The 114,026-nt window shown below is 59.9% G+C and carries 105 protein-coding genes (1 of these 105 running past the window's edge); 64 read left to right on the top strand and 41 right to left on the bottom strand.

The window, feature by feature from the left end; all coding sequences use genetic code 11:
• A protein-coding gene (gene fucA, locus ABLV52_RS20630) for an L-fuculose-phosphate aldolase (protein ID WP_023290855.1) crosses the window boundary here: on the top strand, positions 1 to 495 show its 3' portion. It extends 153 nt beyond the left edge of the window; the window shows 495 of its 648 coding nt (coding positions 154-648); its start codon lies beyond the left edge, outside the window; its stop codon occupies positions 493 to 495.
• 27 nt (positions 496 to 522) lie between these two features.
• The gene (gene fucO, locus ABLV52_RS20625) at positions 523 to 1,671 is read left to right on the top strand and encodes a lactaldehyde reductase (protein ID WP_348890882.1); all 1,149 of its coding nucleotides are present in this window, start codon (positions 523 to 525) and stop codon (positions 1,669 to 1,671) included.
• A gap of 58 nt (positions 1,672 to 1,729) precedes the next feature.
• Here fucO and xni read toward each other — a convergent pair whose 3' ends face one another.
• The 5 genes from xni to queF all read right to left on the bottom strand — a co-directional run bounded on the left by xni (position 1,730) and on the right by queF (position 8,183).
• Positions 1,730 to 2,485 (bottom strand): flap endonuclease Xni, encoded by a 756-nt coding sequence (xni, locus tag ABLV52_RS20620; protein WP_023290853.1) that lies wholly within the window; start codon positions 2,483 to 2,485, stop codon positions 1,730 to 1,732.
• A gap of 150 nt (positions 2,486 to 2,635) precedes the next feature.
• Entirely contained in the window at positions 2,636 to 4,003 is a 1,368-nt protein-coding gene (locus ABLV52_RS20615) for an L-serine ammonia-lyase (protein WP_023290842.1), read from the bottom strand.
• Between the two features lie 65 nt (positions 4,004 to 4,068).
• Positions 4,069 to 5,358: an HAAAP family serine/threonine permease gene (locus ABLV52_RS20610; RefSeq protein ID WP_023290841.1), complete on the bottom strand. Its 1,290-nt coding sequence runs from the start codon at positions 5,356 to 5,358 to the stop codon at positions 4,069 to 4,071.
• 500 nt (positions 5,359 to 5,858) lie between these two features.
• Positions 5,859 to 7,226, bottom strand: coding sequence for a nucleotide 5'-monophosphate nucleosidase PpnN (gene ppnN / locus ABLV52_RS20605; protein WP_023290840.1), 1,368 nt, complete (start codon positions 7,224 to 7,226; stop codon positions 5,859 to 5,861).
• Between the two features lie 111 nt (positions 7,227 to 7,337).
• Complete coding sequence (queF, locus tag ABLV52_RS20600; RefSeq protein WP_023290839.1) at positions 7,338 to 8,183, bottom strand: NADPH-dependent 7-cyano-7-deazaguanine reductase QueF; 846 nt, start codon at positions 8,181 to 8,183, stop codon at positions 7,338 to 7,340.
• Between the two features lie 68 nt (positions 8,184 to 8,251).
• On the opposite strand from queF, the gene syd reads away from it, so the two are divergent.
• The 8 genes from syd to ABLV52_RS20560 all read left to right on the top strand — a co-directional run bounded on the left by syd (position 8,252) and on the right by ABLV52_RS20560 (position 16,738).
• Positions 8,252 to 8,797, top strand: coding sequence for a SecY-interacting protein (gene syd, locus ABLV52_RS20595; protein WP_023290838.1), 546 nt, complete (start codon positions 8,252 to 8,254; stop codon positions 8,795 to 8,797).
• 632 nt (positions 8,798 to 9,429) lie between these two features.
• Positions 9,430 to 9,759, top strand: coding sequence for a YqcC family protein (locus tag ABLV52_RS20590; protein WP_023290837.1), 330 nt, complete (start codon positions 9,430 to 9,432; stop codon positions 9,757 to 9,759).
• Positions 9,759 to 10,553 carry a tRNA pseudouridine(65) synthase TruC gene (gene truC / locus ABLV52_RS20585; RefSeq protein WP_032453917.1) on the top strand — a complete coding sequence of 265 codons (795 nt, stop codon included), beginning with the start codon at positions 9,759 to 9,761 and terminating at the stop codon, positions 10,551 to 10,553. Before ABLV52_RS20590 ends, truC begins: the two co-directional genes overlap by 1 nt.
• A gap of 4 nt (positions 10,554 to 10,557) precedes the next feature.
• Positions 10,558 to 11,001, top strand: coding sequence for a flavodoxin (locus tag ABLV52_RS20580; RefSeq protein ID WP_004205560.1), 444 nt, complete (start codon positions 10,558 to 10,560; stop codon positions 10,999 to 11,001).
• 470 nt (positions 11,002 to 11,471) lie between these two features.
• The gene (locus tag ABLV52_RS20575) at positions 11,472 to 12,824 is read left to right on the top strand and encodes an MFS transporter (RefSeq protein WP_023290835.1); all 1,353 of its coding nucleotides are present in this window, start codon (positions 11,472 to 11,474) and stop codon (positions 12,822 to 12,824) included.
• A gap of 2 nt (positions 12,825 to 12,826) precedes the next feature.
• Complete coding sequence (locus ABLV52_RS20570; RefSeq protein WP_023290834.1) at positions 12,827 to 14,167, top strand: enolase C-terminal domain-like protein; 1,341 nt, start codon at positions 12,827 to 12,829, stop codon at positions 14,165 to 14,167.
• An 18-nt stretch (positions 14,168 to 14,185) separates the two neighbouring features.
• Positions 14,186 to 15,526, top strand: coding sequence for a glucarate dehydratase (gene gudD, locus ABLV52_RS20565; RefSeq protein ID WP_004205567.1), 1,341 nt, complete (start codon positions 14,186 to 14,188; stop codon positions 15,524 to 15,526).
• A gap of 72 nt (positions 15,527 to 15,598) precedes the next feature.
• On the top strand, positions 15,599 to 16,738 hold the full coding sequence (locus ABLV52_RS20560; protein WP_023290832.1) for a glycerate kinase: 1,140 nt from the start codon (positions 15,599 to 15,601) through the stop codon (positions 16,736 to 16,738).
• Between the two features lie 229 nt (positions 16,739 to 16,967).
• Here ABLV52_RS20560 and barA read toward each other — a convergent pair whose 3' ends face one another.
• Positions 16,968 to 19,718: a two-component sensor histidine kinase BarA gene (gene barA / locus ABLV52_RS20555; RefSeq protein WP_065882018.1), complete on the bottom strand. Its 2,751-nt coding sequence runs from the start codon at positions 19,716 to 19,718 to the stop codon at positions 16,968 to 16,970.
• Positions 19,719 to 19,830: 112 nt separating this feature from the next.
• Between barA and rlmD the strand changes: the two genes are divergently transcribed.
• The 5 genes from rlmD to eno all read left to right on the top strand — a co-directional run bounded on the left by rlmD (position 19,831) and on the right by eno (position 27,695).
• Positions 19,831 to 21,135: a 23S rRNA (uracil(1939)-C(5))-methyltransferase RlmD gene (rlmD, locus tag ABLV52_RS20550; RefSeq protein ID WP_348890881.1), complete on the top strand. Its 1,305-nt coding sequence runs from the start codon at positions 19,831 to 19,833 to the stop codon at positions 21,133 to 21,135.
• A 121-nt stretch (positions 21,136 to 21,256) separates the two neighbouring features.
• Positions 21,257 to 23,494: a GTP diphosphokinase gene (gene relA / locus ABLV52_RS20545; protein ID WP_023290829.1), complete on the top strand. Its 2,238-nt coding sequence runs from the start codon at positions 21,257 to 21,259 to the stop codon at positions 23,492 to 23,494.
• Between the two features lie 111 nt (positions 23,495 to 23,605).
• Positions 23,606 to 24,397, top strand: coding sequence for a nucleoside triphosphate pyrophosphohydrolase (gene mazG, locus ABLV52_RS20540; protein WP_032453910.1), 792 nt, complete (start codon positions 23,606 to 23,608; stop codon positions 24,395 to 24,397).
• A gap of 280 nt (positions 24,398 to 24,677) precedes the next feature.
• Entirely contained in the window at positions 24,678 to 26,315 is a 1,638-nt protein-coding gene (gene pyrG / locus ABLV52_RS20535; protein WP_023290827.1) for a glutamine hydrolyzing CTP synthase, read from the top strand.
• Between the two features lie 81 nt (positions 26,316 to 26,396).
• Positions 26,397 to 27,695 carry a phosphopyruvate hydratase gene (eno, locus tag ABLV52_RS20530; RefSeq protein WP_002915213.1) on the top strand — a complete coding sequence of 433 codons (1,299 nt, stop codon included), beginning with the start codon at positions 26,397 to 26,399 and terminating at the stop codon, positions 27,693 to 27,695.
• 63 nt (positions 27,696 to 27,758) lie between these two features.
• Here eno and ABLV52_RS20525 read toward each other — a convergent pair whose 3' ends face one another.
• Complete coding sequence (locus ABLV52_RS20525) at positions 27,759 to 28,868, bottom strand: SDR family oxidoreductase (RefSeq protein WP_023290826.1); 1,110 nt, start codon at positions 28,866 to 28,868, stop codon at positions 27,759 to 27,761.
• Positions 28,869 to 29,346: 478 nt separating this feature from the next.
• Between ABLV52_RS20525 and queE the strand changes: the two genes are divergently transcribed.
• A complete protein-coding gene (queE, locus tag ABLV52_RS20520) occupies positions 29,347 to 30,018 on the top strand; it encodes a 7-carboxy-7-deazaguanine synthase QueE (protein WP_348890880.1) in 672 nt (223 codons plus the stop codon).
• Positions 30,019 to 30,058: 40 nt separating this feature from the next.
• Here the strand turns inward: queE and queD are convergent, their stop codons facing one another.
• A complete protein-coding gene (gene queD, locus ABLV52_RS20515; protein ID WP_004174641.1) occupies positions 30,059 to 30,424 on the bottom strand; it encodes a 6-carboxytetrahydropterin synthase QueD in 366 nt (121 codons plus the stop codon).
• 316 nt (positions 30,425 to 30,740) lie between these two features.
• Between queD and cysJ the strand changes: the two genes are divergently transcribed.
• The 3 genes from cysJ (at position 30,741) to cysH (ending at position 35,085) form a co-directional block, all read left to right on the top strand.
• A complete protein-coding gene (gene cysJ / locus ABLV52_RS20510) occupies positions 30,741 to 32,540 on the top strand; it encodes an NADPH-dependent assimilatory sulfite reductase flavoprotein subunit (protein ID WP_101865966.1) in 1,800 nt (599 codons plus the stop codon).
• Positions 32,540 to 34,252: an assimilatory sulfite reductase (NADPH) hemoprotein subunit gene (cysI, locus tag ABLV52_RS20505; protein WP_004205585.1), complete on the top strand. Its 1,713-nt coding sequence runs from the start codon at positions 32,540 to 32,542 to the stop codon at positions 34,250 to 34,252. The genes cysJ and cysI overlap by 1 nt, the downstream gene beginning before the upstream one ends.
• Before the next feature lie 98 nt (positions 34,253 to 34,350).
• Positions 34,351 to 35,085 (top strand): phosphoadenosine phosphosulfate reductase, encoded by a 735-nt coding sequence (gene cysH, locus ABLV52_RS20500; RefSeq protein WP_004205586.1) that lies wholly within the window; start codon positions 34,351 to 34,353, stop codon positions 35,083 to 35,085.
• A 68-nt stretch (positions 35,086 to 35,153) separates the two neighbouring features.
• On the opposite strand, the gene ABLV52_RS20495 is transcribed toward cysH, so the two are convergent.
• A complete protein-coding gene (locus ABLV52_RS20495; RefSeq protein ID WP_060591959.1) occupies positions 35,154 to 36,200 on the bottom strand; it encodes an aminopeptidase in 1,047 nt (348 codons plus the stop codon).
• Between the two features lie 247 nt (positions 36,201 to 36,447).
• On the opposite strand from ABLV52_RS20495, the gene cysG reads away from it, so the two are divergent.
• The 13 genes from cysG to rpoS all read left to right on the top strand — a co-directional run bounded on the left by cysG (position 36,448) and on the right by rpoS (position 47,673).
• Complete coding sequence (cysG, locus tag ABLV52_RS20490) at positions 36,448 to 37,854, top strand: siroheme synthase CysG (RefSeq protein WP_072096587.1); 1,407 nt, start codon at positions 36,448 to 36,450, stop codon at positions 37,852 to 37,854.
• 9 nt (positions 37,855 to 37,863) lie between these two features.
• A complete protein-coding gene (gene cysD / locus ABLV52_RS20485; RefSeq protein WP_002915160.1) occupies positions 37,864 to 38,772 on the top strand; it encodes a sulfate adenylyltransferase subunit CysD in 909 nt (302 codons plus the stop codon).
• A gap of 9 nt (positions 38,773 to 38,781) precedes the next feature.
• Entirely contained in the window at positions 38,782 to 40,209 is a 1,428-nt protein-coding gene (cysN, locus tag ABLV52_RS20480) for a sulfate adenylyltransferase subunit CysN (RefSeq protein WP_348890879.1), read from the top strand.
• A complete protein-coding gene (gene cysC / locus ABLV52_RS20475; protein WP_002915158.1) occupies positions 40,209 to 40,814 on the top strand; it encodes an adenylyl-sulfate kinase in 606 nt (201 codons plus the stop codon). The genes cysN and cysC overlap by 1 nt, the downstream gene beginning before the upstream one ends.
• A gap of 50 nt (positions 40,815 to 40,864) precedes the next feature.
• Positions 40,865 to 41,191: a DUF3561 family protein gene (locus tag ABLV52_RS20470; RefSeq protein ID WP_004205590.1), complete on the top strand. Its 327-nt coding sequence runs from the start codon at positions 40,865 to 40,867 to the stop codon at positions 41,189 to 41,191.
• Positions 41,192 to 41,331: 140 nt separating this feature from the next.
• On the top strand, positions 41,332 to 41,649 hold the full coding sequence (gene ftsB, locus ABLV52_RS20465) for a cell division protein FtsB (RefSeq protein WP_002915156.1): 318 nt from the start codon (positions 41,332 to 41,334) through the stop codon (positions 41,647 to 41,649).
• 19 nt (positions 41,650 to 41,668) lie between these two features.
• Positions 41,669 to 42,379, top strand: a complete 711-nt coding sequence (gene ispD / locus ABLV52_RS20460; protein ID WP_180266093.1) for a 2-C-methyl-D-erythritol 4-phosphate cytidylyltransferase — start codon at positions 41,669 to 41,671, stop codon at positions 42,377 to 42,379.
• On the top strand, positions 42,379 to 42,858 hold the full coding sequence (gene ispF, locus ABLV52_RS20455; RefSeq protein ID WP_004181093.1) for a 2-C-methyl-D-erythritol 2,4-cyclodiphosphate synthase: 480 nt from the start codon (positions 42,379 to 42,381) through the stop codon (positions 42,856 to 42,858). Before ispD ends, ispF begins: the two co-directional genes overlap by 1 nt.
• Entirely contained in the window at positions 42,855 to 43,904 is a 1,050-nt protein-coding gene (truD, locus tag ABLV52_RS20450) for a tRNA pseudouridine(13) synthase TruD (protein WP_032453903.1), read from the top strand. Before ispF ends, truD begins: the two co-directional genes overlap by 4 nt.
• Positions 43,885 to 44,646: a 5'/3'-nucleotidase SurE gene (surE, locus tag ABLV52_RS20445; RefSeq protein WP_348890878.1), complete on the top strand. Its 762-nt coding sequence runs from the start codon at positions 43,885 to 43,887 to the stop codon at positions 44,644 to 44,646. Before truD ends, surE begins: the two co-directional genes overlap by 20 nt.
• Positions 44,640 to 45,266 (top strand): protein-L-isoaspartate(D-aspartate) O-methyltransferase, encoded by a 627-nt coding sequence (locus ABLV52_RS20440; RefSeq protein ID WP_023290820.1) that lies wholly within the window; start codon positions 44,640 to 44,642, stop codon positions 45,264 to 45,266. The genes surE and ABLV52_RS20440 overlap by 7 nt, the downstream gene beginning before the upstream one ends.
• Positions 45,267 to 45,391: 125 nt before the next feature.
• Entirely contained in the window at positions 45,392 to 46,522 is a 1,131-nt protein-coding gene (gene nlpD, locus ABLV52_RS20435; RefSeq protein WP_023290819.1) for a murein hydrolase activator NlpD, read from the top strand.
• A gap of 158 nt (positions 46,523 to 46,680) precedes the next feature.
• Positions 46,681 to 47,673 carry an RNA polymerase sigma factor RpoS gene (gene rpoS / locus ABLV52_RS20430; protein WP_002915106.1) on the top strand — a complete coding sequence of 331 codons (993 nt, stop codon included), beginning with the start codon at positions 46,681 to 46,683 and terminating at the stop codon, positions 47,671 to 47,673.
• A gap of 52 nt (positions 47,674 to 47,725) precedes the next feature.
• Here rpoS and ABLV52_RS20425 read toward each other — a convergent pair whose 3' ends face one another.
• Complete coding sequence (locus ABLV52_RS20425) at positions 47,726 to 48,103, bottom strand: hypothetical protein (protein ID WP_032453902.1); 378 nt, start codon at positions 48,101 to 48,103, stop codon at positions 47,726 to 47,728.
• Positions 48,100 to 49,299 carry an MFS transporter gene (locus ABLV52_RS20420; RefSeq protein WP_348890877.1) on the bottom strand — a complete coding sequence of 400 codons (1,200 nt, stop codon included), beginning with the start codon at positions 49,297 to 49,299 and terminating at the stop codon, positions 48,100 to 48,102. The genes ABLV52_RS20425 and ABLV52_RS20420 overlap by 4 nt, the downstream gene beginning before the upstream one ends.
• Positions 49,300 to 49,407: 108 nt before the next feature.
• Here ABLV52_RS20420 and ABLV52_RS20415 point away from each other — a divergent pair, with 108 nt between their 5' ends.
• Entirely contained in the window at positions 49,408 to 50,295 is an 888-nt protein-coding gene (locus ABLV52_RS20415; protein ID WP_032453901.1) for a LysR family transcriptional regulator, read from the top strand.
• Between the two features lie 8 nt (positions 50,296 to 50,303).
• Here the strand turns inward: ABLV52_RS20415 and ABLV52_RS20410 are convergent, their stop codons facing one another.
• Positions 50,304 to 50,711: a MarR family transcriptional regulator gene (locus tag ABLV52_RS20410; RefSeq protein WP_023290815.1), complete on the bottom strand. Its 408-nt coding sequence runs from the start codon at positions 50,709 to 50,711 to the stop codon at positions 50,304 to 50,306.
• A 172-nt stretch (positions 50,712 to 50,883) separates the two neighbouring features.
• On the opposite strand from ABLV52_RS20410, the gene ABLV52_RS20405 reads away from it, so the two are divergent.
• From ABLV52_RS20405 to ABLV52_RS20390, 4 genes are all read left to right on the top strand, one after another.
• The gene (locus ABLV52_RS20405; RefSeq protein ID WP_023290814.1) at positions 50,884 to 51,477 is read left to right on the top strand and encodes a non-oxidative hydroxyarylic acid decarboxylases subunit B; all 594 of its coding nucleotides are present in this window, start codon (positions 50,884 to 50,886) and stop codon (positions 51,475 to 51,477) included.
• Positions 51,477 to 52,904: a non-oxidative hydroxyarylic acid decarboxylases subunit C gene (locus tag ABLV52_RS20400; RefSeq protein WP_004205612.1), complete on the top strand. Its 1,428-nt coding sequence runs from the start codon at positions 51,477 to 51,479 to the stop codon at positions 52,902 to 52,904. Before ABLV52_RS20405 ends, ABLV52_RS20400 begins: the two co-directional genes overlap by 1 nt.
• A gap of 10 nt (positions 52,905 to 52,914) precedes the next feature.
• Positions 52,915 to 53,151 (top strand): non-oxidative hydroxyarylic acid decarboxylases subunit D, encoded by a 237-nt coding sequence (locus ABLV52_RS20395; protein ID WP_017899174.1) that lies wholly within the window; start codon positions 52,915 to 52,917, stop codon positions 53,149 to 53,151.
• Between the two features lie 430 nt (positions 53,152 to 53,581).
• On the top strand, positions 53,582 to 53,734 hold the full coding sequence (locus tag ABLV52_RS20390; protein WP_009651623.1) for a Hok/Gef family protein: 153 nt from the start codon (positions 53,582 to 53,584) through the stop codon (positions 53,732 to 53,734).
• A 119-nt stretch (positions 53,735 to 53,853) separates the two neighbouring features.
• Here ABLV52_RS20390 and mutS read toward each other — a convergent pair whose 3' ends face one another.
• Positions 53,854 to 56,415, bottom strand: coding sequence for a DNA mismatch repair protein MutS (gene mutS, locus ABLV52_RS20385; RefSeq protein ID WP_043520744.1), 2,562 nt, complete (start codon positions 56,413 to 56,415; stop codon positions 53,854 to 53,856).
• A gap of 296 nt (positions 56,416 to 56,711) precedes the next feature.
• Between mutS and ABLV52_RS20380 the strand changes: the two genes are divergently transcribed.
• Positions 56,712 to 56,879, top strand: a complete 168-nt coding sequence (locus ABLV52_RS20380) for a hypothetical protein (RefSeq protein ID WP_348890876.1) — start codon at positions 56,712 to 56,714, stop codon at positions 56,877 to 56,879.
• On the opposite strand, the gene ABLV52_RS20375 is transcribed toward ABLV52_RS20380, so the two are convergent.
• The 6 genes from ABLV52_RS20375 to ABLV52_RS20350 all read right to left on the bottom strand — a co-directional run bounded on the left by ABLV52_RS20375 (position 56,876) and on the right by ABLV52_RS20350 (position 63,656).
• Positions 56,876 to 57,493, bottom strand: coding sequence for a Fic family protein (locus ABLV52_RS20375; RefSeq protein ID WP_023290812.1), 618 nt, complete (start codon positions 57,491 to 57,493; stop codon positions 56,876 to 56,878). The two genes, ABLV52_RS20380 and ABLV52_RS20375, sit on opposite strands and share 4 nt — an antisense overlap.
• Before the next feature lie 115 nt (positions 57,494 to 57,608).
• On the bottom strand, positions 57,609 to 58,388 hold the full coding sequence (locus ABLV52_RS20370; RefSeq protein ID WP_060591945.1) for a heme ABC transporter ATP-binding protein: 780 nt from the start codon (positions 58,386 to 58,388) through the stop codon (positions 57,609 to 57,611).
• Positions 58,381 to 59,376, bottom strand: a complete 996-nt coding sequence (locus ABLV52_RS20365; RefSeq protein ID WP_348890875.1) for an iron ABC transporter permease — start codon at positions 59,374 to 59,376, stop codon at positions 58,381 to 58,383. Before ABLV52_RS20365 ends, ABLV52_RS20370 begins: the two co-directional genes overlap by 8 nt.
• Positions 59,376 to 60,194, bottom strand: a complete 819-nt coding sequence (locus ABLV52_RS20360) for an ABC transporter substrate-binding protein (RefSeq protein WP_348890874.1) — start codon at positions 60,192 to 60,194, stop codon at positions 59,376 to 59,378. Before ABLV52_RS20360 ends, ABLV52_RS20365 begins: the two co-directional genes overlap by 1 nt.
• Positions 60,191 to 61,222: a ChuX/HutX family heme-like substrate-binding protein gene (locus ABLV52_RS20355; RefSeq protein ID WP_348890873.1), complete on the bottom strand. Its 1,032-nt coding sequence runs from the start codon at positions 61,220 to 61,222 to the stop codon at positions 60,191 to 60,193. The genes ABLV52_RS20360 and ABLV52_RS20355 overlap by 4 nt, the downstream gene beginning before the upstream one ends.
• A gap of 70 nt (positions 61,223 to 61,292) precedes the next feature.
• Positions 61,293 to 63,656 carry a TonB-dependent receptor gene (locus ABLV52_RS20350; protein WP_348890872.1) on the bottom strand — a complete coding sequence of 788 codons (2,364 nt, stop codon included), beginning with the start codon at positions 63,654 to 63,656 and terminating at the stop codon, positions 61,293 to 61,295.
• A gap of 215 nt (positions 63,657 to 63,871) precedes the next feature.
• Between ABLV52_RS20350 and ABLV52_RS20345 the strand changes: the two genes are divergently transcribed.
• Together ABLV52_RS20345 and ABLV52_RS20340 are read left to right on the top strand one after the other, a co-directional pair.
• Positions 63,872 to 64,165 (top strand): SelT/SelW/SelH family protein, encoded by a 294-nt coding sequence (locus ABLV52_RS20345; protein WP_004205627.1) that lies wholly within the window; start codon positions 63,872 to 63,874, stop codon positions 64,163 to 64,165.
• A gap of 77 nt (positions 64,166 to 64,242) precedes the next feature.
• On the top strand, positions 64,243 to 64,584 hold the full coding sequence (locus tag ABLV52_RS20340) for a nitrous oxide-stimulated promoter family protein (protein WP_348890890.1): 342 nt from the start codon (positions 64,243 to 64,245) through the stop codon (positions 64,582 to 64,584).
• Positions 64,585 to 64,644: 60 nt separating this feature from the next.
• On the opposite strand, the gene ABLV52_RS20335 is transcribed toward ABLV52_RS20340, so the two are convergent.
• The 9 genes from ABLV52_RS20335 to ABLV52_RS20295 form a co-directional block, all read right to left on the bottom strand.
• Positions 64,645 to 65,499 (bottom strand): metal ABC transporter permease, encoded by an 855-nt coding sequence (locus ABLV52_RS20335; protein WP_065881970.1) that lies wholly within the window; start codon positions 65,497 to 65,499, stop codon positions 64,645 to 64,647.
• Complete coding sequence (gene sitC, locus ABLV52_RS20330) at positions 65,493 to 66,341, bottom strand: iron/manganese ABC transporter permease subunit SitC (RefSeq protein WP_023290804.1); 849 nt, start codon at positions 66,339 to 66,341, stop codon at positions 65,493 to 65,495. Before sitC ends, ABLV52_RS20335 begins: the two co-directional genes overlap by 7 nt.
• Positions 66,338 to 67,159 carry a manganese/iron ABC transporter ATP-binding protein gene (locus ABLV52_RS20325; RefSeq protein WP_348890871.1) on the bottom strand — a complete coding sequence of 274 codons (822 nt, stop codon included), beginning with the start codon at positions 67,157 to 67,159 and terminating at the stop codon, positions 66,338 to 66,340. The genes sitC and ABLV52_RS20325 overlap by 4 nt, the downstream gene beginning before the upstream one ends.
• Positions 67,156 to 68,073, bottom strand: a complete 918-nt coding sequence (locus ABLV52_RS20320; RefSeq protein ID WP_348890870.1) for a metal ABC transporter substrate-binding protein — start codon at positions 68,071 to 68,073, stop codon at positions 67,156 to 67,158. Before ABLV52_RS20320 ends, ABLV52_RS20325 begins: the two co-directional genes overlap by 4 nt.
• A gap of 182 nt (positions 68,074 to 68,255) precedes the next feature.
• Positions 68,256 to 69,218 (bottom strand): LacI family DNA-binding transcriptional regulator, encoded by a 963-nt coding sequence (locus ABLV52_RS20315; RefSeq protein ID WP_048298115.1) that lies wholly within the window; start codon positions 69,216 to 69,218, stop codon positions 68,256 to 68,258.
• Positions 69,219 to 69,274: 56 nt separating this feature from the next.
• A complete protein-coding gene (locus ABLV52_RS20310; protein ID WP_348890869.1) occupies positions 69,275 to 70,189 on the bottom strand; it encodes an ROK family protein in 915 nt (304 codons plus the stop codon).
• A 50-nt stretch (positions 70,190 to 70,239) separates the two neighbouring features.
• Positions 70,240 to 70,554: a PTS lactose/cellobiose transporter subunit IIA gene (locus tag ABLV52_RS20305; protein ID WP_002914983.1), complete on the bottom strand. Its 315-nt coding sequence runs from the start codon at positions 70,552 to 70,554 to the stop codon at positions 70,240 to 70,242.
• A gap of 23 nt (positions 70,555 to 70,577) precedes the next feature.
• Complete coding sequence (locus tag ABLV52_RS20300; protein ID WP_002914981.1) at positions 70,578 to 71,900, bottom strand: PTS cellobiose transporter subunit IIC; 1,323 nt, start codon at positions 71,898 to 71,900, stop codon at positions 70,578 to 70,580.
• Positions 71,901 to 71,909: 9 nt separating this feature from the next.
• Positions 71,910 to 72,224: a PTS sugar transporter subunit IIB gene (locus ABLV52_RS20295; protein WP_002914979.1), complete on the bottom strand. Its 315-nt coding sequence runs from the start codon at positions 72,222 to 72,224 to the stop codon at positions 71,910 to 71,912.
• A 177-nt stretch (positions 72,225 to 72,401) separates the two neighbouring features.
• Between ABLV52_RS20295 and ABLV52_RS20290 the strand changes: the two genes are divergently transcribed.
• From ABLV52_RS20290 to ABLV52_RS20275, 4 genes are all read left to right on the top strand, one after another.
• Entirely contained in the window at positions 72,402 to 73,673 is a 1,272-nt protein-coding gene (locus ABLV52_RS20290) for a PTS transporter subunit EIIC (protein ID WP_101976227.1), read from the top strand.
• Between the two features lie 262 nt (positions 73,674 to 73,935).
• The gene (locus tag ABLV52_RS20285) at positions 73,936 to 75,273 is read left to right on the top strand and encodes a carbohydrate porin (protein ID WP_348890868.1); all 1,338 of its coding nucleotides are present in this window, start codon (positions 73,936 to 73,938) and stop codon (positions 75,271 to 75,273) included.
• Between the two features lie 12 nt (positions 75,274 to 75,285).
• Entirely contained in the window at positions 75,286 to 77,478 is a 2,193-nt protein-coding gene (locus ABLV52_RS20280) for a CBM35 domain-containing protein (protein ID WP_348890867.1), read from the top strand.
• Between the two features lie 50 nt (positions 77,479 to 77,528).
• Positions 77,529 to 78,929 (top strand): glycoside hydrolase family 1 protein, encoded by a 1,401-nt coding sequence (locus ABLV52_RS20275; RefSeq protein WP_348890866.1) that lies wholly within the window; start codon positions 77,529 to 77,531, stop codon positions 78,927 to 78,929.
• A 53-nt stretch (positions 78,930 to 78,982) separates the two neighbouring features.
• Here ABLV52_RS20275 and flhA read toward each other — a convergent pair whose 3' ends face one another.
• The 6 genes from flhA to hypA form a co-directional block, all read right to left on the bottom strand.
• Positions 78,983 to 81,055, bottom strand: coding sequence for a formate hydrogenlyase transcriptional activator FlhA (gene flhA / locus ABLV52_RS20270; protein ID WP_180266086.1), 2,073 nt, complete (start codon positions 81,053 to 81,055; stop codon positions 78,983 to 78,985).
• A 212-nt stretch (positions 81,056 to 81,267) separates the two neighbouring features.
• A complete protein-coding gene (gene hypE, locus ABLV52_RS20265) occupies positions 81,268 to 82,278 on the bottom strand; it encodes a hydrogenase expression/formation protein HypE (RefSeq protein ID WP_102005843.1) in 1,011 nt (336 codons plus the stop codon).
• Positions 82,275 to 83,396 carry a hydrogenase formation protein HypD gene (gene hypD, locus ABLV52_RS20260; protein ID WP_348890865.1) on the bottom strand — a complete coding sequence of 374 codons (1,122 nt, stop codon included), beginning with the start codon at positions 83,394 to 83,396 and terminating at the stop codon, positions 82,275 to 82,277. The genes hypE and hypD overlap by 4 nt, the downstream gene beginning before the upstream one ends.
• Positions 83,396 to 83,668 carry a HypC/HybG/HupF family hydrogenase formation chaperone gene (locus tag ABLV52_RS20255; protein ID WP_002914934.1) on the bottom strand — a complete coding sequence of 91 codons (273 nt, stop codon included), beginning with the start codon at positions 83,666 to 83,668 and terminating at the stop codon, positions 83,396 to 83,398. Before ABLV52_RS20255 ends, hypD begins: the two co-directional genes overlap by 1 nt.
• Entirely contained in the window at positions 83,659 to 84,531 is an 873-nt protein-coding gene (gene hypB / locus ABLV52_RS20250; protein ID WP_023290798.1) for a hydrogenase nickel incorporation protein HypB, read from the bottom strand. The genes ABLV52_RS20255 and hypB overlap by 10 nt, the downstream gene beginning before the upstream one ends.
• Positions 84,532 to 84,534: 3 nt before the next feature.
• Positions 84,535 to 84,879: a hydrogenase maturation nickel metallochaperone HypA gene (gene hypA, locus ABLV52_RS20245; RefSeq protein ID WP_004205644.1), complete on the bottom strand. Its 345-nt coding sequence runs from the start codon at positions 84,877 to 84,879 to the stop codon at positions 84,535 to 84,537.
• A gap of 210 nt (positions 84,880 to 85,089) precedes the next feature.
• On the opposite strand from hypA, the gene hycA reads away from it, so the two are divergent.
• The 9 genes from hycA (at position 85,090) to hycI (ending at position 92,894) form a co-directional block, all read left to right on the top strand.
• A complete protein-coding gene (gene hycA / locus ABLV52_RS20240; protein ID WP_004205645.1) occupies positions 85,090 to 85,539 on the top strand; it encodes a formate hydrogenlyase regulator HycA in 450 nt (149 codons plus the stop codon).
• 82 nt (positions 85,540 to 85,621) lie between these two features.
• A complete protein-coding gene (locus ABLV52_RS20235; protein WP_023290796.1) occupies positions 85,622 to 86,230 on the top strand; it encodes a 4Fe-4S dicluster domain-containing protein in 609 nt (202 codons plus the stop codon).
• A complete protein-coding gene (gene hycC, locus ABLV52_RS20230; RefSeq protein WP_348890864.1) occupies positions 86,227 to 88,053 on the top strand; it encodes a formate hydrogenlyase subunit 3 in 1,827 nt (608 codons plus the stop codon). The genes ABLV52_RS20235 and hycC overlap by 4 nt, the downstream gene beginning before the upstream one ends.
• 2 nt (positions 88,054 to 88,055) lie before the next feature.
• Positions 88,056 to 88,979 (top strand): respiratory chain complex I subunit 1 family protein, encoded by a 924-nt coding sequence (locus ABLV52_RS20225; RefSeq protein ID WP_023290794.1) that lies wholly within the window; start codon positions 88,056 to 88,058, stop codon positions 88,977 to 88,979.
• Positions 88,980 to 88,995: 16 nt separating this feature from the next.
• A complete protein-coding gene (hycE, locus tag ABLV52_RS20220) occupies positions 88,996 to 90,705 on the top strand; it encodes a formate hydrogenlyase subunit HycE (protein ID WP_348890863.1) in 1,710 nt (569 codons plus the stop codon).
• A gap of 9 nt (positions 90,706 to 90,714) precedes the next feature.
• On the top strand, positions 90,715 to 91,257 hold the full coding sequence (locus tag ABLV52_RS20215) for a formate hydrogenlyase complex iron-sulfur subunit (protein WP_023290793.1): 543 nt from the start codon (positions 90,715 to 90,717) through the stop codon (positions 91,255 to 91,257).
• Positions 91,257 to 92,024, top strand: coding sequence for an NADH-quinone oxidoreductase subunit B family protein (locus tag ABLV52_RS20210; protein ID WP_002914891.1), 768 nt, complete (start codon positions 91,257 to 91,259; stop codon positions 92,022 to 92,024). Before ABLV52_RS20215 ends, ABLV52_RS20210 begins: the two co-directional genes overlap by 1 nt.
• The gene (locus ABLV52_RS20205) at positions 92,021 to 92,431 is read left to right on the top strand and encodes a formate hydrogenlyase maturation HycH family protein (RefSeq protein ID WP_023290792.1); all 411 of its coding nucleotides are present in this window, start codon (positions 92,021 to 92,023) and stop codon (positions 92,429 to 92,431) included. The genes ABLV52_RS20210 and ABLV52_RS20205 overlap by 4 nt, the downstream gene beginning before the upstream one ends.
• Positions 92,424 to 92,894: a hydrogenase maturation peptidase HycI gene (gene hycI / locus ABLV52_RS20200; RefSeq protein ID WP_023290791.1), complete on the top strand. Its 471-nt coding sequence runs from the start codon at positions 92,424 to 92,426 to the stop codon at positions 92,892 to 92,894. Before ABLV52_RS20205 ends, hycI begins: the two co-directional genes overlap by 8 nt.
• Positions 92,895 to 92,905: 11 nt before the next feature.
• Here the strand turns inward: hycI and ABLV52_RS20195 are convergent, their stop codons facing one another.
• From ABLV52_RS20195 to ascF, 3 genes are all read right to left on the bottom strand, one after another.
• Entirely contained in the window at positions 92,906 to 93,199 is a 294-nt protein-coding gene (locus ABLV52_RS20195) for a SymE family type I addiction module toxin (protein WP_023290790.1), read from the bottom strand.
• A 180-nt stretch (positions 93,200 to 93,379) separates the two neighbouring features.
• A complete protein-coding gene (locus ABLV52_RS20190) occupies positions 93,380 to 94,804 on the bottom strand; it encodes a 6-phospho-beta-glucosidase (RefSeq protein WP_044524501.1) in 1,425 nt (474 codons plus the stop codon).
• A 26-nt stretch (positions 94,805 to 94,830) separates the two neighbouring features.
• Positions 94,831 to 96,273 carry a PTS cellobiose/arbutin/salicin transporter subunit IIBC gene (gene ascF / locus ABLV52_RS20185; protein WP_348890862.1) on the bottom strand — a complete coding sequence of 481 codons (1,443 nt, stop codon included), beginning with the start codon at positions 96,271 to 96,273 and terminating at the stop codon, positions 94,831 to 94,833.
• 65 nt (positions 96,274 to 96,338) lie between these two features.
• On the opposite strand from ascF, the gene ABLV52_RS20180 reads away from it, so the two are divergent.
• From ABLV52_RS20180 to ABLV52_RS20145, 8 genes are all read left to right on the top strand, one after another.
• The gene (locus ABLV52_RS20180) at positions 96,339 to 96,485 is read left to right on the top strand and encodes a hypothetical protein (protein ID WP_156835060.1); all 147 of its coding nucleotides are present in this window, start codon (positions 96,339 to 96,341) and stop codon (positions 96,483 to 96,485) included.
• A 53-nt stretch (positions 96,486 to 96,538) separates the two neighbouring features.
• Positions 96,539 to 97,552 carry a LacI family DNA-binding transcriptional regulator gene (locus ABLV52_RS20175; RefSeq protein ID WP_023290787.1) on the top strand — a complete coding sequence of 338 codons (1,014 nt, stop codon included), beginning with the start codon at positions 96,539 to 96,541 and terminating at the stop codon, positions 97,550 to 97,552.
• A gap of 135 nt (positions 97,553 to 97,687) precedes the next feature.
• Positions 97,688 to 98,215, top strand: coding sequence for an electron transport protein HydN (hydN, locus tag ABLV52_RS20170; RefSeq protein ID WP_004205658.1), 528 nt, complete (start codon positions 97,688 to 97,690; stop codon positions 98,213 to 98,215).
• 8 nt (positions 98,216 to 98,223) lie between these two features.
• On the top strand, positions 98,224 to 100,458 hold the full coding sequence (gene hypF, locus ABLV52_RS20165) for a carbamoyltransferase HypF (protein WP_348890861.1): 2,235 nt from the start codon (positions 98,224 to 98,226) through the stop codon (positions 100,456 to 100,458).
• Entirely contained in the window at positions 100,455 to 101,468 is a 1,014-nt protein-coding gene (locus ABLV52_RS20160) for a HoxN/HupN/NixA family nickel/cobalt transporter (protein WP_023290785.1), read from the top strand. Before hypF ends, ABLV52_RS20160 begins: the two co-directional genes overlap by 4 nt.
• A gap of 352 nt (positions 101,469 to 101,820) precedes the next feature.
• Positions 101,821 to 102,876, top strand: coding sequence for an amidohydrolase family protein (locus tag ABLV52_RS20155; RefSeq protein ID WP_032453872.1), 1,056 nt, complete (start codon positions 101,821 to 101,823; stop codon positions 102,874 to 102,876).
• On the top strand, positions 102,866 to 104,134 hold the full coding sequence (locus ABLV52_RS20150; RefSeq protein ID WP_032453870.1) for an MFS transporter: 1,269 nt from the start codon (positions 102,866 to 102,868) through the stop codon (positions 104,132 to 104,134). Before ABLV52_RS20155 ends, ABLV52_RS20150 begins: the two co-directional genes overlap by 11 nt.
• Before the next feature lie 58 nt (positions 104,135 to 104,192).
• Entirely contained in the window at positions 104,193 to 105,527 is a 1,335-nt protein-coding gene (locus ABLV52_RS20145; protein WP_023290782.1) for an MFS transporter, read from the top strand.
• Positions 105,528 to 105,566: 39 nt separating this feature from the next.
• On the opposite strand, the gene ABLV52_RS20140 is transcribed toward ABLV52_RS20145, so the two are convergent.
• Positions 105,567 to 106,283: an IclR family transcriptional regulator gene (locus ABLV52_RS20140; protein ID WP_023290781.1), complete on the bottom strand. Its 717-nt coding sequence runs from the start codon at positions 106,281 to 106,283 to the stop codon at positions 105,567 to 105,569.
• A gap of 166 nt (positions 106,284 to 106,449) precedes the next feature.
• Here ABLV52_RS20140 and ABLV52_RS20135 point away from each other — a divergent pair, with 166 nt between their 5' ends.
• Both ABLV52_RS20135 and ABLV52_RS20130 read left to right on the top strand, forming a co-directional pair.
• On the top strand, positions 106,450 to 107,145 hold the full coding sequence (locus ABLV52_RS20135; RefSeq protein ID WP_032453868.1) for a diguanylate cyclase: 696 nt from the start codon (positions 106,450 to 106,452) through the stop codon (positions 107,143 to 107,145).
• The gene (locus tag ABLV52_RS20130) at positions 107,142 to 108,089 is read left to right on the top strand and encodes a hydroxyacid dehydrogenase (protein ID WP_348890860.1); all 948 of its coding nucleotides are present in this window, start codon (positions 107,142 to 107,144) and stop codon (positions 108,087 to 108,089) included. The genes ABLV52_RS20135 and ABLV52_RS20130 overlap by 4 nt, the downstream gene beginning before the upstream one ends.
• A 1,406-nt stretch (positions 108,090 to 109,495) precedes the next feature.
• Here ABLV52_RS20130 and norW read toward each other — a convergent pair.
• Positions 109,496 to 110,632: an NADH:flavorubredoxin reductase NorW gene (gene norW, locus ABLV52_RS20125; protein ID WP_348890859.1), complete on the bottom strand. Its 1,137-nt coding sequence runs from the start codon at positions 110,630 to 110,632 to the stop codon at positions 109,496 to 109,498.
• Entirely contained in the window at positions 110,629 to 112,077 is a 1,449-nt protein-coding gene (norV, locus tag ABLV52_RS20120; protein WP_102007127.1) for an anaerobic nitric oxide reductase flavorubredoxin, read from the bottom strand. Before norV ends, norW begins: the two co-directional genes overlap by 4 nt.
• Positions 112,078 to 112,264: 187 nt before the next feature.
• Between norV and norR the strand changes: the two genes are divergently transcribed.
• The gene (gene norR, locus ABLV52_RS20115; RefSeq protein WP_348890889.1) at positions 112,265 to 113,815 is read left to right on the top strand and encodes a nitric oxide reductase transcriptional regulator NorR; all 1,551 of its coding nucleotides are present in this window, start codon (positions 112,265 to 112,267) and stop codon (positions 113,813 to 113,815) included.
• Here norR and ABLV52_RS20110 read toward each other — a convergent pair.
• The coding region (locus ABLV52_RS20110) for a CBS domain-containing protein (protein WP_348890858.1) at positions 113,778 to 114,026 on the bottom strand (249 nt) is incomplete at its 5' end. The two genes, norR and ABLV52_RS20110, sit on opposite strands and share 38 nt — an antisense overlap.

Raw genomic sequence — 114,026 nt, 5'->3', positions numbered from 1 at the left:
GAAGAGAAGATCGTCTTTATTGATGCCGACGGCCAGCATGAGCAGGGAAAACTTCCCTCCAGCGAATGGCGTTTCCATCAGGCGGCCTACCAGACGCGGCCCGATGCCCAGGCGGTGGTCCACAATCACGCTGTGCATTGTACGGCGGTGTCGATCCTCAACCGGCCCATTCCGGCCATCCACTATATGATCGCCGCGGCGGGCGGGAATTCGATCCCCTGCGCGCCCTATGCCACTTTCGGCACCCGCGAACTGTCTGAGCATGTCGCGGTGGCGCTGAAGCACCGCAAAGCCACGCTGCTGCAGCATCATGGCCTGATCGCCTGCGAGGCCAGCCTGGAGAAAGCGCTCTGGCTGGCGCATGAAGTGGAAGTCCTGGCCCAGCTCTATCTCAGCACGCTGGCGATTACCGACCCGGTACCGGTGCTGGATGACGAGGCGATCGCCATCGTGCTGGAGAAGTTCAAAACCTACGGATTACGCATTGAAGAGTGATGCCGCAACGCTAACAGGAGAGACGCGATGGCAAACCGAATGATCCTCAACGAAACGGCGTGGTTTGGCCGGGGGGCGATAAACGCATTAACCGATGAAGTGCTGCGGCGCGGTTATCGCAAGGCATTGATCGTGACCGACAGCACCCTCGCGCAGTGCGGCGTAGCGGCAAAAGTCACTGACAAACTGGACGCCGCCGGGCTGGCATGGGACATGTTCAGCGACGTGATCCCCAATCCCACCATCGCCGTGGTCCAGCAGGGGCTGCAGGCCTTTCAGCGCAGCGGGGCGGATTACCTGATCGCCATCGGCGGCGGTTCGCCGCAGGATACCTGTAAGGCGATCGGTATTATTCAGCGTAACCCGGCGTTCGCCGATGTCCGCAGCCTGGAGGGGCTGTCGCCCACCCGTCAGCCCAGCTTGCCGATCTTCGCGGTGCCGACCACCGCGGGTACCGCGGCGGAGGTGACGATTAACTATGTCATCACCGATGAAGAACAGCGGCGTAAGTTTGTCTGCGTCGACCCGCACGATATTCCGCAGGTGGCCTTTATCGATGCCGATATGATGGACGCCATGCCGCCGGCGCTGAAGGCGGCGACCGGCGTCGACGCCCTGACGCACGCTATCGAAGGGTACCTCACCCGCGGCGCCTGGGCTTTGACCGATGCGCTGCACCTCAAAGCCATCGAGATCATCGCCAGCGCGCTGCGCGGCTCGGTTGCCGGAGACGCCGGAGCGGGGGAAGCCATGGCGCTCGGCCAGTATGTGGCGGGGATGGGATTTTCCAACGTCGGGCTTGGCCTGGTGCACGGCATGGCGCATCCGCTCGGCGCTTTTTACAACACGCCGCACGGTGTGGCGAATGCCATCCTGCTGCCGCACGTGATGCGCTTTAATGCTGAGGCGACCGGGGAAAAATATCGCGATATCGCCAGGGCGATGGGCGTCAGGGTGGAAGCGTTAAGCCTGACCGCCGCGCGCCTGGCGGCGGTGGAGGCGGTCTGCCAGCTCAACCGTGATGTCGGTATTCCCGGCCATCTGCGCGAGGTGGGCGTCAGGAAAGAGGATATTCCGGCGCTGGCCCAGGCGGCGCTGGCGGATGTGTGTACCGGCGGCAACCCGCGCGAGGCGAGCCTGGCCGATATCGTCGGGTTATATCAGGCGGCCTGGTGAGGGGCCGCCCCGGCCGAAGCAGGCAGTGCCGCTGCGCCGGCGCCGCGCTCGGGTAGGGTCAGCGCGTCAGCCGCAGCTGCTGCAGATTGCCGTCCAGCTGTAGGTCGGTCTGCAGGCGGGCGACTTCCCGGCAGGTGAAGGCCATTTCCTGATGCGTTGCCAGCTTTTTGCGCCACTTTTCCGGGACCTCGGCCAGGCGGGCATACAGCCCCTCCAGGTCCTGGAACTCGTTCAGCAGCTGGGCGGCGCTTTTGGGGCCAATGCCCGCTACGCCCGGCACCTTCGAGCTGCTGATCCCCGCCAGCCCCCAGTAATCCGCCAGCTGCTCCGGGGTGACGCCGAACTCGCTGGCGATGAAGGGGGCGTCCAGCCAGCGCTTCTGAAAGTAGTCGCGGATGCGGATGGTGGGCGACAGCAGCTGGCAGTAGCCTTTGTCAGTGGAGACAATGGTGGCCTGATGGCCCGCCTGGGCCACCTTCACCGCCAGGGTGGCGGCGAGGTCATCCGCTTCGCTGCCCGGCGAGGCCCAGCAGCGGATCCCCCGCTGCTCGAAGGCGGCCCGCAGCGCCGGCATCTCGGCGACCAGGGTCTCCGGCATCGGCGCGCGGCCGGCTTTGTACTCCGGCAGGCGCTGGTGGCGCCAGCCGTGGGCGCGATCCTCATCATCAAACACCGCCACCGCGTGGGTGGGCTGACTATGGACGATCAGCTGCTCCAGCGCATGCAGGCAGGTATCGACGCAGGGCGAGCCCTGTACCGCGTGGATGCGGCGGATCAGATTTAACGCGTCGACGATTAACAGATGAACAGCCACGGATACCCCCTTATTCTCAGCGCCTTTAGGGTAACATCGGTGGTGATTCGAGGCCATTGGTAGAGCGAGGATCGGGAATCACACTCGCAAATCAGGCAGGATTCCGGTCAAAAGCAGGCCCGCCGCGGCGACGCGCGGCGGGCCTGCAGGTTAATCGCAGGCGACAATTTTCATCGCCAGCCCCCCGCGAGAGGTTTCCCGGTACTTGGCGTTCATGTCTTTGCCGGTTTCGTACATGGTCTCAATGACTTTATCGAGGCAGACGCGCGGCTCGCTGGTCCGGCGCAGCGCCATTCGTGCGGCGTTGACCGCTTTCACAGCGGCGATAGCGTTGCGTTCGATGCACGGCACCTGCACCTGGCCGGCGACAGGGTCGCAGGTCAGACCGAGGTTATGCTCCATGGCGATCTCTGCCGCGATGCACACCTGGCCCGGGCTGCCGCCCAGCAGTTCAGCCAGACCGGCCGCCGCCATCGAGCAGGCGACGCCCACTTCACCCTGGCAGCCCACTTCGGCGCCGGAGATCGAGGCGTTCATCTTATAGAGCGAACCAATCGCGCTGGCCACCAGCATATAGCGCGCCAGGGAGTTGCTGTTCACCTTGCGGATAAACTTGTCGTAATAGGCCAGCACTGCCGGCACGATACCGCAGGCGCCGTTGGTCGGCGCCGTCACCACCCGGCCGCCGGCGGCGTTCTCTTCGTTCACCGCGAGGGCGAACATATTGATCCAGTCGACCACCGCCATCGGGTCGCTGTTGGTGGTGTCCTGGCTCACCAGCATGCGGCGCAGCGCGGCAGCCCGGCGCGGAACGCGCAGTTTGCCCGGCAGGACGCCTTCGGTGGTGATGCCGCGCTCAATACCGGCGCTCATCACTTCCCACACCGCGGCGAAGTGTTGCTCCAGCGCCTCTTTACTGTGCAGCGCCAGTTCGTTCTGCATCATCAGGCCGGAGAGCGACAGCCCGGTTTCGCGGCAGTGACGCTGCAGGTCGGCGGCGTTTTTATAAGGATAAGGGACGGCCACCGGCGCGTCGGTAGTCTGGCCGAAGTGCGCTTCATCGACGATAAAGCCGCCGCCGATGGAGTAGTACGTCTGGCTGTAGAGCGCCTGGTCGCCGGCCAGGGCGGTGATGCGCATGCCGTTCTCATGCAGCGACAGGTTGTCGGCATGGAAATTCATGCACTGATCGACCGGGAAGTCCACTTCGTGCTGGCCGTTGGCCAGCATCAGGCGACCATGGGTGTTAACGTCCTGAATAAAGCCAGGGATAGCGTCGATGTCGACGGTGTCCGGCAGGTTGCCGGCAAGCCCCATGATAATCGCGATATCGGTATGGTGGCCTTTACCGGTCAGGGAGAGGGAGCCGTAGACGTCGACGACCACTTTGCTCACCTCGGCCAGCAGGCCGCGCGCGATCAGGTCGTCAGTGAATTGTTTGCCCGCTTTCATCGGTCCAACGGTATGGGAGCTGGAAGGGCCAATGCCGATTTTAAAGATATCGAATACGCTGATCATATGTATTCCCGTGCTGTCGGAAAGCGCGCCGCCGTTCAGCGGCGCGGGGGGAGGTGTTGACTGAATTAGCTGAACAGCGAGTAGAAGATCGCGGAGATGGCAATCAGACCCATAATCACCACGAAGACGTTGCTGACGTGGCCGCTGTATTTACGCATCGCCGGCACTTTCTGAATCGCGTACATCGGCATCAGGAACAGGATCATCGCGATAATCGGGCCGCCAAGGGTCTCGATCATGCCGAGGATGCTCGGGTTCAGCGTCGCGACAATCCAGGTGGTCACCAGCATGAACAGCGCGGTCAGCTTGTTCAGTTTGTTGATTTCGATAGATTTGCCTTTACCGCGCAGGGACTTAATCACCATGCCGTTAAAGCCTTCGCGGGCGCCCAGGTAGTGGCCGAGGAAGGATTTGGTGATGGCGATCATCGCGATGATCGGCGCCATCCAGGCAATGATTGGCGCGTTAAAGTGGTTCGCCAGGTAAGACAGAATCGAGATGTTCTGCTCTTTCGCCGCCGCCAGGTCTGCCGGAGAGAGGCTCAGGACGCAGCTGAAGACGAAGAACATCACGGTCAGCACCATCATGATATGAGCGCGAGCCAGGATGCTGGAGCATTTTTTCTCGGCGCCTTCGCCGTACTCTTCACGCTTGGCAACCGCGAAGGAGGAGATGATCGGCGAGTGGTTGAAAGAGAAGACCATGACCGGGATCGCCAGCCACAGGGTCATCAGCAGGCCGTTGCCGGTGACGGAGGCGCCGCTCAGGGAGAGAGTCTCCAGCGCCGCGCCGTTCCACTGCGGGATCAGGTACAGCGCCAGAATCATCAGGGCGATAACGAACGGAAACACCAGAATGCTCATCGCTTTCACGATCATCTGCTCGCCGAAACGCACGATGGTCATCATGCCGACGATCAGGATCAGCGACAGAATCGCGCGCGGCGGCGGCGTCATGTGCAGCTGGTGCGCCATGAAGCTTTCGACGGTATTGGTGATCGCCACGCTGTAGACCAACAGGATTGGGTAGATAGCGAAGAAGTAGAGCAGGGTAATCAGCTTACCTGCGCCTACGCCGAAGTGTTCTTCAACCACTTCAGTGATGTCTTCGCCCGGGTTTTTGCCGGAGAGCACGAAGCGGGTCATACCGCGGTGGGCGAAGAAGGTCATCGGGAAGGCCAGAATCGCCATGATAATCAGGGGGATCATGCCGCCGACGCCGGCGTTGATCGGCAGGAACAAGACGCCCGCGCCGATCGCTGTACCGTACAGGCCCAGCATCCACATGGTGTCGGTTTTACGCCATCCGCTGCGGGTTTCGCCCGAAACGATGGTGCTGGTTTGAGTGGTTTCCATCTGTATCTCCTGGAGGAATCAACAAAATCTAATGAACAAATACAATTGCGTAACACGAAATTCGTTTAATTACGGTTTTTTTAGAAATTTTCTCCGTAATAATTGGGCCGGAAAGATACATTTATATGGTTTATGCATCAGTGATCGCGATCTCAAATGCAATAATCCACTTTCAATGTGCGTATTTTTAGTCCAACAGCCTGTTTCTGGTGATCAGCCAGCGATTTGTGGCGCGCAGGCTACCATTTGCAGCATATGAGATAAAAGCTGGGCGGCGTAATAACGAGGGATTTACTGTAAAAAAGAGAAGTGGTCGACGTTTTTGCGCTTAAAACCATTTTTTGCAGTGATAATTGTCGCAGTTTTTACCAACGCAAACGATTGGCTATGTAAAAATAATTCAGCTGTTTGATGAGTAACAGAAAGTTTTTTAGCGCGTTTTGGAAGTCAGAGAAAGCGTGCCCGCCGGGGCAACAGGCTCTGCCCCGGCGGGACGGAAATCAGGCGATGATTTCGTAGCAGGGAATATAGGCGGTGCCGCCCGGGAGCTTCATGCGGTGCTGGGCGACGAAGCCCTGTAGCAGATCGTCCATGCGGCGCATCATCTCCGGGTCGCCGTGCAGCTTATAAGGACCGTACTGCTCGATGGCCTGGATGCCCACCTCTTTGACGTTACCCGCGACAATGCCGGAGAAGGCGCGGCGCAGGTCGGCGGCCAGCACTTCCACCGGCTGGTCCGGGGAGAGTTTGAGGTTGGCCATGTTTTCATGGGTCGGATCAAACGGCATCTGCAGGTCCGGCGAGATACGAATCGACCAGTTGAAGCTGTAGGCGTCGTCGGTCTCGCGACGGCTCTCTTTCACCAGCGGCATCGCTTTTTTCATCTGCCGCGCCACTTCCGCCGGGTCGTCGATGATGATCCGGTAGTGGCGACGGGCGGATTCGCCCAGAGTATGGGTGATAAATTCATCCAGCACGCGGAAGTAGTCAGCGCTCTCTTTCGGTCCGGTGAGGATCAGCGGCAGCACCTGCGCTTTGTTATCCGGATGCATCAGAATACCCAGCAGGTAAAGCAGCTCTTCGGCGGTGCCGACGCCGCCCGGGAAGATGATGATCCCGTGGGCGATGCGCACGAAGGCCTCCAGACGCTTTTCGATGTCCGGCATGATGATCAGTTCATTGACCAGCGGGTTTGGCGGTTCCGCAGCGATAATGGATGGTTCGGTCATGCCGATAAAGCGGCTGTCTTTGTAGCGCTGCTGCGCGTGGCCGACGGCGGCGCCTTTCATCGGCGCTTCCATTGCGCCAGGCCCGCAGCCGGTGCAGATGTTGAGTTCCCGCAGTCCCAGCTGCGTACCGACGCGGCGGGCGTAGAGGTATTCGTTTTCGTTGATCGAGTGGCCGCCCCAACAGACGATCATGTTCGGCGCTTCGCCGACGTGCAGCGCGCGGGCGTTGCGCAGGATCGAGAACACCAGGTTGGTGATATGGACCGAACTTTCGAGATCGAGGTTCGGGAAGCGAACGGTATTGTGGATCTGGCCGTACACGAACAGGATATCGCGCAGCACGGCAAACAGGTTGGCCTGCAGGGAACGAATAATGCGCCCGTCAACGAAGGCCTCTTCCGGCGGGTTGATCAGTTCCAGCTTCACGCCGCGTTCGCGACGCAGCACGTTAATATCGAAATTTTCAAAACGGGACAGGAGCTCCTTGCTGTTATCGGTCAGGCTCCCCGAGTTGAGCACAGCAAGCGAGCAGTTGCGAAAGAGTTGATACAGATCGCTGCTGGCGGTGCGCTTAAGCATATCCACTTCCAGCTGCGACAGCATATCCATTGAACCAAGCGGGCTAACATGTGTAATCAAGTGAACTCCTTACAGGACGCTTATGGTCTTCCTGTGATTACAATAGCCCTGCGAGCGGCGTTTCCACAACCTTGCGCGCGTCTAAACGCACGCAAATTGTGAAAATGTTTATTATTGTCGGGCGAGGCGGCCGGTGGCAGGGGAAAAGTCGCCGTTGCTGCGCCAGGGGTTGATATCCAGACCGCCGCGTCGCGTATAGCGGGCGTAAACGGAAAGCGATTCCGGCTGGCAGAAACGGAGAATATCGTTAAAGATGCGCTCGACGCACTGCTCATGGAATTCGTTATGGTGGCGGAACGAGACCAGATAGCGCAGGAGCTGCTCGCGGTCGATTTTCGCCCCACGATACTGGATCTGCACCGAGCCCCAGTCCGGCTGGTGGGTGATCAGGCAGTTGGACTTCAGCAGATGGCTGACCAGCGTCTCTTCCACGATTTTGCCGCTGGCGGCGCCCTGCAGGTAGTCGGCGCTGAACTGATAGTTATCGATCTCGATATCCTGATCGTCGATGCAGGCACCGTGGAGGTGAGCAATCGGCTGGCCTTCCAGTTCATCCAGCCGATACAGCGAGACCTTGACCTCGCCCTGGGCGCAGGCGCTCAGATCGCGGGTCAGCGTCTCTTCAACCTCCTGCCAGCTGGCGAAACGCGTCTGGTTAAAGCTGTTGAGATAAAGCTTAAAGCTTTTTGACTCCACCAGATTGACGCTGGTGTCGGGCAGTTCGACGTGGCCGACGGCCACCTGCGGCAGGCCTTTGCCGTTCAGCCAGGAGAGTTCGTAAAGCGTCCAGATATCGGCGCCGTGAAACGGCAGGTTGTCGGCATGCAGGCCAAGCGGGTCGCGGTTAAGGCTGCGCGGAACGCCCTGCAGCAGCGAGGCGTCATAGGTATCGCGGTAATCGGTTGATTTACCGAGCGTCAGGCCGGCCAGCGCCTGATGATTATCGTAAGAAGACATGTTTCACCATAGTAAAGCGGGTACACTATGACCCCAGTGTATCCTGTCTAACGTGAAGAGAGAAACCGGTGGACCATCAGACCGCAGAAGCGCTGCATGCTTTTACCCAACGTTATTGCGCCGCCTGGCAGCAGCAGCGCCACAGCCTGCCGCGCAGTGAAGAGCTTTATGGCGTCCCGTCGCCTTGCGTCGTCGACACCCAGGGCGAGGCCGTGTTCTGGCAGCCGCAGCCGTTTTCGCTGGCGCAAAATATCAGCGCGGTTGAACGCGCCCTGGATATTGTGGTACAACAGCCGCTTCATTCTTATTATACCACTCAGTTTGCCGGCGATATGACCGGCCGGTTTGCCGGCGAAACGCTAACGCTGCTGCAGACCTGGAGTGAAGAGGATTTCCAGCGGGTGCAGGAAAACCTCATCGGGCATCTGGTGGTGCAGAAGCGGCTGAAGCTGGCGCCGACGCTGTTTATCGCCACCCTCGAGAGTGAACTGGATGTCATTTCCGTCTGTAATCTCAGCGGTGAAGTCGTCAAAGAGACCCTCGGCACCGCCAAACGCATCACCCTTTCCCCCTCGCTTGCGGGTTTCCTCAACCAGCTTGAGCCGGTTCTGTAATCCAGTCTGCCTGGTCATTTGTGAGAGATCTCTTACAAAACCTGTAAGAGATCATCATCATTTAAGGCAAATTTAATCCAATCTTTTTTTGTTAACTTATTGGTATTAAATTGGATTTTTATTTTTTCGTCCTTTTGAGTGGGGACTAATCTTAAGAGATTGTCTCAAGAAGGGTTGTAAGAAGAGGCAGAATCAGTGATCCTATGTCTGTCGACAGGAAGTCGCGAAATGAAGCGAACATCAGGATGATGGCGCTTCTGTAGGACCCGCCAGGATGGCGTTGCAAGGACAGGCTTCAGGATGAAGCAAGGATAACGCAGGATCGCGTAATGGACACCTCCAGGATGGAGAATGAGAGCCGCTCAGGATGAACGGTGGATCTGGAAGATCGGGACAAACTTAAGGATAAGTCATTTCGCATCGGGGTGGTGTGAAAGCAGGATGCACGAGTTTATGGATGAACATGGTCAGGAGACCTCAGGAAAAGTTTTCAAGGACGAGCAGGGAGCACCAATGTAGCGGGAATGCTGCAAAACGAACCGGGAGCACTGTTTATACAGTGCTCCCTTTTTTTATTTCTCCTGCGGATTTGCTATCCTGCGCCCGGTTTTTAACTCATCGAGGTTTCCCCCATGACTCTTGACGATAGCGTGCGCGATCGCCTGCGCGCCATTGAAGCCCTGCTGCGCGAAACAGAGCACTGGCAGGAGACGGCGCCGGACAGCAGCGCCTTCGCCAGCGATAAGCCGTTTTGCCTGGATACCCTGGAGCCGCTGGAGTGGCTGCAGTGGGTCCTGATCCCGCGTATGCATCAGCTGCTGGAGAGCGGCCAGCCGCTGCCGCAAAATTTCGCCGTTACGCCGTATTACGAAATGGCGCTGGATCAAGCCCACCCGGTTCGCGAATCCATGCTGGCGGAGCTGCTGCTGCTGGACGCGCTGTTTGCCGGTGAGCAGGCCTGATGCTGGAGATAATCTACCAGGACGACTGGCTGGTGGCGGTCAACAAACCGTCGGGTTGGCTGGTGCATCGCAGCTGGCTCGATCGCGATGAGAAAGTGGTGGTGATGCAGACCGTGCGCGACCAGATCGGCCAGCACGTTTTTACCGCCCATCGCCTCGACCGGCCCACCTCCGGCGTCCTGCTCATGGGGCTGTCAAGCGAGGCGGGTCGCCTGCTGGCGCAGCAGTTCGAGCAGCATCAGATCCAGAAGCGCTACCATGCGATCGTCCGCGGCTGGCTGATGGAAGAGGCGCTGCTCGATTATCCGCTGGTGGAAGAGCTGGATAAAATCGCCGATAAGTTCGCCCGCGAAGACAAAGGGCCGCAGCCGGCGGTGACCCATTACCGTGGTCTGGCGACGGTGGAGATGCCGGTGGCGACCGGGCGTTATCCCACCACCCGCTACGGGCTGGTGGAACTGGAGCCGAAAACCGGCCGCAAGCACCAGCTGCGCCGCCATCTGGCCCACCTGCGTCATCCGATCCTCGGCGACAGCAAGCACGGCGATCTGCGGCAAAACCGCAGCGCCGCGGAGCATTTCGGCTGTCACCGCCTGATGCTGCACGCCAGCGAACTGTCGTTAACCCATCCCTTTACCGGTGAGCCGCTGACCCTGCGCGCCGGTTTTGACGACGTCTGGATGCGTGCGCTGTCGCAGTTTGGCTGGCGCGGGCTTCTCCCGCTAAATGAAAGGGTTGAGTTTGCCGACGACTGCGGTCAGGATGAAGAGAATAAGGTCAATCCAGGGAGATAATAGCATGGCGGAAGTCGGAATTTTTGTCGGCACCATGTACGGCAACTCGCTGCTGGTCGCGGAAGAAGCGGAAGCGATCCTCAGCGGACTGGGACACAAGGCTACCGTGTATGAGGATCCGCAGGTCAACGACTGGGAGTCCTACACGGGTAAGTATGTGCTGGTGGTCACCTCCACCACCGGGCAGGGCGATCTGCCGGACAGCATCGTCCCGCTGTATGAGGGCATTAAAGATATGTATCAGCCTCACCTGCGCTACGGCATTATCGCGCTGGGCGACAGCACCTACGCCAACTTTTGCGGCGGAGGCCTGAAGTTCGATCAACTGCTGCAGGAGCAGGGCGCGAAGCGCATCGGCGAGATGCTGAAGATTGACGCCAGCGAAGATCCGGAGCCGGAGAGCGTCTCTAATCCATGGGTTGAGCAGTGGGCTACCCTGCTGGAATAAAAGCGCTGCCCTCTCCCTACGCAGAGGGCGCCCTTTCAAGATGTCGCGGCCAGATACGCGGACAGCAAAAGTGTATCCCTTTCCGGGCGGCACGCCTTCAGGCAAATGCACAATATCCTTAGCAATATCATGGGTTAAGCCAGCCGGTTTCACCGGGTCAAGAGAGGTATTTCACACTCCGGCTCTTATTGCTGCGCTTTTGACCACCCGCGGCGCTGGTTTTTCATTTCCGTGAACTTCCCCCCATTCTTTCAGGCATACGCCATAAACCACCTGCAATAGCGGCGTAAAAGCTGTGTAGATGCACGGTGAGCCGCGGTGTGCCTCTTCATATACTGCTCCAGCCAGTGATAAATGCAGTGCCAGATATAACGACAACTATCAAAACACGACCACGTCATTCTGATTACCCTACAGGTTGTGCTGTTCAGAATGAACGTAGCTAAACGCTATGATTCAGGAGTACAACAATGAGTTCATTAAGTCAGGCGGCGACGGCGGCTGAAAAGCGCACCAACGCCCGCTACTGGATAGTGGTGATGCTGTTTATCGTCACCTCTTTTAACTATGGCGACCGGGCGACGCTGTCGATCGCCGGTTCGGAAATGGCCAAAGATATCGGCCTGGATCCGGTGGGAATGGGGTATGTCTTCTCCGCGTTCTCATGGGCTTATGTCATCGGCCAGATCCCGGGCGGCTGGCTGCTCGACCGCTTCGGTTCGAAGCGCGTCTATTTCTGGTCGATTTTCATCTGGTCGATGTTTACCCTGCTGCAGGGCTTCGTCGACATCTTCAGCGGCTTTGGCATTATCGTCGCGCTGTTTACCCTGCGCTTCCTCGTTGGCCTGGCCGAATCGCCGTCATTCCCGGGTAACAGCCGTATCGTGGCCGCCTGGTTCCCGGCGCAGGAGCGCGGCACGGCGGTGGCGATCTTTAACTCCGCCCAGTACTTTGCCACCGTTATCTTCGCGCCGATCATGGGCTGGCTGACGCATGAGGTGGGCTGGTCGCACGTCTTCTTCTTTATGGGCGGCCTGGGGATTGTGATTAGCTTTGTCTGGCTGAAAGTGATCCACGATCCGAACAACCATCCGGGGGTAAACAAGAAGGAACTGGAATATATCGCCGAAGGCGGCGCCCTGATCAACATGGATCAAAAGAGCAGCGCGCAGAAGGTGCCGTTCAGCGTCAAAATGGGCCAGATCAAGCAGCTGATCGGATCGCGGATGATGATCGGCATCTATATCGGTCAGTACTGCATTAACGCCCTGACCTACTTCTTTATCACCTGGTTCCCGGTTTACCTGGTGCAGGCGCGCGGCATGTCGATCCTTAAAGCGGGGTTTGTCGCCTCCATTCCGGCGGTGTGCGGCTTCGTCGGCGGGGTGCTGGGTGGGGTGATCTCTGACTGGTTAATGCGCCGCACCGGCTCGCTGAACATTGCCCGCAAAACGCCGATTGTGCTGGGGATGCTGCTCTCCATGACCATGCTGATGTGTAACTATGTCAACGTGGAGTGGATGGTGATTGGCTTTATGGCGATGGCCTTCTTCGGCAAAGGGATTGGCGCGCTTGGCTGGGCGGTGATGGCGGATACCGCGCCGAAAGAGATTAGCGGTCTTTCCGGCGGTCTGTTCAACATGTTTGGCAATATCTCCGGTATCGTCACCCCGATCGCTATCGGCTATATCGTCGGCACCACCGGCTCGTTCAACGGGGCGCTGGTTTACGTCGGCATTCATGCCCTGGTGGCGGTGCTGAGCTACCTGGTGCTGGTGGGCGACATCAAACGTATTGAACTGAAACCTGTCGCGGGGCGTTAATCATGACTACCCAATCCAGCCCGATTATTACAGAGATGAAGGTCATTCCGGTGGCCGGGCACGACAGCATGCTGCTGAACATCGGCGGGGCGCACAACGCCTGGTTTACCCGCAATATCGTGGTATTGACCGATAACGCCGGCAACACCGGCGTGGGAGAAGCCCCTGGCGGAGAGGTCATCTACCAGACGCTGCTGGCGGCGATCCCGCAGGTGGTAGGTCAGGAGGTCGCCCGTCTCAATCGCGTGGTGCAGCAGGTGCACAAAGGCAATCAGGCGGCGGATTTCGACACCTTTGGCAAAGGGGCATGGACCTTCGAACTGAAAGTCAACGCGGTAGCGGCGCTGGAGGCCGCGCTGCTCGACCTGCTCGGCAAGGTGCTCAATGTGCCGGTCTGCGAGCTGCTGGGCCCGGGTAAGCAGCGTGATGCCGTCACCGTGCTGGGCTACCTGTTCTATATCGGCGATCGGCAGAAAACCGACCTGGGTTATCTGGACCATACGCCGGGCGATCACGAATGGTATCGCCTGCGCCACCAGCAGGCGCTGAGCAGCGAAGCGGTGGTGCGCCTGGCGGAAGCCGCTCAGGATCGCTACGGTTTCAAAGACTTTAAGCTGAAGGGCGGCGTGCTGCCCGGCGAGCAGGAAATTGACACCGCCCGGGCGCTGAAAAAGCGCTTTCCGGACGCGCGCATCACCGTCGATCCTAACGGCGCCTGGCTGCTGGATGAGGCGATCGCCCTGTGCAAAGGGCTGCAGGATGTTCTGACCTACGCCGAAGATCCGTGCGGCGCCGAGCAGGGCTTCTCCGGCCGGGAGGTGATGGCCGAGTTCCGCCGCGCCACCGGGCTGCCGGTCGCCACCAATATGATCGCCACCAACTGGCGCGAGATGGGTCATGCGGTGATGCTCAACGCCGTCGATATTCCGCTGGCGGACCCGCACTTCTGGACGCTCTCCGGCGCGGTACGAGTGGCGCAGCTGTGCGACGACTGGGGGCTTACCTGGGGCTGCCATTCCAACAACCATTTTGATATTTCCCTGGCGATGTTTACCCACGTCGGCGCCGCCGCGCCGGGTCATCCCACCGCCATCGACACCCACTGGATCTGGCAGGAAGGCGACGCGCGCCTGACCAAAAATCCGCTGCAGATTATTAACGGCAAGATTGCCGTGCCAGACGCGCCGGGACTCGGCGTGGAACTTGACTGGGAGCAGGTGCGCAGAGCCCATGAGGCCTATAAAGCGCTGCCGGGCGGCGCGCGCAACGACGCGGGCCCGATGCAGTACCTGATCCCCGGCTGGACATTCGACCGCAAACGTCCTGTTTTCGGCCGCCACTAATTACAAAAGGATGATGCTATGACGACTTTCTCTTCCACGCCCGTTGTCACCACCATGCAGGTGATCCCGGTTGCCGGCCATGACAGTATGCTGATGAATCTGAGCGGGGCCCACGCCCCGTACTTCACCCGCAATATCGTGATTATTAAAGATAACGCCGGCCATACCGGCGTCGGTGAAATTCCGGGGGGCGAAAAAATTCGCCAGACTCTGGAGGATGCCATTCCGCTGGTGGTGGGCAAAACGCTGGGCGAGTATAAAAACGTGCTCGGCGCGGTGCGCAATCAGTTCGCCGACCGTGACGCCGGCGGCCGCGGCCTGCAGACCTTTGACCTGCGCACCACCATCCACGTGGTGACCGGGATCGAAGCGGCGCTGCTGGACCTGCTGGGCCAGCACCTTGGGGTCAACGTCGCCTCGCTGCTCGGCGATGGGCAACAGCGCAGCGAAGTTGAAATGCTGGGCTACCTGTTCTTTATCGGTAACCGCCACGCCACGCCGCTGGCCTATCAGAGCCAGCCGGATGAACAGTGCGAGTGGTATCGCCTGCGCCATGAAGAGGCAATGACGCCGGATGCGGTGGTCCGCCTCGCGGAAGCGGCCTATGAAAAATATGGTTTCAACGACTTTAAGCTGAAGGGCGGCGTACTGGCCGGTTTTGAAGAAGCCGAAGCGATCAGTGCCCTGGCGAAGCGCTTCCCGAATGCCCGCGTGACCCTCGATCCGAACGGCGCCTGGCTGCTTGAAGAAGCCATTCAGATTGGCAAGCAGCTGAAGGGAGTGCTGGCCTATGCTGAGGATCCGTGCGGCGCTGAGCAGGGCTTCTCCGGCCGCGAAGTGATGGCGGAGTTCCGTCGCGCGACGGGCCTGCCGACCGCCACCAATATGATCGCCACCGACTGGCGGCAGATGGGCCATACGCTCTCCCTGCAGTCGGTGGATATCCCGCTGGCGGACCCGCACTTCTGGACCATGCAGGGGTCGGTTCGCGTGGCGCAGATGTGTCATGAGTTCGGCCTGACCTGGGGTTCGCACTCCAATAACCACTTCGACGTGTCGCTGGCGATGTTCACTCACGTCGCGGCTGCGGCGCCGGGCAAGATCACCGCTATCGATACCCACTGGATCTGGCAGGAGGGCAACCAGCGTCTGACCAAACAACCGTTTGAAATTAAAGGCGGAATGGTGCAGGTGCCGAGCACGCCGGGTCTGGGGGTTGAGCTGGATATGGACCGCGTAATGCAGGCAAATGAGCTATATAAGAAACATGGCCTTGGCGCCCGCGACGATGCGATGGCGATGCAGTACCTGATCCCGGGCTGGACCTTTGACAACAAGCGTCCATGCATGGTGCGCTAAAAGGCCGCTGGCCTCTGCGGGGGCCGGCATTGCGCGATAGCGACAGGGGTTAGCTCAAAGTAAGGACTGCAGATGAAAATAGTGATCGCACCGGATTCCTGGAAGGAGAGCCTGACCGCGCTGGAAGTAGCCAGTGCGATAGAGCAAGGCTTTCGCGAGATTTATCCTGACGCGGAATATGTCAGGCTGCCGGTTGCCGACGGTGGGGAAGGGACGGTGGAAGCCATGGTGGCGGCGACCGGCGGGCATCAGGTGCCGCTGACGGTGACCGGGCCGCTGGGGGAGCCGGTAGAGGCATTTTATGGGCTGTCCGGCGATCGCCAGTGCGCCTTTATCGAAATGGCGGCGGCCAGCGGGCTGGAAAGCGTTCCCCCGGCGCAGCGTAACCCGCTGCTGACCACCTCCTGGGGCACCGGGGAGCTGATTCGCCATGCGCTGGACGCTGGCGTGCGGCAGATCATTATTGGCATTGGCGGCAGCGCGACCAATGACGGCGGCGCCGGCATGGCGCAGGCGCTGGGGGCGAAATTGCTGACCGCCGACGGTCAGCAAATCGCGCCAGGGGGCGGTGCGCTGGAGACGCTGGCGCGCATCGATCTTGGCGAGCTTGATCCACGGCTGGCAGATTGTCGGATTGACGTGGCCTGCGATGTCACCAACCCGTTGACCGGCCCGCAGGGCGCCAGCGCGGTATTCGGCCCGCAAAAAGGGGCGACGGCGCAGATGATCGACCGGCTTGACAGCGGCCTGCGGCACTATGCCCGGATCATCGCCCGTGATTTAGATTGCGACGTGCTGAGCCTGGAAGGCGGCGGCGCGGCGGGCGGGATGGGCGCGGCGCTGTATGCGTTTTGTGGCGCTCAACTGCGCCCGGGCATTGAGATTGTCACCGATGCGCTGCAGCTGGCGGAGCGGGTGGCGGATGCTGATTTAGTGATCACCGGCGAAGGACGTATCGACAGTCAGACTATCCACGGCAAGGTGCCGGTGGGAGTGGCCCGGGTGGCGAAGCGATTTAACGTACCGGTGATCGGGATTGCCGGCAGCCTTACCGCCGATGTCGGCGTCGTGCATCAGCACGGGCTGGATGCGGTATTCAGCGTGTTGTACACCATCTGCACGCTGGATGAAGCGCTGGCCAATGCCGCCGCCAACCTGCGGATGACGGCGCGAAACGTCGCCGCGGTTTTGCAGATGGGCGGTAAGCTGTAATCGAGGTATCCCGGCTGGCGCGGTCTTCCGGGAATGTCTAAGCGATGTTGAGGTCGCCAGCACCGGCAGTTTCCGCAGCGCAAGCGGGTAAATTAACGGCAGGCTGCACGGACCGTAGGCCGGGCAAGGCGTCGCCGCCGCCCGGCACAAAAGCGGTTCCGTGTCCGCTCTTCTTGCCCGGCGGCGCGATGCCTGGCGAGCCGGGTGCAGGCCGGGAAGCCCTGTGGTTTTAGCCCCCCATCCGGCAGGCTTCGCGCGCCACGTTATCCATCTCATCCAACAGCTCAAGCAGCTCCGGCTCCAGATCCTCGGCGGCGGTGCCTGCGCGCAGCTGGCTCTCCAGAGTGTGGCAGAGCTTTTTCAGCCGCGGCACGCCGCTGTAGCTGCAGCTGCCGTGCAGTTTGTGGATCAGATCCACCAGCCCTTCCGGCTGCTCGCCGACCAGTTGCTCTTCCACTTTGTTACGCACCTCCGGCATAAAAGCGATCAGCATCTGCAGCATCTCCCTCGCCAGGTCCGGCTTCATCGCCGCCTGACGCAGCGCCAGCTGCCAGTCGAGCGTCTGGTTATGGTCGATGACCGGCTCTGCGGGCGGTATCGCCGCCGGGGCGATGCTGTGTACTCCAGGCTGATAGCGCAGCAGCAGGGCGTGCAGTTTCTCTTCTTCGATCGGCTTCGCCAGATAGTCGTTCATGCCGGCGCTCAGTAGCTTCTCGCGCTGGCCCTCCAGGGCGTGCGCGGTGACGGCGATAACCGGCGTTTGCTGGTGATGCGGCAAATGATGGATAAGCTCACAGGCGCGGATGCCGTCCATATCCGGCATCTGAATATCCATCAGGATCAGATCCATCTGCAGTTGCTTGGCCTTGTCCACCGCCTGCTGGCCGCTGTCGCAGAGGATCACCTGCTGCACAAGGTCATCCAGCAGGGCGCCAATGAGTTTCAGGTTTGCCGGGTTGTCGTCGACGGCCATCACGGTCATCGGCAGCTTATGGCTGTCGGCCTGGGTCAACGGCGCGGAGGCCGTCGCATGATGGGTGGCCACTAGCGCCGGCAGCAGACGGGTGGTGGTGAGCGGTTTCAACAGGCAGGCGGCGATGCCATCGCGCTTCAGGGCTTCGGCGCTGACCTGGGCATGACATGGCAGAGCCAGCAGTACGTTGTCTGACATCGCGCAGGCTTTGGCTAATTTTTCCCGGTGCGGCGACAAATCGCGCATTGAGACCGGAATACCGACCAGCAGAATGTCGTACTGGGCTTCCGCCAGCGAAGAGAAGGTGGGGCTGTAAATCACCTCCAGCGGCGTGGCGGCCAGCATCTCCAGCGTGCACTGCGCCGCCGTCGCGTTGGCTTCCACATAGGCCAGACGCTTGCCCGCCAGCCCGTCGGTATTCAGCGTATCCGGGATGGCGTTCGGGTTGAGATCGAGGCTGATATGGAACCAGAAGGTGGAGCCGCGGTTTGGCTGACTGTGGAACGAGATATCGCCGCCCATCTCCTTAACCAGACGCTGGGTGATCACCAGCCCGAGCCCGGTGCCGCCGTGGCGGCGTGAAATACTGGCATCGGCCTGACGGAAGGCCTGGAACAGCCGGGACTGGTCGCGCTCGGGGATGCCGATGCCGGTATCGTGGATCTGAATTTCGATCTGCACCCGCGAATTACTGATGGCCCGCTGCTCCACCAGCACATCGATATTACCGTGCTCGGTAAATTTGATGGCGTTGCCTACGAGGTTGGTCACAATCTGCTGCAGACGCAGCGGGTCGCCGATGACGTTATCCGGCACGTTGTTCTTAATGTTCAGCGTCAGCTCCAGCCCTTTATCGTGCGCGGAATGCGCCAGCAGGGTGACCACCTCATCAAGCGAGGTGCGCAGCAGGAACGGAATGCTCTCCAGGATCAGCTTCCCGGCTTCCAGCTTGGAAAAGTCGAGCACGTCGTTGATGATCGCCAACAGATTATTGGCCGAGCGTTCGATGGTGGTCAGGTGGTCGCGCTGCGTGGCGTTGAGATCGGTTTTCAACGTCAGACGGGTAAAGCCGATCACCCCATTGAGCGGGGTGCGCAGTTCGTGGGACATATTGGCCAGGAATTCAGACTTAATGCGCGCCGCCTCCTGGGCGCGCTTTTTCGCCAGGTCCAGCTCGACGTTCTGAATCTCCATCTGCTCAAGGGTTTCCCGCAGATCGGAGGTCGCCTGGTCGACGTTGTGCTGCATCTCCTCATGGTACGCCGCCAGCGACATGGCCATCGAGTTGATGCCGTTTTTCAGCATATCCAGTTCGCCTAGCATAAAGCCCTCGACGCGGCTGTCCAGCTGTCCGCGGCGGATGCGGTCGACGGTGTTGACCATATTGCGGATAGGGCCGGTGACGTCGCGCATCAGGCGCCAGCCGAAGATCAGCGCGATACCGATGCAGAACAGCATCATCACGCTGGAGATAAAAATCTCTTTGTACTGCTGGAGGCGCACCGATTTCAGGTCCAGCTCCAGCGCGACGTAGCCCAGCATATTGCCCGGCATTTTGGCATCGGATTCAGGGGATTCATCCGGCGAATAACTTTCCGAGACGATCGGCGTGCGCAGGATCATCATGTCGCCGTCGCGGATGACGCTGAGACGACGGGGAAACGCTTCGCCTTTCGGGATCTGCAGGTCGCTGGGGTTGAGCTGGTAATTGGAGGTGACAAACAAGCGGTTATGCGAATCGTACACCGAGATGGCCCGCACGATCTCCGAGTGGCGACGATGCAGAACGCTGATCAACTGGCCGATAGATTCGCGGTTTTGCAGATTCATGCCATATTCGCTGGAGACCGCCAGCGGCTCAATAATGCTGGTGCCGGCGTCCTCCAGCTGACGTTGCAGGTCGTTATAACGGTGAGCGACAAAGAAAACACTGAGCAACAGCCCTATCAGGACGGTTGGCGCCAGAATCAGAATCATCATGCGAGCACGCAGGCTGTAGTTGGTCATGCGGTTCCATTATGGGAGAATATAGACATCATCGTTCGGTGCGCGTCGGTGCGCCTCGCGGCGCTGCCGCTCTGAACGAGCTCGTTTTATTTGATTGAGACAACTCTCTACGATGGCGCAATTCTACTCTGCAAAACGGCGTGTGACGACGCGCCAGATCATAACCGTTACAGTCAACGACCTCGATCCCTTTGGCCAGGGCGTGGCCCGCCACCAGGGGAAAGCGCTGTTCATCGGCGGCGTGCTGCCGCAGGAGCAGGCAGAGGTGGTGCTGGTGGAAGACAAAAAGCAGTACGCCCGCGCCCAGGTGAAACGCCGTCTGACCGACAGCCCGCAGCGCCAGGCGCCGCGCTGCCCCCATTTTGGCGTTTGCGGCGGCTGCCAACAGCAGCATGCCAGCATCACGCTTCAGCAGCAAAGTAAACGCGCCGCGCTGGCGCGCCTGATGAAGCGCGAGGTGGATGAGATCATCGCCGGCGAGCCGTGGGGCTATCGCCGGCGCGCGCGCTTAAGCTTGAATTATCAGCCAAAGACCCAACAATTGCAGATGGGTTTTCGTCAGGCCAGCGATAAAGCGATCGTCGATGTGGTGCAGTGCCCTGTTTTGGTGCCCCAACTTGAGGCGCTGCTGCCCGCCGTGCGCGAGTGCTTAAGCGCGCTGAGCGCATTACGCCATCTTGGCCACGTCGAGCTGGTGCTGGCGGACAACGGCCCACTGATGGTGCTGCGCCATACCGCTGCGCTGCCGGCGGCTGACCGGGAAAAACTGGAACGTTTTTCGCAAACTCACGGTCTTTCCCTGTACCTCGCGCCGCAAAGCGAGATACTGGAACATATTCACGGCGAAGCGCCATGGTATACCTCAGACGGACTACGCTTAGTGTTCAGTCCGCGGGATTTTATCCAGGTCAACGACGGCGTGAATCAGCAGATGGTGCGTACCGCGCTGGCGTGGCTGGATCTGCAGCCGGAGGACCGGGTGCTGGATCTGTTCTGCGGGATGGGCAATTTTACCCTGCCGCTGGCGACTCGCGCCGCCCACGTGGTTGGGGTGGAAGGGGTGTCGGCGCTGGTGGAGAAGGGGCGGGAAAACGCCGCCCTCAATAGTTTATCAAATGTCACCTTCTTCCATGAAAATCTGGAAGAGGATGTCACCCGCCAGGCCTGGGCGAAGCATGGCTTTGATAAAGTGCTGCTGGACCCGGCCCGCGCCGGCGCGCCGGGCGTGATGCCGCATATTATAAAACTGGCGCCGCGGCGGGTGGTGTATGTTTCCTGCAACCCGGCGACGCTGGCGCGAGACAGCGAAACCCTGTTGCAGGCTGGATATCAGATTCAACGCCTGGCGATGCTGGATATGTTCCCGCATACCGGTCATCTGGAATCAATGGTGTTGTTTGAGCGCAGGCTTACATAAGGTCATTCACAACGTCGCAGAAGAGCCGCCCCGGCCATCAATGCTGACGCGACCTGCAGGATGACATGTAGAAAGTTGAGGCTTGCCGACTTCGGCAGGCCGGTCCCTTAAGGAGAGGACAATGGTTGCGGTAAGAAGTGCACATCTTAATAAAGCTGGTGAATTTGACCCGAAGAAATGGATCGCGAGTCTGGGGATTTCCAGCCAGCAGTCGTGTGAGCGCTTAGCCGAAACCTGGGATTATTGTCGCGAAAAAACGCAAGGACACCCGCTGGCGGACCTGCTGCTGTGGCGGGGCGTCGAAATGGTGGAGATCCTCTCCACCCTGAGTATGGATATCGATACCCTGCGCGCGGCGCTGCTGTTCCCGCTGGCCGATGGCGAAGTCGTCAGCGAAGAGGTCATGCAGGAGAGCGTGGGTAAATCGGTCGTGACCCTGATTCACGGGGTACGGGACATGGCCGCCATCCGTCAGCTGAAAGCCACTCATACCGACTCGGTATCTTCCGAGCAGGTGGATAACATTCGCCGCATGCTGCTGGCGATGGTTGACGATTTCCGCTGCGTGGTTATCAAGCTTGCCGAACGTATCGCGCATCTGCGCGAGGTCAAGGACGCGCCGGAAGATGAGCGGGTGCTGGCGGCGAAAGAGTGCACCAATATCTATGCTCCCCTGGCTAACCGCTTAGGTATCGGCCAGCTGAAGTGGGAGCTGGAAGATTACTGCTTCCGCTATCTGCACCCGGCAGAGTACAAGCGCATTGCCAAACTGCTCCACGAACGCCGTATCGACCGCGAGCATTATATCGACGAGTTCGTCGGCCACCTGCGGGCAGAAATGAAAGCCGAAGGGGTCAAGGCCGAGGTCTATGGTCGGCCGAAGCATATCTACAGCATCTGGCGCAAAATGCAGAAAAAACACCTCGCCTTTGACGAGCTGTTTGACGTACGCGCGGTGCGCATCGTGGCCGAGCGGTTGCAGGATTGTTATGCCGCGCTGGGGATCGTTCATACCCACTACCGTCACCTGCCGGATGAGTTCGATGACTATGTGGCCAACCCGAAACCCAACGGCTACCAGTCTATCCATACCGTGGTGCTGGGGCCGAGCGGCAAGACCGTGGAGATTCAAATCCGCACCCGGCAGATGCATGAAGACGCCGAGCTGGGCGTGGCCGCGCACTGGAAGTACAAAGAGGGCGCGGGAGCGGGGACCAGCGGCGGCCGCGGCTATGAGGACCGTATCGCCTGGCTGCGCAAGCTGATTGCCTGGCAGGAAGAGATGGCCGACTCCGGCGAAATGCTCGACGAAGTGCGCAGCCAGGTCTTTGACGACCGGGTGTATGTCTTTACGCCGAAAGGCGACGTGGTGGACCTGCCGGCGGGGTCGACGCCGCTCGATTTTGCCTACCATATCCACAGCGACGTCGGTCATCGCTGCATCGGCGCCAAAATTGGCGGCCGCATCGTGCCGTTCACCTATCAGCTGCAGATGGGCGATCAGATCGAAATCATTACCCAGAAGCAGCCGAACCCGAGCCGCGACTGGCTCAACCCTAACCTCGGCTATGTCACCACCAGCCGCGGACGCTCCAAAATTCACGCCTGGTTCCGTAAGCAGGACCGCGACAAGAACATTCTTGCCGGCCGACAGATCCTTGACGACGAGCTGGAGCATCTGGGCATCAGCCTGAAGGATGCGGAAAAGCACCTGCTGCCGCGCTACAACTTCAACGAGCTCGATGAACTGCTGGCGGCCATCGGCGGCGGCGATATCCGTCTCAACCAGATGGTTAACTTCCTGCAGGCGCAGTTCAATAAACCGAGCGCCGCCGAGCAGGATGCGGCAGCGCTGAAGCAGTTGCAGCAGAAAACCTATGCTCCGCAGAACCGCACCAAGGACAATGGCCGGGTGGTGGTGGAAGGGGTTGGCAATCTGATGCACCATATTGCCCGCTGCTGCCAGCCGATCCCGGGCGATGAGATCGTCGGCTTTATCACCCAGGGGCGCGGGATTTCCGTGCATCGCGCCGACTGCGATCAGCTCGCTGAACTGCAGTCGCATGCCCCGGAGCGCATCGTCGATGCGGTATGGGGCGAAAGCTACTCGGCCGGATATTCGCTGGTGGTCAGGGTGGAGGCGAACGATCGCAGCGGGTTACTGCGCGATATCACCACCATCCTCGCCAATGAGAAGGTGAACGTGCTGGGGGTTGCCAGCCGCAGCGATACCCGTCAGCAGCTGGCCACCATCGATATGACCATCGAGATTTACAACCTGCAGGTGCTGGGCCGGGTGCTCGGTAAGCTGAACCAGGTGCCTGATGTCATTGACGCGCGCCGTCTGCACGGCGGTTAATTCGTCTCCAGGCCGGATAAGGCGAAGCCGCCATCCGGCAATTTCGCCACGTCGGATAAGGTCGAAACGCCTTATCCGGCCGACTATTTTTTACATTTCCAGGATTGTCACATGACCCAAATCGACCGCTTGCTCGGCATCATGCGCCGCCTGCGCGACCCGGAAAACGGCTGCCCGTGGGATAAAGAGCAGACCTTTGCCACCATCGCCCCCTATACCCTCGAAGAAACCTATGAAGTGCTGGACGCCATTTCGCGAGAGGATTTTGACGACCTGCGCGGTGAGCTGGGCGATCTGCTGTTCCAGGTGGTGTTCTATGCGCAGATGGCGCAGGAAGAGGGACGTTTTAACTTTGACGATATCTGCGCCGCCATCAGCGACAAGCTGGAGCGCCGCCATCCCCATATCTTCGCTGATGCCACCGCGGGAAACAGCAGCGAAGTCCTGGCCCGCTGGGAGCAGATCAAAAGCGCGGAGCGGGCGGAAAAAGCCCAGCACTCAGCGCTGGACGACATTCCGCATAGCCTGCCGGCGCTGATGCGCGCGCATAAAATCCAGCGTCGCTGCTCGGCGGTCGGTTTTGACTGGACCTCGCTGGGCCCGGTGCTCGACAAGGTGCATGAAGAAATTGATGAAGTGATGCATGAAGCGCAGCAGGCGGTGGTGGATGAAGCGAAACTGGAAGAGGAAGTGGGCGATCTGCTGTTCGCCACGGTGAATTTATCCCGCCATTTAGGGGTCAAAGCCGAGGTGGCACTGCAGAAGGCGAACCTCAAATTCGAGCGCCGCTTCCGCGAAGTCGAGCGCATTGTCGCTGCCCGCGGCCTGGAAATGACCGGCGTCGACCTCGATACCATGGAAGAAGTATGGCAACAGGTAAAACGCCAGGAAACTGATCTCTAACGAGTTTTCGTGATCAAGCGCGATTTGTGTGATTTTATAAATAACAAGCGCTTGATTTACGTCAAAAACATTTCGCCAAAAGCGTCTATTTTCTCTTTCCGTTATGTCGTTGAAACACCATGTAGCCTGCCTCTTCGAGTTGTTCGGGTCGCAACACAGGTGCAACTTGAAGAACGAAGGGGAGGGGAAGAATGAAAGTTTGTGGCGTCACGCATGTTCGGGTATACTACTTTCCCGTCCTGGTTATTCCATCGTTTTACCCTAACTTCTCAGGTTCAGCATGACAACGAACTATATTTTTGTGACCGGCGGGGTCGTATCCTCTCTGGGTAAAGGCATTGCCGCAGCCTCCCTGGCAGCCATTCTTGAAGCCCGTGGTCTCAACGTGACCATCATGAAACTGGATCCGTATATCAACGTCGATCCGGGCACCATGAGCCCAATCCAGCATGGGGAAGTGTTCGTTACTGAAGACGGCGCAGAAACCGATCTGGACCTGGGCCACTACGAGCGTTTCATCCGTACCAAGATGACTCGCCGCAACAACTTCACCACCGGCCGTATTTACTCTGACGTGCTGCGCAAAGAGCGCCGTGGCGACTACCTGGGCGCGACCGTTCAGGTTATCCCGCACATCACCAACGCTATCAAAGAGCGTGTGCTGGCGGGCGGCGAAGGCCATGACGTGGTGCTGGTGGAGATCGGCGGTACCGTCGGCGATATCGAATCCCTGCCGTTCCTCGAAGCCATTCGTCAGATGGCGGTAGAGATTGGCCGCGAGCATACCCTGTTTATGCACCTGACTCTGGTGCCGTACATGGCCGCCGCGGGCGAAGTCAAAACCAAACCGACTCAGCACTCCGTGAAAGAACTGCTCTCCATCGGTATTCAGCCTGACATCCTGATCTGCCGCTCCGATCGCGCTGTTCCGGCCAACGAACGGGCGAAAATTGCTTTGTTCTGTAACGTTCCGGAAAAGGCTGTTATTTCTCTGAAAGACGTCGATTCCATTTATAAAATTCCAGGCCTGTTGAAATCTCAGGGGCTGGACGATTATATTTGTAAACGATTCAGCTTAACTTGTCCGGAAGCAAACCTGGCCGAATGGGAACAGGTAATCTATGAAGAAGCCAATCCGGCAGGCGAAGTCACCATCGGTATGGTCGGTAAGTACATTGAACTGCCGGACGCCTACAAGTCGGTGATTGAAGCGCTGAAACACGGTGGTCTGAAAAACCGCGTCACCGTCAACATCAAGCTGATCGATTCGCAGGATGTGGAAACGCGCGGCGTCGAAATCCTCAAGGATTTAGATGCTATCCTTATCCCGGGCGGCTTCGGCTACCGCGGTGTGGAAGGTAAGATCGCCACCGCGCGCTATGCGCGTGAGAACAATATTCCTTATCTGGGCATTTGCCTGGGTATGCAGGTTGCGCTGATTGAGTTCGCGCGCAACGTAGCGGGTATGGAAAACGCCAACTCGACGGAATTTGTGCCAGACTGTAAATACCCGGTTGTGGCCCTGATTACCGAATGGCGTGACGAAGATGGCAACGTCGAAGTCCGCTCCGAGAAGAGCGATCTGGGCGGCACCATGCGCCTGGGCGCGCAGCAGTGCCAGCTGGATGATGATTCTCTGGTACGCCAGCTGTACGGCGAGCCGACCATCACCGAGCGCCATCGTCACCGCTACGAAGTCAACAACATGTTGTTGAAACCGATTGAAGCTGCCGGTCTGCGCGTTGCGGGCCGTTCCGGGGATGATCAGTTGGTCGAGATCATCGAAGTGCCGAACCATCCGTGGTTTGTGGCCTGCCAGTTCCACCCGGAGTTTACTTCGACGCCGCGTGATGGACACCCGCTGTTTGCCGGCTTTGTGAAAGCCGCCAGCGAGTACCAGAAACGCCAGGCGAAGTAAAAAGAGTTAGAACGGCAATGCACCCATCCGGGTGCATTGTTTGTCTGGAGTTTTAGTTTAACTTGTACTGAGGAAAACCTAATGTCCAAAATCGTTAAAGTCATCGGTCGTGAAATCATCGACTCCCGTGGTAACCCGACTGTTGAAGCCGAAGTACACCTGGAAGGTGGTTTCGTCGGTATGGCAGCTGCTCCGTCAGGTGCTTCTACTGGTTCCCGCGAAGCGCTGGAACTGCGCGATGGCGACAAATCCCGTTTCCTGGGTAAAGGCGTAACCAAAGCTGTTGCTGCGGTAAACGGCCCGATCGCTCAGGCAATCCTGGGCAAAGATGCCAAAGATCAGGCTGGCATCGACAAGATCATGATCGACCTGGACGGTACTGAAAACAAATCTAACTTCGGTGCGAACGCAATCCTGGCCGTTTCTCTGGCGAACGCCAAAGCAGCAGCTGCCTCCAAAGGCCTGCCGCTGTACGCGCACATCGCTGAACTGAACGGCACTCCGGGCAAATACTCCATGCCGGTTCCGATGATGAACATCATCAACGGCGGTGAGCACGCTGACAACAACGTCGACATCCAGGAATTCATGATTCAGCCGGTTGGCGCGCCGACCCTGAAAGAAGCTGTACGCATGGGTTCTGAAGTGTTCCATCACCTGGCGAAAGTGCTGAAGTCCAAAGGCATGAACACTGCCGTTGGTGACGAAGGCGGCTACGCGCCGAACCTGGGTTCCAACGCCGAAGCGCTGGCTGTTATCGCTGAAGCGGTTAAAGCTGCAGGCTACGAGCTGGGCAAAGACATCACCCTGGCGATGGACTGCGCAGCGTCTGAATTCTACAAAGACGGTAAATACGTTCTGGCCGGCGAAGGCAACAAAGCGTTCACCTCTGAAGAGTTCACTCACTTCCTGGAAGAGCTGACCAAACAGTACCCGATCGTCTCCATCGAAGATGGCCTGGACGAATCTGACTGGGAAGGTTTCGCTTACCAGACTAAAGTACTGGGCGACAAAATCCAGCTGGTTGGTGACGACCTGTTCGTAACCAACACCAAGATCCTGAAAGAAGGCATCGAAAAAGGCATCGCTAACTCCATCCTGATCAAATTCAACCAGATCGGTTCTCTGACCGAAACTCTGGCGGCTATCAAGATGGCGAAAGACGCTGGCTACACCGCTGTCATCTCTCACCGTTCTGGCGAAACTGAAGACGCGACCATTGCCGACCTGGCTGTGGGTACCGCTGCAGGCCAGATCAAAACTGGTTCTATGAGCCGTTCTGACCGCGTTGCTAAATACAACCAGCTGATTCGTATCGAAGAAGCGCTGGGTGAGCAAGCGCCGTTCAACGGTCGTAAAGAGATCAAAGGCCAGGCTTAATCCTGTCTTTGTGAAATAACCATGCCAGCCTTCGGGCTGGCATTTTTTTGATGCCTGCGGTCATTATTTAAAGTCGACGGCCATTTGCTGAGGGATCGACAGCCCGCGAGTGGTTTCCACGCAGCGGTCGATGTAATCGGTAAAGCGCGGCGGTTTTGGCATCCCCATGCTCAGCAGCTTGTCGTTGCTAAAGCGCACGTTCAGCGTGGCGAACGCGCCATATAAGCGCATCGCTTTCAGCATCAGTCGCTCATTGCACGGCCCAAAAATTCCTTTCAGTTCGCGACGCATTTTGACCAGCGTTTCATAGCTCACCTGGGCGTACTTGTCTCCCACCGGCGCCTGCTCCAGCGCCAGGGCCATCGCCCGGTCGATTTCGGCAAACTTCACGCTGTTCTCCTCGCCGGCAGAGATATGCACCACCTCGCCGCGGGCCAGCGGCTGGTTAAGCAGCATCAGCAGGGCATCGGCGCAGTAGTCCACCGGAATAACATCGATCCGATCCTCCATCGCGCACATAAATTTCTGCAGCATCAGCCCCATGCTGAACACCCAGAAAATACTGCTGGAAGGCCGGCAGCCATGATGGGTATGGCCCACCACAATAGAAGGGCGGGCAATGACCAGCGGTAGCGTAGGGCAGTGCTGCTGCATCAGTTGCTCGATGGCCGATTTCGAGTGGGTATATTCCACCAGATGCTCGGCGCGCTGCCGAAACTCCGCGCTCTCGGCGACCAGCGAATCCGGCTCCGGTGAGCAGGACATTGCGGTGCCGACGTGCAGAAAACGCTGCAGGCCCGCCACCTGCGCCATCCGTTGCGCCAGACGCAGCGTACCCGCAACGTTAACCTTCCAGATGAGCGGGTTGCTGCCAAACGAGGCGACAGCGGCGCAGTTGAGGACATGGGTGACTTGCTCAAGCCGCGGGTCGTTAAGAAAATGCTCCGGAGAGGCGAGATCGCCCAGCAGGATCTGCTGCGGGCGCAGCATCGCCAGTTTCTCCTCGGCGATGTTGAACTTACGCATGTTCTCCTTGACCCGCTCCAGGCCTGCGTCGGGACTGTCGGCACGCACCAGCAGCAGCAGATCTAACTGGCTATCCTGATGGAGTATTTTCTCTAACGCCGCGCCGCCCAGAAAACCGGTGACGCCGGTAATGAATAATGTGGTCATAAACGCTATCTCATTATGGTTGGTCTGCGGGATTCTAGGAGGGACAAAGTAAACGACGATTAAATAAAAAATGGCGGGCAACAGGACTTTATTAAGAGGGGCTTAAGCTTATTTTCGGCGGTGGATTGGATTCGACTCTCAGACCAGATAAATAATTCACTCTTTCATGTATCAGTTTGTACACTGCTGTATTTAAAACTGTTTTTGTTTTTATACTGACATTTAATATGTTCTGGTTTATAACGCGAAAAACATCTTCTGTTACATCTTTCTTTACGGTGGCATGGCGCGACGTTTATTTTAATCCTTACCACACTAATGAAATAAACGAAAACAGAGGCATGCTTTTAATTAACAATGAATAACCTCCGGGGAGAGAAAGCGACGCCGTGAGGGAAAAAACGATCGCAGCGCAGGACAAGACCTGGACAGTGAAATCTGCGATAATAAGCGTTTATCACCCTAAACAGAGATGACTATGCAGTACCCGATTAACGAGATGTTCCAGACCCTGCAAGGCGAGGGTTACTTCACCGGCGTGCCTGCCATTTTTATTCGTCTGCAGGGATGCCCGGTAGGATGCGCGTGGTGTGACACCAAGCATACCTGGGACAAACTGGCCGATCGGGAAGTGTCGTTGTTCAGCATCCTGGCGAAAACCAAAGAGAGCGATAAGTGGGGGCCGGCAAGCAGTGAAGATCTGCTGGCGATTATCGGTCGTCAGGGGTGGACTGCCCGCCACGTGGTCATTACCGGCGGTGAGCCCTGTATTCATGATTTAACGCCGTTAACCTTGCTGCTGGAGCAAAACGGCTTTAGCTGCCAGATTGAAACCAGCGGCACTCACGAAGTTCGCTGTACGCCTCATACCTGGGTGACGGTATCGCCGAAGGTGAATATGCGCGGCGGGTATGACGTGCTGTCTCAGGCCCTGCAGCGGGCGGATGAGATCAAACATCCGGTAGGGCGCGTCCGCGACATCGAAGCGCTGGACGAGCTGCTGGAAACGCTGAGCGATGACAAACCGCGGATCATCGCCCTGCAGCCAATCAGTCAGAAAGAAGACGCGACGCGCCTGTGTATCGACACCTGCATCGCCCGTAACTGGCGCCTGTCCATGCAGACGCATAAATATCTGAATATCGCCTGATAAAAAAGCCCGGCAGCGTACTGACCGGGCTTTTTTTCGCTTACTCGCCGCGATAGACGCAGCCGGCGGTGCAGGTCTCTTTCACCATCACCGCGCTCAGCAGCGGTACCCGCGGTTTCATCTCATCCCAGATCCATTTGGCCAGCACTTCGCTGGTAGGGTTTTCCAGACCGGGGATATCGTTCAGATAATAGTGGTCCAGGCGATCGTAGGTCGGCTTGAAGGCGGCCTTCAGCTCGGCAAAATCCATGATCCACCCGGTATGGGGATCGACTTCACCGGTTATCTCCAGACGCACCATAAAGGAGTGGCCATGCAGGCGACCGCATTTGTGTCCTTCCGGGACGTGCGGCAGGTGGTGGGCGGCTTCGAAGGTGAAATCTTTAAACAGCGTGGTGGACATCATTGACTCTCAACAGGACGAAAAAAACCGCCGTAGGGTACCGGAAAGTACATTTTTTCGCATTAACTAAAACGGCCCTGAACAGAAAATCGACACATTTATCTGGGTTAAGTGAATTAAGTTGTGATATTTCAAATAGTTATTTAATCGATTTTGTTGTTAATAACTACAACTAAAACAGGTTAGTCCATTTGGTTATTTATTATTTCCATCCCTTCTTTAATTGTTACTATGCCCGCCGTTAACCTTCTATTCTCTTCTGTTTTTGTCGCGCTGACAGGGTGCGAATAACAGCTTTGCTTACTGGAACAAACGACGCATGACGACACAGGCCCCACCTTCCAACTTGCTGCCGCTCAACCCGGAGCAACTGGCGCGCCTTCAGGCGGCCACCACTGACTTCACGCCCACTCAGCTCGCCTGGGTGTCTGGCTATTTCTGGGGCGTGCTGAATCAGCAGTCCGGCGCGGCAGCCGCCGTTCCCGCCCCGGCCGCCGAGGTCCCGACGATCACGCTGATTTCCGCCTCGCAAACCGGCAACGCTCGCCGCGTCGCCGAAGCGCTGCGCGACGATCTGCTGGCGGCGAAGCTGAACGTGAAGCTGGTGAATGCAGGCGATTATAAATTCAAACAAATTGCTGCTGAAAAACTGCTGGTGGTCGTGACCTCCACCCAGGGGGAAGGTGAGCCGCCGGAAGAAGCGGTCGCATTGCATAAGTTCCTGTTCTCGAAGAAAGCGCCGAAGATGGACGGGACCGCATTCGCCGTCTTTGGCCTCGGCGATACCTCTTATGAATTCTTCTGCCAGTCCGGCAAAGATTTCGACAGCAAGCTGGCCGAACTTGGCGCGGAACGCCTGCTCGATCGCGTCGACGCCGACGTTGAATATCAGGCCGCGGCCGCTGAATGGCGCGCGCGCGTCGTTGAGGTGCTGAAGGCCCGTGCGCCGGTCGCCGCGCCCGCTCAGCTGTCCGCCAGCGGCGCAGTGAACGACATTCACACCAGTCCCTACACCAAAGAGGCTCCGCTGACGGCGACCCTGTCGGTCAACCAGAAAATCACCGGCCGCGATTCAGAAAAAGATGTACGCCATATCGAAATTGACCTCGGTGATTCCGGTCTGCGCTATCAGCCGGGCGACGCCCTGGGCGTCTGGTATCAAAACGATCCTCAGCTGGTGAAAGAGCTGGTGGAGCTGCTGTGGCTGAAAGGCGACGAGCCGGTGACCGTCGAGGGCAAAACCCTGCCGCTGGCGGAAGCCCTGCAGTGGCATTTTGAGCTGACGGTTAACACCGCGACTATCGTCGAAAACTACGCCACCCTGACCCGCAGCGAATCGCTGCTGCCGCTGGTGGGCGATAAAGCTCAACTGCAGCAGTATGCCGCCGCGACGCCGATCGTCGATATGGTCCGTTTCTCCCCCGCGCAGCTGGACGCCGAGGCGTTAATCGGTCTGCTGCGCCCGCTGACGCCGCGTCTGTACTCTATTGCCTCCTCGCAGGCGGAAGTGGAGAGCGAAGTGCATGTCACCGTGGGCGTGGTGCGCTATGACATCGAAGGCCGCGCCCGGGCTGGCGGCGCCTCCAGCTTCCTCGCCGACCGCGTGGAAGAGGATGGCGAAGTCCGCGTCTTTATCGAGCACAACGACAACTTCCGTCTGCCGGCTAACCCGGAGACGCCGGTGATCATGATTGGCCCTGGCACCGGTATTGCGCCGTTCCGCGCCTTCATGCAGCAGCGCGCAGCGGACGGGGCGCCAGGTAAGAACTGGCTGTTCTTCGGCAACCCGCACTTCACCGAAGATTTCCTCTATCAGGTGGAGTGGCAGAGCTATGTGAAAGAGGGGCTGCTGACCCGTATCGATCTGGCCTGGTCCCGCGATCAACAACAAAAAATCTATGTGCAGGACAAACTGCGTGAGCAGGGGGCCGAGCTGTGGCGCTGGATCAATGATGGCGCCCACATTTATGTCTGCGGCGACGCCAATCGTATGGCGAAAGACGTGGAACAGACTTTACTGGAAGTGATTGCCGAATACGGCGCGATGGACGCCGAAGCGGCGGACGAATTTTTAAGTGAGCTGCGCGTTGAGCGCCGTTATCAGCGAGATGTCTACTAATGAGCGAAAAACATCCGGGGCCTTTAGTGGTCGAAGGTAAACTGACCGATGCCGAGCGTATGAAGCTTGAGAGCAACTACCTGCGCGGCACTATTGCGGAAGATTTAAACGACGGTCTGACCGGCGGTTTTAAAGGCGATAACTTCCTGCTGATCCGTTTCCACGGTATGTACCAGCAGGACGATCGCGATATCCGCGCGGAGCGCGCCGCTCAGAAGCTGGAGCCGCGTCATGCGATGCTCCTGCGCTGCCGTCTGCCGGGCGGGGTGATCACCACCACCCAGTGGAAGGCGATCGATAAGTTTGCCGCCGAGAACACCATTTACGGCAGTATTCGCCTGACCAACCGGCAGACTTTCCAGTTTCACGGTATTCTGAAAAAGAACGTCAAGCCGGTGCATCAGATGCTGCACTCGGTGGGGCTGGACGCGCTGGCCACCGCCAACGATATGAACCGTAACGTGCTGTGCACCTCCAACCCGTACGAATCGCAGCTCCACGCTGAGGCCTACGAGTGGGCGAAAAAGATCTCCGAGCATTTGCTGCCGCGCACCCGCGCCTATGCCGAGATCTGGCTGGATCAGAAAAAGGTCGCCACCACTGACGAAGAGCCGATCCTCGGTCAGACCTATCTGCCGCGTAAGTTTAAAACCACGGTGGTGATCCCGCCGCAGAACGATATCGATCTGCACGCCAACGACATGAACTTTGTGGCGATCGCCGAAAACGGCAAGCTGGTGGGCTTCAACCTGCTGGTGGGCGGCGGTCTTTCTATCGAACACGGTAACAAAAAAACCTACGCCCGCACGGCGAGCGAATTCGGTTATCTGCCGCTGGAGCATACTCTGGCGGTGGCGGAAGCGGTCGTGACTACCCAGCGCGACTGGGGTAACCGTACTGACCGTAAGAATGCAAAAACCAAGTACACCCTTGAGCGCGTTGGCGTTGAAACCTTTAAGGCGGAAGTGGAGCGCCGGGCAGGCATTAAGTTTGAGCCGATCCGCCCGTACGAATTCACCGGCCGCGGCGACCGCATCGGCTGGGTGAAGGGGATTGATGATAAATGGCACCTGACGCTGTTTATTGAAAACGGCCGCATTCTGGATTATCCGGGGCGCCCGCTGAAAACCGGTCTGCTGGAGATTGCTAAGATCCATCAGGGCGAATTCCGCATCACCGCCAATCAGAACCTGATCGTCGCCAGCGTACCGGAAGATCAGAAGGCGCGGATCGAGAAGCTGGCGCGGGATCATGGTCTGATGAATGCCGTCACCCCGCAGCGCGAAAACTCAATGGCCTGCGTCTCCTTCCCGACCTGCCCGCTGGCGATGGCGGAAGCCGAGCGTTTCCTGCCGTCGTTTATCGACAAGGTGGAAGGGGTGATGAGCAAGCATGGCGTGAGCGATGAGCATATCGTCACCCGCGTCACCGGCTGTCCGAACGGCTGCGGCCGCGCGATGCTGGCGGAAGTGGGGCTGGTGGGGAAAGCGCCAGGCCGCTATAACCTGCACATCGGCGGTAACCGCAGCGGCACCCGCATCCCGCGGATGTACCGTGAGAACATTACCGAGTCGGAAATTCTCGACTCGCTAGACCAACTGGTAGGGCGCTGGGCGAAAGAGCGCGAAGCGGGTGAAGGCTTCGGCGACTTTACGGTGCGTGCGGGCATCATTCGCCCGGTGCTCGATCCAGCCCGCGATTTCTGGGAGTAACATCCTGGTGCCCGGTGGCGCGTAGCGATCCGGGCCTGTAAAACCCGTAGGCCGGGCAAACGCAGTGCCGCCCGGCAAAACAGGCAAACGAGGTTCTTATGTCCGTACTCGATCTAAACGCGCTTAATGCATTGCCGAAAGTGGAACGCATTCTGGCACTCGCGGAAACCAACGCCCAACTGGAAAAGCTCGACGCCGAAGGGCGTGTGGCCTGGGCGCTGGAAAACCTGCCGGGAGACTATGTGCTGTCGTCAAGCTTTGGTATTCAGGCGGCGGTGAGTTTGCACCTGGTGAATCAGATCCGCCCGGACATTCCGGTGATCCTCACCGATACCGGTTACCTGTTCCCGGAAACCTACCAGTTTATTGACGAGCTGACGGACAAGCTCAAGCTGAACCTGAAGGTCTACCGCGCGGCCGAAAGCGCGGCCTGGCAGGAGGCGCGCTACGGCAAGCTGTGGGAGCAGGGCGTTGAGGGCATTGAGAAATACAATGAGATCAACAAGGTTGAACCAATGAACCGGGCGCTGAAAGAGCTGAACGCGCAGACGTGGTTTGCCGGTCTGCGCCGCGAGCAGTCGGGCAGTCGGGCGACGCTTCCGGTGCTGGCGGTCCAGCGCGGGGTGTTCAAGGTGTTGCCGATTATCGACTGGGATAACCGGACGGTGTATCAGTATCTGCAAAAGCATGGGCTGAAATACCATCCGCTGTGGGATCAGGGGTATCTGTCGGTAGGCGATACCCACACCACCCGCAAATGGGAGCCGGGCATGGCAGAAGAAGAGACCCGGTTCTTCGGGCTTAAACGCGAGTGCGGATTGCACGAGGGTTGATTAGCGCTTCCTCAGGGAATAGTGTGAAAGAGAACACGCGGGTGATGCCGCGTGTTCATTTGCATCCGTCAGCTTTTCTTCTCTACCTTCGCCAGCTCTTTCACCAGCGGCAGCATCACTTTCACGACATCGCGCCCGCGATGCTCGATCCGTCCCGGCAGCGCGTTGTCGATATATTGCTGATTATCCAGCTGAACGTCATGCCAGCTGATTCCCTGCGGGAAGCTGCGCGATTTGCTCCGCTGCTGATAGCCATCTTTCTTGCCTAATGACCAGTTGGTCGCTTCGACCGACAGCACCGGGATCCCCGCGTTGTCGAAGACGCTGGCGTCATTACAGCAGCTGGTGCCTTTCGGGTAAGCCGGATTGAGTCCCGGATTGGTGTAGGCGGCGATGCCTTTGCTGCGGGCGATAGCCAGCGCGCGATCGCGGGTCAGCTTGCGCACCGAGGCCGGGGTGCGGCGGCCGCTGTTGAAGTAAAGCTTATCGCCCACCACCAGGTTATCGAGATTGATCACCAGCAGGGTATTTTTCTTTTCCGCCTCGCTCATCCGCTGCAGCAGGTTTTGCGCGCCGAGACGACCTTCCTCTTCGCCGCTGGTGGCGATAAAGCGAATGCCATAGCGGGTGGGGACGTTCTGTAAATGCTCCGCCAGCTCCAGCATCACCCCGAGCCCCATCGCGTTGTCGTCAATTCCCTGCAGCGTCAGGCCGCCGAGGTTGTTTTCGACGTCTTTATCGCTCTGCGGCGCGTAGGTATCGAGGTGCGCCATGATGATGATTTGCTGGCGAGACTGGCCTTCATGGGCGGCGATCACCGTACTGCCGGTGGCGTTATGCCAGTTTTTACGCTGGTTGCTGTCGGTATAGATGTAGCGGGTATTGAAGCTCCGCACGTCGCTCTGATAGCCCATCCGGGCGAACTGCTGGCGCAGATAGTCAGCTGAGAGCATTTCCGGGGGCGTTCCGGTCATTCGTCCCGGGAAGACGGTGGCGATATGGCGAGCCTGACTACTGGCGGTGTCGCCCAGCGCGCTGAATGCGGGGGCGGCGGCGAAAACAAAACCGGTGCCGAGCGCCAGCGGAAGCAGACGGCGGCACAACGCGGAAAACATAAGGGGTCCTTACACGAACGAGACAATTTGACGCGTACAGTATGAAACTGTGACCGCGGTTAAACAATTTCAATTGCTCTTAAATAGCGGAAAAATAGCGTGTTAAGCACTTTTTGATATTTAGATTTCCACCGCGTTATTCCTTTGTGTCACAACTCATTCCATTTCGTAATTTCATTTGCTCTAAGGCGCACCCTATAGTCGCAGTATCGCTGATTGTAAGAGAGTTGTTACCCCCGTGGATTACTTGCCCCTTTTTGCCGAACTGAAACAAAGGCCCGTGCTGGTGATCGGCGGCGGTGAGATTGCCGAACGCAAGATCAAGTTTCTGCTGCGCGCCCAGGCGCAGGTGCAGGTGGTCGCCGGGACGCTGTCTCCGGCGCTGGCCGATCTGGCGGCGCGCCAGGCGCTTAGCTGGCGGGCGACGGAATTTAGCGACGCTCTGGTGGATGATGTCTTTCTGGTGATTGCCGCCACGGAGGACGAGGCGCTTAACCAGCGGGTGTTTGCGGCGGCTAACGCGCGCTACCGGCTGGTCAACGTAGTGGATAACCAGGCGCTCTGCTCGTTTGTCTTCCCTTCTATCGTCGACCGTTCGCCGCTGCTGGTGGCGATCTCCTCCAGCGGGAAAGCGCCGGTGCTGTCGCGTATTCTGCGCGAAAAAATCGAAGCGCTGCTGCCGACGAACCTCGGGCGTCTGGCGGAATCGGCGAGCTACTGGCGCAATCATCTGAAAACCCGTCTGACGACCACCGAAGCGCGTCGCCGCTTTTGGGAGCGGGTCTTTACCGGCCGCTTCGCCAGCCTGATGGTGGCGGGCAACGCTGCGGAGGCGGAAAAAGCGCTGCAGGATGAGCTGGATAAGCCTGAACGCGAAACAGGTGAAATTATTCTGGTGGGGGCCGGACCGGGCGATGCCGGGCTGCTGACGCTGCGTGGTTTGCAGGCGATCCAGCAGGCGGACGTGGTTTTCCACGACCATCTGGTGACCCAGCCGGTTCTCGAGCTGGTGCGCCGCGATGCCGAGCTGGTTTGCGTCGGTAAGCGCGCCGGCGAGCACTCGGTGCCGCAGCATGAAACCAATCAGCTGCTGGTGGAGGCGGCGAAGGCGGGGAAAACCGTCGTGCGTCTGAAAGGCGGGGATCCGTTTATTTTTGGCCGCGGCGCAGAAGAGCTGCAGGCTGCCGCCGCCGCGGGCATCCCGTTCCAGGTGGTGCCTGGCGTCACTGCCGCCGCCGGCGCGACGGCCTACGCCGGTATTCCACTGACCCATCGCGATTATGCGCAAAGCGCCGTCTTTGTCACCGGGCACTATAAGCCGGACAGCGCTCCCTTCGACTGGGCGCTGCTGGCAAAGAGCCAACAGACGTTGGCCATTTACATGGGCACCATGAAGGCAGCGGAAATCAGCGCCCAGCTGATCGCCCACGGTCGCGACAGCAATACGCCGGTAGCGGTGATTTCCCGCGGTACTCGCGACGATCAGCAGACGATAACCGGCACATTGCAACAACTCGAACACCTGGCGAAAGACGCCCCGATGCCCGCTCTGCTGGTGGTCGGCGAAGTGGTGCAGCTGCATCAGCAGCTCGCCTGGTTTCAACATACATCATCCGCCGAGGGGTTTAACTCTTCGGTGGTCAATCTGGCTTAAGGAACGGTTATGGACCAAAAACGACTCACTCACCTGCGGCAACTGGAGGCGGAAAGCATCCATATAATTCGTGAGGTGGCCGCCGAATTTTCTAACCCGGTGATGATGTACTCCATCGGGAAAGATTCCAGCGTAATGCTGCATCTGGCGCGCAAAGCGTTTTATCCGGGAACCCTGCCGTTCCCGCTGCTGCACGTCGATACCGGCTGGAAATTCCGTGAGATGTATGAGTTCCGCGACCGTACCGCCAAAGCCTATGGCTGCGAGCTGCTGGTGCATAAAAACCCGGAAGGGGTGGCGATGGGCATCAACCCGTTCGTCCACGGCAGCGCCAAGCATACCGATATCATGAAAACCGAAGGGCTGAAGCAGGCGCTGAACAAATACGGCTTTGACGCCGCATTCGGCGGCGCGCGGCGTGATGAGGAAAAATCCCGCGCCAAAGAGCGCATCTACTCCTTCCGCGACCGCTTCCACCGCTGGGACCCGAAAAACCAGCGTCCGGAGCTGTGGCACAACTACAACGGCCAGATTAACAAAGGCGAAAGCATCCGCGTCTTCCCGCTCTCCAACTGGACCGAGCTGGATATCTGGCAGTACATCTATCTGGAAAACATCGAAATCGTGCCGCTGTATCTGGCCGCTGAGCGCCCGGTGCTGGAGCGCGACGGCATGCTGATGATGATCGACGACGACCGTATCGATCTGCAGCCGGGCGAAGTGATTGAAAAACGGATGGTGCGTTTCCGTACCCTCGGCTGTTGGCCGCTGACCGGCGCGGTGGAGTCTGAAGCGCAGACGCTGCCGGAAATTATTGAAGAGATGCTGGTATCCACCACCAGCGAACGTCAGGGGCGCGTCATCGATCGCGACCAGGCCGGCTCGATGGAGCTGAAGAAACGTCAGGGTTATTTCTAAGGAGCCGCCATGAACACGACCATTGCCCAACAAATTGCCAATGAAGGCGGCGTAGAAGCTTATCTGTACGCGCAACAGCACAAAAGCCTGCTGCGTTTTCTGACCTGCGGCAGCGTCGATGACGGTAAAAGCACCCTGATTGGCCGTCTGCTGCACGATACCCGCCAGATCTATGAAGATCAGCTCTCTTCGCTGCACAACGACAGCAAGCGTCACGGCACCCAGGGCGAAAAACTGGACCTGGCGCTGCTGGTGGATGGCCTGCAGGCCGAGCGCGAGCAGGGCATCACCATCGACGTGGCCTATCGCTACTTCTCGACGGAAAAACGCAAATTTATCATCGCCGACACCCCGGGGCACGAGCAGTACACCCGCAATATGGCCACCGGCGCGTCCACTTGCGATCTGGCGATCCTGCTGATCGACGCGCGTAAAGGCGTGCTCGACCAGACCCGCCGTCACAGCTTTATCTCCACCCTGCTGGGCATTAAACACCTGGTGGTGGCGGTCAACAAAATGGATCTCGTCGAGTTTAGCGAAGCGCGCTTCAACGAGATCCGTGAAGCTTACCTGACTTTTGCCGAGCAACTGCCGGGCAACCTCGATATTCGCTTTGTGCCGCTGTCGGCGCTGGAGGGCGATAATGTCGCCAGCCAGAGCGCGAACATGCCGTGGTACAGCGGCCCGACCCTGCTGGAAGTCCTCGAAACGGTGGAGATCCAACGGGTAGTGGAGAGCCAACCGCTGCGCTTCCCGGTGCAGTATGTTAACCGTCCGAACCTCGATTTCCGCGGCTTCTCCGGTACGGTCGCCTCCGGTACCGTGCAGGTCGGCCAGCGGCTGAAGGTGCTGCCGTCGGGCGTCGAGTCGAGCGTGGCGCGTATCGTCACCTTCGACGGCGATCTGCAGGAAGCCGCCGCCGGGGAAGCCATTACCATTGTGCTGAAAGATGAAATCGACATCAGCCGCGGCGACCTGCTGGTTGACGCGCAAGCCACGCTGCCGGCGGTGCAAAGCGCCAGCATCTACGTGGTGTGGATGGCCGAGCAGGCGTTGACCCCGGGGCAGAGCTACGACATTAAAATCGCCGGTAAGAAGACCCGCGCCCGCGTGGACGCTATCCGTTACCAGGTGGATATTAACAACCTGACCCAGCGTGAAGTCGAGGCTCTGCCGCTGAACGGCATCGGGCTGGTGGAGCTGACCTTTGACGAACCTCTAGTGCTGGATCCCTATCAGCAAAACCCGGTGACCGGCGGGCTTATCTTTATCGATCGTCTGACCAACGTCACCGTCGGCGCCGGGATGGTCAACGAGCCGCACCTGCAGGCGCCGACGTCGGCATCGCAGTACAGCGCTTTCGAGCTGGAACTGAACCAGCTGATCCGCAAACACTTCCCGCACTGGGACGCCCGCGACCTGCTGGGAGGCAAATAATGGCCCAGCATGACGAAAACGTCGTCTGGCATGCCCATCCTGTGACCCAGCAGCAGCGGGAACAGCATCACGGCCATCGCGGCGTGGTGCTGTGGTTTACCGGCCTTTCGGGGTCGGGTAAATCCACGGTCGCCGGGGCGCTGGAGGAAGCCTTGCATGAGCGCGGCGTCAGCACCTATCTGCTGGACGGCGATAACGTACGTCATGGCTTGTGCAGCGACCTGGGATTCAGTGATGAGGATCGCAAAGAGAACATTCGCCGCGTCGGTGAAGTGGCCAGGCTGATGGTCGATGCCGGGCTGGTTGTATTGACGGCATTTATATCTCCGCACCGCGCGGAGCGACAGATGGTGCGCGAGCGCCTGGGGGAGGGACGCTTTATCGAAGTGTTCGTCGATACCCCGCTGGCCATCTGCGAGGCGCGGGATCCGAAAGGATTGTATAAGAAGGCGCGGGCAGGGGAATTACGCAATTTCACCGGTATAGACTCGGTCTATGAGGCACCGGAAAAGGCGGAAATTCATCTGGATGGTGAACAATTGGTAACAAATTTGGTGCACCAACTATTAGACCTGCTGCAACAGAGCGATATTATCAGATCCTGAAACGGCAGCGGCATCGAGGGGTGCCGGTTGCCCGGTCTACAGGATTCGATATGCGCAATACCCAGAACCTCAGTATTATTCGTTCAGAACCGCCTCCGGCGACCGGCGACGAGACCACCTGGTCTTTGTCGGGCGCTGCCGTGGGCTTTATTTCATGGCTGCTGGCGCTGGGTATTCCCTTCCTTCTCTATGGCAGTAATACACTTTTCTTCCTCCTCTACACCTGGCCATTCTTCCTTGCGTTGATGCCGGTGGCGGTGGTGGTCGGTATTGCGCTGCACTCTCTGCTCAATGGTAAACTGCTCTATAGCGCCAGCGCGACCATCCTGACCGTCGGGCTGATGTTTGCGCTCCTCTTCCTCTGGCTGTTGGGATAACCCGTTTCTGGTATGAATCAAGCATGGGTATCAGCAGCAAAAATATGGTACAGTCCCCGCGTTACGCGGCATCGTCCGCGCGCCCCGGTAGCGTACCCGGGCGAGTTTTGGGATGATGATGCCGTTTTTCAGGGGGCAGGATGGGTAAACTAACGCTGCTATTATTAGCTTTGCTGGTCTGGCTACAGTATTCGCTGTGGTTCGGTAAAAACGGCCTGCATGACTACACGCGGGTTAACGACGACGTCACCGCCCAGCAGGCGACTAACGCCAAATTAAAAGCACGCAACGATCAGCTGTTTGCCGAAATTGACGACCTCAACGGCGGTCAGGAAGCGATCGAGGAGCGTGCGCGCAATGAACTCAGCATGACCCGCCCGGGCGAAACCTTCTATCGTCTGGTACCGGATGCGTCTAAACGCAACCAGGCATCGGGGCAACAGCAGAACAATCGATAACCAGGCCCAGGATTACAACATGGCAGCCACTTTTCCGGGCATTTGCGCCGTGGTGCCGGCAGCCGGTTTCGGCCGCCGCATGCAAACGGAATGCCCGAAACAATATCTCTCAATCGGTAACAAAACGATTCTCGAACATGCGGTCGCCGCGCTGCTGGCGGATCCGCGCGTCCAGCGCGTGGTGATTGCCGTCAGCCCCGGCGATCGGCGCTTCAGCCAGCTGCCGCTGGCCCAGCACCCGCAAATTACCGTCGTGGATGGCGGCGCCGAGCGCGCCGATTCGGTGCTCGCCGGCCTGCAGGCGTTGCCGGAGGCGCAGTGGGTGCTGGTGCATGACGCCGCGCGCCCCTGCCTGCATCAGGATGACCTCAGCCGCCTGCTGGCACTCTGTGAAACCAGCCGCGTCGGCGGGATCCTCGCAGCGCCGGTGCGCGACACCATGAAGCGCGCCGAGCCGGGCAAAACCGCCGTCGCCCATACCGTCGATCGTAATGACCTGTGGCATGCGCTCACCCCGCAATTTTTCCCTCGCGAGCTGCTGGTGGATTGCCTCACCCGGGCGCTGAACGAGAGGGCCACCATCACCGATGAAGCCTCAGCGCTGGAGTACTGCGGCTTCCATCCGCAGCTGGTCGCCGGACGCGCTGATAATATTAAAGTGACGCGCCCGGAAGATCTGGCGCTGGCGGAATTTTACCTCACCCGTTCCCGACACCAGGAGAAAGCTTAATGCGAATTGGACATGGTTTTGACGTACACGCTTTTGGCGGTGAAGGCCCAATCATCATTGGCGGGGTACGCATTCCTTATGAAAAAGGACTGCTGGCCCACTCCGACGGCGACGTCGCGCTGCATGCGCTGACCGATGCGCTGCTGGGCGCCGCGGCGCTCGGCGATATTGGCAAGCTGTTCCCGGATACCGATCCGGCGTTTAAAGGCGCCGACAGCCGCGAACTGCTGCGCGAAGCGTGGCGCCGCATCCAGGCCAAAGGCTATACGCTCGGCAACGTCGACGTCACCATTATCGCCCAGGCGCCGAAAATGCTGCCGCATATCCCGCAGATGCGCGTTTTTATCGCTGAAGATCTCGGCTGCCATATGGACGACGTCAACGTGAAAGCGACCACCACCGAGAAGCTGGGCTTCACCGGCCGCGGGGAAGGGATCGCCTGCGAAGCGGTCGCGCTGCTGCGTAAGGCCGACAAATGATCGCCTTTGACCAACTGACCTGGCTGCACGGCAAGCCGCAGAGCAGCGGGCTGCTGAAAGCCAATCCGGAAGATTTCCTGGTGGTGGAAGACCTGGGCTTCGCCCCGGACGGCGAAGGCGAGCACGTGCTGGTGCGGATCCTCAAAAACGGCTGCAATACACGCTTTGTCGCCGATGCGCTGGCGAAATTCCTCAAAATCCATGCCCGTGAAGTGAGCTTCGCCGGGCAAAAAGATAAGCACGCCGTCACCGAGCAGTGGCTGTGCGCCCGGGTGCCCGGCAAAGAGATGCCGGATCTGAGCAAATTTCAGCTCGAGGGCTGCCAGGTACTGGAATATGCCCGCCATAAGCGTAAGCTGCGATTAGGCGCGCTGAAGGGCAACCAGTTTACCCTGATCCTGCGCGAGGTAAGCGATCGCCAGGAGGTGGAGACGCGTCTGCAGGCCATCGCTGAACGGGGCGTGCCGAACTATTTCGGCGCTCAGCGCTTTGGCATCGGCGGCAGCAATCTGCAGGGCGCGCTGCGCTGGGCGGAGAGCGGCGCGCCGGTGCGCGATCGCAATAAGCGCAGTTTTTGGTTGTCGGCGGCCCGCAGCGCGTTGTTTAATCAGCAAGTCAGTATTAGATTAAAAAAAACGGAATTTAATCAGGTTGTTGATGGCGATGCGCTACAATTAGCGGGGCGTGGGAGCTGGTTTGTCGTCACACCGGAAGAACTCGAGGTTTCGCAGGCGCGGGTGCATAACCGCGAACTGATGATCACGGCTGCGCTGCCGGGCAGCGGCGACTGGGGAAGCCAGCGCGACGCTCTGGCCGCCGAGCAGGCCGCCATCGCAGAGGAAACCTTGCTGCAGACACTGCTGGTGCGGGAGAAAGTCGAGGCGGCGCGCCGGGCGATGCTCCTCTATCCGCAGCAGCTGAGCTGGAACTGGTGGGATGATGTAACCGTTGAACTGCGTTTCTGGCTGCCGGCGGGCAGCTTCGCCACCAGCGTGGTCAGGGAGCTTATCAATACAACGGGTGACTATGCGAATATTGCTGAGTAACGATGACGGGATCCATGCGCCGGGGATACAGACCCTGGCGAAGGCCTTAAGGGAGTTTGCCGAGGTCCAGGTGGTTGCACCCGATCGTAACCGCAGCGGGGCTTCGAATTCGCTGACGCTGGAATCGTCACTGCGCACCTTTACCTATGAAAATGGCGATATCGCCGTCCAGATGGGGACGCCGACGGACTGCGTCTACCTTGGCGTGAACGCGCTGATGCGCCCGCGTCCGGACATCGTCGTTTCCGGAATCAACGCCGGGCCCAACCTGGGCGATGACGTCATTTACTCCGGCACCGTGGCGGCGGCGATGGAAGGCCGCCATCTGGGGTTCCCCGCGCTGGCCGTGTCGCTCAATGGCTATCAACACTACGACACCGCCGCGGCGGTGACCTGCACTCTCCTGCGCGGACTCAGCCGTGAACCGCTGCGCACCGGGCGGATCCTCAACGTCAATGTCCCGGACCTGCCCCTTGACCAGATCAAAGGTATCCGCGTGACCCGCTGCGGCAACCGCCATCCTGCCGACCAGGTGATCCCGCAAAAGGATCCGCGCGGCAATACCCTTTACTGGATTGGCCCGCCGGGCGAAAAGCGCGACGCCGGGCCGGGCACCGATTTTGCGGCAGTGGATGAAGGCTATGTTTCCGTTACGCCATTGCACGTCGATTTAACCGCCCATCAGGCGCATGAGGTGGTCACCGATTGGCTGGAACGTGTCGGGGTTGACAGGCAATGGTAAGTAAACGTGTTGAAAGTTTGTTGAATCAACTGCGCACGCAGGGCATCGTCGATGAACGTGTCCTCGAGGCGATCGCGCGCGTCCCGCGCGAAAAATTTGTTGATGAAGCCTTTGAACATAAAGCGTGGGAAAACACCGCGCTGCCGATTGGCCAGGGGCAAACCATCTCCCAGCCGTACATGGTGGCGCGGATGACCGAGCTGCTGGCGCTGACGCCGGAGTCGCGGGTGCTGGAGATCGGCACCGGTTCCGGTTACCAGACGGCCATCCTGGCGCACCTGGTGCATCACGTTTGCTCGGTAGAGCGAATTAAGAGTTTACAGTGGCAGGCGCGTCGTCGCCTGAAACAACTTGATTTACATAATGTTTCAACCCGTCATGGCGATGGGTGGCAAGGTTGGCAGGCGCGGGCGCCGTTTGATGCCATTATTGTGACGGCGGCGCCGCCGGAAATACCGACCGCGCTGCTGGCGCAGCTGGATGACGACGGCGTGCTGGTACTGCCGGTCGGCGAGGAGCATCAGTTTCTCAAACGGATCCGTCGCCGGGGCAACGAATTTATCATTGATACCGTCGAGGCCGTTCGCTTTGTTCCCCTGGTGAAAGGGGAGCTGGCCTGAGACCCGGATTATTCCAGGTTTTTTTTGCCTGACTTTAGGCGTAGGGTGGACACATTTTTCAGTGTCCTGGCCGGGCGTCGCCCGGTAAGCAAGATATTGGCAGTTAACATATTCCTGGGGGATAAATGAGCGCGGGAAGCACCAAATTTACCGTCAGCCGTATTGCGGCTCTTTCACTGGTTTCACTCTGGCTGGCCGGATGTACCAACACCAATAATCCGCCTGCGCCGGTTAGCTCTGCCGGCGGTGCCGCTTCTTCCAGCACCAATTCCGGCATGTTGATTACGCCGCCATCCTCCGGCGTCCAGTCTGCTCCTCAGGCGCAGCCGATCCAGCCGGTGCAGACCCAGACCATTCAGCCGCAGCCAATGGCGCAGGAGCCGGTGCAGACGGTGAATGGCAAGATCGTATACAACCGCAAATATGGCGATATTCCGAAAGGTAGCTATACCGGCGGCAGTACCTATACGGTCAAACGCGGCGACACCCTGTTCTATATCGCCTGGGTCACCGGCAACGATTTCCGTGACCTGGCGCAACGCAACAATGTCCCGGCCCCGTACGCCCTGAACGTCGGTCAGGTGCTGCAGGTCGGCAACGCTTCAGGCCAGCCGATCACCGGTGAAAACGCCGTTTCTCAGGCCAGCGCAAGGGCGAGCGGCGGTGCGACGGCCACCACAACTTCTGCACAAAAATCGACCGCGGTGGTTGCTTCACAACCGACTATTACGTATTCTGAATCCTCAGGTGAACAAAGTGCTACCAAGATGTTGCCTAATAATAAACCAGCGACCACGACCTCGACGGTCGTCGCGCCGGTGACGGCACCTACAACGGTGAGCACAACCCAGCCGACTGCAAGCAGTACGTCAACCAGTTCGCCGATCTCATCATGGCGCTGGCCGACTGATGGCAAAGTTATCGAGAACTTTAGTGGCGCGGAAGGCGGCAATAAAGGTATCGACATTGCAGGCAGTAAGGGACAGGCTATTGTCGCGACCGCCGATGGGCGCGTCGTCTATGCCGGTAACGCACTGCGCGGCTACGGTAATCTTATTATCATCAAACACAACGATGATTACCTGAGTGCCTACGCTCATAACGATACCATGCTGGTTCGGGAGCAACAGGAAGTCAAAGCGGGGCAGAAAATCGCTACCATGGGTAGCACCGGAACCAGCTCAACAAGATTACATTTTGAAATTCGTTACAAGGGGAAATCCGTCAACCCGCTGCAGTACTTACCGCAGCGATAATTTGGCAAAGTACGGATAAGCGAAGCATTAGCTAACAGGCGCCAGGGCGGTGTCTATGCGCCTCTCGCTGAGAGGAGTAGGGGAAATCGTCCTGGCGTCTTTTGTTGATGCGCCGTGGAAGGTGCTTTGCTCAGGGATCACGGGTAGGAGCCACCTTTATGAGTCAGAATACGCTGAAAGTTCATGATTTAAATGAAGACGCGGAATTTGATGAGAACGGAATTGAGGTTTTCGACGAGAAGGCCTTAGTAGAAGAGGAACCCAGTGATAGCGATCTGGCTGAGGAAGAGCTGCTGTCGCAAGGCGCAACGCAACGCGTGCTTGACGCCACTCAGCTTTATCTTGGAGAGATTGGTTATTCCCCACTGCTGACCGCGGAAGAGGAAGTCTATTTCGCGCGTCGCGCACTGCGTGGTGATGTCGCTTCACGCCGTCGCATGATTGAAAGCAACCTGCGTCTGGTGGTGAAGATTGCCCGTCGTTACAGCAATCGTGGTCTGGCGCTGCTGGATCTGATTGAAGAAGGTAACCTCGGCCTGATCCGCGCCGTTGAGAAGTTTGACCCGGAACGTGGGTTCCGTTTTTCGACCTATGCGACCTGGTGGATCCGCCAGACCATTGAACGGGCGATCATGAACCAAACCCGTACGATCCGTTTGCCGATCCACATTGTCAAAGAGCTGAACGTCTATCTGCGTACCGCGCGCGAGTTGTCCCACAAGCTGGACCACGAGCCGAGCGCGGAAGAGATTGCCGAACAGCTGGACAAACCGGTCGATGACGTCAGCCGTATGCTGCGTCTGAACGAGCGCATCACCTCGGTGGATACCCCGCTGGGTGGCGATTCAGAAAAAGCGCTGCTGGATATTCTGGCCGATGAGAAAGAGAACGGCCCGGAAGACACCACGCAGGACGATGATATGAAACAAAGCATCGTTAAATGGCTGTTCGAACTGAACGCCAAGCAGCGTGAGGTTCTGGCGCGTCGTTTCGGTCTGCTGGGTTATGAAGCCGCCACCCTGGAAGATGTGGGCCGTGAAATTGGCCTCACTCGCGAGCGTGTGCGTCAGATCCAGGTGGAAGGTCTGCGTCGCCTGCGGGAAATTCTGCAGGGGCAAGGACTGAATATCGAAGCGCTCTTCCGCGAATAAGATCTTTTCTCTCAAAAAGGCCCCCTCGAAAGACGGGGCCTTTTTCTTTGCGCTAGCCGAGGCGGGTTTCCTGCAGATGGCGCCAGACAATTTTCCCTTCCGCTTGCTGAAAAATCGCCGTCGACCAGCGTACGTTCTCACTGCCATCCGCCAGCGTTTGGCGTTCACGGTACAGCACGGCGGCGCCGTCGTGCCACTCGCTGATGATTTTCGCCTGATCCACCACAATGTGTAATTCCGGACGGCTTGCGCCCGCCTGGTGGAAAAAACGGCTCACCGTCGGGTAATCCATCTTCTCGCCGCTCAGAGGGATCATGGTGAATTCGGCGGCAAAACGGCTCATCAGCGCCTCAGCGCTTCCTTCCCCGTGGCTTAACCAGCGTTCGATAAGGACATGGGCGTCGACCACTTCCTGCAGATAAGGGTTCATGACTTCTCCAGAGTAGTGTGCAGGCGATGGATAATCGCCCGATTATTCAGCCGCAGGCAAAACAGCAGCGGCAACAGGGTTATGGCGGCGGCGCAGCTAAACGCGCCCTGCCAGGCGTAGGCCGGCGGCAATACCCTCAGCAGCAGGGCGAGCAGCGCGCTGCCGGCAAAGAAGCTGAGCTGGCGGTTAAGGTTCCACAGCGCGCTGGCGTCAGGCATCTCTTCGCCAGGCGTATGCAGGAAAGCGCTGCTTTGCGCGGTGCTGCTGCATAAGCTGCCTCCGCCGCCCATCAGCGTAAAGGCCAGAATCAACAGCGCCAGCGGGCTGTGCGCATCGACCAGCAGCAGCAGGATCCCCGCCGCCTGTAGCAGGCAGCCGACCATCACCAGCGGCCGCGGCCCGAAGCGGTTGAAATACCTGCCGGTAAAGGTGATGGCGGCGAACGAGGCCAGCGACCACGGCACCATCAGGGCGCCAGTGGCCCCCGGCGCCATCCCGGTGACGCGTTGCAGGTAGAACATTCCCACGACGTTGACGGCAATAAACATCCCCGGTACGCAGAGATAGATCAGCATGGCGAAGCGCAGGAGAGGATCGGCCAGCAATGACAGCGGGAGAAAGCGGGTCGGCCGGACGGGAGCGGGGCTGTTGTTTAGCCATCGTGCCGCCAATATAAAGGTAAGCAGGGCGACAGGCAGGCTGGCGAAAAAGACCCAGCGCCAGCTGAACGCCTGGACGAGCAGACCACCGATCGCCGGCGAGCAGGCGGGTGCCAGCAGGCCGACCAGCATCACTGCCGCCGACAGCTTCGCCCGCTCCTGCGGCTGAAACAGCGGCCACGTCAGCGCCTGGCCGAGGGGGATTAACAGCCCGCCGCCCATCCCCTGCAGCGTACGCCAGAAAATCAGCTCACCCAGGCTATGGGCCAGCCCCGATGCCAGCGCGCCGAGGCTGAACAGCCCCAGCGAGAGTAAAAACAGCTGTTTTGGCCCACAGCGCTGGCTGAGCCAGGCGCTGAACGGTACGACGGCCGTCAGGCCAAGAATATAGGCATTGCTGACCCACGCCAGCTGCGAGACGGACACCGCCAGCTCGTGGCTGATAGCCGGGAAGGCAATGCTGGCGATAAACATATTGATTAGGTCGAGAAAAAAGCCGAACAGAAAAACGGTGGCAACGCGGTGGCGATAGGTCATGATTCACTCCCTCAGACAGGCGGCTACTGTAAACCCGGCGCCGCGGGGGATAAACGGGGCGAATCGGGATATACTGTCTGAATATTTTTGACAATCATCCGGACGACGATGCTAAACCTTCAGCGCGTGACCATGTTTATCGCCGTGGTGGACGCCGGCAGCTTTACCCAGGCCGCCGCGGCGCTGGGGCAGACCAAGGCGGTGGTCAGCTTTAACGTACGGCAACTGGAAAATGAGCTGGGGGTGACGCTGCTGCTGCGCTCGACGCGCCGTCTGCGGCTCACTGACGCCGGGGCGCTGTTCTATCAGCGTGGGGTGGCGCTGCTCAAAGCGGCGGAAAATCTGCAGGATGAGGTCCGGGCCAGCCATAGCGGTTTAAGCGGAGAGCTGCGGATCACCACCACGCCGGAGTATGGCGCGCAGGTCATCATCCCGGCGCTGGCGGCGTTTTCCCGTCATCATCCGGCGCTACGGGTGCGGCACGTCTCGTCCTCCCATCATGCGGATCTTATCTCCGAACGATTTGACGTGGCGATACGCCTCGGTACGCTGGCCGATTCCCGCTATCGGGCGACGCGGATAGCCAGTTTCGCGATCCTGCCCGTCGCCTCCCCGGCCTGGCTGGCGAGCCATCCGGTGCTGACGCTGTCCGATCTGGCGCAAGCTGACTGGATTATTCACGAGCGTCTGCCGGCCCCGCTGCGCTGGCAGCTGCGAACGGATGAACAGGCAGAGGTGGATTTTACGATAGTCAACGCGCCACGGTTTTCAGCCGATAGCGCCACGGCGCTGATGAGCTTTGCTCTGGCCGGATGCGGCATCGCTTTGCTGCCAGCCTGGCTGGTGGCCGGTAAACTGGCGCAGCGGGAGCTGGTGGCTGTCCTGCCGGAATACCATTTCCCGCCGCAGGGAGTGTATGCCCTTTATCCCGATGCGCAGCATATGCCGACCCGGGTGCGGACGTTTATCGACTTCCTGCGCGAGCAGCTCGGCTAGGCGCTTGCTCAGGGAACCATCATTTTACGCACCAGCCGGGAGAACTGTTCGCGTTCATCATCGCTCAGGCGGCCAAGAAACTCGTCATCGACCTCATTGCCTTGCGGAATGGAACGGTTAAGCAGCGCCTCGCCTTCGTCGGTCAGATAGACAAAACGGCGGCGCTTATCGGCCGGATCGTGCTCCCGGCGCACCAGGCCGCGCGCTTCCATCCGGCTGAGCATCTCCGCCAGCGTGGCCTTCGTACTGACCGCCGCTTCAATCAGCACCACCTGTTCGATCCCCGGCTGCTCCGCAACCGAGCGCATCACCGCATACTGAGGCTTAGTCAGGTCCGGTAACGCCTGCTGCCAGCGGGCGGTATGTTGTTGAAAAAGCTGGCGCAGCAGGTGGAATGCTTCGTTTCGTAACTCCATGGATACTCCGTAACAAAACTGTCACCTCTATGATAGCCGTTCGTACGCCTTTTTATACCTTTTCCCTGTTTGATTAAAAATGCGCACGTATACGAACGATCTTGTCATTCGACTCAGGAGAGGGTAATTTAAGCATAAAGTTCGTGTACGAACAAATTGAATGAGGTCTGGAATGAAACTGATTGTTGGGATGACGGGGGCCACCGGGGCTCCGCTTGGGGTGGCATTACTGCAGGCGCTGCGCGATATGCCGGAGGTGGAAACCCATCTGGTGATGTCGAAGTGGGCCAAAACCACCATCGAGCTGGAAACGCCCTGGACGGCACGGGAAGTGGCCGCGCTGGCGGACTTTTCCCACAGCCCGGCCGACCAGGCCGCCACCATCTCATCAGGTTCATTTCGTACCGACGGCATGATCGTGATTCCCTGCAGTATGAAAACGCTGGCAGGCATTCGCGCAGGCTATGCCGAGGGGCTGGTGGGACGCGCGGCGGACGTGGTGCTTAAAGAGGGGCGCAAGCTGGTGCTGGTCCCGCGGGAAATGCCGCTCAGCACGATCCATCTGGAGAACATGCTGGCGCTGTCCCGTATGGGCGTGGCGATGGTGCCGCCGATGCCGGCTTACTATAACCACCCGGAGACGGTTGACGATATCACCAACCACATTGTGACCCGGGTGCTGGATCAGTTTGGCCTCGACTATCACAAAGCGCGCCGCTGGAACGGCTTGCGCACGGCAGAACAATTAGCACAGGAGATCGAATAATGGCTTTTGATGATTTGCGCAGCTTTTTGCAGGCGCTGGATGACCAGGGACAACTGCTGAAAATCAGTGAGGAGGTGAACGCTGAGCCAGACCTGGCGGCGGCAGCCAATGCCACCGGACGCATCGGCGACGGCGCCCCGGCGCTGTGGTTCGATAATATTCGCGGCTTTACCGACGCCCGGGTGACGATGAACACCATCGGCTCGTGGCAGAACCATGCCATCTCGCTGGGCCTGCCGCCCAACACGCCGGTGAAAAAGCAGATTGATGAATTCATCCGCCGTTGGGATAACTTCCCGGTGACGCCAGAGCGCCGCGCCAACCCGGCATGGGCGGAAAACACCGTGGATGGCGATGATATCAACCTGTTCGATATTCTGCCGCTGTTCCGCCTCAACGATGGCGACGGCGGGTTCTACCTCGACAAAGCCTGTGTCGTTTCGCGCGATCCGCTTGACCCTGACAACTTCGGTAAGCAAAACGTCGGTATCTACCGTATGGAAGTGAAAGGCAAGCGTAAGCTCGGCCTGCAGCCGGTGCCGATGCACGATATCGCCCTGCATCTGCATAAAGCGGAAGAGCGCGGGGAAGACCTGCCGATCGCCATTACCCTCGGTAACGACCCGATTATCACCCTGATGGGCGCCACGCCGCTGAAATACGATCAGTCAGAATATGAAATGGCCGGCGCGCTGCGCGAGAGCCCGTATCCCATCGCCACCGCGCCGCTGACCGGCTTTGACGTGCCCTGGGGTTCGGAAGTGATCCTCGAAGGGGTGATTGAAGGCCGTAAGCGTGAGATAGAGGGGCCGTTCGGTGAGTTTACCGGCCACTACTCCGGCGGTCGTAACATGACGGTAGTGCGCATCGACAAAGTCTCGTATCGCAGCAAACCGATTTTTGAATCGCTCTATCTCGGTATGCCGTGGACCGAAATCGACTATCTGATGGGCCCGGCCACCTGCGTGCCGCTGTATCAGCAGCTGAAGGCAGAGTTCCCGGAAGTGCAGGCGGTCAACGCTATGTACACCCACGGTCTGCTGGCGATTATCTCCACCAAAAAACGCTACGGCGGTTTTGCCCGCGCGGTGGGTTTGCGGGCGATGACCACTCCCCACGGCCTCGGCTATGTGAAGATGGTGATCATGGTTGATGAAGACGTCGACCCGTTCAACCTGCCGCAGGTGATGTGGGCGCTCTCCTCGAAGGTTAACCCGGCGGGAGACCTGGTGCAGTTGCCGAACATGTCGGTCCTTGAACTTGACCCAGGCTCCAGCCCGGCGGGCATCACCGACAAGCTAATTATCGACGCCACCACCCCGGTTGCGCCGGACCTTCGCGGCCACTACAGCCAGCCGGTGCAGGATCTGCCGGAAACCAAAGCCTGGGCTGAAAAACTGACCGCTATGCTGGCCAACCGTAAGTAAGGAGAAGAAGATGATTTGTCCACGTTGCGCCGATGAAAAGATTGACGTCATGGCGAAATCGCCGGTGAAAGGAGTCTGGACGGTGTATCAGTGCCAGCACTGTCTGTATACCTGGCGGGATACCGAGCCGCTGCGCCGCACCAGCCGTGAGCACTATCCTGAAGCGTTCCGGATGACGCAGAAAGATATTGATGAGGCGCCGCAGGTGCCGCACGTCCCGCCGCTATTGCCGGAAGATAAGCGTTAATGAAAAGAGCCCGCTAAAGGCTTATCCTGTTAGGGCTATTTTACCTGCCATTTTAAAACTGGGTCGTGCGCAAACTGCCTGCGACCATCACGCCGACTGGGATAATCTCTCCGTCGGCTTTTTTATATTTCGCAAAATGATAAAAGTTATTTACTCATTAAATCCAGAAATTATGTAAAGGGGTAATATAATGGACGCCTTTGCGAGTCGGCTTCCAGATTAATATAAAATCCGTCTGATTAATTTCTTGCAGATAAATTTCACGCCCTGACGAGTATAGAATAGCGGCGGGTGCTTGAGGCTGTCTGGCCTTGAGCAAGACCAGGACCCCAGACAGACGAAAGCCCCAGGAGATATTTCTATCAACTGAGGCTGACGGATGAACCTGAACAATTCAGATGTTAGTCTCTTCTTTGCAGGGAGGCAAGACATGCTAACAAAATATGCCCTTGTGGCAATCGTCGTACTGTGTATTACGGTACTGGGATTTACGCTTTTGGTGCGCAGCTCGCTGTGCGAACTCAGTATTAAAGAGCGTAGTATGGAGTTTAAAGCTGTTCTAGCTTACGAATCGAAGAAATAGCATCAGCGCGGGGGAAACCCCGCGTATTGGTTGTCAGGACGCATCCTCTCGCACCCATTTTGCATTTGTTAAAACGGCAGCACCGCAGGGCGCTGCCGTTTTTTCAAGTTAAAAGAGACCTACACCAGGCTCTTCAGGCGATAGATCCACTCCAGCGCCTGACGCGGGGTCAGGGAGTCCGGATCAAGATTCTCCAGCGCCTCAACCGCAGGCGAGGTCTCTTCCGGAGCGGCGAGCAGCGACATCTGCGTGCCGTCGACCTGGGTCGCCGCCGCGTTGGGCGAGATACTCTCCAGCTCGCGCAGTTTCTGCCGCGCGCGCTTGATCACCTCTTTCGGCACCCCGGCCAGCGCGGCGACCGCCAGGCCGTAGCTCTTGCTGGCCGCGCCATCCTGCACGCTGTGCATAAAGGCGATGGTGTCGCCATGCTCCAGCGCGTCGAGATGGACGTTGGCGACGCCTTCCATTTTCTCCGGCAGCTGAGTGAGCTCGAAGTAGTGGGTGGCGAACAGCGTCAGCGCCTTGATTTTGTTGGCGAGATTTTCCGCACAGGCCCATGCCAGCGACAGACCGTCGTAGGTGGACGTGCCGCGGCCAATCTCATCCATCAGCACCAGGCTGTGTTCGGTGGCGTTGTGCAGGATATTGGCGGTTTCAGTCATCTCCACCATAAAGGTCGAGCGGCCGCTGGCCAGGTCATCCGCCGCGCCGACGCGGGTAAAGATGCGATCGATGGGGCCTATCTCCACCTTCTGCGCCGGGACGTAGCTGCCGATATAGGCCAGCAGCGCAATCAGCGCGGTCTGGCGCATATAGGTACTTTTACCGCCCATGTTCGGCCCGGTGATGATCAGCATCCGCCGCTGCGGCGCCAGCTGCAGCGGGTTGGCGATAAACGGCTCTTTCAGCACCTGCTCGACCACCGGATGGCGGCCTTCGCTGATGCGAATGCCCGGCTTATCGCTAAAGGTCGGGCAGCAGTAGTTGAGGGTTTCAGCGCGTTCCGCCAGGTTGACCAGCACGTCCAGCTCGGCCAGCGCGCTGGCGCTCGCCTGCAGGTCGGCAAGGTGCGGCAGCAGCAGGTCGAACAGTTCGTCATAAAGCTGCTTTTCCAGCGCCAGCGCTTTGCCCTTGGAGGTCAGCACCTTATCTTCGTATTCCTTCAGCTCAGGAATAATATAGCGTTCGGCGTTTTTCAGCGTCTGGCGACGCACGTAGTGGATCGGCGCGAGGTGGCTCTGGCCGCGGCTGATCTGGATGTAGTAGCCGTGGACGGCGTTGTAGCCGACCTTCAGGGTGTCGAGGCCCAGCCGCTCGCGCTCGCGGATCTCCAGCTTATCGAGATAATCGGTGGCGCCATCGGCCAGCGCCCGCCACTCGTCCAGCTCTGCGCTGTAGCCTGGAGCGATGACCCCGCCGTCGCGGACCAGCACCGGCGGGGCGTCGATCACCGCGCGCTCCAGCAATTCGCGTAGTTCGCTAAACTCGCCCATTTTTTCGCGCAATTTTTGCACCGGCTGACTGTCAACGTCAGCCAGCTGCTCGCGCAGCAGGGGCAACTGCTGCAGGGCATGACGCATGCGGGCTAAATCGCGTGGACGGGCGGTACGCAGCGCCAGACGCGCCAGAATACGTTCCAGATCGCCAACCTGGCGCAGCACCGGCTGCAGCTCGGTATAGCGCTCCTGCAGCGCGCCGATGGTCTGCTGGCGCTCCACCAGCACGGCGGTATCGCGGACCGGCATATGCAGCCAGCGCTTGAGCATCCGGCTGCCCATCGGCGTCACCGTACAGTCGAGTACCGAGGCCAGAGTGTTATCGGTGCCGCCGGCGAGATTCTGGGTGATCTCGAGGTTACGGCGGGTGGCGGCATCCATAATGATGCTGTCCTGCTGGCGCTCCATGGTGATGGAGCGAATATGCGGCAGCGAGGTGCGCTGGGTGTCTTTGACATACTGCAGCAGGCAGCCGGCGGCGCACAGGCCGCGGGGGGCGTTTTCCACGCCGAAGCCGACCAGATCGCGGGTGCCGAACTGCAGGTTAAGCTGCTGGCGCGCGGTGTCGATTTCAAATTCCCACAGCGGGCGACGGCGCAGGCCGCGGCGGCCTTCGATCAGCGACGATTCGGCAAAATCTTCCGCGTACAGCAGCTCCGCCGGATTAGTACGCTGCAGCTCTGCCGCCATGGTTTCGCGGTCGGCCGGTTCGCTCAGGCGGAAGCGGCCGGAGCTGATGTCCAGCGTCGCGTAGCCAAAGCCTTTGCTGTCCTGCCAGATGGCGGCCAGCAGGTTGTCCTGACGCTCCTGCAGCAGCGCTTCATCGCTGATGGTGCCCGGCGTGACGATACGCACCACTTTACGCTCGACCGGCCCTTTGGTGGTGGCCGGGTCGCCTATCTGCTCGCAAATAGCTACCGACTCGCCCTGATTAACCAGTTTCGCAAGATAGTTTTCCACCGCGTGGTGGGGGATGCCGGCCATGGGAATGGGTTCGCCCGCGGAGGCGCCGCGTTTGGTCAGCGAGATATCGAGCAGCTGCGACGCGCGTTTCGCATCGTCATAAAACAGCTCGTAAAAATCCCCCATCCGGTAAAACAGCAGAATGTCAGGATGTTGCGCCTTCAGCTTGAGATACTGCTGCATCATCGGCGTGTGGGCGTCGAGATTGTCAATTGTGCTCATGGGGTGTTATCCAGATCCCTGATTTGAAATAGCTGCGATTTTGTTGTTTTCGTCGTTATCACATGGATGAGACATGATAACGGAGATGGGCAGGCGAGGGAAACTGACGAAGGCGCGCGGCGCGATCCGGATTCCAGTTGCAGAGGGGGATGAGTCATCACAAGCCAGCATCAGGATGTGCAGTTACCGGTTCAAAAAAGCCCTATCCGATATTTCCCTGGATAAGCCTTAACGGCAGCAGTTAGCAACGATCCTTGATATACTGAAACCATCAGGTGAATGAAAAGGGAGATGCCATGAGTCACAACAAAAAAGATCAGGCCACATACGTCAGACCTTCCCGCGCTGACATCGTTCGTTCTGTTGCGACATCAACCGCGGTCGAGACAGGGCAACCCTCAGCCAGAGTTGAAGAGAGTCTTGAAGCCGCGCGCAAAAAATATGCGCATCTTCGTCTTGCCTAATCCCTTCTTAAGGCCATACTGACCCAGTGTTTCATCGGTCGATAGTCCAGAGTCAAACCTGCATGGATAGCCGATATATACTGGGTTTTGTTTTGTTCCCAGCTTTGATAATTCAGCGGTTTATAGCCAGCCTGCACCGCCATCACATCAGCTAATAATCGTGATAAACGCCCGTTACCCTCTCTGAATGGATGGATGAGGATCAATTCAACATGTGTGACTGCGATAGCTTCTGTGAGCTGCAATTCACTCATGCCTGAACAAGGCGTATAATGAGCAAGGTATTTCTTATCAAAATCGTTTAGCAGTTTAGCCAGCTGTGTTGAAGGGGCGAACATAAAATCGCCTTTGCTGATATTGACCGTTCTTTCCTGGCCTGCCCATGCATAGATATTGCCTAACCAGCGATAATGCCACTTTTTCAGGATATTGACGCTGAGCAATCCGGTTGGAAAGTGTTCCTCAAAAACCGAGCGATAAAGTTGTTCCAGCAGTACCAGTTCTACGCTATCCATCTCATTTGCGTCAGCAATCCCAAGTTTATTAGCCAAAACCCGTTCACCTGAATTTTTCTCATACTGGCCTTCGCTGCCAGCAACTGTGTATCGGCTCATGGGGACCCTCAAAAGGGAACGCTGATAGATATGAAAGTATAATGCTCATCAGCTTTTGCGGTGTAATACCGAACGCGCGCGGCGCGATCCGGATTCCAGTTGCGCCGCGCGGGGGTTACGGCGCCAGATAGACCTGGGGGGCCGCGTTGTCCGGATGCTGGCCGAGGCGGACATCCGCCCCGTACCAGCGATGGATAACCGACTGCTGGATCACCTCCTGCGGCGTCCCCTGGGCGACCAGGCGGCCCTGGTGTAGCAGCAGAATGCGGTCGGCCCACAGGGCGGCGAGGTTAAGGTCATGCAGCACCACGCACACGTGCAGTTGCCCGCCGGCGGTGAGCCGTTTGAGCAAGCGCAGCAGATGCTGTTGATAGTAAAGGTCCAGCGCCGAGGTGGGCTCATCGAGAAACAGCCAGCCCTGCGGCGCGCCGTCGCGCCACAGCTGCGCCAGACAGCGGGCGAGCTGCACCCGCTGCTGCTCGCCGCCGGAAAGGGCGGGATAGCGGCGGCCGGCAAGGTCATCGCAGCCGGTGACGGCCATTACCGCCGCCAGCTCCGCCGGGTCCGCGGTCGGGCCCCACGGCGAGCGCCCCATGGCGATGACCGTTTCCACCGTCCAGTCGGCCTGCAGGGCCGTACGCTGTAGCATGACCGCCCGCCGGCGCGCCAGCGCCTCGGGTGACCACGCCTCCAGCGGCGTGCCCGCCAGACGGCGGGTACCGCTATCCGGGGTCAGGTACCCGGTCAGCAGCCGCAGCAGGGTGGATTTGCCAGCGCCGTTCGGCCCGATAAGCGCCGTCATCTCGCCGCCGCGCAGCGCGACGGAGATGTTGTCGATAATCTGCCGCTGGCCGAGGCGAAGCGCCAGCCCCTGCGCGCAATATTCATTAGCCATGTTTGGGGTTCTCCCGACGAAAGACCAGCCACAGAAACCAGGGGGCGCCCAGCAGGCTTGTGAGCAGACCGACCGGCATCTCCGCCGGCGCCGCCACGGTGCGGGCCAGGGTGTCGGCCAGCAGAAGCAGGATCGCGCCGGCCAGCAGCGAGCCGGGGATCAGCCCGCGATGGTCCGGCCCCAGCCACAGACGCATCAGGTGCGGCACCACCAGGCCAATAAAGCCGATGACGCCGCTGATGGCCACTGCCGCGGCCACCAGCACCGCGCTGCACAGCAGCAGCCAGCGCTGCAGCGCCCGCACGTTGACCCCGAGATAGTGCGCTTCTTCATCGCCGAGCTGCAGCAAATTCAGGCGGGAGGCCATCCACCACACCGCCAGCGCCGCCGGGATGATCAGGGTCGCAGCCACCAACAGGGTCGGCCACTCGGCCTGGCCCAGACTGCCCATGCCCCACAGCGACAGCTGGCGCAGCTGGGCGTCGTTGCTCAGCCAGGCCAGCACGCCGACCAGCGCCCCGCACAGCGCGTTGATGGCGATCCCCACCAGCAGCAGGCGCGACAGCGACCCCTCCTCTGCCCGGCTGAGGATAAAAATCACCACCATCACCGCCAGGCTGCCGATAAACGCCGCCAGCATCGGCATATACAGGGCGATCAGCCCCGTTGCGGAGAGCGGGAGCACCAGCCAGCAGGCCACCGCCAGCGCGGCGCCGCTGCTGATGCCCAGCAGGCCCGGGTCGGCAAGCGGGTTGCGAAACAACCCCTGCATCACGCAGCCGGAGAGGGCCAGCGCCGCGCCTACCAGCAGGGCCAGCAGCACCCGCGGCAGACGGATGGTCAGCCAGATGTGGCGCAGCATCTCATCCCCGGCGGGCAGCAGGCTGGCCAGCGGCAAACGCATCGCGCCAAGGGTGGTGGCGAACAGCGTCAGCAGGACCAGCAGCAGCGTCATCACCAGCAAACGGCGGGCGAGGGCAGGGCGCATCAGGGCAGATGCTCCGCTTTTTCACGCAGCGCGATAATCGCCTGCGGGGTGCGCGGCCCAAAACCGAGCAGGGCCATATCGTCGATCGTCAGCAGCTGCTTATGACGCCCCGCCGGGGTCTGCGCCAGGCCGGGCAGTCTCCACAGCCCGGCTTCGCCGCCCATCCCTTTGAGACCATCCGCGGAGATCACCACCAGATCCGCCTGGCTGGCGGCCACCCCCTCCTGCGACATCGCCCGATAGTGATCGAAGCCCTGCATCGCGTTCTGCAGACCGGCGGCGCGAATGGCGCCATCGGCCGCGGTGCGTTGCCCGGCCACCAGGGTATTCATTCCGCCGTGGCTGAGAATAAACAGCACCCGCCTGGCAATCGGCTGCGTTGGAATGGCGGCGATCTGTTGCTGAAGCTGCTGGCGCAGCGCGTCGCCTGCCGGGGTTTTGCCTAACGCTTCGGCAATGACGGCCACTTTGTTATCGATCGCGGCCAGGCTTTCGCCGCCCGGCACGTTTACCACCTTCACCCCGCTCGCCAGCACCTTGTGTAAAACCAGCGAGGGCTGCGCCTGGGCGCTCGCTAGCACCAGCTGCGGACGTAATGCGAGGATCCCCTCGGCGTTCAGCTGCCGCAGGTAGCCGACATCCGGCAGCTTTTGCGCCGCCGGGGGCCAGCTGCTGGTGCTGTCCCGGGCGACCAGGCTCTGTTGCGCGCCAAGGGCATAGACGATCTCAGTGACATCGCCGCCGAGGGTGACGAGCCGCTCCACGGCGGCGTGGCTCAGCAACGGGAAGGTGATGAGAAGCAGTAACCAGCGCATCATGCGGGCAGTCCTTCGCGGGTCAGACGATCCATCTGCTGGCGCCATTGCGCCTGCTCGGGGTGGCCCTCGCTGCGCTGGCCATAGAGCTGGGCGATCTGGGTGCCGTCTTTGGCGAACAGCTCGACGCTGGTGACGTGTCCGTCTGAGGTCGGCTTACGGGTCACCCACACTTCATCGAGGCTCTCTTCACGCAGATGCAGGGTAAAGGTGGTATTGAAGATATTCAGCCAGCCGCGCATGGGAGCCAGCTTTTCCAGGGCGCCGGTGAAGATCTGCACGCAGCCGCGATTGCCGACGAAGATCATGATTTCATTGCCCTCCTGGCGCACCGTCTCCAGTAACGCTGGCAGCGCATGGCGATCAACGCGGCAGGCGAGGTCGTCGCTCACCAGGCGGAAGGCCTGCTGGCGGGAAAGCTGATATTTACGCAGCAGACCGAAGAACTGGTGTACGTCGGTCATCGCGCGCCAGTCGTTCTCCAGGGCGGCGCCGTCGGCGCTCTCGGCATATTTCACCGGCTCCAGCGGGCGCAGGGCCAGCGGCGCCGGGGCCGCCACCCGATGTTCCGCGATCAGGGTGTCCCAGGCCGCCATGTCGGTCTGCGTGGTCGCATAGACTTTCAGCAGGGCGTCGCCGTGGTGGTCGAAAAACTGAATGCTCTGGCGACCGTTATCGTTCAAATGGAAGGCGCTGGCCCACTGGCTGAGGAACAGACGCAGATCGAGCGCGCGCGGGTTGACCACCAGCCCGGCGTGGCCGCTGAGGTGCTGGTGCGTGAACTGGCCGACCTGCTCATGGACGGCATACTCGTTGCGACAGATGCATTTGGTTTCACCGACGCGCTCCAGGGCGGCAATCAGCGCCCGGGCGTCATCGATCAGGCGCACGGCATCGTGACCGAGGCGGGCGGCGGTCAGCTCGGCTTCGCTGATCCCCATTTCCGCGGCGATATCGCGGGCATATTTCGCGGTGCTGGACGCTTTGGTGGCCTGGTAGCGCTGCCACAGATCGGGGTGGGCATTGGGCATAATCATATCCTTCTCAATGTTCAATATCCCCGGCCGGCGGGCCGGGGCAGGTGAGTTGTTATTCGGGCAATCAGAAGTCGACGTTGACCCCAAGCTGCCAGGTGCGGCCCGGCATGACCGCCAGCGCTTTATCATTGGCGTCCTGGCTGGTGCCGGTCTCGATATTGCGGCTGCTCAGGTAATCCCAGTATTTACGATCGGTGAGGTTGTAGACCCCGCCATTGAGGCGCACGTTTTTCGCTACCTGCCAGTACGCGGTCCAGTCCAGCATGCCGTAGCCCGGCACGCGCATATAGTCGCTGCTGGCATCGGTGATGGCGGACCCGCTATTGCTGTAGCTTTCGCGGTTGGTGGCGGTCGCCTGTTTCCCCTTGACGAAGGTCGCCGTCAGGGCGGTGCCGTAGCGTTTCGCCGGATCGTCCCACGCCACGCCGACGATAGCTTTCATCGGCGCTACGCTGTCGAGGTCGACGTATTTATCGCCGCTGTAGCTGGATTTCGATTTCCCTTCGCTATAGCCGAGGGCGAGGGTGGCGCTCAGGCCGTCCACCTGCTCATACCAGGTGCCAAAGTTAAATTTGGTGCTGATCTCACCGCCGTAGATATAGGCTTTATCGCGGTTTTCCGCCTGATAAATGGTGTAGATGTTCGACGGCACGTTAGTGAACTGGCCCGGATTATTCGCCCGGGTATAGCGGGTATAGGCGATAAAGTTCTTATAGCTGTTGTAGAACAGCGCTGTGCGCAGGGTGATGCCTTCGGTAACTTCCCCCTTCAGCCCCCACTCGAGATTATCGCTGGTTTCCGTCTTCAGATCGGTATTGCCGATCAGGGCATACTGCTGGCTGCCGGCGTAGCTGGACCCAAGGTTCCAGGAACCATACAGCTGGCTGGCGTTGGGGAACTGCGCGCCGCGCTGGTACTGCAGGTAGGTCATCAGGCGCGGGGTGAGGTCGTACTGGAAGGTCAACGACGGCAGAACCTGGGTATCGCTGTTTTTACCGTACAGATTCGCCACCGACGATTCGGTCAGCGCGCTGCTGTTGGCGGCAAGGTCGGACAGATTTTCCGGCTTCGTCGATTGATGCACCACGCGCACGCCGGGAATGATGGCGAAGTTGTGGCTATCAAGGTCGAAGTTGATCTTATCCTGGACAAAGCCGCCGAGAGTGTAGCTGCGGCTGTCCGCCTCCGGCTGCATGATCTCGCTGTAAACGCTGGGGATCGGCGACTGGCTGAACGGCCGCTGGGTTTTGCTGGTGCTGGCGTTAAAGCCGGCGCTCAGATCGTGGCGGCCCAGGGTTTTCGCCAGCGCGGTCTGCAGGCCCCAGGTGTCGGTGTCGTAGTTGGAGTTCACCGTCTGCATCCTGCGGGTGACGCTATCCGGCATATACGTCCAGTCATGGGCTTCGGTATGCTGGTAATAGATTTTACTGGAGACGCTGTCGAGGTAGTCATTCATCGGCGTCCAGTCATCCTTCAGGCTCAGGCCCCAGCGTCGGGTCTGGCTGGTCTGGTTGGCGGTGCCGATGGTGCTGTTGCCGCTGGAGTCCCAGGTATCGTAGTGGGTGTGGTTGGTTTTGTGGTAATAGTCGAAGGTGCTGGTTAGCTTGTGCTCGTCGTTGGGCTGCCAGATCCCGGAGGCCAGAAAGGCATCGGAGTGCCAGTTCGCCGGGTAGGCGTCGACGGTGTCGCTGTTATTTTCGGTTTCCTGGCCGTCGCGGCGGCTGTAGACCAAAATGCCGCGCAGGAACTCATCGCCGCCGGCGACGGTCACCCCGTTGTGCCAGCTGCGATCCGCGGAGTCGTAGCCGCTGCGATAGCCGAAGGCGCTGGTTTTGCCCGGGCGCAGGTAATCATCCGCCGATTTCGGGCGGAAGGAGACATTCCCTCCGATGGCGCTGTTGGCTGTTTCCGTCGAGGTGGCGCCGGACTGGATATCCACGCTGCCGTACATATACGGGTCGATATAATCGCGGCCGATGCCGAAGGTATTGAGCCCCGAGCGGCCGACGTAGCCGCGGCCGGTGGCGTTGGGCTGGGCGATACCGTCCACGTCGATACCGACGCGGTTGCTCTCCATGCCGCGAATGTTGTAGCCGGTGTAGCCCCCGCGGTCGAAGCCGCTTTTGCCGTTGCCGGAGCCGCCGCTGGCCCCGGTGGCGCTGATGAGCGGTTCATAGCGCATGATCGAGCCGAAGTCGTTAGCGCCTTTGTCCTCCAGCTCCCGGGCGCTGATGCTGTGCTCGTTACCGGCTTTTTGCGCCGGCGCGGGAGCGGTGACGGTCATTTGTTCCGAGGTGTCATCCACCGCCTCGCCGCCGATGGCGGAAGTGCCTGCTGCGATGGCAGAAGTTTGATAAATTGCTGCAAGCAAAGAGGTCACCAGCAGGCGTTTATTACACCCTGCTGCTGACGGAGTCGATTTGTACATAGTCGCCACGCCTTGATCGTTATTAGTATCGGCTCACGCGTTACTTCCAGAGTTGCAGGTTGCTCCGTCTTTTCCGTTGCGGATAGGGTCTCACTCCATTTGTTGATTGCGAATGGTAATGATAGGTATTATCGTTTGCAACAAAATATTCATGTATTCCTCATTTAAACTGCACTTTGTTTACACTGTGCCCTTTCAGCCTGAGCGAGATGACGATGAATTCAAAAGCGGCTATCACCATCACCTATTGTTCCCAGTGCAACTGGATGCTGCGCGCCAGCTGGATGGCGCAGGAGCTGTTACACACCTTCAGCACCGATATCGCCTCGGTGACGCTGGTGCCGGGCACCGGCGGGATCTTTACTATCGATATCGACGGCCAGCAGATCTGGGAGCGCAAGCAGGATGGCGGCTTTCCGGATGCGGCAGAGCTGAAACGCCGGGTGCGCGATGTCTGCTTCCCGGAAAAAGCATTGGGGCATGTTGATAAACCCGCTAACCCGACCTAATCGTTAGGAAAGCGGCTGCGTGACCGGCATAAAAGGTGTATTATTGATGCATCTTTTTGTGGGGAGGGTAGTTGACGGTGGGCAAACGCATCGAACGTGAAAAGCAGACGATCGGTCGGATGATTGGGCTTTATCAGCGCCGCTGTCCGGATGCCCGCGACGACGGCGAGCACTATCAGGCGCTGAACGCCTACGCCGACAAGCGGCTTGATAAGTGCGTGTTTGGCGACAATAAACCGGCCTGCAAGCAGTGTCCGGTACACTGCTATCAGCCGGCGAAGCGCGAAGAGATGAAGCAGATTATGCGCTGGGCCGGGCCACGAATGCTCTGGCGCCACCCGATCCTGACCCTTCGCCATCTGCTGGATGACAGGCGGCCGGTGCCGCCGCTGCCGGATAAATATCGACCGAAAAAATAGCGGCCTTTCCCCGGCCTGGGCTGCGCGCAGCCGGGGGACAAGCGCAGCCCCGGTAAGGCGTTAGCCGCCACCGGGGATGGGTGATGAAGCCTTCTGTTTCTGACTATCCCGGATCGTGCTTGTCACAAAGGCGACCACAAACAGCGCGCTGAACAGCACCACGATAGTCGGCGCCGGCGCGCTATCGAGATAAAACGCCAGCCACACCCCTCCCGCCGAGCAGCAGACCGCTACCGCCACCGCCAGCAGCAGGGCGTGGATAAAGCGCCGTACCAGCAGGAGCGCGATCGCCCCGGGGGCAATCAGCAGCGAAATCGACAGAATAATCCCTACCGACTGCAGCGTCGCGACGATGGTCAGGGCGATCATGCACAGCATGCCGTAGTGCAGCAGTCCGCCGCGCAGGCCGCTGGCTTTGGCCTGCGTCGGATCGAAGGCGTGCAGCAAAAAATCTCGCCATTTCAGCCCGATAATCAGCGCGATCACCAGCGCGATAGCCGCCGTTTGTCCAATATCGCTGAGGGAGATCCCGAGCATATCGCCGAACAGAATATGGTCGAGATGGACGTCGGACTGGATCGCTACGTACAACACCAGCCCGGCGCCAAACATGCCGGAGAAGACAATTCCCATGATGGTATCGCGTTTGAGGCGGCTGTTGTCGTCGAGAAAACCGGTCGTCACGGCGCAGAGCAGCCCGGCGATAAACGCGCCGATGGCGAAGGGGATGCCGATAATGTAGGCCAGCACCACGCCGGGAAAGACCGCGTGGCTCATGGCGTCGCCCATCAGCGCCCAGCCTTTGAGTACCAGAAAGACCGACAGCAGCGCGCAGGGCACGGCAACGACCATCGATACTGTTATCGCGTTGACCATAAAAGGAAACTGGAACGGGGCCAGGATCAGATTCAGCATGCTGCCTCCCCGGCGCGGCGGCGGTTGGCCAGCAGGCCATGCTTCGGCGCGAAGATAAAGGTGATGAGGAACAGCAGCGTTTGCGCCACCACGATAATGCCGCCGGTGGCGCCGTCGAGGTAGTAACTGAGCCAGGCGCCGAAGAAGCTGGTCAGGCTGCCGATGGCGACGGCGATGGCCAGCAGGCGCGGGAAGCGGTCGGTTAACAGCCAGGCGGTGGCGCCGGGGGTGACCACCAGGCAGATAACCAGAAAGGCGCCGACGGTCTGCAGCGCCGCTACGGTGCAGGCCGCCAGCAGGGTAAAGAACAGCAGCTTCAGGCCGCGGGTGTTCAGACCAATCGAGCGGGCGTGGTGCTCATCGAAGAAGGTCACCATCAGATCTTTCCACTTCAACAGCAGGATCGCCATCGAGATAAAGCCGATCGCCGCCAGCTGGATAATATCCTCCGGGGCGATGGCCAGAATATTGCCGAGGATAATGGTCTGGATATTCACCGACGTCGGGTTCAGCGACACCATAAACAGCCCGATCCCGAAGAAGGAGGAGAAGATCAGGCCGATAATTGCATCCTCTTTCAGCCGCGACCGCTGCTGCAAAAACAGCATACTGCCCGCCGCCAGGCCGCCGGAGAGAAACGCGCCGAGGGCAAACGGCAGGCCGAGCATATAGGCCCCGGCGACGCCGGGCACAATCGAGTGGGAAAGGGCGTCGCCAATCAGCGACCAGCCCTTCAGCATCAGGTAGCAGGAGAGAAAGGCGCAGACGCCGCCCACCAGCGCCGCCACCCACATCGCATTGAGCATATAGTGATAGCCAAACGGCTCCAGCAGCCAGCTCATCGTGGGCCTCCCGCCGCGCGCCGGCTGATAAACGGCCGCTCGTCATCGGTGATAATCTGCGCTTCCGCACCGGTGAGCGCGACGTGGCGCAGTACGCCGCTGAAAGCCCGCTCCAGATTCTCGGCGGTGAAAGTGGTTTCTGTCGGGCCGCTGGCCAGCACGGTGCCTTTTACCATCACCGTGTAATCGCAAAATTCACTTACGGACCCGAGATTATGGGTGGAGACCAGCATGGTACAGCCCTCATCGCGGAGCTCGCGCAGCAGGCTGATGATCCGCGCTTCGGTCTGCACATCGACGCCGGTAAAAGGCTCATCCAGCAGGATCACCTGGCCCTGTTGAGCGATGGCGCGGGCAAGGAAGACGCGCTTTTTCTGCCCGCCGGAGAGCTCGCCAATTTGCCGATGGCGGTACTCGCTCATGCCCACGCGGGCCAGCGCGGCATCGACAATCTCGCGATCGCGCGGCTTTGCCCGCCGCAGCCAGCCCATATGGCCGTAGCGGCCCATCATCACCACATCCTCCACCAGCACCGGGAAGGACCAGTCCACCTCTTCCGACTGCGGGACATAGGCGACCAGGTTCTGGCGCAGCGCGCGGTTGACCGGCTGGCCGAGGATGGCGATCTCGCTGTGACCGACGCGCACAAAGCCCATCAGCGCTTTAAACAGTGTGGATTTACCCGAGCCGTTAACCCCCACCAGCGCGGCAATGGCGCCGCGCGGTACGCTGAACGAGGCGTCGCGCAGGGCGGTGTGGCCGTTGCGCCAGGTGACGGTGAGCTGGTCGACATACAGACCCGCTTGCGCAGTATTCATGGCTGTTTCCTCATCCCGTCCTGGATACCGTTGACGATGGTTTCGGTGGTGACGCGCAGCAGGTCGAGCCAGGTCGGCACCGGGCCGTCGGCGGCGCTCAGCGAATCGACATACAGCACGCCGCCGTAGTGGGCGCCGGCTTCGCGCGCCACCTGACGCGCCGGTTTATCGGAGATGGTGCTTTCGCTGAAGATGGTCGGGATCTGTTCTTTCTTCATGGTGTCGATAACCTTGCGCACCTGTTGCGGAGTGCCCTGCTGGTCGGCGTTAATCGGCCACAGATACAGTTCGCGCAGGCCATAGTCGCGGGCCAGATAGGAGAAGGCTCCCTCGCTGGTGACCAGCCAGCGCTTATCCGCCGGCAGCTGCGCCAGTCTGGCCTGCAGCGGCGCCATCGTCTGGCGGATCTTCTCTTTATAGGTCTCGGCGTTGCGGCGATAGGTGTCGGCGTGAGGCGGATCGTATTTCAGCAGCGCATCGCGAATATTATCGACATAGATCAGGGCGTTATCTGCCGACATCCAGGCATGGGGATTGGGCTTTCCGCTATAGGGGCCTGCGCTGATGCCCATCGGCTGGATCCCCTCGCTGACCACCACCTCCGGGACGCCCTGCAGGTGCTGATAAAAGCGGGCAAACCACCGTTCGAGATTGAGACCGTTGCTGAGGATCAGCTGCGCCCCCTGCGCGCGTTTGATATCGCCGGGGGTAGGCTGGTAGTCGTGGATCTCCGCGCCCGGTTTGGTGATGGAGCTGACGACGGCGGCATCGCCGGCCACGTTCTGCGCCATATCGGCGATAACCGTGAAGGTGGTGATAACCCTGAATTTCTCCTGCGCCGAGGCCGGCGCCGCGGCCAGCAGGGCCAGCGCGCTGGCCAGCAGCAATGATTTCAGCGGTGTCAGGTGCAGCATAGGATCCCTCGCAATGATGTGGTTAATTTCCCAGCGTTTATAGCCATTGCTATGTTATATAGCACAAGCTATTTACAAATGAAAATAATTCTTATTTGCATGCATGGGTAATAATGAGCCGGGAAACGAAAGCGATAAGAAAGTGGAGAGATAAGGCTGGCCCGGCGCGAACCGGGCGAAGATCAAGAGATATCGGCGACCGACTGGCGCGGGATCAGGCGGCCAGCCAGCGAGCGGCCCTCGGCGGTGAAGGTTGGCCGGTCGTCAATCAGGCTGCGGATACGCTGAATACAGTTATCCAGCAGCGCCTCCAGTGGCCAGGAGATGCAGGTCAGCGGTGGGTAGAGCAGCGAGGCGAGCGGGGAATCCTCAAGGCTCAGCAGGGAGACCTCCTGCGGGACGGCGATGGTGAATTCGCGCAGCAGGCGCATTGCCTCAGCCGCGTAGCGGTCACGTTTAACGATAATGACTGAGTATTTACTGAAGCTGTTAATTAAGGTCAGCAGCGCCTGTTCGACATCATCGTTGGCCGTCAGCACCAGCTGGCGGTTAAAAGGAATGGAGTAGTTCTGCAGAACGTTGCGGTAGCCTTCCATCATCTGGCGGCTGGCATCGTCGCTATCGCTGTCCACCAGCAGGGCGATGTTGCGGTGTCCCTTGCCAATCACATAGCGGCAGGCGCTTTCAGTGGCGAAGGCGAAGTCATAGCCCTGGCTGTTGCTCCCGGCGACGCCGAAACGGTCAAAGGCGATAACGTTGCGCGGCGCGTCGGCAGCAACGGCGCCCAGCACCACCACCGCCACGCACTGGCGCTGCAGATCGTCGATCGCCGCCGCCTGCTCTACCGGATCGCTGACATACTGGACCAGCAGGCTTTTATTCAGCCCTTTCAGCGCCTGCGAGAGGAGCGGCAGCAGACGCGCGCCGTTGCTCTCGTCCTGCGCGGAAATCACCAGACCAACGTGGCTGGATGTCTGACTGGCGAGGTTTTGCGCGGCAAAGCTCGGGCGATAGTTGAGTTCTTCAACGGCCCGCAGCACAGCTTCCCGGCTCTCTTCGCGCACGCCCCGGGTGCCGGTCAGCACGCGGGAAACCGTCGCTCTTGAGACATTCGCTAATCTTGAAACATCATCAATCGTTGGCATGGCTTTTTCTGTCTGAACATTTTCGCCTAGCTTAACATACCTGCTGAAAAAAGTGTCTACCGCTGCCCGTCCGCGGCGCCGGGCAGACGGGGCAGCCAGGCCGCGCCGCGCACGCCGCTGGCGTCGCCGAAGCGGGCCGGTTTGATCTGCGTGCGGCAGCTGTCGGAGAAGATCCACGGCACGATGGCGGCAGGCAGATCGCGATAGATCTGGCTGACGTTGGACAGACCGCCGCCCAGCACAATCACCTGCGGGTCGAGAATATTGATCACCGACGCCAGGCTACGGGCAAAGGCATCGATAAAGTGTCGCCAGTGGGCCAGCGCGCGCGGATCGCCGTTTTGCGCCGCGGCGACAATGGCTTCCGCACGGGCTTGTTCCCCATAGCGGCGGGCGAAGCCGGTGCCGGAGAGAAAGCTTTCGATGCAGTTCGTTTTGCCGCAGTAGCAGGGCTGCGGCGGACCATCGCGCTCAGGAGTATAGCCCGGCAGCGGATTATGCCCCCACTCCCCGGCGATAGCGTTGGGGCCGCTGAGCAGTTGTTGATGAACGGCGATCCCCCCGCCGCAGCCGGTACCGATAATTACCCCGAAGACGGTGGAGGCCCCGGCGCCGGCGCCATCTACCGCCTCCGAAAGGGTGAAGCAGTCGGCATCGTTTGCCATCCACACCGGCTGGCCAAGCTGCTGCATGATATCCCGGCGCAGATCGTGACCGTTGAGCACCAGGCAGTTGCAGTTTTTAATGCGCCCGCTTTGCGGATCGATAGCCCCGGGTAGGCCGATCCCCAGGGTGAATGGCTGCGGGCTGACCGCGCGAATATCGGCAATCAGGGTCAGCAGCTGACGCATAAAGGCGTCATAGCTCTCTTTGTGGGTCGGCCGGCGCAGGCGCTGGACGCATTCGCCTGCCGGGTCCAGCAGTACGGCTTCCATTTTGGTGCCGCCAATATCTATTCCAAGATGTAACATAGTGACCTCGGGGAATCAGACCCGGCCAGCGCGCCTGGCCGGGGAACGCGCTAGGCGTGAAGTGGTTGCGCGCGGTAAATCGCAATCAGTTCGGCAATCAGCTCTTTCGCCAGAATGGAGGTCATCAGGTGATCCTGAGCATGGACCATTACCAGCGTCATTTTGGTTTTTCCCTCGCCTTCGTCAGCTTCGATAAGCTGGGTCTGTACAAGGTGAGCTTCGCGGGAATAGTGCGCCGCTTCCTGCATTTTGGCGTCGGCGGTGGCGAAATCACCCGCTTTAGCGGCGTGCAGCGCTTCGTAGCACAGACTACGTGACTGGCCGGCGTTGATGATGATCCCCATCACCTGTTCTTCTAATTCCATGATTATCCTCTGAATCGTTAGCGTTAAGCGGTTTGCGCCGCGTTGTCAGCCTGGCCGACGGCGTTTTCACGCTCCTGGGCCAGCAGCTGTTTTTCGTAAGCTTTGAGAAATGGCAGGTACATCACCATGGCGGTGGCCATACAAATGAGGCACAGGATCACCGGGCTAAAGCTCCAGTTCGCCGCCCACGAGGCGCCGATGGGCGCCGGCGTTGTCCACGGCGTCATCGATACTACGCGGCTGACGAGATCCAGCTTCAGCGCAAAGTACGCCAGGGTCGCGTTGACCATCGGCACTAGCACGAACGGCAGGAAAAACAGTGGGTTCATGATGATCGGCGCGCCGAAGAGGATCGGTTCGTTAATATTGAATACCCCCGGCACGACCCCCATCCGGCCAATCGTCCGCAGATGCACGGCCTTGCTGCGCAGCAGCATCAGCGCCAGCGGCAGGGTGGAGCCGACGCCGCCGATCAGCAGATAGTGATCCCAGAAGCCCTGGACATAGATGTGCGGGATAGCGGTACCTGCCGCCATGGCCGCCTGATTGACCGACAGGTTGGCCATCCAGAACGGGTTCATGATCCCGGTGACGATCAGCGCGCCGTGGATCCCGGCGAACCACAGCACCTGACAGACCAGCACTGACAACAGAATGGCCGGCAGCGTATCGGAAGCCGCGACCAGCGGTTTGACCAGCGACATGATCGCTTCCGGAATGATCATCCCCAGCTGAGCCTCGATAAACAGGTTCAGCGGATGCAGCGTCAGAATGATCGCCAGCACCGGGATCAGGATCTCGAACGAGCGCGCCACCCCGGCAGGCACTTCCGGCGGCAGGCGAATGGTGATGTTATGCCGCTTGAGGAAGGCGTACAGCTCGGTGGAATAGATGGCCACCAGAATGGCGGTGAAGATCCCCTGACCGGAGAAGTAGGCTGTAGAGATCTGGCCATCTTTCAGCGGCGCGGCTACCAGCAGAAACGACATCAGCGACAGCATCCCGGCGGTCAGCGAGTCCAGGTGATGGTGCTTGGCGAGGCTGGCGGCGATCCCGACGGCAATGAACAGGGTCATCACCCCCATGCTGAAGTTGAACGGCAGCATCAGCGCATCGCGATGATCGAGCGAAAATTGCAGCCAGGCGCGGGCAAAGCCCCACGTCGTATCCGGAGAAAACGGCGGAAAGATAAATACCAGCAAAAACGAGCCTACGATCATAAAGGGCAGGGCGGTAATAAAACCGTCGCGGATCGAGGTGACGTATTTTTGCTGGCCGATCGCCCCCGCCATAGGCGTGATCTGCCGTTCGATCACATCGATCAGTTTAGCGTACAGAGAGCTCATGTTCTTTCCTTAGTTCTTGTTTTCAATGAGGGAAAGGGCGAAATCGAGGACCGCGGCGCCTTTTTGCATGCCGTAGTCCATCATATTGATGGGTTCGACGCGGATACCGTATTTATCCGCCTGTTTTTGCAGATCCTGCTGCATGTATTTCACCTGCGGCCCCAGCAGCACCACCTGATAATGGCCAACCTGTTCGGCGAATTCCGCTACGCCATAGGCATTGATCTCTACCGGCAGGCCCCGCTGTTCGGCTTCGGCAATCATTTTTTTCATCAGCAGGCTGGTGGACATGCCTGCCGAACAACACAACATAATTTTTTTCATAAGTACCGCTCCTGATGAGGTTGGATGAGCGGACTATAGTCAAAATGGATGCATTACGGAAAGCGCTTTCCGTTTGTGGATTTATTAATTGTGACCATGATCACCTATGGCAGGCTTTCACTTTGCGGTGTTGTGGGCGATCATCCCGGCGAGACAACCATTCGCAAAGGTAGGAGTATGAACATTCAGTTAATGAATGTGGCCGTGGATATCATCGAGCAGCGGCTGGCGCCGCTGGCGAATGTTCTGACGCGCAATAACCACATTACGGCGATGCGCGATAGCTTTGCGCTGGCGATGCCCTTTGTGATTGTTGGCAGCCTGTTGGTGCCCATTTTGTTTCCGCCCGTTTCCATCGACGGCGCCTCGCGTTTCGGCCAGGTCTATTTGCTGCTGCGGCCTATCCTGCTGCCGACCTTTCAGCTAACCATTGGCCTGGTGGCGCTGATTGTCGCCTTCGGCGCCAGCGCCAGTCTCGCCAAGCAGTACCGTCTGCCGGAACGGCTCTGCGGTTTAACCGGGTGTCTGGCTTTTCTGCTGTTTATCGGCTTTCGCGAGACTGCGGTGAGCAATGTTTATCTCGGCGGTATGGGGATATTTACCGCCCTGATATCCAGCACCTATTCCATTGAGATAATTCGCTTTTTCTACAAAAAAGGCTGGTGTATTCGCTTGCCTGATGAAGTGCCGCTGATGACCCGCAATGGCTTTCAACTGCTGATCCCGCTGCTGGTGGTGATGCTGTCGATAAGCGTGATGAATGCCATACTGCTGCAGACCACCGGACGCATCGTACCGGAGTTGATCAGCGAAGCGGTGCGGCCGCTGGTGCTGGCGTCCGACACGCTGATGGCGGTACTGATCTCTTTATTTATCTGTAACTTACTCTGGTTTATCGGTATCCACGGCGCGCTGATCGTCACCGGGATCATGAACCCCTTCTGGATGACCTATCTGTTTGAAAATCAGCAGGCGCTGGCGGCGGGTTCGCCAACGCTGCCGCATATTTATCTGCAGGGGTTCTGGGATTTTTACCTGCTGATCGGCGGTATTGGCTCCACTTTGCCGCTGGTGCTGATGGCGATGCGCAGCCGCTCGCGGCAGCTGAAAAGCGTGGCAAAAATTGGCCTGCTGCCGTCGCTGTTTAATATCAACGAGCCAATACTGTTTGGTTTTCCGGTAATCATGAACCCGGTTTTTTTACTGCCGTTTCTCTTTGTTCCGCTGATAAATGCCTGTATCGCATGGTATTTAACTCAGCTGGGTATCCTCGACCGCGCGGTGGCGATGCTGCCATGGTCGATGCCTTCCCCGCTGGGGGCAGCATGGTCGGCGAACGGCAGCTGGAAAAATTTGTGCATGAGCCTGTTCGCGATGTTTAACGCCTGGATGCTCTATCGCCCCTTCTTTAAAGTGTACGAACGCCAGCTCGCGGAAACCGAGCGCTGACCCCCTCACCGTCGGGGGCTTATCCCCCGACGGCACTCATTCACCTGCTCCTCCTTCCGCTCTGCTGCCGGCTCCCGGCGGCATTCTTGTTATTTTATGTGATCAGTCTCACGAATATATTCGTCGCAGAGCGAATTTTGTGAACCAGATAGGCAATTATGGAAAGCGCTTTCCATTATCGGATGTACATTTCCATTTTTGATCCGTAAATTTCCCCTCCGTTATCGGTTCGTGTTAACAAACATAACGTGGGAAAAAAATAATGATAAAGCTGAAACATTCAATACCTCTGGCTCTCCTCTCGCTGGCAGGGGCCAGCAGCCTGGCCTGCGCCGATCCGAAGTATGATTTTGCGCTGCATGGCTATATCCGCTCCGGGATCCTGGCGAACTCCGATGGCAACCGCGCGGACTCCGTCGGCCTGATGCCGGACGGCAAGTGGCGACTGGGCAACGAAGAAGACACCAAGATCGAACTGATCCCCACCGTGACGCTGACGGCGGACAGCGGCGTGGTGGCGAAAGTGCAGGCCAACCTCACTCACCAGTCGAAATGCACCTCCGACTGGAACTGTCAGGATGACGATGGCCATGACGTACAGTTTCGCGAAGGGTTCGCCGAGCTGAGCAATCTGGATTTTGCGCCGGAGATGACCTTCTGGGCCGGTAAGCGCTACAGCAGCTCCAACACCTCCAGCCATCAGTTCGACTGGGAGTACATTCAGTACAACGGCACCGGCGGCGGCTTCGACAACATGGATCTCGGCTTCGCCCGCTTCGACGCCGGGGTGTACGCCTTTTCACCCACCGATGAAACCAAAGCCTACCCGGTGGATAAGGGAGATAAGGGCTACCCGGATGACTATTCCCTCAACCTGTGGCTGAAAAAGATCGCGGGGACAGGCTTCGATCTGGAGCTGATCGGCCACCATATGAACCGTAACGAAAACCACCCGACTTCCGCCGAGAAGGGCTATGGCGTGACCGGTATTTATAACTTTGACGGTTTCTATGGCCTGACCGGAGGCTACTCCCGCCTCGCATTGCAGTACGGGAAAGGGCTGGCGGCGGGTGACTCGCTGGGTAAAAACGGCTGGGGCTGGGCCAATCTGGAAAACACTCAGTCCTGGCGAGTGGTGCTGGATAGCGTGGCCTCGATGGGCGACCTGGAGATCTCGACCTTCGCTTTCTGGCAGAAAGATAAAAACTACCGCTGGTGGACGGAAGATGACCATGGCTGGGGACGCTCGATGTGGGTCGCCGGTATCCGCCCTTATCATCAGATCACCCGCAACTTTGCCATGCAGTACGAGCTGGGCTACGAATACCTGGATGACAAAAACTACAAAGGGGTAAACGGCAAAGGCAAAGGCGGCCTGACCAAAGTCACCGTTGCGCCAACCCTGACCTTTGACTCCGGTTTCTGGGCACGCCCGCAGCTGCGCTTCTTCGTCACCTACGCGAAGTGGGATAAAGGTGTCTCCGATGCGCTGGACGGCAACTACAACTGGGATACCAATACCATCACCGCCGGCGGGTATTCCCGCAGTGGCTCTACCGACACCGTTAACTTCGGCGTACAGGCCGAGGTCTGGTTCTAAGGAGAGACAACGATGAAGCCGATGAAAAACCTGCTGCTGATGGGGCTGCTGTCCGCGCTGGGGGCCGGCGGGGCGCTGGCCGCCGAGCGCTCGCACTTTACGCACTTTATCACTCGCGACGGCGCCACCCTCAAGGACGGCGACAAGGTGTTTCGTTTCGCCGGGATCCACGCGCCGGAGCTGCACCGCATTGAAGACGACGCCCGCGGCCCCTGCAGAGCAGACCCGCGCGGCTGGGGACAATACTTTAAATGGCCAACGGCGCAGGAGCAGCAAAACTGGATCCAGGCGATGGTGCAAACCGGGGCGAAAGCCCAGCGCGTTTACGTGCTGTCGGTGCAGCAGGAATTTGATAAAGCCTGCGGGCGCGAGACCCATATTCTGGCGCCGGAAACGGCGGACGGCATGCCGCGGCTGAATGAGAAAGCCATGCGGGTGTATGACAACATGATTGCCGAAGCGGATAAACAGGGATTGCGACTGATCCTGCCGTTTATTGACCACTGGTGGTGGTGGGGCGGGCGTGAGCAGCTGGCGGCGTTCTACCACGAAAAAGCGGAAGACTTTTATCGGACCGATAGCAAGACCTTCAAAGCCTATCTGGATGTGATCCGCCAGGTTATCACCCGGACAAATACTGTCACCGGCCGCGCCTATTATGATGAAAAGGCGATCATGGCCTGGGAAACCGGTAACGAGCTGGAGGATACCAACGCCGATTTCCTGCATCAGACCGCGGCGTGGATTAAAAAATGGGCCCCTCATCAGCTGGTGGTGGATGGCACCTATAAGAAAATCAATTCCTTTGCGCTGACCGACCCCAATGTAGATATCGTCAGCAATCACTATTACACCAATGCCGATAATAACCATCCCGGGCAGGTGACGCAGGATCTGCGCGCCGTCGGCGGGCAAAAAGTCTATCTCGTCGGCGAGTTTGGCCTGCTGCCGGCGGATCAACTGAACGCCATTATGCAGTCGATCGTTCACAGCGACGTCAACGGGGCGCAAGCCGCCGGCGGGCTTATCTGGGGCTTCCGCGGCCATCGTCACGACGGCGGCTTCTACTGGCATAAGGAGTCGACCGGGCACTACAGCTACCACCTGCCGGGGTTTGCCAAAGAAGGCGAAACGAACCAGGAGCAGGCGGTGGTCGATCTGGTGCGCACGGCCGCGGCGCAGATGGCCGGGCAGCAGACGATGGCGCCGCTGCCGAAGCCGGACGCGCCTTTGCTGCGCGAGACCACCTCGCCCTTCGCGATCAACTGGATGGGAGCCGCGGTGGGACGCAGCTACGATGTCGAACGCGCCGCCTCGCCGACCGGGCCGTGGACGGTGGTGGGCCGGGATATCTCCGATGGCGTTAACGAATGGAATCCGGAAACCATGGTTCTGTTCCGCGACGATTATCGTCAGCTTCAGCTCGGGCATACGTATTACTACCGGGTGACGGCGAAAAACGAGAGCGGTCATTCGGCTCCTTCCAATGTGATTAGCGTGCAGCATAGCGAGGAGAATCAGCCGCCGGTTGTCACGCTGGAACCGGCCCTAACCACCACGCAGGACCAGGGCGTCGAGCTTACGGCCAGCTGGCAGGACGATGGCCTGCCGTCGCGACAGGTTAAGGTGGGCTGGCAGCACGCCGGTGAGGGACAGGTGCATTTTTGCCATGCCGATCGGGCTCAAACCCGGGCCTGGTTTACGACGCCAGGTACCTATGCGCTGACGTTCACGGCGGACGATGGGCTGCTGAAAAGCAGCAAAACCGTGACCGTGACGGTGGGCGAAGCGACGGGGAAAGCGCCAGCGGATTTTTGTCGTTATTACGGCGAAGTTTATGGCGTGGCTGAGGGTCGGCTGACGGTGATGAAGAGTGATAAAGACGCGCTGACAGTTGGCGAGGACGGCTTCCTCGGCCCATTTGCCAACGAGGGGGATAAGATCAGCTGGCAGGTGCAGGCGCCGTGGAGCGGTCAGTTCCAGCTCAACGTAACCTTCAATGGCAAATGGGGTGGCAAGCAGAACTCCTTTGTCGTCAACGGGGGCGCTCCGCAGGCCGTGGCCTTCCCGCAGACGGATGAGCAGGGCCAGCAGCTGCGGATACCGGTGACGCTTAACGCGGGGACTAATCAGATTGACTTCGGCCGCTTCGCCGGCGACTGGGGCTATATGTTCATTAAATCGATCGAAGTGGTCGCGGAGTAGTACGTTCAGGCTGCGCCAGACGGGCGCAGCCTTTTTTCGAAGGAGAGGTTATGCAGCAGTATCAGTTTCCGCAAGAGTTTCTGTGGGGGGCGGCGGCGTCTGGCCCGCAAACGGAAGGGGTCACCAATAAGCGCCATCGTTCCATCTGGGACAGTTGGTTTGCCGAACAGCCGGAGCGATTTTATCAGCAGGTAGGGCCGCAAACCGTGTGTGATACTTATCATCAGTATCCGCAGGACGTGGCGCTGATGAAAAAGACCGGCTTCAACTCGTTTCGCACCTCAATTCAGTGGTCACGACTGATCGCGGATTTGGAAACCGGCGCGCCGGACCCGGACGCGGTGCGTTTTTATCATGCCTATCTTGATGAGATGATCGCCAACGGCATTGAGCCGATGATCAATCTCTACCATTTTGATATGCCGGAGGTGCTGCAGAAACAGTACGGCGGCTTTGAATCGGCGCACGTGGCCGAGCTGTTTGCCCGCTTTGCCCGCACCGCCTTTAGCCTGTTTGGCCATAAGGTTAAATACTGGATAACCTTCAACGAGCCGATTGTGCCGGTTGAGGGGGGCTACCTGTACGACTTCCACTATCCGTGTAAGAAAGATGGCCGGCTGGCGGCGCAGGTGGCGTTTAACATTATGCTGGCGCACGCCAAAGCGGTAACGGCTTATCGTGAACTGGCGCTGGCGGGCGAGATCGGCGTGGTGCTCAACCTGACCCCGAGCTATACCCTCACCGACAGCGACGCGGATAAAAAAGCCGCCGGGTATGCCGACCTGTTTTTTAACCGCAGCTTCCTTGACCCGCTGGTAAAACATGAATTCCCCAAAGCGCTGTGCGAGATCCTCGCCGCCCACGACTGCCTGCCGACGACCAGCAAAGACGACGTGGCGTTGATCCTCAGCGCGGATATCGATTTTCTTGGGGTGAACTATTACGTGCCGCGGCGGGTAAAAGCGCGTGAGGGCGAATATGATCTCGATTATTTCACCCCGGAATACTATTTCGAAAACGCGGTGAACCCGCAGGGCCGCTTTAATCCCTATCGTGATAACAACGAGATCCTGCCGCAGGCTATTTATGACATTGCCGCCAATATTCGCGATAACTACGGCAACATTAAGTGGTATCTCGCGGAAATCGGCATCGCGATGGATCGAGAATCAGAGGGAGAGCCCGGGGCGGACGGGGTGATAGACGATAATTTTCGCATCCAGTTGATGGAGGAGCATCTGGTGCAACTGCACCGCGCCATTGCCGACGGCGCGAACTGCTTTGGCGTACACCAGTGGACGTTTATCGACAACTGGTCGTGGATCAATGCCTTCAAACGGCGCTACGGCTTCTGGCGACTGGATCTGGAGACCGGCGAGCGACATATAAAACGCAATGCGCTGTGGTTTGCCGAACTGGCGACCAGCAACGGTTTTACCAGCGATAAATAGCGCGCTGCGCCAGCGCTCCCTCTTACCGGCGCGCAAAGAGGGAGCGCGCGAGGCTACACCAGCTCGTCTTTATTAATGCCCAGCCGCTTCATGCGCGACAGGAGCGTGGTGCGCTTCAGCCCCAGCCGCTGGGCGGCGCCCTTCGGCCCGGCCACCACGCCGTTGCTCTCTTTCAGCACCCGGACGATCAGCTGATATTCATCTTCGCCTTCCTCAGGCAGGACCTCTGGCGACCGCGGAGGCTCGACGATATCCCGCTCCGGCAGGGAGAGCTGCAGCACGTTGCCGCGGGTCAGCAGCACCGCCCGTTCGATGACGTTTTCCAGCTCGCGCACGTTGCCCGGCCACTCCATGCGCGTCAGGGTGCGCAGGGTCTCCGCCGGAATGCTGTCGATATTGCGTCCCATGCGGCGGGCGATTTTGAAGGTAAACGCCTTCACCAGCAGCGGGATATCGTCGGGGCGCTCGCGCAGCGGCGGCAGGTGGATCGGGAACACGTTGAGCCGGTAGTAGAGGTCGCTGCGGAATTCCCTGTCGATAACCATCTGCTTGAGATCGCGGTTGGTGGCGGCGATCAGTCGGACGTCGGTCTGGATCAGCTTGTTGCTCCCCAGGCGCTCGAACTCCTGCTCCTGGAGAACGCGCAGCAGCTTGGGCTGCAGCTCCAGCGGCATATCGCCCACTTCATCAAGGAACAGGGAGCTTTTGTCCGCCAGTTCGAAGCGGCCGATACGCTGGGAGCTGGCCCCGGTGAAGGCTCCGCGTTCGTGGCCGAACAGATCGCTCTCCAGCAGACCGGCGGGCATCGCGGCGCAGTTCATCTTCACCATCCGCCGACTGTTTCGTCCGCTGAGGTTATGAATGGCGCGGGCGATAAGCTCTTTGCCGGTGCCGGTTTCGCCGAGGATCAGCACGGTGCTGTCGCTGTGGGCCACCATCTCGACCTGCTTGAGCACATTGTTCATCGCCTCGCTACGGCCGATGATCTCCCCGAATTCGCTCTCGACATTGTTGAGCTGCTCGGTGAGGGCGAGGTTCTCATCCACCAGTCGCTCTTTCAGGCGCTGAATTTCACGGTAGGCGAGGGCGTTATCGATAGCGATCGACACCCGCTCGGCGATCTGCCGCAGCAGCTTGAGATTGGTGGTGGTAAATACCTGTTCGTCGCATTGCGCCAGCTTCAGCACCCCGAGCAGGGTGTTGCCGGACATCAGCGGCAGCAGGCACAGGGTCTGGATCTTGTTGCCCCACATTTCGAAGAGCATCTTCTCGTACGGCGCGAGGGTGTCATGCTCGTGCAGATTAAGCAGCAGCATCTCTTTGCTTTTGAACACGCGCTCGGTGAGGGTGCCCGCTTCATCTACCTCGCTCTGGTCGTGAACCGGATGGCTGGCATCGAGATAGTGTGTGGAATAGATGTTGAGCTTCCCTTTGCGGTTGCTGCGCAGCACCACGCTGATGGCGTCGATCCGGAAGTAGCGATGGATCTCTTTCGCCACCTCGCTGACCAGCTCGTCGATATCCAGACGTGAGAGGACCGCGTTGGTGATCGCCACCAGAATGCGGAAGTTGTCGCGCTCGTGGCACAACAGATCGTAATCGACGTTGTTGCTGACCCGGTTCTGAATCTGCTCGCTGACGACGGCGACGATCTGCGCGAAGGTATGCAGCCGCTGAAACTCTTTCTCGCTCCATGGCCGGTTGTCACGGCGCAGAAATTCGCAACCGCCGAAGATCCGCCCGTCGGCCGCCAGCGGCAGCAGCGAGTAGTACCCGAACGGGCGATAGATCCCGCTGCGGATAAGCTGCGGCCAGGTGTCGGCAAAGGTCTCATGATCGCAATGCAGAGCATCCGGCCGGGAGAGTAAGCGGCGCACCGGTCCGTGGGCGAGCACGGTTTCATCTTCATAGCTCACCGGCTGGCCTGCCTCATCGCAGGCGTATCTGGCCGCGCGGTGGTTGCCTGCGTTCCACAGGATAATGGCCGCTTCGTCGGCCAGTGCGGACTGTTGCACCAGGCGGGTCAGGGTTTCGCTCAGCGCAGCCAGATCGGGCTGCTGTAATAAAAGCCGGGTGATATCAAACAGACCCTGCTGGCCGAGATCGCTCATCGGTGTATACGACATGGCTTACATCCAAAACGCGCCGGCAACGCGGCGCATAAGAAAATGATGGTACAAATAATAGTATGTTAATAAAGCGGTTATTGCCGCTTTAACCCATCCGTGGGCACCCGCTGGCTTTTCCCGGCTCGCGCTGCGCTTAGCCGGGCTACATGTGCGCGCCGTGTTGTAGCCCGGATAAGGCGTCAGCCGCTATCCGGGACCCGACGCCGTCGTTAACAAATTCTCGGCAGCGGCTCGGCGTGGGGAAGATCGAGCGTCCGCTTCACGCCGTACAGCCCGACGGAACGCACGCCCGGGCGGGCGACCACCTCGCCGATTATCGCCGCCTCGCGTCCCAGGGCGTGAGACCGTATATGCGCCAGCACGTTTTCCGCTTCTTCGCGGGCGACGGCGATCACCAGCTTGCCTTCATTGGCGAAGTTCAGGGCGTCCAGCCCGAGCAGCTCGCAGACTCCGCGCACGGTGTCGTTGACCGGCAGCTTCGCCTCGTGCAGTTCAATGCCGCAGCCGCTGGCGGCGGCGAACTCATGGGCGACGGCGTTGACGCCGCCGCGCGTGGCGTCGCGCAGGGCTTTGACGCCGCGCAGCGGCCGCAGAGTTTGGATCAGCGGCGTCAGTACCGCGCAGTCGCTGGACAGCGCGCCGTCGAGCCCCATCTGCTCGCGCAGATTAAGGATGGTGGCGCCATGATCCCCCAGCGTGCCGCTGACCAGCAGCACATCGCCGGCGCTGATCTGCTGCGTCCCCCAGCGAACGTCTGCCGGGATGGCGCCGATGCCGGCGGTGTTAATAAACAGCTTATCCGCCGCGCCGCGCGGCACCACTTTGGTGTCGCCGGTAACGATGGCGATCCCTGCCGCCCGGGCGGTATCGGCCATGCTGGCGACCACCGTTTCCAGGGTAGCCATCTCCAGCCCCTCTTCGAGAATAAACCCGCAGGAAAGATAGCGGGGGATGGCGCCGCTGACCGCCACATCGTTGGCGGTACCGCAGACGGCCAGCTTGCCGATATTGCCGCCGGGAAAGAACAGCGGGTCAATCACATAGCTGTCGGTGGAGAAGGCGAGACGATCCCCCTGGGCGGCAAGCGCCGCCAGATCGAGACGCGCCTGATCCTCCTGCTCCGCCAGCCAGGGGTTGGCGAAAGCCTGCATAAACAGGTCGCCGATCAGCTGCTGCATTGCCTGACCGCCGCTACCGTGGGCTAACTGGACGCTTTTCATGCTTCATATTCCTGACTGCGATATTGATACCAGGCGGCGCAGGCCCCTTCCGAGGAGACCATCAGCGCGCCAAAGGCGCTTTGCGGATTGCAGGTGCTGGCGAAGAGCGGGCACTGGTGCGGTTTACAGCGGCCGGTCAACACCTCGCCGCAGCGGGCGCGCGGGTCGTCGCACACGCGCTGCGGCGCCGGGCGGAAATGGGCCTCGGCATCGAAGCGCTGATAGGCCGGCGTGAGGTGCACGCCGGAGTCGCTGATGACCCCCAGACCGCGCCATTCGCTGTCGCCATCAAGGCAAAACACGTCGGCCATCGCCGCCTGCGCCAGCGGGTTGCCGGCATCCGGCACTACGCGGCGGTACTGATTTTCCACCTCGCTACGCTGCGCTATTGTCTGCTCAACCAGCATCACCGCGCCTTGCAGTAGATCAAGAGGTTCGAAACCGGCGACCACTAACGGGCGATGATAGTCGCTGGCGATAAAGCCGTAGGCTTCGGTGCCGATCACCATACTGACGTGGCCGGGGGCGAGAAAGGCGTCGATACCGTTGTCAGGCTGGTCCAGCAGACTGCGCAGGGTCGGCAGCAGGGTGATGTGCTGGCAGAAAAAGAAGAAGTTATCGACGTTGCGCTCCCGCGCCTGACGCAGGGTGAGGGCGGTGGCGGGCATGGTGGTTTCGAAACCGAGACCGAAAAAGACCACCTCACGCTGCGGGTTTTGCTGCGCCAGCCGCAGGGCGTCCATCGGCGAATAAACGATGCGGACATCGGCGCCGCGGGCTTTCGCCTGCAGCAGTGAGCCGTTTTTGCCCGGTACGCGCATGGCGTCGCCGAAGGTACAGAAGATAACCCCCGGACGGCAGGCAATCTCAATGCAGGTGTCGATGCGCCCCATCGGCAGGACGCACACCGGGCAGCCGGGCCCATGAATAAATTCGATATTCTCCGGCAACAGCTGGTCGAGACCGAACTTAAAAATGGCATGGGTATGACCGCCGCAGACCTCCATGATGCGCAGCGGTCGCGCGGCGGTGTGCGGCAGCAGATGGGCACGCTGCTGAAGATGGGCCACCAACTGCATGACCTGCTCAGGGGCACGGTATTCGTCAACGTAACGCATTATCGCTCCTCGCCGTACAGCAGGGCGCCGACGTCCGGCTCTACGTCAAACATATTTTGCAGCGCTTCGAGAGTGTCGCGGGCTTCGGCTTCATTAATCACGCTCATGGCGAAGCCGACGTGCACCAGCACCCACTGGCCGAGACGCGGCTGGCCCTGCTCGTCAACGGCGCCCACCAGCGTCAGGTCGACGTCGCGCTGAATGCCGCAGACTTCCACCTTCGCCAGCACGCCGTCGATGGCGCAAATTTGTCCCGGAATGCCTATGCACATCGCTGCGTCTCCAGCCAGGTGAGCCACTGATCCATGCCTTCGCCGCTGGTGGCGGAGAGGAGGATAATGTCAATATGCGGATTGACCTCGCGGGCGCAGGCCAGGCACTTCTCGACGTCGAAATTGAGATACGGCAGCAGGTCGACCTTGTTGAGCAGCATCAGGCTGGCGGCGGCGAACATATGCGGATACTTCAGCGGCTTGTCTTCGCCTTCCGTGACCGACAGCACCGCCACCTTATGGCGTTCGCCGAGATCAAAGCTCGCCGGGCAGACCAGGTTGCCGACGTTTTCAATAAACAGAATGCCGTGGTCAGCCAGCGGCAGGCGCGGGGCGGCGTCGGCGATCATCTGGGCGTCGAGATGGCAGCCTTTCCCGGTGTTGACCTGAATCGCCGGGGTGCCGGTGGCGCGAATGCGGGCGGCGTCATTGACCGTTTGCTGGTCGCCTTCAATCACTGCGCAGTCGGCACGCCCTTTCAGCCGGGTGAGGGTTTCGGTGAGCAGGGTGGTTTTGCCGGAGCCGGGGCTGGAAACCAGATTCAGCACCAGCTGTTGCTTCGCCGCAAAGCGCGCGCGGTTGCGCGCCGCCAGACGGTTGTTTTTATCCAGCACGTCGATTTCCACTTCCAGCATGCGCCGCTGGCTCTGGCCCGGGGCGTGAGTCCCCGCTTCGCCATGGCCGTAATGCAGATCGCCCTCCGTCGTGCGGGTGGGGGCGAAGTGGTCGGTTTTTACGCCGGTGATGGTCATCGTCTGGCGTGGGGCGGGCGCGAAGGGGGCGCTGCGGAACGCGGAATGCGGGTTTCGTTCGTCTCCTTCAATATAGAGGTTGCCTTCTCCACAGCCGCATGTTGTACACATAATTTACTCCAATTCTAAACGCTGAATCTGTAAGCCGTCATCCGCCACGATCTGTAGCTGGTCGTTATTGCAGTGCGGGCAGCGGCGGACGTGCTGCGAGACAAGATGGACGTACTGCTGACAGCGTTCGCACCAGCATTCAGCCTGTTGTTCGGCGATATGCAGTTCGCACCCCTCCGCCAGCGTGCCGCGGCAGACCAGCTCAAAGCAGAAGGTCAGGGCGCTGGCTTCCACGCAGGAAAATGCTCCCACCTTAAGCCACACGCCGGTCACCCGCCGCGCGCCGGCCTGCTGCGCCTGTTGTTCAATAATTTCCAGCGCCCGCTGGCTGAGGGTGATTTCGTGCATAGTCGCCTCCGTATCGCGATGCGCCTTTTATGCAATAACGGTGCCAGAAAAGACTCGTGGCGGCAGGAAATGTCGATGACGACGCGCCGGGGCTGTCATCGACATGTCGCGTCGGCAGGGAATAAATATAAAAACATAATTAAATCAAATAAATAAAATGTGGCACGGAAAATGCTTAGACGGTGCATCTCATGCTACGGAGAAACCGATATGACTATTTGGGAAATAAGTGAAAAGGCGGATTACATCGCCGACCGTCACCGGCAGCAGCAGGAGCAGTGGCATATCTACTGTAACTCGCTGGTTCAGGGGATCACCCTGTCGAAAGCCCGCCTGCATCACGCGATGAGCTGCGCGCCGGACAAAGAGCTGTGCTTCGTGCTGTTCGGCCATTTTCAGGTGTTCGTCGCCCTGGCGGAAGGCTTCAACAGCCACACCATCGAATACTACGTCGAAAACAAAGGCGGCGGTGATAAGTATCTGATTGCTCAGGCCACGCTCGCCGCGGATGGCACGGTGGACGGGCGGATCAGCAACCGCTCCCGCGACCAGGTGCTGGAGCATTATCTGGCGATTATCGCCACCGTCTATGACCGTCTGTACGACGCCATGGAGCAAGACCAACCGGTGGACTTAAGCCATCTGGCCCTGACCCACTGATCGCAAGGTGTCGACACGTGTCGAAAATGACACCTGCGCAACCTGATTTCGTCAAAAGTGACTTTCACCCGAGGATGACCCGGTGAACCGTTTTGTAATTGCTGACTCCACTGTCTGTATCGGCTGCCGCACCTGCGAAGCCGCCTGCTCTGAGACGCATCGCCAGCACGGCCTGCAGGCTATGCCGCGGCTGCAGGTGATGCGTAATGAAAAAGAATCGGCACCGCAGATGTGCCATCACTGCGAAGACGCCCCCTGCGCCGCTGTCTGCCCGGTAAACGCCATCCAGCGCGTCGATGGCGCCGTCCAGCTCAACGAGAGCCTGTGCGTAAGCTGCAAACTGTGCGGCATCGCCTGCCCGTTTGGCGCGATCGAATTTTCCGGCAGCCGTCCGCTGGATATTCCGGCCAATGCCAATACCCGGCTGGCGCCCCCCGCGCCGCCGGCGCCGGCCCGCGTCAGCTCGCTGCTCGACTGGGTGCCCGGCGTGCGCGCCATTGCCGTGAAATGCGACCTCTGCCACTTCGATGACCAGGGCCCGGCCTGCGTGCGGACCTGTCCGACCAAAGCGCTGATGCTGGTGGATAGCCGTGATATCGCCCAGGCCAGCAAGCGTAAACGCCAGCTGACCTTTAATACCGACCTTGGCGACTTGTCGTTGTTCCAGGCGCAACAGGGGGAGAGGGAATGAGTGTAATTGGATTAGTCAATCAGGCGGTGACGTGGTACGCCGCCAGCGCCGTGCTGGCCTTTGTGTTTGCCATGCGTAAACCGCTCAGCGGCGCCATTGCCGGGATCGGCGGCGCGGTGGCCAGCGCTATGCTGGTGGTTGCCGGCGGCGCCGCGCTGCTGATGCCGGATCGGATCCACGGCGGCATGCTGCAGTTTCTCCATCTGACAATGCGGGTGGGCGGCGTCAATGCCCTGTGGCTGCTGGCCATCGGCCTGTCGGCGCTGCCGGTGTCGCTGTTTAACATTAGCTGGCATCGCCACCCGCAGGTGAAGGCCAACGGCCTGCTGGTCAACCTGCTGCTGGCCGCCGCCACCTGCGCGGTGGTGGCGACCAACATCGGTTCGCTGGTGGTGATGGCGGAGATCATGGCGCTCTGCGCGGCGTTTCTCACCGGCTGCGCCGCCTCCGGTAAGCTGTGGTTTGCGCTGGGTCGTCTCGGCACGCTGCTGATGGCATGGACCTGCTGGCTGGTGTGGTCGACCTACGGCACCCTCGAGCTGGCGCAGATCAATCTCCAGGCGGTGGATATGATGCAGAACCCGCTGCTGTGGCTGCCGGGGCTGGCGGGATTCGCCCTGCTGGCGGGGGCGATCCCGCTGCACGGCTGGGCGCCGCAGGCTCACGCCGGGGCCAGCGCGCCGGCCGCCGCGCTGTTTTCCACTGTGGTCATGAAGGTCGGTCTGTACGGCATGTTAACCGTTTCGCTGGCCGGCGGCGTGCCGCCGCTGTGGTGGGGCGTGATGCTGCTGGTGCTGGGGATGATCACCGCCTTCATCGGCGGGCTGTATGCGTTGATGGAGCATAACATTCAGCGCCTGCTGGCCTATCACACCCTGGAGAATATCGGCATCATCCTGCTGGGGCTGGGCGCCTTCGTTACCGGCGTGGCCACCCGCAACAGCACGCTGATGGTGCTGGGCTTCATCGGCGGCATGTATCACCTGGTTAACCACAGCCTGTTCAAAACTACGCTGTTCCTCGGCGCCGGGGCGGTGTGGTTCCGCACCGGCCATCGCGATATCGAGAAGCTGGGCGGCATCGGTAAAAAAATGCCGCTGATCTCCCTCGCCATGCTGGTGGGGCTGATGGCGATGGCGGCCTTGCCGCCGCTGAACGGCTTCGCCGGCGAGTGGGTCATCTACCAGTCCTTCTTCAAAATGAGCACCAGCGACCTGTTTATTGGCCGTCTGCTGGGGCCGCTGCTGGCGGTGGGCCTGGCGATCACCGGCGCGCTGGCGGTGATGTGTATGGCCAAAGTCTATGGTGTCACCTTCCTCGGCGCGCCGCGGAGCAAAGAGGCGGAAAACGCCACCTGCGCCCCCTGGCTGATGACCCTGAGCGTGGTCATGGCGGCGGTCTTCTGCCTCGTTGGCGGCATCGCCGCGCCGTGGCTGCTGCCGCTGGTGAGCGGCGCCTTCCCGCTGCAGGCCCAGGTGTCGAGCGTGGTGTCGCAGCCGATGATTGCGCTGCTGCTTATCGCCTGCCCGCTGCTGCCGTTCCTGCTGATGATCTTCTTTAAAGGCGATCGCCTGGCGGCGCGCTCGCGCGGCGCGGCCTGGGTCTGCGGCTACGATCACGAACAGTCGATGGTGGTCACCGCCCACGGTTTCGCCATGCCGGTGAAAGAGGCCTTTGCGCCGCTGCTGAAGCTGCGTCACTGGCTGAACCCGGTGCGTCTGGTGCCGGGCTGGCAATCGGCCTCGGCGCCGGCGCTGCTGCGCGCAATGGCGCTGGTTGAGCTGGCGGTGCTGGTGGTGATTGTCATTTTCCGAGGAGCCTGAGAATGAGTCTGTTAATTGCATTGCTACAGGCGCTGGCGCTGTTTGCCGTCGCGCCGCTGTTATCCGGGATCGTCCGCGTCGCCCGCGCGCGGCTGCATAACCGCCGCGGACCGGGCGTGCTGCAGGAGTATCGGGATATCCTGAAATTGCTGGGCCGCCAGAGCGTCGGTCCCGACGCCTCGGGCTGGGTGTTCCGCCTGACGCCGTACGTCATGGTGGGCGTGATGCTGACCATCGCCACCGCCTTGCCGGTGGTGACGGTGGACTCTCCGCTGCCGGTGCTTGGGGATCTCATCACCCTGATCTACCTGTTCGCCATCGCCCGTTTCTTCTTCGCGATTTCCGGTCTGGACACCGGCAGCCCGTTTACCGCGCTGGGTAGCAGCCGCGAAGCGATGCTCGGCGTGCTGGTGGAGCCGATCCTGCTGCTGGGCCTGTGGGTCGCCGCGCAGGTGGCGGGCTCCACCCATATCAGCAGTATCACCGACACCCTTTATCACTGGCCGGCAGCGCGCAGCATTCCACTGATTCTGGCGCTGTGCGCCTGCGCCTTCGCCACCTTTATCGAGATGGGCAAATTGCCGTTCGATCTGGCGGAAGCGGAGCAGGAGCTGCAGGAGGGGCCGCTTTCCGAGTACAGCGGCAGCGGCTTTGGCATCCTGAAGTGGGGCATCAGCCTCAAACAGCTGGTGGTGCTGCAGATGTTTGTCGGGGTCTTTTTCCCGTGGGGCCAGATGACCAGCTTCAGCGTCGGCGGCCTGCTGCTGGCGCTGGTGGTGGCCGTCGTCAAGCTGGTGGTTGGGGTGTTGATCATCGCGCTGTTTGAAAACAGCATGGCGCGTCTGCGCTTCTGTGCCACCTCCCGCGTCACCTGGGCCGGGTTTGGTTTCGCCTTTTTAGCTTTCGTCTCCTTGCTGGTGGCGTGATTAAGAGAGTTTGAGCATGTCTGAAGAAAAAATGGGTCAACACTATCTTGCGGCGCTGCACCAGGCCTTTCCGGGCGTGGTGCTGGACGAAGCCTGGCAGACCAAAGACCAGTTAACCATCACCGTGAAGGTCAACTATCTGCCGGAAGTGGTCGAGTTCCTGTACTACAAGCAGGGCGGCTGGCTGTCTGTGCTGTTTGGCAACGACGAACGCAAGCTCAACGGCCACTACGCCGTCTACTACGTGCTGTCGATGGAGCAGGGCACCAAATGCTGGATCACCGTGCGTGTGGAAGTGGATGCCAACAAACCGGAATACCCATCGGTGACGCCGCGCGTGCCGGCGGCGGTGTGGGGCGAGCGCGAAGTGCGCGATATGTACGGACTGGTGCCGGTGGGGCTGCCGGACGAGCGCCGGCTGGTGCTGCCGGACGACTGGCCGGATGAACTCTATCCGCTGCGGAAAGACAGCATGGACTACCGTCAACGCCCGGCGCCGACCACCGATGCTGAAACCTACGAGTTTATCAACGAGCTGGGCAGCAAGAAAAACAACGTGGTGCCGATTGGCCCGCTGCACGTCACCTCCGACGAACCGGGCCACTTCCGCCTGTTCGTTGACGGCGAGAACATTATCGATGCCGATTACCGTCTGTTCTATGTCCATCGCGGGATGGAGAAGCTGGCGGAAACCCGCATGGGTTATAACGAAGTCACCTTCCTGTCGGACCGGGTGTGCGGCATCTGCGGCTTCGCTCACAGCACCGCTTATACCACCTCGGTGGAGAATGCGATGGGCATCGTGGTGCCGGAGCGGGCGCAGATGATCCGCGCCATTCTGCTGGAGGTGGAACGCCTGCATTCGCACCTCCTGAACCTCGGTCTGGCCTGCCACTTCACCGGCTTCGACTCCGGCTTTATGCAGTTCTTCCGCGTGCGCGAAACCTCGATGAAGATGGCGGAAATTCTTACCGGGGCGCGGAAAACCTACGGTCTGAACCTGATCGGCGGGATCCGCCGCGACCTGCTGAAAGAGGACATGATCCAGACCCGCCAGCTGGCGCAGCAGATGCGTCGCGACGTGCAGGAGCTGGTGGATATGCTGCTCAGCACCCCGAACATGGAGCAGCGTACTGTCGGCATTGGCCGTCTGGACCCGGAAATCGCCCGCGACTTCAGCAACGTTGGCCCGATGGTGCGCGCCAGCGGCCACGCCCGCGACACCCGCGCCGATCACCCGTTCGTCGGCTACGGCCTGCTGCCGATGGAAGTCCACAGCGAGCAGGGCTGCGACGTCATCTCCCGCCTCAAGGTGCGGATCAACGAGGTTTATACCGCGCTGAACATGATTGATTACGGTCTCGATAACCTGCCGGGCGGTCCGCTGATGGTGGAGGGCTTCACCTATATTCCGCACCGCTTCGCGCTGGGCTTCTCAGAAGCGCCGCGCGGGGATGATATTCACTGGAGCATGACCGGCGACAACCAGAAGCTGTACCGCTGGCGCTGCCGGGCGGCGACCTACGCCAACTGGCCGACTCTGCGCTATATGCTGCGCGGCAATACCGTTTCCGATGCGCCGCTGATCATCGGCAGCCTTGACCCGTGCTACTCCTGTACCGACCGCATGACCGTGGTCGATGTCCGCAAGAAGAAGAGCAAAGTGGTGCCGTACAAAGAGCTGGAGCGCTATAGCATCGAGCGTAAAAACTCGCCGCTGAAATAAGGAATCGCCATGTTTACCTTTATTAAAAAAGTGATTAAGACCGGCACCGCGACGCACGCCTATCCGCTGGAGCCGATGCCGGTAGATAAAAACTTCCGCGGCAAGCCGGAGCATAACCCGCAGCAGTGTATCGGCTGCGCGGCCTGCGTGAACGCCTGCCCGTCGAACGCCCTGACGGTAGAGACCGATCTGGCCACAAACCAGCTGGCGTGGCAGTTCAACCTCGGGCGCTGCATCTTCTGCGGCCGCTGTGAAGAGGTCTGCCCGACGGCGGCGATTAAGCTGTCGCCGGAGTATGAGCTGGCGGTGTGGAAGAAAGAGGATTTCCTCCAGCAGTCGCGCTTCGCTATCTGCCACTGTCGGGAGTGCCAGCGGCCGTTCGCGGTGCAGAAGGAGATCGACTACGCCATCGCGCTGCTCAAGCATAACGGCGACACCCGCGCCGAGCTGCACCGCGAAAGCTTCGAAACCTGCCCGGAATGCAAGCGCCAGAAATGCCTGGTGCCGTCCGATCGTATTGAACTGACCCGCCACATGAGGGAGGCCAGCTGATGAGCACTTTACTTGGCCCACGCGATGAAAACGGCATTCCGGTGCCGATGACGGTGGATGAATCCATCGCCAGCATGAAGGCCTCGCTGCTGAAGAAAATCAAACGTTCCGCCTACGTTTATCGCGTCGACTGCGGCGGCTGTAACGGCTGTGAAATCGAAATTTTCGCTACCCTTTCACCGCTGTTCGACGCGGAACGCTTCGGGATTAAGGTGGTGCCTTCGCCGCGCCATGCCGATATCCTGCTGTTTACCGGGGCGGTGACCCGCGCGATGCGCTCCCCGGCGCTGCGCGCCTGGCAGTCGGCGCCGGATCCAAAGATTTGTATCTCCTACGGCGCCTGCGGCAACAGCGGCGGCATCTTCCACGATCTGTACTGCGTCTGGGGCGGAACCGATAAAATCGTGCCGGTGGATGTCTATATTCCCGGCTGCCCGCCGACGCCCGCCGCCACCCTGTACGGCTTCGCCATGGCCCTCGGCCTGCTGGAGCAGAAAATTCACGCCCGCCTGCCGGGCGAGCTTGACGAACAGCCGACCGAGCTGCTGCACGCCGATATGGTGCAACCCCTGCGGGTGCGCATCGATCGCGAAGCGCGCCGTCTGGCGGGCTATCGCTATGGTCGGCAGATTGCCGACGACTATATGCGTCTGCTCGGCCAGGGCGACAGCCAGGTGCTGCGCTGGCTGGAGGCGGAGAAAGATCCGCGTCTGACCGAGATCGTCACCCATCTCAACCAGGTGGTCGAGGGGGCGCGTATCCGATGAGCGAGACGGTGGTGTTCAGTCAGCTGAGCCGTAAATTTATTGATGAGAACGACGCCACGCCGGATCAGGCGCAGCAGGTGGTCTATTACAGCCTGGCGATTGGCCACCACCTCGGCGTTATCGACTGTCTTGAGGCGGCGCTGAGCTGCCCGTGGGACGCGTATCTGGCATGGATCGCCACCCTTGAGGCCGGCAGCGTCGCGCGGCGCAAAATGGAGGGGGTGCCGAAGTATGGCGAAATCGTCATCGACAGCAGCCATGTGGCAATGCTGGCCAACGCCTTTGATAAAGCGCAGTCCGCGCAGACCCCGCAGCAGCAGGCGTGGAGCAAAACAATGCTCAGCATGCTGCATGATATTCACCAGGAAAGCGCCATCTACCTGATGGTGAGGAGATTACGTGACTGACGTTTTACTCTGTGTCGGCAACAGTATGATGGGCGACGACGGCGCCGGCCCGCTGCTGGCGGAGATGTGCGCGGCGAACCCGGCCGGCCAGTGGGTGGTCATCGACGGCGGCAGCGCGCCGGAAAACGACATCGTGGCGATCCGCGAATTACGCCCCGAACGCCTGCTGATCGTCGATGCCACCGATATGGGCCTAAACCCGGGCGACATTCGCGTCATCGACCCCGACGACATCGCCGAGATGTTTATGATGACCACCCATAACATGCCGCTCAACTATCTGGTCGATCAGCTGAAAGAGGACGTCGGCGAAGTGATCTTCCTCGGCATTCAGCCGGATATTGTCGGTTTTTATTATCCGATGACCCAGCCGGTGAAAGCCGCCGTTGCCCGGGTGTACCAGCAGCTGGCAGGCTGGCAGGGCCACGGCGGCTTTGCCCGGCTGGAAGCCGCAGACGATTAACCCAGCGGTGCTCAGGGCTCCCCGACGGCGCGCGACTGACCGGCCGGGAGCCCCGTTACCGGCGGCGCCAGCTCAAGATTCTCTATCACTAATTTACCGGGCGACACCGAGACTCTGACCTGCGTGCCGACCGGGAATCCCGCCTGCTCCAGCCAGTCGCCGTTCAGGCTCAGCGCCGCATGGCGGGTGTAGCGCCGCGTCTCCCGCGTTTTGCGGTTCTCATGGCGTTTTCTGACATATCCCACGGTTAACTGGCGAATGGCCCTGGCGATCCCTCCGGCTGCGGTGGTGTGCTGTGCGTTCATGATGTGCTCCTTGCTGAAGATACCCCTGAAAACATACTGGATAAAATACCAGTTGTTGTGAACGGGAGGCAAACCAGAAACTGGAATCAGGCTCGAGAAAAAAACATGTAATAGATGAAACAGAAAGCAGCGCCCGTCCCCCGGTTAGCGCGGAGAGACGGGCGAGCGCGGGAGACGCGCTTAGTCGAGGTCGGCGCCGTTGCTGGCTATCACCTTCTGGTACCAGAAGAACGACTTTTTACGCCTGCGCGCCAGCGTGCCGTTGCCGGCGTCGTCGCGATCGACATAGACAAAGCCGTAGCGCTTGCTCATCTCGCCGGTTGACGCCGAGACCAGATCGATGCAGCCCCAGCTGGTGTAGCCCAGCACCGGAATACCGTCGCCGATGGCATCGCGCATCGCCTTGATGTGCTCGCGCAGGTAGCTGATGCGATAGTCGTCATTGATCTCCCCCCTGGCGTCAATCTCGTCCCGGGCGCCGAGCCCGTTTTCCACCAGGAACAGCGGTTTCTGATAGCGGTCGTACATCATGTTCATGGTGATGCGCAGGCCCAGCGGGTCGATGCCCCAGCCCCATTCGCTGGCCGGAATGTGCGGGTTCTTCAGCGACTTGACGATGTTGGCGGCATTGGTGTTGCTGGCGTTCATCTCCGCCGAGGCGCAGCGCGAGGCGTAGTAGCTAAAGGAGACGAAATCGACGGTGTTTTTGAGGATCTCATCATCGCCCGGCAGCTTCGCAATGGTGACCCCCTTTTCCCGGAATACCCGCGCGGCCCATACCGGGTAGGCGCCGCGCGCCTGGACGTCAATAAAGAACAGGTTTTCGCGGTCCTTCTCCAGCGCCATCCATACATCTTCCGGCTTGCAGGAGTAAGGGTAGAAATTACCGCCCGCCAGCATGCAGCCGACCTGATTCTGCGGGTTTATCTCGTGGGCGATTTTTGTCGCCAGCGCGCTGGCCACCAGCTCGTGATGCGCCGCCTGGTACTTCACCTGCTCCTGATTTTCTCCCTCTTCAAACACCAGTCCGGCGCCGGAGTAGGGGCTGTGCAGCATGATGTTGATTTCATTGAAGGTGAGCCAGTATTTCACCAGACCGTCAAAAGCTTCAAAGCAGGTGCGGGCGTAGTGGCTGAAGAAATCGACCATTTTGCGGTTGCGCCAGGAGCCGTACTCCATCACCAGATGCATCGGCACGTCAAAATGGCACAACGTCACCAGCGGCTCGATACCGTGCTTTTTGCACTCCTCGAACAGCGAACGATAGAAGGCGATGCCCTGCGGATTCGGCTGCTGCTCGTCGCCGCGCGGGAACAGGCGGCTCCAGGCGATGGAGGTGCGAAAGACGCTGAACCCCATCTCCGCCATCAGGGCGATATCTTCCTTGTAGCGGTGGTAGAAATCGATCGCCTCGTGGCTGGGGTAGAATTCGTCTTCGCGAAGCGTGAAGCGCTTCTCCAGGCCTAATTTTACCGGCAGACGGTGGGCGCCGTGGGGGAGGGTATCCACGGTGGCCATCCCTTTCCCCCCTTCGCGCCATGCGCCTTCTGACTGGTTGGCGGCCAGTGCGCCGCCCCATAAAAATCCCTGTGGGAAACTCGCCATGCGTTACCTCGTTATTAATGGTGTGTTCAGGCGTGGGTTGCCTGGGCCTGGGCCTGGCGCGCTCGGGCGTCGGCGGCGGCCTGTTCAACGGGAATATCTTCAAAGCCGAGGATCAGCGTCAGGGCAAACGACAGCACTACCGACAGCGCCATCACGCCAAACACCCAGACGATGGTCATTGGATTGGCTGGATCGAAAAACTGCACGCTGGTGAACAGCCCCGGCGCCGCCATCGAGTGGCTGGCCAGTCCGGCGATGCCCGCCACCGCGCCGCAGATAAAGCCGCTGATTAAGCTGGCGATCAGCGGGCGTTTCAGGCGCACCGCCACGCCGTACAGCGCCGGTTCGGAAATACCGGCCAGAATCGCCGATGCCGCGGCGGCCAGCGCCGTCTGGCGCAATTCCGGGTTTTTCGTTTTCCACGCCACCGCCAGCGACGAGCCGCCGAGCGACAGGTTGGCGCCGATCTCCGACGGCATTACCATGCCCTCTTTGCCGGTTTCGGCGATGGTCTGAATGATGGTCGGCGTAAAGACCCGGTGCATACCGGTCATCACCAGCAGTGGCCACAGCCCGCCCATGATCGCCACCGACAGCCAGCCGAGATAGCTGTGGATCGTATAGACCAGCGCGGAAATGGCGCTGCCGATCCAGATGCCGAGCGGGCCAATCAGCAGGATCGCCAGTGGGGCGGCGATCAGCACGATCAGCATCGGCTTAAGGAAGTTTTTCGTTACCGCCGGGGTAATGCGATCCACCCAGCGTTCGATATACGACAGGCACCAGGTCATCACCAGCGCCGGGATCACCGTGTAGGTGTATTTCACCGCGGTCACCGGAATAAGGGCAAATTCGACGTGTTCGCCCTGGGCGGCTTTGGCCATTAATTCGATAAACCCGGGATGCACCAGCACCCCGGCGATAGCGATGGCCAGCGACATATTGGTTTTGAATTTCACCGCCGCGGAGGCAGCCACCATCAGCGGCAGGAAGAAAAACGCGCCGTCGCCGATAAGCGTCAGGAGGGTCAGCGTCGGCGCGCCTTTCGGCAACACGCCGCTCATCTCAAGGATCATCGCCAGCAGCTTGACCATCGATCCGCCGATAATCGCCGGGATCAGCGGCGACATGGTGCCGATCAGCGCGTCGAGGATCCCGGCGCCGATGCGTTTCAGGGTGATCGGCGCTTTGCCCTGCGGCTCGACCGGGCGCAGGTCGCCAGGCAGCAGATTCACTACCTCGCGATAGGCCTGAGAGACCGTGTTGCCGATGATCACCTGGCACTGATTATCGCTGCGCACGACGCCGAGCACCCCGGTCAGGCCTTTCAGGGTAGGGCTATCGACCTGTTCGTTGTCTTTGACCACGAAGCGCAGACGCGTCATGCAGTGGGTCACGGCGACGACGTTATCGACTCCGCCTAATGCCGCGACTATCTGTTGCGCCAGGGCTGCATAATTTTTCGACATCGGATTTTATCCTGTTTATCAATAGGGTACTGATCTGTTACCGCGCCGCATCGTCGGGCGATACCATGCTTTATAGGAAACCGGTTCCACAAAATCATGGTGAGTTTCATTTGATTGCACAAGAAATAAAAAAAGATGATCTCATTTTTGTGATTTTGATCGCGAAGCGTCGCGGCGAGCAGGATCGCGGTGGTGAGCAGGGGGTGCTGTAAAAGCCAGAAACGTGCAGTACACTGCCTGCAACTTTTGCAACAGGAAGAATCACATGGCAACGATGCTGGAGGTCGCAAAGCGCGCGGGGGTATCGAAGGCGACCGTGTCGCGGGTGCTGTCGGGCAACGGCTATGTCAGCCAGGAGACCAAAGACCGGGTATTTAAGGCGGTGGCGGAGAGCGGCTACCGACCGAATCTGCTGGCGCGCAACCTGGCGACCAAAACCACGCAAACCCTTGGCCTGGTGGTGACCAACACCCTCTACCACGGCGTCTATTTCAGCGAGCTGCTGTACCACGTGGCGCGGATGACGGAGGATAAAGGGCGGCAGCTGATCCTCGCCGACGGCAAGCACAGCGCGCAAGAGGAGCGGGAAGCGATCCAGTATCTGCTGGATCTGCGCTGCGATGCGATCATCATCTACCCGCGCTTTCTCACCGTCGATGAGATGGACGAGATCGTTGAGAACCACTCGCAGCCGATCATGGTGCTGAACCGCCGGCTGCGCCGCCACGCCAGCCATTGCGTCTGGTCCGATCAAAAAGCATCGGCGATGCGGGTGGTGGAGCGGCTGATTGCCCTGGGTCACCGCGATATCGCCTTTATTACCGGCTCCCTTGACTCGCCCACCGGCGTCGAGCGCCTTGCTGGCTATAAAGACGCGCTGGCTGGCCACGGCATTACCCTCAACGAGGCGCTCATTGCCGAAGGGCGCTGGACGCCGGAAACCGGCGCGGCGGCGGTGGAGAGCCTGCGTCAGCGCGGGGTGACCTACAGCGCGCTGGTGGCGAGCAATGACGATATGGCCATCGGGGCGATGAAGCAGCTTCACCAGCTGGGCGTTAAGGTGCCGGAGCAGGTCTCGGTGGTGGGGTTTGACGATATTGTGCTGGCGCCGTACATGGTGCCGTCGCTCGCCAGCGTCCGGGTGCCGGTGACGGAGATGATTAAAGAGAGCATTAATCGCCTGATATTTATGCTCGATGGCGGGGAATTCAATGTTCAGCAGAGTTTCCCCGGGGCGCTGATCGAGCGTGAGTCGCTGGTGTCAGGTCCCTGCGCCTGACGTCGTCAGCTGTCATCGTCACTACTGACGATGACAGCGCGCTAACCATTAAATTTTACTTATTATCAATAAGATAAAAACTGGAACGTATTATGCATACTCCGGCGCCTAACCCTCTTACTGCTGGAGAAATGGATGAACCGTTTCATTATCGCCGATGCGAGCAAATGCATCGGCTGTCGCACTTGCGAAGTAGCCTGCGTGGTCTCCCATCAGGAACATCAGGACTGCGCCTCCCTGACGCCGCACACCTTTCAGCCGCGTATTCACGTCATCAAAGGGGTCAATGTCTCCACAGCCACCGCCTGCCGTCAGTGTGAGGACGCCCCGTGCGCCAACGTCTGCCCGAACGGCGCCATCAGCCGCGATAAAGGCTTTGTTCATGTGATGCAGGAGCGCTGCATCGGCTGCAAAACCTGCGTCGTCGCCTGCCCGTACGGGGCGATGGAGGTAGTGGTGCGGCCGGTGATCCGCCATAGCGGCGCCGGACTGAACGTCGTGGCGGAAAAAGCCGAAGCCAACAAGTGCGATCTCTGCTTCCACCGCGACAGCGGCCCGGCCTGCATGGAGGTCTGCCCGACGCACGCCCTGGTCTGCGTAGACCGCAACAAGCTGGAGCAGATGAACCAGGAAAAACGTCGCCGCACGGCGCTGGCCTGGTAAGCTCAGGCATGAACGGGGTGCAAATCCGCATTCGCGGTAAAGTGCAGGGGGTGGGGTTCCGCCCCTTTGTCTGGCAGCTGGCTCAGGGGCAGGCGCGCTGCGGCGATGTCTGTAACGACGGCGACGGCGTGCTGGTGCGGCTGGCCGGGGACGATGATGGTTTTACTGCCGCCCTCGCTGCCCACTGCCCGCCGCTGGCGCGGATCGACAGCGTCGTCTGCGCCCCTTATCGCTGGGCGGCTCCGCCGCAGGATTTCACCATCCGCGAGAGCGGGGCGGGACGGATGCGCACCCAGATCGTGCCCGATGCCGCGACCTGCCCGGCGTGCCTCGCGGAGATGAATGATCCCCGGGCGCGCCGCTACCGCTACCCCTTTATCAACTGCACCCATTGCGGGCCGCGGTTAACCATTATTCGCGCGATGCCTTACGACCGGCCATTTACCGCGATGGCGCCGTTTCCGCTCTGTCCGCCCTGCGAGGCGGAATACCGCGATCCTGCCGATCGCCGGTTTCACGCCCAGCCGGTGGCCTGCCCCGACTGCGGGCCGCGACTGGAATGGCGGGCGCAAGGGGAAACGCTGAACGGCGAGGCGGCGCTGCAGTCGGCTATCGCCCGGCTGGCGGCGGGCGACATCGTGGCGATAAAAGGCGTCGGCGGCTTTCATCTGGCCTGCGACGCCGGCAACCCCGCTGCCGTTGCCACGCTGCGGGCGAGGAAACACCGTCCGGCGAAACCGCTGGCGGTGATGCTGCCCTCTGCGGCGGGGTTACCTGCCGACGCCGCGGCGCTGATGGGCTCCCCGGCGGCGCCCATCGTACTGATTAGCAAAGCGCAGGTCTCCGGCCTGTGCGACGAGATTGCGCCAGGGCTTGCGGAAGTTGGGGTGATGCTGCCGTCTAATCCGCTGCAGCATTTGCTTCTGCAGGCGCTGGCGCGCCCTATCGTGATGACCTCCGGTAACCTTAGCGGCCGCCCGCCGGCGTTAAGTAATACTCAGGCGCTCAACGACTTAGCCGACATCGCCGACGGCTTTTTGCTCCATAACCGCGACATCGTGCAGCGGATGGATGATTCGCTGGTGCGCTCGAGCGGAGAAATGCTGCGCCGCGCCCGGGGCTATGTCCCGGATGCGCTGCCGCTGCCGCCGGGTCTGGAGAAGGTTCCGCCGCTGCTGGCGCTGGGCGCGGACATGAAAAACACCTTCTGCCTGGCGCGCGGGGGCGAAGCGGTTCTCAGCCAGCACTTTGGCGATCTTGGCGAGGAGGGCGTCGAGCAGCAGTGGCGCAGCGCGCTACAGCTGATGCAGAACGTCTACGCCTTTATGCCGCAGCGGGTGGTGGTTGACGCCCATCCCGGCTATCGCTCGACGCAGTGGGCGGCGACTCTGCCGCTGCCGGTAGAGACAGTGCTACATCACCATGCTCACGCCGCGGCGTGCCTGGCGGAGCACCGCTGGCCGCTCGACGGCGGAGACGTCATCGCCCTGATCCTCGACGGAATCGGCATGGGGGAGAACGGCGCGCTATGGGGCGGGGAGTGCCTGCGGGTTAACTATCGCCAGTGCGAACATCTCGGCGGGCTGCCGGCCGTCGCGCTGCCGGGCGGCGACCTGGCGGCGCGTCAGCCGTGGCGTAATCTGCTGGCTCAGTGCCTGGCCTTTATCCCTGACTGGCAGGATTACCCGCAGACCGGTACGCTGCGCCAGCGCAACTGGCCGCTGCTGGCGCAGGCTATCGATCGCGGCATTAACGCGCCGCGCGCCTCGTCCTGCGGACGGCTGTTTGATGCCGTCGCCTGCGCGCTGGACTGCGCCCCGGAGAGCCTGAGCTATGAGGGCGAGGCGGCCTGTCGGCTGGAGGCGCTGGCCGCCAGCTGCTCCGGCGTCTGCCATCCGGTCACGCTGCCGTGGCGCGGCAATGCGCTGGACTTAGCCACCTTCTGGCGACAGTGGCTGCGCTGGCAGGCGACCCCGGCGCAAAAAGCCTGGGCATTCCATGACGCCCTGGCCAGCGGACTGGCGGCGATGGCCCGCGACTGCGCCACCGCCCGCGGCATCGACACGATGGTCTGCAGCGGCGGAGTGCTGCATAACCGCCTGCTGGCGGCGCGATTGACCTTTTATCTGGCGGATTTTACTCTGCTGTTTGCGCAGCAGTTGCCGGCCGGCGACGGCGCAATCGCCTATGGTCAGGCGGTGATCGCCGCCGCCCGCGGACAGGCTCAAGGAACACAACAATGATAATGACAGTTTTACGCCAGCAGCCGCGCGCTGCGGGACTGGTGCTGGGGTTGATCGCGGCGAACCTATTGGCCTGGAGCTGGGCGCTGCAGGCCTTTGGCGACAGCGGCGCGCTGATGGCCGCCAGCCTGCTGGCCTGGGGCTACGGTCTGCGCCACGCGGTGGACGCCGACCATATCGCGGCGATTGATAACGTCACCCGCAAGATGATGCAGCAGGGACGGCGGCCTTTCGCCGTCGGGGCCTGGTTCTCGCTGGGCCACTCGTCGATTGTGGTGCTGGCCTCGGCGGCGATTGCCGCGACCGCCACGGCCTTCAGCGCGCAGATGAGCTGGCTGCACGACACCGGCAGCGTCATCGGCACCGCGGTGTCGGCGCTGTTTCTGCTGGCGATGGCCTTTATCAACCTGGTGATATTGCGCAGCGTCTGGCGCAGCTTTCGGGCGTGGAAGCGCGGTGAGCCGGTGAGCGACGAGATCGTCAGCGGCGGCGGGGTGATGAGCTGGCTGTTTGGCAAAACCTTTCGTCTGGTCAGCCGCAGCTGGCAGATGTACCTGGTCGGTTTCCTGTTCGGCCTCGGGTTTGATACCGCCACTGAAATCGGCGTGCTGGGCATCTCCGCCGCCGGCGCGTCGAGCGGGATTTCCGTCTGGTCGATTATGGTCTTCCCGGCGCTGTTCGCCAGCGGCATGGCGCTGGTGGACACCCTCGATAACGTGCTGATGGTCGGCGCCTACGGCTGGGCGTTCAGCAAGCCGCAGCGCAAGCTTTACTACAACATGACCATCACCGGCACTTCGGTGGTGGTGGCGTTGTTTATCGGCGGCCTGGAAGCGCTGGGTCTGCTGATGGATAAGTTTGCGCTCAGCGGCGGAATATGGCGCTGGGTCGGGGTGTTAAACGACAACCTCGGCGACGCCGGGTTTGTGGTGGTCGGGTTGTTTGTCGCCTGTTGGGCGCTGTCGGTGCTCAACTATCGCTGGCGCGGCTACGATAATCTGGCGCGTTAGGTTCAGCATTTTCCCGGCTTGCGCTGCGCTAAGCCGGGCGACAACAACTGTCCGGCGGCGCTACGTGGGCCTGCGTGGCGTATGCTGCCCGCACTGTTTTACGCAGGAGCCTGCTGCTCGTGGTGAGGCATTGTATCGGTGTCTCTCAGGCTGATTTTTAACTTCTTGAAAACATATTAATTTCTGTTAGCCCCTCCCTTCCCCCGCTTTTAACGACCTTATACATCTGTGATTCACCTCTTATTTACATCATTTAAACCAATCGTTAACTGGATAAAAACACGGCGGCCTCGTTATAGTAGTTTTGTAAAATAAAACACTGTTGTACAGGGTAAAACAAAACGAGGTGTTCATGGAGATCGTTACCGCGCCGCACCTTGCGGTCAGAAACGAGTGGCTTGCGTTACATCGTGAAGCGCCATTACAACCCGAGCTGCCCATCATTGATGCGCATCATCATCTTTGGGATCGGCAAACCGGCCGCTATCTCACCCATGAGTTCAGCGACGATATCCAGACCTCAGGGCATCGCGTTGTCTCATCGGTCTATGTGCAATGCCGCTCTATGTTGCGTCGCGACGGGCCGGAGACGCTTAAACCGCTTGGTGAAATCGAGTTTGCCAGCGGTATCGCCGCGATGTTCGCCAGCGGACATTATGCAAACGCGCTCGGATGCGAAGCCATCATCGGCGGGCTCAGTTTACTGGCGGGGGACGCGATGCAGCCTGCCATTGAGCGCGCGATAGCGTTATCCGGCGGGCGGCTGCGTGGGATGCGCAATCCGTTGGCCTGGCATCCCGATCCGCGGGTAACCTCCAGCCCGGTTACGCCACCGGCAGGCCTGGCGCAGAGCGCTCCGTTCCGCCGGGGCGCTGCCTGTCTCGCGAGGCATGCATTGTCGCTCGATGTATGGGTTTACCACACGCAGCTGGAGGAGATTGCCGATCTGGCGCGGGAAATACCAACGTTACAGATTGTGATCGATCACTGCGGCGGGCCGGTCGGCGTTGGACCCTGTTCAGAACGGGATCCGGACATGTTTCAGCAGTGGCGAAACGGTATGCGACGTCTGGCGGAACTGCCGAACGTATGCGTAAAAATTAGCGGCTTTGGGATGACGGTCAGGGGGTTTCACTTCGCAGCGGCAGAGACGCCGCCGGATTCGCAAATGCTGGCACAGGCATGGATGCCGTGGTTTGAGACCATCGTTTCTCTTTTCGGTGCCGAACGCTGCATGTTCGCCAGCAACTTTCCCGTCGATAAAGGCATGTTCAGCTACGGCGTTTTCTGGAACGCCTGCAAACGCCTGGCGCAACAGGCGTCCCCTGACGAACAGGCGCAGTTGTTCTGGCGTACCGCCGCAACCTGTTATCGGTTAACCTCTGTGGAGAATATCAATGACCAGTAAAAGCGAGCTAAATCAATTTACTGCGACTAAAGCGACGCCTGACGCATTGCCACAACGCGTCGCTGAGAGGCGGACGCTGGCGCTGGGCGGCCTTGGCTGGACATTTGAAAGCTACGACTCCTTTCTCCTTTCATTGCTGTTACCAGTGCTGGGCGTGGTGTTCGGTATTAATAAAGCCGAGCTTGGGCTGTTTATCAGCGTCACGGCCGGGGGGCAGATTATTGGCGGGATCCTGTTTGGTTTTATCGCCGATAAAATTGGGCGTGTGAAAACGGCGCTGATCTGTATCGCCATCTATTCACTCTTTTCCGGCCTGTTAGCCTTTACGCACGATCAACAACATTTCGCGCTTTTACGTTTTTGCGGCGCGCTGGGTATGGGCGGAATGTGGACCTCGGGCGCGGCGCTGATTGCTGAAACCTGGCGACCTGAACGGCGCGCGCGCGGCGGCGCGTTGATGCAAATGGGCTTACCTGTTGGCGCTATTCTGGCTATCAGCCTGACGGCAATCGTCAGCTCGGTCAACGGCGGCCTGGAGCAGGGTGCATGGCGCTATCTGTTTATGATCGGCGCGCTGCCGGTATTCATTATGAGTGTGGTCGCCTGGTTCACACCGGAATCGCAGGTTTGGCTTGCTCGTCAACAGGCGAAGGCGACGAGTCGTCAACCTGCCGTCAAGCTGGGTAAACAGAATCTGCGAGGTCTGCTGTTGGCCTTTGTCTTTATCTTTTTTATTCAGTATCTGTTCTGGGGCGTATTTACCTGGACACCCACCTATCTGCGGGAAGTCAAACATCTGGATTTTTTGCACAGCCTGAAGTTTGTACTTGCGCTGCAGGCTGGGGCCATCGCGGGTTTTCTGGTGTTTTCGGTGCTGGCGGATAAGTGGGGACGCCGTCCGATGTTCCTGATTTATCTGTTAACCGGCGCCATTGCCGTCGCGCTGTACCTTGTGACCACGCAACCCTTCATTCTGATGGTGGCGATTTTCATGGCCGGTTTCGGGGTTAACGGTATTTTTGCGGGCTCGGGACCCTTCCTGGCGGAAATCATCGGGGACACCTCATCCCGGGGCTTCCTGATGGGGCTCGCCTATAACGGAGGCCGTCTGGGCGGATTTATTGCGCCGCTACTGATTGGCGCTGTCGCCAACGCTGGCGGTTTCACCGCGGGACTGGCGACGACCGTGGTTGCTTTCCTTGCGGCGATGCTGGTGGTGTGGCGAGCGCCGGAAACCAGAGGCATCAAGCTGAAGTAACTTATTTCATCTCTACATCGTTTTCCTGATAAACATAATGAAACCCTGCGAGGAAACCATGACCGATCAATTACCGCACCGCGCGAGCGATAACGACGCGCTGGAAAAAGAAACCATGCGACGGGTTATCTGGCGCATCCTGCCTTTCCTGGTGGTGAGCTACCTGGTATCGATTATTGACCGCGGCAACATAGGCATGGCGGCGCTGCAGATGAATCAGGATCTGGGCCTGAGTAAGGCGGCTTTCGGCTTCGCCAGCAGCTTGTATTTTGTGGCCTACTTTATCTTTGAAGTACCCAGCAACCTGGCGATGCAGAAGGTGGGGGCACGATTGTGGATCCCGCGCATTATGATCAGCTGGGGAGTGGTATCGATGTGTATGGCGCTGGTGCAAAATACCACCTCCCTTTACATCGTACGCTTTTTGCTGGGGGCTGCCGAAGCGGGCTTTTTCCCGGGCGTGGTGCTCTATCTTACCTGGTGGATCCCGTCGCGCTACCGGGCGCGGATCATCGCCTCGTTTATGGTGGCCATTCCGCTGGCTAACTTTATCGGTTCCCCGCTTTCCGGGTTGATACTGATGATGGATGGGTGGTTAGGTCTGCGCGGCTGGCATCTGTTATTCATTATTGAAGGGCTGCCGGCGGTCCTGCTGGGGATAGCCGCGTTTTTCATCTTGCGGGACCGTCCACACCAGGCTGGCTGGTTAAACGATCGTCAGAAAGCATGGCTGGAAAACACGCTTCAGGCGGAGCGCCAACAGCAGAAACAGATCGGCCACACCTCCACCTGGCAACTGTTGAAGCATCGTCAAATCTGGCTCATGGCGCTGATTTACGCCGGTGCCTCCTCCGCCGGCACGACCCTTAGCGTCTGGTCTCCCCAGCTGCTGAAGTCGTTCCATCTGGATAACCTGACCACCGGGCTGCTTAATGCCATCCCCTATGGTCTGGCCTCGGTGCTGATGATTGTCTGGGGGCGCAGTTCGGATCGAAGTAATGAACGCCGCTGGCACACGGCGCTCACCCTCTTTATGATCGCGGGCGGCGTGTTTGCGGCGTTTATCAATCTGTCGCTGCCGGCCACCATTGCGATCCTCAGCACCATTCTGATTGGCGCTTATGCGATGAAGGGGCCCTTCTGGGCGCTGGCGTCGGGCTGGATGAGCAGCACCTCAGCCGCCGCCGGGCTGGCGGCCATCGGGGCGATCGCCAACCTGATTGGCGGCGCGGTGATGGTGAATGCCTACGGCATGATTAGCGAACGGACAGGAAGCCATACGCTGGCGATGCTCCCGCTGGCAGGCTTGTGTCTGGCAGGCGGCATTGCGGTGCTGGCCATGGGGCGCCGTTACTCGCAGACGGCCAGGCAGGAAAAACAGATGACCCATTAATAAGCAAAGGCGGGATTTTTCCCGCCTTCTCAGCAAAGCTTACTCTTTCACACCGTAAAACGTTTCGCAGAATGTCTTGCTGGCGCCTAGCTTGAGCGACAGGCGGTTGGCCGTCTCCTGCATGAGCTGGCTGATGCCGCTCGCTTTACGATCTTCCGTCAGACGCGATGCCGGCCCGGTCAGGGCCAGCGCCGCGATCAGTTTATCGTGGACGCCAAACACAGGCATGGCGAAGGCCGCGGTGTGCGGGTCGCGCGCGCCGGAGGTATAGAACGGCAGCGTCGGTTCGTCTTCCGGCAACGATTCACCCAATCCCCAGCGGCGTAAAACCTTACTGATAGCGGAACCATCCAGCGGGAACTGGCTGCCAGGCAGGTTGCTGTGGCGCAATCCCTGGGAGGCTTCGGCGCGGAACAGGCACAGGCGTTGCCCCCCCTCAATCACATACCAGCTTGCGCTTTCGCTGGAGGCCTGTGACAGCGCCTGCAATTCCGGCTGTACCACTCTGGCAAGTTCAAATGATTGCTCATAGAGCTTGCCAAGATAGAGCAGACGGTGGCCGAGCGTATAGGTGCCATCGTCGTGCCGGATGATGTAGTTCATTCGCTCAAGCGAATTCATCAGGCGATAAACGGTTGTTTTGTGATATCCCGAAAGCTGGGCCAGCTCCGTTAACGTCAGACTGTCATTACCGGGACGGAAGCAATCAAGTAAAGCCAGCGCCTTTTCAACGGCAATTACGCCTTCATTCCCCATCATGTTCTCCTTTTTGCCGAACAAAATTGTACCTGAATTTTGTGAGTAACTTCGTGTTTACATCACAAACAACTTCGCAACACTGGCGAAAAGCGAAGCAATGCACGTATAGTTGTTTTATATAGTACACATTAGTTGTATCTAGTAAAACAAATGGGGAGTCACCATGCCTGCTTCGCAACAGAAACTCATCAATTTTGCTATTGCGCGTGTTACCGCGGAAGAAGTCCGTCAGGCCGCCGAATTTCAGGCCGCCATTCTGGCTGACGTGGCCGGACGCCGTGGCACATTACATGGCCGCATCAAGCCGCTGGCGCCGCATATGGCGGTCGCCGGGCCGGCGATTACCGTCGAGGTTCGCCCGGGGGATAACCTGGCTATTCACGCCGCGATGGCCGTCGCTAAACCTGGCGATGTATTAGTGATCGACGGGAAAGGCGATCTCTCCTGCGCGCTGCTGGGGGAGATCATGGCCACGCAGGCGCAGGCCAGCGGTATCGCCGGGATCGTTATCGATGGCGCCGTTCGCGATGCGGAGACCTTAAGCAAACAACGCTTCCCGGTGTTCGCTGCCGGCCTGAACCCGTGCGGCCCGACCAAGTTCATTCCAGGCCGGGTCAATCATGCCATTTCGGTCGGCGGCGCCGCGGTGCAGGCGGGGGACTTAGTGGTCGGGGATATTGACGGCGTGGTCGTTATCCCACGCGAGGAAGTCCGCACCATCATCGAACTGGCGAAAGGCAAACTGGAGATGGAAGCAAAACGTCTGGTTGCTATCCGCGATGGCGATCTACGTCCGCACTGGCTGGAGGGCGCCCTGCGTCAGGCGGGGATGCTGAGCGAAGGGGAGACGCTGCCATGAGTGCTAAAAACGTGGTACTGATTACCGGCAGCGATTTGGCTGACGCGGCGCTGGGGATGCTGGAAGATTACGAACTTGTCTTTGCCGGCCGCCAGCCTACAGAGGCCCAGCTGATCGCTCTGTGCCAGCAGCACAATCCCGTCGCGATCCTGGTGCGCTATGGCCACATTACTGCCGCCGTTATGGATGCGGCCCCGGCATTGAAGGTGATTGCCAAACATGGCAGCGGCATTGATGTTATTGACGTCGAGGCGGCTGCCGCGCGCGGCATTCTGGTTCGCGCAGCGATCGGGGCGAATGCCGCCGCGGTGTCCGAACATACCTGGGCGTTAATTTTGGCCTGTGCTAAGTCGGTCATTCCGCTCGACCGCCGCCTGCGTGAAGGGCACTGGGATAAATCCACGCATAAATCGCTTGAGCTTGAGGGCAGAACGCTGGGACTCATCGGCCTGGGCGCCATTGGCAGCCGGGTGGCGAAGATTGCCTGTGCCTTTGGTATGAAGGTTCTGGCTTACGATCCCTATGCGAAAGCGGTCCCGCCGGGATGTGAACGTGTTGCTGAACTTAACGATCTGCTCAGGCAGGCCGATGTGCTGTCCCTTCATTGCCCCTTGACGCAACAAAACAGGGGAATGATCAATGCCGCCACGCTGGCGCAGTGTAAGCCGGGCGCCATCCTGGTCAATACCGCGCGCGGCGGGTTGATTGACGATGCGGCGCTGGCCGCGGCATTAAAAGCGGGGACCTTGCGCTGGGCGGCGCTCGACAGCTTTAACAGTGAACCATTAACCACGCCCCACATCTGGCAGGGGATCGATAATGTGATTCTGTCTCCGCATGTGGGTGGCGTAAGCGATGCCTCTTACGTGAAAATGGGGACCGCTGCCGCGGCCAATATTCTGCAGGCGCTGCAGGAGTCGGCTCAGACAGAAACAACGTATTAAGTGGTAATCGAACCTGCGCTTCCGGTTAATTATTTTGCCCTTATGAGCTTACGGGCGGCATCCGCAGGCCGGGTAAGGCGCAGCGCCACCCGGCAAACTAACCGTGCAACAGGGTTGCCTGGGAGGTGAGCAATGCTTGCCCGGCGGCGCTGCGCTTGCGCGGGCCTACCGTATCTGGGCTTACGGGCTACATCCGTAGGCCGGGTAAGGCGCAGCCGCCACCCGGCAAAATGGCGGCGCAACAGGGATGCGTGTATTGCAGATACGGTTATTGGATTGCCATTTTCTCACTCCGGCAAAAAGCGTCTGTCGCGTGTGATTTCAGCGTACATTGCGCTCCCGGTTAATCGTCTGCGTTATGCCTGGCATGGCGCAGGGAGCGCACAGGGGGCGGCCAGTCGCCGCCGCCCCCTGTACCCCCGGGCTCCGGCCAGCAAAATCGCCGCTACGCGGTACCTTCGACTTATCCCTGCAGGCTTCGGGTCGGGCCGAGGCAGCGTCCGTGCAAAACACGGCCCTCAGCCCGCATCCATGCGGGCTGCCCCGGCCTTCCGGGAACGTCTCAGCGATTTTGAGGCCGCCAGCACCGGCAGTTTCAGTCGCGCAAGTGGGTAAATCAACGACAGGTCGCACGATCCGTAGGCCGGGTAAGGCGCAGCGCCACCCGGCAAACTAACCGTGCAACAGGGTTGCGTGGGAGGTAATGAACGCTTGCCCGGCGGCGCTGCGCTTGCGCGGGCCTACCGTATCTGGGCTTACGGGTTACATCCGTAGGCCGGGTAAGCGTAGCGCCACCCGGCAAACTGGCGGCGCAACAGGGATGCGTGTATTGCAGATACGGTTATTGGATTGCCATTTTCTCACTCCGGCAAAAAGCGTCTGTCGCGTGTGATTTCAGCGTACATTGCGCTCCCGGTTAATCGTCTGCGTTATGCCTGGCATGGCGCAGGGAGCGCACAGGGGGCGGCCAGTCGCCGCCGCCCCCTGTACCCCCGGGCTCCGGCCAGCAAAATCGCCGCTGCGCGGTCCCTTCGACTTATCCCTGCAGGCTTCGGGTCGGGCCGAGGCAGCGTCCGTGCAAAACACGGCCCTCAGCCCGCATCCATGCGGGCTGCCCCGGCCTTCCGGGAACGTCTCAGCGATTTTGAGGCCGTCAGCACCGGCAGTTTCAGCAACCATGGTGAATATATTAACGACAGGTTGGACGATCCGTAGGCCGGGTAAGCGTAGCGCCACCCGGCAAAATGGCGGCGTAACAGGGATGCGTGGGAGGTAATGAACACGTGCCCGGCGGCGCTGCGCTTGCGCGGGCCTACCGTATCTGAGCTTACGGGTTACATCCGTAGGCCGGGTAAGGCGCAGCCGCCACCCGGCAAACTAACGGCAAAACAGGGCTGCCTGGAAGGTCATTCACTCACCAGCTGTTTGAGCAGCGCGAAGGCGTCTTTCATCTTGTCTTCGCTGACCACAAAGGCGCGCAGTTGATTCGCCGCATCCAGCCCTTTCGCCACCAGCCCCTCTTTGGCGGCCACGATGTTCCACGTCAGATCCTCGCGGCGGGTGTCGCCGGCCAGATGCAGCGGCAGATCCGGGGTCTTCACCTTCACCAGCATTGGCGGCAGCTTGAGTTCGCCCGCCTGCGCCAGCAGGTTTTTACTCAGGCACATGGCGCTGAGCAAAATCGGCTGCAGGAACGGCAGTACCGTACCGTTGATTTCCGCACAGTCGCCGAGGGCGTAAATCTCCGGGTCGCTGGTTTGCAGCTGGCTATTGACCACCACGCCGCGGTTAATCTGCAGTCCGGCGTGGCGCGCCAGCGAGGTTTCCGGGCGCAGGCCGGCGGCGGCCACCACCGCATCGACGGTTATCGCGCGCTGGCGGTCGAGACTGACGCGGATGCCGTCGGCGGTGTGTTCAAGCCTTTCCAGCTGGGTTTTTAACATCAGATGGACGCCCATCCCGGTGAGGCGATGCTGCAGACGGCTGCTGACCTCCGGCGGCATCAGCGCCGCCAGCACGCTGGCGGCATTATCGACCACCGTTACCGCTTTACCGGCGCGACAGAAATCCATCGCCAGCTCGCAGCCAATCAGGCCGCCGCCGACGATCAGCACCCGCCTGGCGTCGCGGAGCTGGCTCTGCGCCGCGCCATATTCGCGCTGGCTGTTCAGCGTTAGCATCAGCTCGCGGCCCGGCACCGGGGGGATAAACGGCGTGGCGCCGGTGGCCAGCACCAGTTTGTCGTAGCGCCACTGCTTATCCAGGCTTTTCACCCGATGGTTTTCAGCGTCGATATCGCTCACCCAGGTATGGGGAAACAAGCGCAGGTGGTACTGTTCGGCGAACTCGCCGGCGCTTTGCAGAGTCAGATCGTCGGCGTGCTGTCCGCGGCTGATGACGTGGCTGAGATCGGGCTTGTTATACTCATCCATGCTGTCGGCGGCGATGAGGGTCAGCGGGATCTCGGCATCCTGCTTACGAATATTTTTCACCAGCTGGCGGGCCGCGAAGCCCGAGCCGATGATGACGATGCCATCACTCATTTTGCCTCCGTCGCCAGAACATCAAACACATCTTTACCCAGCGAACATTCAGGGCAGAGGAAGTTATCCGGCACGTCGCTCCACGGCGTACCCGGCTGCACATCCTGGTTAGGTTCGCCTTTCGCCGGGTCATACACCCACTGGCAGACGCTGCACTGCATCATGGGACCGAGATCGGCGGCCGCGGCGGCGGCACAGGCACAGTCCTGTTGTTCCGGCGTGACTGTCGCTTCAGCAACCGGCAATGGAGCGAGCGCCCACTGGCGGGCGATGTCGCGCCCGTGTTGGCGGCACAGTTCGAGCGCATCGATATCCGGGCGCCATTTGGCCTTCAGACTCAGGGACATTTCAAACCCGGCATCCTGCAGGCGGGTGGACAGGCGGTCTACCGCGCCGCCGCTCCAGCCGTGGGAGCCAAAGGCGCTGGCGCGTTTGTTGCGAAAACGCAGCCCGGTCATCTCTTCCACCAGCCCGGCAATTTTCGGCATCATGACGTTGTTCATGGTGGAGGTGCCCACCAGAACGCCTTTTGAGCGGAAAACGTTGGTCAAAATGTCGTTTTTGTCGCTGCGGGCGACGTTAAAGATTTTCACCGCCACCCGTGGGTCGACCTCGGTGATCCCCTGGGCAATGGCGTCCGCCATCATGCGGGTGTTGTTGGACATGGTGTCGTAGAAAATCGTGATGCGATCTTCCTGATAATCCGCCGCCCATTCGAGGTATTTCTCGACGATTTGCGTCGGGTTATCGCGCCAGACCACGCCGTGGGAGGTGGCAATCATCGCTACCGGCAGGTTGAAGCCGAGAATTTCGTTAATTTTCGGCGTCACCAGGCGGCTGAAGGGCGTCAGGATGTTGGCGTAGTAGCGCTGGCACTGTTCGTACAGTTCAGTCTGGTCCACTTCATCGTTGAACAGATGTTCGTCGCAGTAGTGCTGGCCGAAGGCGTCATTGCTGAACAGCACCGCGTCGCCGGTCAGGTAAGTCATCATGCTGTCCGGCCAGTGCAGCATTGGCGTTTCCACGAAGATCAGCTGCTTACCATTGCCGATATCGAGGGTGTCGCCCGTTTTCACCACGTGGAAGTTCCACTCCGGATGGTGGTGGTGGCCGTTGATGGAGTCGATGGCGTTGGCGGTGCAGTAGATCGGCGTATCCGGGATCTGCATCATCAGCTCAGTCAACGCGCCGGCGTGGTCCTCTTCGGCGTGGTTAATAACGATGTAGTCGAGGTCGGCGAGGTCGATTTCGCGGCGCAGATTCTGCACGAACTCGCGGCTGAATTTATGATCGACGGTATCGATCAGCACGTTTTTCTCTTCGCGGATGAGATAGCTGTTATAGCTGCTGCCGCGCAGCGTTTTATATTCGGTGCCGTGGAAATCACGCACTTCCCAGTCACGTTGGCCAACCCAAAGAATGTTATTTTTCACCACAATAGACATAGCAACCTCAATTAATACAGTGTGTTCAAAGTCAGTTGATTGATGTATTACAAGTTGCGTGCCAGTTTTTTAACTTATTGAATAAAATGAATTTTTAAATTTTCATAATTTTAGTTGCTGTCAAAATGACAATGATTAAAATAGTCGATATGACTATATGGGCTGTCAAAATGACAATGGAGCGATGATGAGTTTTTCCGTCGAGGCGCTGGCGAAAATCGCCATTGATTTACAAAGCGATATCGGCCACGTCGACCGCTTTTCGCGCCTGATCGCCACCCTGCGGCAGATCCTTGGCTGCGACGCCTCGGCGCTGCTGCGCTATGAGGCCCATCAGTTTGTGCCGCTGGCGATCGATGGTCTGGCGCAGGATGTGCTTGGCCGGCGCTTTGCACTGGATGGGCATCCGCGGCTGGAGGCTATCGCCCGCGCCGGCGATGTGGTGCGCTTCCCGGCGGACAGCGACCTGCCGGACCCCTATGACGGCCTGATCCCCGGCCAGGAGAGCCTCAAGGTTCACGCCTGCGTGGGGTTGCCGCTGTTTGCCGGGCAAACGCTGATCGGCGCGCTAACTCTTGACGGCATGGATGCCGACCGCTTCGACAGCTTCAGCGATGAAGAGCTGCGACTGATTGCCGCGCTGGTGGCCGGGGCGCTGAATAACGCGCTGCTTATCGCCCGCCTTGAAGCGCAAAACGTCCTGCCCGCGCAGGTGGTGAATTACCCGCAGCCGGAGCGTCAGGAGATCATCGGCCTGTCGGCGCCGATGCTGCAGCTGAAAAAAGAGATCGAGATTGTCGCCGCCTCGGATTTGAACGTGCTGATCAGCGGCGAAACGGGGACCGGTAAGGAGCTGGTGGCGAAGGCGGTGCATCAGGGATCGCCGCGAGCGGCTAACCCGCTGGTGTACCTCAACTGCGCGGCGCTGCCGGAGAGCGTGGCGGAGAGCGAGCTGTTCGGTCACGTGAAAGGGGCGTTTACCGGGGCTATCAGCAACCGTAGCGGCAAATTTGAGATGGCCGATAACGGCACGCTGTTCCTCGACGAAATCGGCGAGCTGTCGCTGGCGCTGCAGGCGAAGCTGCTGCGCGTCCTGCAGTATGGCGATATTCAGCGTGTCGGCGATGACCGCAGCCTGCGGGTCGATGTGCGGGTGCTGGCGGCCACCAACCGCGATCTGCGCCAGGAGGTGGTGGAAGGGCGCTTTCGCGCCGACCTCTATCACCGGCTGAGCGTCTTCCCGCTGTCGGTTCCGGCGCTGCGCGAGCGGGAAAATGACGTGGTGCTGCTGGCTGGCTATTTTTGCGAGCAGTGCCGCCTGCGGATGGGGCTGGCGCGGGTAATTTTAAGTGAGGCAACGCGAAACAGGCTGCAGCAGTGGTCGTGGTCGGGCAACGTGCGCGAACTGGAGCATGCCATTCACCGCGCGGTGGTGCTGGCGCGGGCTACTCAGGCTGGCGATGACGTAGTACTGGAGCCGCAGCATTTCGAGTTTACGGCGACTGCGCCGACGTTGCCGACCGAGGCGGCGGCAGCGGCGCCGGCAATGGGTAACGTGAATCTGCGCGAAGCCACGGATAATTTCCAGCGCGAGGCGATTGCCCGCGCGCTGGCGGCACATCAGGGCAACTGGGCGGCGACCGCCCGCGCGCTGGAACTCGACGTCGCCAACCTGCACCGGCTGGCGAAACGTCTGGGGCTTAAAGGATCCCGGCCTGGTAAAAGTTCTGCAGGTTGATGGCGCCGACCAGTTGGCCGTTTTCATCGACTACCGGCGCGGCGCTGATTTTGTGCTTCATCAGCCGCTCTTTGGCTTCCACCGCGCGGCTCTCCGCCTGCAGCGTCACGCCGTTACGGGTCATCGCCTGCGTGACGCCGTCGTTTAAGGTGCCGCCGCCAACCTGCACCGGCTGGCGAAACGTCTGGGGCTTAAAGGATCCCGGCCTGGT

The organism is Klebsiella sp. GB_Kp056 (genome assembly GCF_040064755.1).
Classification (GTDB): domain Bacteria; phylum Pseudomonadota; class Gammaproteobacteria; order Enterobacterales; family Enterobacteriaceae; genus Klebsiella; species Klebsiella quasipneumoniae.
Note: the sequence above shows the minus strand (reverse complement) of the source record. Positions and strands in the feature narration are given on the sequence as shown.

Bases quoted from the DNA above. Each gene is read 5' to 3' on its own strand.
- fucO (WP_348890882.1), top strand. From the start codon at position 523: ATGGCAAACCGAATGATCCTCAACGAAACGGCGTGGTTTGGCCGGGGG.
- ABLV52_RS20615 (WP_023290842.1), bottom strand. From the start codon at position 4,003: ATGATCAGCGTATTCGATATCTTTAAAATCGGCATTGGCCCTTCCAGC.
- ABLV52_RS20610 (WP_023290841.1), bottom strand. From the start codon at position 5,358: ATGGAAACCACTCAAACCAGCACCATCGTTTCGGGCGAAACCCGCAGC.
- queF (WP_023290839.1), bottom strand. From the start codon at position 8,183: ATGTCTTCTTACGATAATCATCAGGCGCTGGCCGGCCTGACGCTCGGT.
- ABLV52_RS20590 (WP_023290837.1), top strand. From the start codon at position 9,430: ATGACTCTTGACGATAGCGTGCGCGATCGCCTGCGCGCCATTGAAGCC.
- truC (WP_032453917.1), top strand. From the start codon at position 9,759: ATGCTGGAGATAATCTACCAGGACGACTGGCTGGTGGCGGTCAACAAA.
- ABLV52_RS20580 (WP_004205560.1), top strand. From the start codon at position 10,558: ATGGCGGAAGTCGGAATTTTTGTCGGCACCATGTACGGCAACTCGCTG.
- ABLV52_RS20575 (WP_023290835.1), top strand. From the start codon at position 11,472: ATGAGTTCATTAAGTCAGGCGGCGACGGCGGCTGAAAAGCGCACCAAC.
- ABLV52_RS20570 (WP_023290834.1), top strand. From the start codon at position 12,827: ATGACTACCCAATCCAGCCCGATTATTACAGAGATGAAGGTCATTCCG.
- gudD (WP_004205567.1), top strand. From the start codon at position 14,186: ATGACGACTTTCTCTTCCACGCCCGTTGTCACCACCATGCAGGTGATC.
- ABLV52_RS20560 (WP_023290832.1), top strand. From the start codon at position 15,599: ATGAAAATAGTGATCGCACCGGATTCCTGGAAGGAGAGCCTGACCGCG.
- barA (WP_065882018.1), bottom strand. From the start codon at position 19,718: ATGACCAACTACAGCCTGCGTGCTCGCATGATGATTCTGATTCTGGCG.
- rlmD (WP_348890881.1), top strand. From the start codon at position 19,831: ATGGCGCAATTCTACTCTGCAAAACGGCGTGTGACGACGCGCCAGATC.
- relA (WP_023290829.1), top strand. From the start codon at position 21,257: ATGGTTGCGGTAAGAAGTGCACATCTTAATAAAGCTGGTGAATTTGAC.
- mazG (WP_032453910.1), top strand. From the start codon at position 23,606: ATGACCCAAATCGACCGCTTGCTCGGCATCATGCGCCGCCTGCGCGAC.
- pyrG (WP_023290827.1), top strand. From the start codon at position 24,678: ATGACAACGAACTATATTTTTGTGACCGGCGGGGTCGTATCCTCTCTG.
- eno (WP_002915213.1), top strand. From the start codon at position 26,397: ATGTCCAAAATCGTTAAAGTCATCGGTCGTGAAATCATCGACTCCCGT.
- ABLV52_RS20525 (WP_023290826.1), bottom strand. From the start codon at position 28,868: ATGACCACATTATTCATTACCGGCGTCACCGGTTTTCTGGGCGGCGCG.
- queE (WP_348890880.1), top strand. From the start codon at position 29,347: ATGCAGTACCCGATTAACGAGATGTTCCAGACCCTGCAAGGCGAGGGT.
- queD (WP_004174641.1), bottom strand. From the start codon at position 30,424: ATGATGTCCACCACGCTGTTTAAAGATTTCACCTTCGAAGCCGCCCAC.
- cysJ (WP_101865966.1), top strand. From the start codon at position 30,741: ATGACGACACAGGCCCCACCTTCCAACTTGCTGCCGCTCAACCCGGAG.
- cysI (WP_004205585.1), top strand. From the start codon at position 32,540: ATGAGCGAAAAACATCCGGGGCCTTTAGTGGTCGAAGGTAAACTGACC.
- cysH (WP_004205586.1), top strand. From the start codon at position 34,351: ATGTCCGTACTCGATCTAAACGCGCTTAATGCATTGCCGAAAGTGGAA.
- ABLV52_RS20495 (WP_060591959.1), bottom strand. From the start codon at position 36,200: ATGTTTTCCGCGTTGTGCCGCCGTCTGCTTCCGCTGGCGCTCGGCACC.
- cysD (WP_002915160.1), top strand. From the start codon at position 37,864: ATGGACCAAAAACGACTCACTCACCTGCGGCAACTGGAGGCGGAAAGC.
- cysN (WP_348890879.1), top strand. From the start codon at position 38,782: ATGAACACGACCATTGCCCAACAAATTGCCAATGAAGGCGGCGTAGAA.
- cysC (WP_002915158.1), top strand. From the start codon at position 40,209: ATGGCCCAGCATGACGAAAACGTCGTCTGGCATGCCCATCCTGTGACC.
- ABLV52_RS20470 (WP_004205590.1), top strand. From the start codon at position 40,865: ATGCGCAATACCCAGAACCTCAGTATTATTCGTTCAGAACCGCCTCCG.
- ftsB (WP_002915156.1), top strand. From the start codon at position 41,332: ATGGGTAAACTAACGCTGCTATTATTAGCTTTGCTGGTCTGGCTACAG.
- ispD (WP_180266093.1), top strand. From the start codon at position 41,669: ATGGCAGCCACTTTTCCGGGCATTTGCGCCGTGGTGCCGGCAGCCGGT.
- ispF (WP_004181093.1), top strand. From the start codon at position 42,379: ATGCGAATTGGACATGGTTTTGACGTACACGCTTTTGGCGGTGAAGGC.
- truD (WP_032453903.1), top strand. From the start codon at position 42,855: ATGATCGCCTTTGACCAACTGACCTGGCTGCACGGCAAGCCGCAGAGC.
- surE (WP_348890878.1), top strand. From the start codon at position 43,885: ATGCGAATATTGCTGAGTAACGATGACGGGATCCATGCGCCGGGGATA.
- ABLV52_RS20440 (WP_023290820.1), top strand. From the start codon at position 44,640: ATGGTAAGTAAACGTGTTGAAAGTTTGTTGAATCAACTGCGCACGCAG.
- nlpD (WP_023290819.1), top strand. From the start codon at position 45,392: ATGAGCGCGGGAAGCACCAAATTTACCGTCAGCCGTATTGCGGCTCTT.
- rpoS (WP_002915106.1), top strand. From the start codon at position 46,681: ATGAGTCAGAATACGCTGAAAGTTCATGATTTAAATGAAGACGCGGAA.
- ABLV52_RS20425 (WP_032453902.1), bottom strand. From the start codon at position 48,103: ATGAACCCTTATCTGCAGGAAGTGGTCGACGCCCATGTCCTTATCGAA.
- ABLV52_RS20420 (WP_348890877.1), bottom strand. From the start codon at position 49,299: ATGACCTATCGCCACCGCGTTGCCACCGTTTTTCTGTTCGGCTTTTTT.
- ABLV52_RS20415 (WP_032453901.1), top strand. From the start codon at position 49,408: ATGCTAAACCTTCAGCGCGTGACCATGTTTATCGCCGTGGTGGACGCC.
- ABLV52_RS20410 (WP_023290815.1), bottom strand. From the start codon at position 50,711: ATGGAGTTACGAAACGAAGCATTCCACCTGCTGCGCCAGCTTTTTCAA.
- ABLV52_RS20405 (WP_023290814.1), top strand. From the start codon at position 50,884: ATGAAACTGATTGTTGGGATGACGGGGGCCACCGGGGCTCCGCTTGGG.
- ABLV52_RS20400 (WP_004205612.1), top strand. From the start codon at position 51,477: ATGGCTTTTGATGATTTGCGCAGCTTTTTGCAGGCGCTGGATGACCAG.
- ABLV52_RS20395 (WP_017899174.1), top strand. From the start codon at position 52,915: ATGATTTGTCCACGTTGCGCCGATGAAAAGATTGACGTCATGGCGAAA.
- ABLV52_RS20390 (WP_009651623.1), top strand. From the start codon at position 53,582: ATGCTAACAAAATATGCCCTTGTGGCAATCGTCGTACTGTGTATTACG.
- mutS (WP_043520744.1), bottom strand. From the start codon at position 56,415: ATGAGCACAATTGACAATCTCGACGCCCACACGCCGATGATGCAGCAG.
- ABLV52_RS20380 (WP_348890876.1), top strand. From the start codon at position 56,712: ATGAGTCACAACAAAAAAGATCAGGCCACATACGTCAGACCTTCCCGC.
- ABLV52_RS20375 (WP_023290812.1), bottom strand. From the start codon at position 57,493: ATGAGCCGATACACAGTTGCTGGCAGCGAAGGCCAGTATGAGAAAAAT.
- ABLV52_RS20370 (WP_060591945.1), bottom strand. From the start codon at position 58,388: ATGGCTAATGAATATTGCGCGCAGGGGCTGGCGCTTCGCCTCGGCCAG.
- ABLV52_RS20365 (WP_348890875.1), bottom strand. From the start codon at position 59,376: ATGCGCCCTGCCCTCGCCCGCCGTTTGCTGGTGATGACGCTGCTGCTG.
- ABLV52_RS20360 (WP_348890874.1), bottom strand. From the start codon at position 60,194: ATGATGCGCTGGTTACTGCTTCTCATCACCTTCCCGTTGCTGAGCCAC.
- ABLV52_RS20355 (WP_348890873.1), bottom strand. From the start codon at position 61,222: ATGCCCAATGCCCACCCCGATCTGTGGCAGCGCTACCAGGCCACCAAA.
- ABLV52_RS20350 (WP_348890872.1), bottom strand. From the start codon at position 63,656: ATGTACAAATCGACTCCGTCAGCAGCAGGGTGTAATAAACGCCTGCTG.
- ABLV52_RS20345 (WP_004205627.1), top strand. From the start codon at position 63,872: ATGAATTCAAAAGCGGCTATCACCATCACCTATTGTTCCCAGTGCAAC.
- ABLV52_RS20335 (WP_065881970.1), bottom strand. From the start codon at position 65,499: ATGCTGAATCTGATCCTGGCCCCGTTCCAGTTTCCTTTTATGGTCAAC.
- sitC (WP_023290804.1), bottom strand. From the start codon at position 66,341: ATGAGCTGGCTGCTGGAGCCGTTTGGCTATCACTATATGCTCAATGCG.
- ABLV52_RS20325 (WP_348890871.1), bottom strand. From the start codon at position 67,159: ATGAATACTGCGCAAGCGGGTCTGTATGTCGACCAGCTCACCGTCACC.
- ABLV52_RS20320 (WP_348890870.1), bottom strand. From the start codon at position 68,073: ATGCTGCACCTGACACCGCTGAAATCATTGCTGCTGGCCAGCGCGCTG.
- ABLV52_RS20315 (WP_048298115.1), bottom strand. From the start codon at position 69,218: ATGCCAACGATTGATGATGTTTCAAGATTAGCGAATGTCTCAAGAGCG.
- ABLV52_RS20310 (WP_348890869.1), bottom strand. From the start codon at position 70,189: ATGTTACATCTTGGAATAGATATTGGCGGCACCAAAATGGAAGCCGTA.
- ABLV52_RS20305 (WP_002914983.1), bottom strand. From the start codon at position 70,554: ATGGAATTAGAAGAACAGGTGATGGGGATCATCATCAACGCCGGCCAG.
- ABLV52_RS20300 (WP_002914981.1), bottom strand. From the start codon at position 71,900: ATGAGCTCTCTGTACGCTAAACTGATCGATGTGATCGAACGGCAGATC.
- ABLV52_RS20295 (WP_002914979.1), bottom strand. From the start codon at position 72,224: ATGAAAAAAATTATGTTGTGTTGTTCGGCAGGCATGTCCACCAGCCTG.
- ABLV52_RS20290 (WP_101976227.1), top strand. From the start codon at position 72,402: ATGAACATTCAGTTAATGAATGTGGCCGTGGATATCATCGAGCAGCGG.
- ABLV52_RS20285 (WP_348890868.1), top strand. From the start codon at position 73,936: ATGATAAAGCTGAAACATTCAATACCTCTGGCTCTCCTCTCGCTGGCA.
- ABLV52_RS20280 (WP_348890867.1), top strand. From the start codon at position 75,286: ATGAAGCCGATGAAAAACCTGCTGCTGATGGGGCTGCTGTCCGCGCTG.
- ABLV52_RS20275 (WP_348890866.1), top strand. From the start codon at position 77,529: ATGCAGCAGTATCAGTTTCCGCAAGAGTTTCTGTGGGGGGCGGCGGCG.
- flhA (WP_180266086.1), bottom strand. From the start codon at position 81,055: ATGTCGTATACACCGATGAGCGATCTCGGCCAGCAGGGTCTGTTTGAT.
- hypE (WP_102005843.1), bottom strand. From the start codon at position 82,278: ATGAAAAGCGTCCAGTTAGCCCACGGTAGCGGCGGTCAGGCAATGCAG.
- hypD (WP_348890865.1), bottom strand. From the start codon at position 83,396: ATGCGTTACGTTGACGAATACCGTGCCCCTGAGCAGGTCATGCAGTTG.
- ABLV52_RS20255 (WP_002914934.1), bottom strand. From the start codon at position 83,668: ATGTGCATAGGCATTCCGGGACAAATTTGCGCCATCGACGGCGTGCTG.
- hypB (WP_023290798.1), bottom strand. From the start codon at position 84,531: ATGTGTACAACATGCGGCTGTGGAGAAGGCAACCTCTATATTGAAGGA.
- hypA (WP_004205644.1), bottom strand. From the start codon at position 84,879: ATGCACGAAATCACCCTCAGCCAGCGGGCGCTGGAAATTATTGAACAA.
- hycA (WP_004205645.1), top strand. From the start codon at position 85,090: ATGACTATTTGGGAAATAAGTGAAAAGGCGGATTACATCGCCGACCGT.
- hycC (WP_348890864.1), top strand. From the start codon at position 86,227: ATGAGTGTAATTGGATTAGTCAATCAGGCGGTGACGTGGTACGCCGCC.
- ABLV52_RS20225 (WP_023290794.1), top strand. From the start codon at position 88,056: ATGAGTCTGTTAATTGCATTGCTACAGGCGCTGGCGCTGTTTGCCGTC.
- hycE (WP_348890863.1), top strand. From the start codon at position 88,996: ATGTCTGAAGAAAAAATGGGTCAACACTATCTTGCGGCGCTGCACCAG.
- ABLV52_RS20215 (WP_023290793.1), top strand. From the start codon at position 90,715: ATGTTTACCTTTATTAAAAAAGTGATTAAGACCGGCACCGCGACGCAC.
- ABLV52_RS20210 (WP_002914891.1), top strand. From the start codon at position 91,257: ATGAGCACTTTACTTGGCCCACGCGATGAAAACGGCATTCCGGTGCCG.
- ABLV52_RS20205 (WP_023290792.1), top strand. From the start codon at position 92,021: ATGAGCGAGACGGTGGTGTTCAGTCAGCTGAGCCGTAAATTTATTGAT.
- ABLV52_RS20195 (WP_023290790.1), bottom strand. From the start codon at position 93,199: ATGAACGCACAGCACACCACCGCAGCCGGAGGGATCGCCAGGGCCATT.
- ABLV52_RS20190 (WP_044524501.1), bottom strand. From the start codon at position 94,804: ATGGCGAGTTTCCCACAGGGATTTTTATGGGGCGGCGCACTGGCCGCC.
- ascF (WP_348890862.1), bottom strand. From the start codon at position 96,273: ATGTCGAAAAATTATGCAGCCCTGGCGCAACAGATAGTCGCGGCATTA.
- ABLV52_RS20180 (WP_156835060.1), top strand. From the start codon at position 96,339: ATGCTTTATAGGAAACCGGTTCCACAAAATCATGGTGAGTTTCATTTG.
- ABLV52_RS20175 (WP_023290787.1), top strand. From the start codon at position 96,539: ATGGCAACGATGCTGGAGGTCGCAAAGCGCGCGGGGGTATCGAAGGCG.
- hydN (WP_004205658.1), top strand. From the start codon at position 97,688: ATGAACCGTTTCATTATCGCCGATGCGAGCAAATGCATCGGCTGTCGC.
- hypF (WP_348890861.1), top strand. From the start codon at position 98,224: ATGAACGGGGTGCAAATCCGCATTCGCGGTAAAGTGCAGGGGGTGGGG.
- ABLV52_RS20160 (WP_023290785.1), top strand. From the start codon at position 100,455: ATGATAATGACAGTTTTACGCCAGCAGCCGCGCGCTGCGGGACTGGTG.
- ABLV52_RS20155 (WP_032453872.1), top strand. From the start codon at position 101,821: ATGGAGATCGTTACCGCGCCGCACCTTGCGGTCAGAAACGAGTGGCTT.
- ABLV52_RS20150 (WP_032453870.1), top strand. From the start codon at position 102,866: ATGACCAGTAAAAGCGAGCTAAATCAATTTACTGCGACTAAAGCGACG.
- ABLV52_RS20145 (WP_023290782.1), top strand. From the start codon at position 104,193: ATGACCGATCAATTACCGCACCGCGCGAGCGATAACGACGCGCTGGAA.
- ABLV52_RS20140 (WP_023290781.1), bottom strand. From the start codon at position 106,283: ATGGGGAATGAAGGCGTAATTGCCGTTGAAAAGGCGCTGGCTTTACTT.
- ABLV52_RS20135 (WP_032453868.1), top strand. From the start codon at position 106,450: ATGCCTGCTTCGCAACAGAAACTCATCAATTTTGCTATTGCGCGTGTT.
- ABLV52_RS20130 (WP_348890860.1), top strand. From the start codon at position 107,142: ATGAGTGCTAAAAACGTGGTACTGATTACCGGCAGCGATTTGGCTGAC.
- norW (WP_348890859.1), bottom strand. From the start codon at position 110,632: ATGAGTGATGGCATCGTCATCATCGGCTCGGGCTTCGCGGCCCGCCAG.
- norV (WP_102007127.1), bottom strand. From the start codon at position 112,077: ATGTCTATTGTGGTGAAAAATAACATTCTTTGGGTTGGCCAACGTGAC.
- norR (WP_348890889.1), top strand. From the start codon at position 112,265: ATGAGTTTTTCCGTCGAGGCGCTGGCGAAAATCGCCATTGATTTACAA.